86 protein-coding genes and 5 pseudogenes are annotated in these 89,723 nt (G+C 71.1%); 48 read left to right on the top strand and 43 right to left on the bottom strand.

Features of this window, described 5'->3' with window-relative positions:
* Positions 1-48: 48 nt before the first annotated feature.
* The 3 genes from ACFW01_RS27360 to ACFW01_RS27350 form a co-directional block, all read right to left on the bottom strand.
* Positions 49-573 carry a hypothetical protein gene (locus ACFW01_RS27360; RefSeq protein WP_384507599.1) on the bottom strand — a complete coding sequence of 175 codons (525 nt, stop codon included), beginning with the start codon at positions 571-573 and terminating at the stop codon, positions 49-51.
* Positions 574-764: 191 nt separating this feature from the next.
* The gene (locus ACFW01_RS27355) at positions 765-1,529 is read right to left on the bottom strand and encodes a DUF4239 domain-containing protein (RefSeq protein ID WP_234955576.1); all 765 of its coding nucleotides are present in this window, start codon (positions 1,527-1,529) and stop codon (positions 765-767) included.
* A 15-nt stretch (positions 1,530-1,544) separates the two neighbouring features.
* Entirely contained in the window at positions 1,545-1,676 is a 132-nt protein-coding gene (locus tag ACFW01_RS27350; protein WP_384507595.1) for a hypothetical protein, read from the bottom strand.
* Between the two features lie 208 nt (positions 1,677-1,884).
* Between ACFW01_RS27350 and ACFW01_RS27345 the strand changes: the two genes are divergently transcribed.
* The 4 genes from ACFW01_RS27345 (at position 1,885) to rmdA (ending at position 6,555) form a co-directional block, all read left to right on the top strand.
* Positions 1,885-2,058, top strand: coding sequence for a hypothetical protein (locus ACFW01_RS27345; RefSeq protein WP_384507592.1), 174 nt, complete (start codon positions 1,885-1,887; stop codon positions 2,056-2,058).
* Between the two features lie 381 nt (positions 2,059-2,439).
* Positions 2,440-3,387: an SCO0930 family lipoprotein gene (locus tag ACFW01_RS27340; RefSeq protein ID WP_384507606.1), complete on the top strand. Its 948-nt coding sequence runs from the start codon at positions 2,440-2,442 to the stop codon at positions 3,385-3,387.
* 214 nt (positions 3,388-3,601) lie between these two features.
* Positions 3,602-4,414, top strand: a complete 813-nt coding sequence (locus ACFW01_RS27335; RefSeq protein WP_234955581.1) for an SAM-dependent methyltransferase — start codon at positions 3,602-3,604, stop codon at positions 4,412-4,414.
* Positions 4,411-6,555: a cyclic Di-GMP phosphodiesterase RmdA gene (rmdA, locus tag ACFW01_RS27330; protein WP_384507588.1), complete on the top strand. Its 2,145-nt coding sequence runs from the start codon at positions 4,411-4,413 to the stop codon at positions 6,553-6,555. Before ACFW01_RS27335 ends, rmdA begins: the two co-directional genes overlap by 4 nt.
* 130 nt (positions 6,556-6,685) lie before the next feature.
* Here the strand turns inward: rmdA and ACFW01_RS27325 are convergent, their stop codons facing one another.
* Positions 6,686-7,570: a LysR substrate-binding domain-containing protein gene (locus ACFW01_RS27325; protein ID WP_234955586.1), complete on the bottom strand. Its 885-nt coding sequence runs from the start codon at positions 7,568-7,570 to the stop codon at positions 6,686-6,688.
* Positions 7,571-7,701: 131 nt separating this feature from the next.
* Here ACFW01_RS27325 and ACFW01_RS27320 point away from each other — a divergent pair, with 131 nt between their 5' ends.
* The 6 genes from ACFW01_RS27320 (at position 7,702) to ACFW01_RS27295 (ending at position 13,989) form a co-directional block, all read left to right on the top strand.
* Positions 7,702-8,373 carry a succinate dehydrogenase gene (locus ACFW01_RS27320; RefSeq protein WP_234956168.1) on the top strand — a complete coding sequence of 224 codons (672 nt, stop codon included), beginning with the start codon at positions 7,702-7,704 and terminating at the stop codon, positions 8,371-8,373.
* 1 nt (position 8,374) lies between these two features.
* Positions 8,375-10,324, top strand: a complete 1,950-nt coding sequence (locus ACFW01_RS27315) for a fumarate reductase/succinate dehydrogenase flavoprotein subunit (RefSeq protein ID WP_234955589.1) — start codon at positions 8,375-8,377, stop codon at positions 10,322-10,324.
* Positions 10,321-11,067: a succinate dehydrogenase/fumarate reductase iron-sulfur subunit gene (locus ACFW01_RS27310; protein ID WP_122615354.1), complete on the top strand. Its 747-nt coding sequence runs from the start codon at positions 10,321-10,323 to the stop codon at positions 11,065-11,067. Before ACFW01_RS27315 ends, ACFW01_RS27310 begins: the two co-directional genes overlap by 4 nt.
* A gap of 265 nt (positions 11,068-11,332) precedes the next feature.
* Positions 11,333-12,103: a GNAT family N-acyltransferase gene (locus ACFW01_RS27305; protein WP_234955592.1), complete on the top strand. Its 771-nt coding sequence runs from the start codon at positions 11,333-11,335 to the stop codon at positions 12,101-12,103.
* Positions 12,103-12,939, top strand: a complete 837-nt coding sequence (locus tag ACFW01_RS27300; protein WP_234955593.1) for a lysophospholipid acyltransferase family protein — start codon at positions 12,103-12,105, stop codon at positions 12,937-12,939. The genes ACFW01_RS27305 and ACFW01_RS27300 overlap by 1 nt, the downstream gene beginning before the upstream one ends.
* A gap of 72 nt (positions 12,940-13,011) precedes the next feature.
* Positions 13,012-13,989, top strand: a complete 978-nt coding sequence (locus ACFW01_RS27295) for a DUF2382 domain-containing protein (protein ID WP_384507581.1) — start codon at positions 13,012-13,014, stop codon at positions 13,987-13,989.
* A gap of 45 nt (positions 13,990-14,034) precedes the next feature.
* Here ACFW01_RS27295 and ACFW01_RS27290 read toward each other — a convergent pair whose 3' ends face one another.
* Positions 14,035-16,380, bottom strand: a complete 2,346-nt coding sequence (locus ACFW01_RS27290) for an ATP-binding cassette domain-containing protein (protein ID WP_384507578.1) — start codon at positions 16,378-16,380, stop codon at positions 14,035-14,037.
* A 61-nt stretch (positions 16,381-16,441) separates the two neighbouring features.
* A complete protein-coding gene (locus tag ACFW01_RS27285; RefSeq protein ID WP_234955596.1) occupies positions 16,442-17,461 on the bottom strand; it encodes an LLM class flavin-dependent oxidoreductase in 1,020 nt (339 codons plus the stop codon).
* 59 nt (positions 17,462-17,520) lie between these two features.
* On the opposite strand from ACFW01_RS27285, the gene ACFW01_RS27280 reads away from it, so the two are divergent.
* Positions 17,521-18,012: a hypothetical protein gene (locus tag ACFW01_RS27280; protein WP_234955597.1), complete on the top strand. Its 492-nt coding sequence runs from the start codon at positions 17,521-17,523 to the stop codon at positions 18,010-18,012.
* A 26-nt stretch (positions 18,013-18,038) separates the two neighbouring features.
* Here the strand turns inward: ACFW01_RS27280 and ACFW01_RS27275 are convergent, their stop codons facing one another.
* Positions 18,039-18,254 carry a dodecin gene (locus tag ACFW01_RS27275; RefSeq protein WP_384507574.1) on the bottom strand — a complete coding sequence of 72 codons (216 nt, stop codon included), beginning with the start codon at positions 18,252-18,254 and terminating at the stop codon, positions 18,039-18,041.
* 257 nt (positions 18,255-18,511) lie between these two features.
* Here ACFW01_RS27275 and ACFW01_RS27270 point away from each other — a divergent pair, with 257 nt between their 5' ends.
* Positions 18,512-19,780 (top strand): extracellular solute-binding protein, encoded by a 1,269-nt coding sequence (locus ACFW01_RS27270; protein WP_384507571.1) that lies wholly within the window; start codon positions 18,512-18,514, stop codon positions 19,778-19,780.
* Positions 19,781-19,792: 12 nt separating this feature from the next.
* Here the strand turns inward: ACFW01_RS27270 and egtD are convergent, their stop codons facing one another.
* The 4 genes from egtD to egtA are packed head-to-tail and all read right to left on the bottom strand — an operon-like array spanning position 19,793 to position 24,208.
* A complete protein-coding gene (gene egtD / locus ACFW01_RS27265; RefSeq protein ID WP_384507568.1) occupies positions 19,793-20,755 on the bottom strand; it encodes an L-histidine N(alpha)-methyltransferase in 963 nt (320 codons plus the stop codon).
* Positions 20,752-21,552: an ergothioneine biosynthesis protein EgtC gene (egtC, locus tag ACFW01_RS27260; protein ID WP_384507565.1), complete on the bottom strand. Its 801-nt coding sequence runs from the start codon at positions 21,550-21,552 to the stop codon at positions 20,752-20,754. Before egtC ends, egtD begins: the two co-directional genes overlap by 4 nt.
* Positions 21,552-22,910, bottom strand: coding sequence for an ergothioneine biosynthesis protein EgtB (gene egtB, locus ACFW01_RS27255; RefSeq protein WP_384507562.1), 1,359 nt, complete (start codon positions 22,908-22,910; stop codon positions 21,552-21,554). The genes egtC and egtB overlap by 1 nt, the downstream gene beginning before the upstream one ends.
* Positions 22,907-24,208, bottom strand: coding sequence for an ergothioneine biosynthesis glutamate--cysteine ligase EgtA (egtA, locus tag ACFW01_RS27250; protein WP_384507559.1), 1,302 nt, complete (start codon positions 24,206-24,208; stop codon positions 22,907-22,909). The genes egtB and egtA overlap by 4 nt, the downstream gene beginning before the upstream one ends.
* Positions 24,209-24,495: 287 nt before the next feature.
* On the opposite strand from egtA, the gene ACFW01_RS27245 reads away from it, so the two are divergent.
* Positions 24,496-25,320, top strand: coding sequence for a TIGR02452 family protein (locus ACFW01_RS27245; protein WP_234955608.1), 825 nt, complete (start codon positions 24,496-24,498; stop codon positions 25,318-25,320).
* Positions 25,321-25,338: 18 nt separating this feature from the next.
* Here ACFW01_RS27245 and ACFW01_RS27240 read toward each other — a convergent pair whose 3' ends face one another.
* A complete protein-coding gene (locus tag ACFW01_RS27240; protein ID WP_234955610.1) occupies positions 25,339-25,803 on the bottom strand; it encodes a type II toxin-antitoxin system PemK/MazF family toxin in 465 nt (154 codons plus the stop codon).
* 323 nt (positions 25,804-26,126) lie between these two features.
* Here ACFW01_RS27240 and ACFW01_RS27235 point away from each other — a divergent pair.
* Together ACFW01_RS27235 and ACFW01_RS27230 are read left to right on the top strand one after the other, a co-directional pair.
* Positions 26,127-27,044: pseudogene (locus ACFW01_RS27235) on the top strand (NAD(P)-dependent oxidoreductase); the annotation flags it as partial.
* 77 nt (positions 27,045-27,121) lie between these two features.
* On the top strand, positions 27,122-27,547 hold the full coding sequence (locus ACFW01_RS27230) for a PPOX class F420-dependent oxidoreductase (RefSeq protein ID WP_234955614.1): 426 nt from the start codon (positions 27,122-27,124) through the stop codon (positions 27,545-27,547).
* A gap of 122 nt (positions 27,548-27,669) precedes the next feature.
* Here ACFW01_RS27230 and ACFW01_RS27225 read toward each other — a convergent pair whose 3' ends face one another.
* Both ACFW01_RS27225 and ACFW01_RS27220 read right to left on the bottom strand, forming a co-directional pair.
* Positions 27,670-27,984 carry a hypothetical protein gene (locus ACFW01_RS27225; protein WP_234955616.1) on the bottom strand — a complete coding sequence of 105 codons (315 nt, stop codon included), beginning with the start codon at positions 27,982-27,984 and terminating at the stop codon, positions 27,670-27,672.
* On the bottom strand, positions 27,981-28,352 hold the full coding sequence (locus ACFW01_RS27220) for a winged helix-turn-helix domain-containing protein (RefSeq protein ID WP_234955618.1): 372 nt from the start codon (positions 28,350-28,352) through the stop codon (positions 27,981-27,983). Before ACFW01_RS27220 ends, ACFW01_RS27225 begins: the two co-directional genes overlap by 4 nt.
* A gap of 259 nt (positions 28,353-28,611) precedes the next feature.
* Between ACFW01_RS27220 and ACFW01_RS27215 the strand changes: the two genes are divergently transcribed.
* On the top strand, positions 28,612-29,040 hold the full coding sequence (locus ACFW01_RS27215; protein ID WP_234955619.1) for a VOC family protein: 429 nt from the start codon (positions 28,612-28,614) through the stop codon (positions 29,038-29,040).
* Positions 29,041-29,118: 78 nt separating this feature from the next.
* Positions 29,119-30,198 (top strand): hypothetical protein, encoded by a 1,080-nt coding sequence (locus ACFW01_RS27210; RefSeq protein WP_234955622.1) that lies wholly within the window; start codon positions 29,119-29,121, stop codon positions 30,196-30,198.
* Positions 30,199-30,441: 243 nt separating this feature from the next.
* Here the strand turns inward: ACFW01_RS27210 and ACFW01_RS27205 are convergent, their stop codons facing one another.
* Both ACFW01_RS27205 and ACFW01_RS27200 read right to left on the bottom strand, forming a co-directional pair.
* Positions 30,442-31,836 (bottom strand): MFS transporter, encoded by a 1,395-nt coding sequence (locus ACFW01_RS27205; RefSeq protein WP_384507550.1) that lies wholly within the window; start codon positions 31,834-31,836, stop codon positions 30,442-30,444.
* Between the two features lie 111 nt (positions 31,837-31,947).
* On the bottom strand, positions 31,948-32,826 hold the full coding sequence (locus tag ACFW01_RS27200) for an alpha/beta fold hydrolase (protein ID WP_384507547.1): 879 nt from the start codon (positions 32,824-32,826) through the stop codon (positions 31,948-31,950).
* Positions 32,827-32,997: 171 nt separating this feature from the next.
* Here ACFW01_RS27200 and ACFW01_RS27195 point away from each other — a divergent pair, with 171 nt between their 5' ends.
* From ACFW01_RS27195 to ACFW01_RS27175, 5 genes are all read left to right on the top strand, one after another.
* Positions 32,998-34,989 carry a BTAD domain-containing putative transcriptional regulator gene (locus tag ACFW01_RS27195; protein WP_384507544.1) on the top strand — a complete coding sequence of 664 codons (1,992 nt, stop codon included), beginning with the start codon at positions 32,998-33,000 and terminating at the stop codon, positions 34,987-34,989.
* Positions 34,990-35,226: 237 nt separating this feature from the next.
* Entirely contained in the window at positions 35,227-35,700 is a 474-nt protein-coding gene (locus ACFW01_RS27190; RefSeq protein WP_384507541.1) for a PPC domain-containing DNA-binding protein, read from the top strand.
* Positions 35,697-36,122 carry a CBS domain-containing protein gene (locus ACFW01_RS27185; protein ID WP_234955634.1) on the top strand — a complete coding sequence of 142 codons (426 nt, stop codon included), beginning with the start codon at positions 35,697-35,699 and terminating at the stop codon, positions 36,120-36,122. The genes ACFW01_RS27190 and ACFW01_RS27185 overlap by 4 nt, the downstream gene beginning before the upstream one ends.
* 58 nt (positions 36,123-36,180) lie before the next feature.
* Positions 36,181-37,200, top strand: a complete 1,020-nt coding sequence (locus ACFW01_RS27180) for an RNA polymerase sigma factor RpoD/SigA (protein ID WP_384507537.1) — start codon at positions 36,181-36,183, stop codon at positions 37,198-37,200.
* A gap of 114 nt (positions 37,201-37,314) precedes the next feature.
* On the top strand, positions 37,315-38,265 hold the full coding sequence (locus ACFW01_RS27175) for a TerC family protein (RefSeq protein ID WP_384507534.1): 951 nt from the start codon (positions 37,315-37,317) through the stop codon (positions 38,263-38,265).
* Between the two features lie 21 nt (positions 38,266-38,286).
* Here the strand turns inward: ACFW01_RS27175 and ACFW01_RS27170 are convergent, their stop codons facing one another.
* The gene (locus tag ACFW01_RS27170; RefSeq protein ID WP_384507531.1) at positions 38,287-38,490 is read right to left on the bottom strand and encodes a hypothetical protein; all 204 of its coding nucleotides are present in this window, start codon (positions 38,488-38,490) and stop codon (positions 38,287-38,289) included.
* 145 nt (positions 38,491-38,635) lie between these two features.
* Between ACFW01_RS27170 and ACFW01_RS27165 the strand changes: the two genes are divergently transcribed.
* Positions 38,636-39,541 (top strand): LysR family transcriptional regulator, encoded by a 906-nt coding sequence (locus ACFW01_RS27165; protein WP_384507528.1) that lies wholly within the window; start codon positions 38,636-38,638, stop codon positions 39,539-39,541.
* 82 nt (positions 39,542-39,623) lie between these two features.
* On the opposite strand, the gene ACFW01_RS27160 is transcribed toward ACFW01_RS27165, so the two are convergent.
* Positions 39,624-40,187 (bottom strand): NAD(P)H-dependent oxidoreductase, encoded by a 564-nt coding sequence (locus tag ACFW01_RS27160; protein WP_234955646.1) that lies wholly within the window; start codon positions 40,185-40,187, stop codon positions 39,624-39,626.
* 113 nt (positions 40,188-40,300) lie between these two features.
* Here ACFW01_RS27160 and ACFW01_RS27155 point away from each other — a divergent pair, with 113 nt between their 5' ends.
* Complete coding sequence (locus tag ACFW01_RS27155) at positions 40,301-40,978, top strand: TetR/AcrR family transcriptional regulator (RefSeq protein WP_234955649.1); 678 nt, start codon at positions 40,301-40,303, stop codon at positions 40,976-40,978.
* Positions 40,979-41,026: 48 nt separating this feature from the next.
* Positions 41,027-42,061 (top strand): LacI family DNA-binding transcriptional regulator, encoded by a 1,035-nt coding sequence (locus ACFW01_RS27150; RefSeq protein WP_384507524.1) that lies wholly within the window; start codon positions 41,027-41,029, stop codon positions 42,059-42,061.
* Positions 42,062-42,068: 7 nt separating this feature from the next.
* Here ACFW01_RS27150 and trxA read toward each other — a convergent pair whose 3' ends face one another.
* Entirely contained in the window at positions 42,069-42,458 is a 390-nt protein-coding gene (gene trxA, locus ACFW01_RS27145) for a thioredoxin (RefSeq protein ID WP_234955653.1), read from the bottom strand.
* A gap of 118 nt (positions 42,459-42,576) precedes the next feature.
* On the opposite strand from trxA, the gene ACFW01_RS27140 reads away from it, so the two are divergent.
* Positions 42,577-44,013: an NAD(P)/FAD-dependent oxidoreductase gene (locus ACFW01_RS27140; RefSeq protein ID WP_234955655.1), complete on the top strand. Its 1,437-nt coding sequence runs from the start codon at positions 42,577-42,579 to the stop codon at positions 44,011-44,013.
* A gap of 26 nt (positions 44,014-44,039) precedes the next feature.
* Here the strand turns inward: ACFW01_RS27140 and ACFW01_RS27135 are convergent, their stop codons facing one another.
* Entirely contained in the window at positions 44,040-44,696 is a 657-nt protein-coding gene (locus tag ACFW01_RS27135; protein ID WP_234955657.1) for a peptide deformylase, read from the bottom strand.
* 140 nt (positions 44,697-44,836) lie between these two features.
* Here ACFW01_RS27135 and ACFW01_RS27130 point away from each other — a divergent pair, with 140 nt between their 5' ends.
* Positions 44,837-46,258 carry a PepSY-associated TM helix domain-containing protein gene (locus ACFW01_RS27130; RefSeq protein ID WP_384507519.1) on the top strand — a complete coding sequence of 474 codons (1,422 nt, stop codon included), beginning with the start codon at positions 44,837-44,839 and terminating at the stop codon, positions 46,256-46,258.
* An 87-nt stretch (positions 46,259-46,345) separates the two neighbouring features.
* Here ACFW01_RS27130 and ACFW01_RS27125 read toward each other — a convergent pair whose 3' ends face one another.
* Positions 46,346-46,693 (bottom strand): tetratricopeptide repeat protein, encoded by a 348-nt coding sequence (locus ACFW01_RS27125; protein WP_234955662.1) that lies wholly within the window; start codon positions 46,691-46,693, stop codon positions 46,346-46,348.
* Positions 46,694-46,835: 142 nt separating this feature from the next.
* Here ACFW01_RS27125 and ACFW01_RS27120 point away from each other — a divergent pair, with 142 nt between their 5' ends.
* On the top strand, positions 46,836-47,801 hold the full coding sequence (locus tag ACFW01_RS27120) for a pirin family protein (RefSeq protein WP_384507516.1): 966 nt from the start codon (positions 46,836-46,838) through the stop codon (positions 47,799-47,801).
* Positions 47,802-48,246: 445 nt separating this feature from the next.
* On the opposite strand, the pseudogene ACFW01_RS27115 reads toward ACFW01_RS27120, so the two are convergent.
* The 6 genes and pseudogenes from ACFW01_RS27115 to ACFW01_RS27090 all read right to left on the bottom strand — a co-directional run.
* Positions 48,247-48,376: pseudogene (locus tag ACFW01_RS27115) on the bottom strand (amino acid decarboxylase); the annotation flags it as partial.
* 220 nt (positions 48,377-48,596) lie between these two features.
* The gene (locus ACFW01_RS27110; protein ID WP_384507513.1) at positions 48,597-50,429 is read right to left on the bottom strand and encodes an ABC1 kinase family protein; all 1,833 of its coding nucleotides are present in this window, start codon (positions 50,427-50,429) and stop codon (positions 48,597-48,599) included.
* Positions 50,426-51,616 (bottom strand): MFS transporter, encoded by a 1,191-nt coding sequence (locus ACFW01_RS27105; RefSeq protein WP_384507510.1) that lies wholly within the window; start codon positions 51,614-51,616, stop codon positions 50,426-50,428. The genes ACFW01_RS27110 and ACFW01_RS27105 overlap by 4 nt, the downstream gene beginning before the upstream one ends.
* Complete coding sequence (locus tag ACFW01_RS27100; protein WP_384507507.1) at positions 51,613-52,233, bottom strand: TetR/AcrR family transcriptional regulator; 621 nt, start codon at positions 52,231-52,233, stop codon at positions 51,613-51,615. The genes ACFW01_RS27105 and ACFW01_RS27100 overlap by 4 nt, the downstream gene beginning before the upstream one ends.
* Complete coding sequence (locus tag ACFW01_RS27095; protein ID WP_384507505.1) at positions 52,230-52,481, bottom strand: hypothetical protein; 252 nt, start codon at positions 52,479-52,481, stop codon at positions 52,230-52,232. The genes ACFW01_RS27100 and ACFW01_RS27095 overlap by 4 nt, the downstream gene beginning before the upstream one ends.
* Before the next feature lie 26 nt (positions 52,482-52,507).
* Positions 52,508-53,002 carry a DUF6220 domain-containing protein gene (locus ACFW01_RS27090; RefSeq protein WP_384507502.1) on the bottom strand — a complete coding sequence of 165 codons (495 nt, stop codon included), beginning with the start codon at positions 53,000-53,002 and terminating at the stop codon, positions 52,508-52,510.
* A gap of 49 nt (positions 53,003-53,051) precedes the next feature.
* On the opposite strand from ACFW01_RS27090, the gene ACFW01_RS27085 reads away from it, so the two are divergent.
* Positions 53,052-54,014: a heme A synthase gene (locus ACFW01_RS27085; protein WP_384507499.1), complete on the top strand. Its 963-nt coding sequence runs from the start codon at positions 53,052-53,054 to the stop codon at positions 54,012-54,014.
* On the top strand, positions 53,999-54,367 hold the full coding sequence (locus ACFW01_RS27080; RefSeq protein WP_384507497.1) for a hypothetical protein: 369 nt from the start codon (positions 53,999-54,001) through the stop codon (positions 54,365-54,367). Before ACFW01_RS27085 ends, ACFW01_RS27080 begins: the two co-directional genes overlap by 16 nt.
* Here ACFW01_RS27080 and ACFW01_RS27075 read toward each other — a convergent pair.
* The 5 genes and pseudogenes from ACFW01_RS27075 to ACFW01_RS27055 form a co-directional block, all read right to left on the bottom strand.
* On the bottom strand, positions 54,294-55,193 hold the full coding sequence (locus ACFW01_RS27075; protein WP_384507494.1) for a hypothetical protein: 900 nt from the start codon (positions 55,191-55,193) through the stop codon (positions 54,294-54,296). The genes ACFW01_RS27080 and ACFW01_RS27075 overlap by 74 nt on opposite strands.
* Complete coding sequence (locus ACFW01_RS27070; protein WP_384507491.1) at positions 55,187-56,098, bottom strand: site-specific integrase; 912 nt, start codon at positions 56,096-56,098, stop codon at positions 55,187-55,189. The genes ACFW01_RS27075 and ACFW01_RS27070 overlap by 7 nt, the downstream gene beginning before the upstream one ends.
* A gap of 251 nt (positions 56,099-56,349) precedes the next feature.
* Positions 56,350-57,039, bottom strand: a pseudogene (locus ACFW01_RS27065) (transposase); the annotation flags it as partial.
* A 215-nt stretch (positions 57,040-57,254) separates the two neighbouring features.
* Positions 57,255-58,283: a hypothetical protein gene (locus ACFW01_RS27060; RefSeq protein WP_384507488.1), complete on the bottom strand. Its 1,029-nt coding sequence runs from the start codon at positions 58,281-58,283 to the stop codon at positions 57,255-57,257.
* A gap of 520 nt (positions 58,284-58,803) precedes the next feature.
* Positions 58,804-58,959, bottom strand: a complete 156-nt coding sequence (locus tag ACFW01_RS27055) for a hypothetical protein (RefSeq protein WP_384507485.1) — start codon at positions 58,957-58,959, stop codon at positions 58,804-58,806.
* A 1,015-nt stretch (positions 58,960-59,974) separates the two neighbouring features.
* Here ACFW01_RS27055 and ACFW01_RS27050 point away from each other — a divergent pair.
* From ACFW01_RS27050 to ACFW01_RS27040, 3 genes are all read left to right on the top strand, one after another.
* Positions 59,975-66,238, top strand: coding sequence for a DNRLRE domain-containing protein (locus tag ACFW01_RS27050; RefSeq protein WP_384507482.1), 6,264 nt, complete (start codon positions 59,975-59,977; stop codon positions 66,236-66,238).
* The gene (locus ACFW01_RS27045) at positions 66,232-66,762 is read left to right on the top strand and encodes a hypothetical protein (protein WP_384507479.1); all 531 of its coding nucleotides are present in this window, start codon (positions 66,232-66,234) and stop codon (positions 66,760-66,762) included. The genes ACFW01_RS27050 and ACFW01_RS27045 overlap by 7 nt, the downstream gene beginning before the upstream one ends.
* Positions 66,763-67,236: 474 nt before the next feature.
* Positions 67,237-67,917 (top strand): transposase family protein, encoded by a 681-nt coding sequence (locus ACFW01_RS27040; RefSeq protein ID WP_384507602.1) that lies wholly within the window; start codon positions 67,237-67,239, stop codon positions 67,915-67,917.
* A gap of 172 nt (positions 67,918-68,089) precedes the next feature.
* On the opposite strand, the gene ACFW01_RS27035 is transcribed toward ACFW01_RS27040, so the two are convergent.
* Complete coding sequence (locus tag ACFW01_RS27035; protein ID WP_384507476.1) at positions 68,090-68,431, bottom strand: DUF3040 domain-containing protein; 342 nt, start codon at positions 68,429-68,431, stop codon at positions 68,090-68,092.
* Between the two features lie 98 nt (positions 68,432-68,529).
* Positions 68,530-68,952, bottom strand: a complete 423-nt coding sequence (locus ACFW01_RS27030) for a PRC-barrel domain-containing protein (RefSeq protein WP_384507473.1) — start codon at positions 68,950-68,952, stop codon at positions 68,530-68,532.
* Between the two features lie 413 nt (positions 68,953-69,365).
* Here ACFW01_RS27030 and ACFW01_RS27025 point away from each other — a divergent pair, with 413 nt between their 5' ends.
* The 3 genes from ACFW01_RS27025 to ACFW01_RS27015 all read left to right on the top strand — a co-directional run bounded on the left by ACFW01_RS27025 (position 69,366) and on the right by ACFW01_RS27015 (position 70,890).
* The gene (locus ACFW01_RS27025) at positions 69,366-69,758 is read left to right on the top strand and encodes a hypothetical protein (RefSeq protein WP_384507470.1); all 393 of its coding nucleotides are present in this window, start codon (positions 69,366-69,368) and stop codon (positions 69,756-69,758) included.
* Positions 69,759-70,063: 305 nt separating this feature from the next.
* A complete protein-coding gene (locus ACFW01_RS27020) occupies positions 70,064-70,483 on the top strand; it encodes a CBS domain-containing protein (protein ID WP_384507467.1) in 420 nt (139 codons plus the stop codon).
* A 62-nt stretch (positions 70,484-70,545) separates the two neighbouring features.
* Positions 70,546-70,890 carry an ANTAR domain-containing protein gene (locus ACFW01_RS27015; RefSeq protein WP_384507464.1) on the top strand — a complete coding sequence of 115 codons (345 nt, stop codon included), beginning with the start codon at positions 70,546-70,548 and terminating at the stop codon, positions 70,888-70,890.
* Between the two features lie 25 nt (positions 70,891-70,915).
* Here ACFW01_RS27015 and ACFW01_RS27010 read toward each other — a convergent pair whose 3' ends face one another.
* Positions 70,916-71,116, bottom strand: a complete 201-nt coding sequence (locus ACFW01_RS27010; RefSeq protein WP_384507461.1) for a hypothetical protein — start codon at positions 71,114-71,116, stop codon at positions 70,916-70,918.
* A gap of 42 nt (positions 71,117-71,158) precedes the next feature.
* Positions 71,159-71,392, bottom strand: coding sequence for a DUF5133 domain-containing protein (locus ACFW01_RS27005; RefSeq protein WP_384507458.1), 234 nt, complete (start codon positions 71,390-71,392; stop codon positions 71,159-71,161).
* Between the two features lie 743 nt (positions 71,393-72,135).
* On the opposite strand from ACFW01_RS27005, the gene ACFW01_RS27000 reads away from it, so the two are divergent.
* The 6 genes from ACFW01_RS27000 to ACFW01_RS26975 all read left to right on the top strand — a co-directional run bounded on the left by ACFW01_RS27000 (position 72,136) and on the right by ACFW01_RS26975 (position 76,136).
* Positions 72,136-73,230 carry a tyrosine-type recombinase/integrase gene (locus tag ACFW01_RS27000; RefSeq protein ID WP_384507456.1) on the top strand — a complete coding sequence of 365 codons (1,095 nt, stop codon included), beginning with the start codon at positions 72,136-72,138 and terminating at the stop codon, positions 73,228-73,230.
* A 213-nt stretch (positions 73,231-73,443) separates the two neighbouring features.
* Positions 73,444-74,325, top strand: coding sequence for a hypothetical protein (locus ACFW01_RS26995; protein WP_384507453.1), 882 nt, complete (start codon positions 73,444-73,446; stop codon positions 74,323-74,325).
* Positions 74,322-74,489 carry a hypothetical protein gene (locus ACFW01_RS26990; protein WP_384507450.1) on the top strand — a complete coding sequence of 56 codons (168 nt, stop codon included), beginning with the start codon at positions 74,322-74,324 and terminating at the stop codon, positions 74,487-74,489. The genes ACFW01_RS26995 and ACFW01_RS26990 overlap by 4 nt, the downstream gene beginning before the upstream one ends.
* Positions 74,489-75,256: an AAA family ATPase gene (locus tag ACFW01_RS26985; protein ID WP_384507447.1), complete on the top strand. Its 768-nt coding sequence runs from the start codon at positions 74,489-74,491 to the stop codon at positions 75,254-75,256. The genes ACFW01_RS26990 and ACFW01_RS26985 overlap by 1 nt, the downstream gene beginning before the upstream one ends.
* Positions 75,249-75,704, top strand: a complete 456-nt coding sequence (locus ACFW01_RS26980) for a hypothetical protein (protein WP_384507444.1) — start codon at positions 75,249-75,251, stop codon at positions 75,702-75,704. Before ACFW01_RS26985 ends, ACFW01_RS26980 begins: the two co-directional genes overlap by 8 nt.
* 222 nt (positions 75,705-75,926) lie before the next feature.
* Positions 75,927-76,136: a hypothetical protein gene (locus ACFW01_RS26975; RefSeq protein ID WP_384507441.1), complete on the top strand. Its 210-nt coding sequence runs from the start codon at positions 75,927-75,929 to the stop codon at positions 76,134-76,136.
* A 328-nt stretch (positions 76,137-76,464) separates the two neighbouring features.
* Here ACFW01_RS26975 and ACFW01_RS26970 read toward each other — a convergent pair.
* Positions 76,465-77,301, bottom strand: a pseudogene (locus tag ACFW01_RS26970) (DUF4394 domain-containing protein); the annotation flags it as partial.
* A gap of 96 nt (positions 77,302-77,397) precedes the next feature.
* Positions 77,398-77,562: pseudogene (locus ACFW01_RS26965) on the bottom strand (hypothetical protein); the annotation flags it as partial.
* 160 nt (positions 77,563-77,722) lie between these two features.
* On the opposite strand from ACFW01_RS26965, the gene ACFW01_RS26960 reads away from it, so the two are divergent.
* Entirely contained in the window at positions 77,723-78,103 is a 381-nt protein-coding gene (locus ACFW01_RS26960; RefSeq protein WP_384507438.1) for an STAS domain-containing protein, read from the top strand.
* A gap of 1,584 nt (positions 78,104-79,687) precedes the next feature.
* Here the strand turns inward: ACFW01_RS26960 and ACFW01_RS26955 are convergent.
* Positions 79,688-79,885, bottom strand: a complete 198-nt coding sequence (locus ACFW01_RS26955; RefSeq protein WP_384507435.1) for a hypothetical protein — start codon at positions 79,883-79,885, stop codon at positions 79,688-79,690.
* Between the two features lie 86 nt (positions 79,886-79,971).
* Entirely contained in the window at positions 79,972-80,823 is an 852-nt protein-coding gene (locus tag ACFW01_RS26950) for a DUF4394 domain-containing protein (protein ID WP_384507432.1), read from the bottom strand.
* 323 nt (positions 80,824-81,146) lie between these two features.
* Between ACFW01_RS26950 and ACFW01_RS26945 the strand changes: the two genes are divergently transcribed.
* The 3 genes from ACFW01_RS26945 to ACFW01_RS26935 all read left to right on the top strand — a co-directional run bounded on the left by ACFW01_RS26945 (position 81,147) and on the right by ACFW01_RS26935 (position 83,381).
* Positions 81,147-81,416: a chaplin gene (locus ACFW01_RS26945; RefSeq protein WP_384507429.1), complete on the top strand. Its 270-nt coding sequence runs from the start codon at positions 81,147-81,149 to the stop codon at positions 81,414-81,416.
* A gap of 480 nt (positions 81,417-81,896) precedes the next feature.
* Complete coding sequence (locus tag ACFW01_RS26940) at positions 81,897-82,673, top strand: hypothetical protein (RefSeq protein WP_384507426.1); 777 nt, start codon at positions 81,897-81,899, stop codon at positions 82,671-82,673.
* 147 nt (positions 82,674-82,820) lie between these two features.
* Complete coding sequence (locus tag ACFW01_RS26935; protein WP_384507423.1) at positions 82,821-83,381, top strand: class F sortase; 561 nt, start codon at positions 82,821-82,823, stop codon at positions 83,379-83,381.
* Between the two features lie 284 nt (positions 83,382-83,665).
* Here ACFW01_RS26935 and ACFW01_RS26930 read toward each other — a convergent pair whose 3' ends face one another.
* Entirely contained in the window at positions 83,666-84,328 is a 663-nt protein-coding gene (locus ACFW01_RS26930) for a histidine phosphatase family protein (protein WP_384507420.1), read from the bottom strand.
* Between the two features lie 232 nt (positions 84,329-84,560).
* Here ACFW01_RS26930 and ACFW01_RS26925 point away from each other — a divergent pair, with 232 nt between their 5' ends.
* Together ACFW01_RS26925 and ACFW01_RS26920 are read left to right on the top strand one after the other, a co-directional pair.
* On the top strand, positions 84,561-85,226 hold the full coding sequence (locus tag ACFW01_RS26925) for a response regulator (protein WP_384507417.1): 666 nt from the start codon (positions 84,561-84,563) through the stop codon (positions 85,224-85,226).
* Entirely contained in the window at positions 85,223-86,320 is a 1,098-nt protein-coding gene (locus ACFW01_RS26920; protein WP_384507414.1) for a sensor histidine kinase, read from the top strand. Before ACFW01_RS26925 ends, ACFW01_RS26920 begins: the two co-directional genes overlap by 4 nt.
* A gap of 123 nt (positions 86,321-86,443) precedes the next feature.
* On the opposite strand, the gene ACFW01_RS26915 is transcribed toward ACFW01_RS26920, so the two are convergent.
* Both ACFW01_RS26915 and ACFW01_RS26910 read right to left on the bottom strand, forming a co-directional pair.
* The gene (locus ACFW01_RS26915; RefSeq protein ID WP_384507411.1) at positions 86,444-86,725 is read right to left on the bottom strand and encodes a hypothetical protein; all 282 of its coding nucleotides are present in this window, start codon (positions 86,723-86,725) and stop codon (positions 86,444-86,446) included.
* Between the two features lie 162 nt (positions 86,726-86,887).
* Positions 86,888-89,017: an MMPL family transporter gene (locus tag ACFW01_RS26910; protein ID WP_384507408.1), complete on the bottom strand. Its 2,130-nt coding sequence runs from the start codon at positions 89,015-89,017 to the stop codon at positions 86,888-86,890.
* Positions 89,018-89,723 lie beyond the last annotated feature (706 nt).

Genomic DNA, 89,723 nt, shown 5'->3' with positions numbered 1-89,723 from the left:
CCCCGGATCCTCACGGGATCCGGGGCGAAGCACCGTGCGCGCGGAGGGTCAGGCACCGTCCTCGCCGGAGCGGCGGCGCGAGAGGTGGTAGGCGACGCCCACCGAGCCGGCCACGAGAGCGGCACCGAGCCCGAGCTGCTTCACGTCGAGTCCCGCGATGCTGCCGCCCTCACCGGCGTGCACGCCCTTGGGGTGGTGGGACTCGGGCGTCCAGTGGTGCGAGCCGCCCGCGATGGTCAGGTCCACGGTGCCGGTCCTGTGCCTGCAGTCGAACGTCACCTGGTACACCGCCCCGCGCCGCGCGTCGTGGTGCACCCGTGCGGTCGCCGAGTAGTCGTCCCGCGGGATGGTCACCGTGTCGAACACCGGCGACGTCACCGTGACCCGTCCGCGGCACCCGGCGTCGGTGCGGCTCACCCCCAGCGTGACCTCGTCGCCGGGGGCGACGGTAGCGGGGGTGACGGTGAAGCCGAACGTCGAGTCGTGTCCGCCCACGGCGGCCCCGGCCGGTACGCAGGCGGAGAGGGCGGCGACCCCCAGCAGTGCGACCGAGGCGACGGGTATCGCGCGCATGGTGAATCCTCCGGGTCCCCGAGGAGCGGCGGCGGACCTGTTCCGCTCGCGCCTAAAACGCACCTCGATGTCCGAAACGCTAGGAAACGGGACCCGGGGACGCGATCGCAGTCGCGCGAATGGGGCAACCTTGTGGGCCGCCCAGGGGACGGTGACGGCAAGTCGGACGCCTCGACGCCCCCTGGCCCGGCTCAGCCCTTCACATCGGGGAAGAGGCTCAGGAACGGATCGGTCGACGCGGCGACCCCTCGGCTGAAGGGGGCGTCGAAGTCCCAGATGAGGAAGAGCAGGAACGCGATCAGCGCCGAGAACAGACCGGCCAGGACCAGCTCGCGCGTGGTGCGCCGGATCTGGAGGGCGAAGACCATCCCGATCGTGATGACGCCCCCGGCGATCAGCCCGAACCACACCACCCCCGGCATGGTTTCGCCCGTCGACTGCGCGCGGGCGCTGCGGGCCTGGTCCGCCGCGGCCACCTGGTCCACCAGCGGCTGGTACGCCTGGGCCTCGAAGTCCGACCTCGGCTCGTAGTCGGTGACGTCCGCGCGGACCCGGTCGAGCAGCTCGGTGCCGCGGTCGGTCACCTCGCCGCGGTCGGCCATCGCCTTCCACTCGGTGGTGACGACGTGTCCGACATAGGCGTTGACATCCTCCCGGATGCGGTCACGGACGTCGGGCGGATAGGACCGGACGCGCTCCGAGACCTCGTGCAGCGCGACGGCCTCCGTCTGCACGTTGTCCTGGGCGGCGCTGCGCGCCTCCCAGACGCCCGCGATGGCCAGGCCCAGGACGATGGCGTACACCACCCCGATCCACATCGTCATGTACTCGATGACGTCCGGGGTCTCGGTGATGTCCTCGTCGTCGGACGCCGCGCGGTGCCGTAGGAGGGTGATGACGACCACCACGGCGCAGGCGGCCAGCATCGCGAGGGTGAGAACAAGCCATTCCGGCAAGAGAGACTCCAGGATTCAGCGCGCACGGAGCGCGGCGACGGCGACCACCGCGGGCACCGTGATGAGCAGGACGAAGACGAGCGGCGACGTGGCACCGCGCGAGGACCGCGGCGCCGGCCGGGCGGCGCGATGGCGCGGGTAGTGCACCGGACTCAGCGACGGGCTGGGCTCGGGCGTGGCCGACGGGGAGGGGGCCGGTGCCGGGGGAGGGGCCGGCCTGGGGGTGGGGCTCGGCGTCGGCGTGGGCGTCGGTGTGGGCCGTGCGGGGGCCGGCCGCGACGGGGGTGGTGGCGGCGGTTCCGGTCTGGCGGGGGGTGGTGGAGGCGGGGGCTTCGGTGTGGGGGGCGGTGGGGGAGTGGGTTTCGGGGGCGGAGGCTCGGGCGTCGGCGTCGGCGTCGGCGTCGGCGTGGGAGTGGGTGTCGGCGTCGGCGTCGGCGAGGGCGGTGGGCACGGCGGGAAGGTGGGCCAGGAGGCGCTGCTCCCGGCCACCGCCACCGCGTGCGTACCGCCCGGTCCGGTCGACGCGTAGGCGCAGGCGTCCGCCTGCGCGGTGCCGACGGGTACGCCTACGAGCGTGAACGTCAGCGTCACCAGGGCCAACACCCGTCCGCCGGCGGCGGATCGGGTCGGTTCGGGTCCATGCACGACGCAGATCATGAAGCCTGGCGCGCCGGGCCACGCCCGAGTGCCCGGTGATTGCCCCGAAGGAGGGACACGGGCCGGCCGGCGGTTTGACCTCCGCAGGCCCGCCCGCGCCGGACCCCGCACCCGTGTACGACACCGGCCGGCGGTGACCGCCGGAAAGAATCCCGCCCTCCGTTGAACACAACCGGCACCGCCGTGCGTACCCAGTGTCGTGCGGCGGCCCGGACGGGAGCCGCAACACCTTCACGATGATCGGGGATTGACGATGAAGACCTCCTGGCGGAGCGCCTCACTCGTGGCGAGCGCTGCGGTGCTGCTGGCGCTGACGACGGCGTGCGGCCAGGACGGCGGCGCCGCCACCGGCAGCCAGAACGTGGGCGCCACGGCCGCGCCCGGCGACGTCGGCGACATCGGGGCGGGGGCCGGCGACGGAGTCGGCAACGGCTCGGCCAAGCCCCAGGGTTCGGCGAGCGCGCCGGAGCCCGCGGGCAAGCTGTCCGTGTCCACGAACGCCGAGATCGGCGAGGTGGTGACCGACGGAGCGGGCCACACCCTCTACCGCTTCGACGCCGACACCGCCAAGCCGCCCAAGACGACCTGCGAGAACGACTGCGCCACCGCCTGGCCGCCGGTCGCCGCGGACGACGCCCTCGCCGGGGAGGGCATCGACAAGGACCTGCTCGGCGAGGTCACCCGCCCCGACGGCACCAAGCAGCTGACCATCGGCGGCTGGCCCGCGTACCGCTACGCCAAGGACGCCGCCGCCGGGGACGCCAAGGGCCAGGGGGTCGGCGGCAAGTGGTTCGCGCTCGCCGCCGACGGCAAGAAGGCCAAGGCCGCCGACCTGGCCGGACTCTCCACCCGCGAGGATCCGAAGCTCGGTGAGATCGTCGTCGACAAGAACGGCATGACCGTCTACCGCTTCATGAAGGACGAGGCCTGGCCGAAGCCCGTCTCGGCGTGCACCGGCGCCTGCCTGGAGAAGTGGCCGGTCGTCGCCCCCGTCGAGGCCAACGACACCAAGGGCGTGGAGAAGGAGGGCCTGATGAGCTTCACCCGGCCCGACGGCGCCGCCCAGCAGACGATCGACTGCTGGCCGATCTACACCTTCGCCGGCGACAAGAAGGCCGGTGACACCAACGGGCAGGGCGTCGGGGGCACCTGGTACGCCGTCAAGCCCGACGGGAAGCCGGTCGGCGCGCCCAAGAAGTAGCGGCCCCACCCTCGGCGCGCGCAGCGGGCCGTCCTCTCCGTACCCAGACGGAGGGGACGGTCCCGTTCGTGCGTTTTGATGTGCCTTGGTGCCCCGCATGTGCCGCAGGCAGTGACCGGGAACGGACGGTCAATTTCCGTTTGGGCTCGCTCCTTTGGCGGGCGATCAGTAGCCTCAGCTCGAACACCGGACCGGCTACGCCTTGGAGAACTGGATGGAGCGTCCCGCCTGGGCCCCCCGCAGCATCGACATCTCGGTGCCCAGCGTGTCCCGGATCTACGACTTCTACCTGGGCGGTTCGCACAACTTCGAGGTCGACCGGGAAGCCGCCCGCCGCGCCATGGAGTTCCTGCCGGGGCTCCCCAAGATCATGCAGGCGAACCGGGCGTTCATGCGCCGCGCCGTGCGCTTCGCGGCCGAACAGGGCATCGACCAGTTCCTGGACATCGGCTCCGGCATCCCCACCTTCGGCAACGTCCACGAGGTCGCCGGACGCGCGCGCCCCGGCGCCCGCGTCGTGTACGTCGACCACGACCCGGTGGCGGTCGCCCACAGCGAGGCCGTCCTGGCGGGCAACGACGACGCCGGAGTCGTGGCGGCGGACCTCCTCAAACCGGGGGAGATCCTCAGCAGCCCGCAGGTGCGGGGGCTGATCGACCTGAATCGACCGGTCGCCCTCCTGCTGGTTGCCATACTGCACTTCGTGGAAGACGCGGACGACCCGTACGCGGCGGTGGCCGAGCTGAGCGAGGCGCTCGCGCCCGGCAGCCTGCTCGTGCTCACGCACGCCTCGTACGAGGGAATCCCGCTGCCCGCCGAGCGGGCCGGGGGAGCGGTGGACGTGTACCGGGACATCCGCAATCCGCTGATCATGCGTTCGCGCGACGACATCGCGCGGTTCTTCAAGGGGTACGACATGGTGGAACCCGGACTGGTTCCGATGCCGCGCTGGCGGCCCGAGGGATCGCCGGAGGACGAGGACCCGTACGCGTTCTCCGGGTTCGCCGGCGTGGGACGTACGGCGTGAGGGCGGAGCCGGACGGGCCGGAGGACAGACTGCGCAGGTTCGCGACGATCTGGAGCCGCGCCGTGTTCCCGGTGACGACGACGTCGTCCACCCGGCCCGAGTTCGAGGAGCAACTGCTGCCGCTGGCCCGCCGGCTGAGCGAGGTCCTGCGTGCCCGCGCCCTCGACGCGGCCGAGGCCCGGGCGGTCGGCGCCGCGCTCGTCGACGCCCACTGCACCGACCCCGAGGCGCTCGCCCGGACGCTCGACTGCGTCGACGCCTACCTGGTGCTTTACTGCGGCGAGGACGGCGACCCCGAGGGCCTGCGGGCCCGGTCGGCGCGGCTCCAGCACGCGATGGCCGCCGGGTACGCCGGCGCGCTGCGGGCCAGGACCCTGGCCGAACAGGAGGCCATCGCACAGGCCGCCCTGAAGGCGCAGGGCGTGGTGGCCGAGGCGCTGCACGCCAGCGAGGCACGCTTCCGCGCGGTCTTCGAGGGTGCCGCCATAGGCATCGGCATCGCCGACCTGGACGGCAACGTCCTCCAGGTCAACGACGCGCTGATGCGCATGTTCGGCATCGCCGACCCGACGCTCGGTGGTCGCAGGGCGACCGAGTGGACGCACCCTGACGACGCGCCGCAGACCTGGCGCCTGTACGACGAGCTGGTGCGCGGCGAGCGCGAGCACTACCACGTGGAGAAGGCCTTCTACCGGCCCGACGGAACGGTCCTGTGGACCAACCTGACCGTCTCCCTGCTGCGGGACGCCGACGGCACCCCGCAGTACCAGCTGGCGCTGATGGAGGACACCACGGAGCGGCGGCTGCTCAACCTGCGGCTGCGCTACGAGGCCACGCACGACGCGCTCACCGGGCTGCCCAACCGGAGCTTCTTCTTCGAACGCCTGGAGAAGGCCCTGAACGCCGGCCCGGGCCAGCGCTTCGGCCTGTGCTACCTCGACCTCGACGGCTTCAAGACCGTCAACGACAGCCTCGGCCACGCGGCCGGCGACCGGCTTCTGGTGGAGGTCGCCGACCGGCTCCAGGCCTGCGCCACGGCGCCCGGCGAGATGGTCGCCCGGCTCGGCGGCGACGAGTTCGTCGCCCTGACCACCGGCCCCGACACCCGGCACGAGGTCGACGAGCTGGCCGGCCGCATCATGAACGCGCTGCTCGCCCCGATCAGCGTCGACGGCCGCGAACTGACCGTGCGCGGCAGCATCGGCATCGTCGAGGGCCCGGCGGGCGAACGCAGCCCGGCGGAGGTCCTGCGCAGCGCCGACATCACCATGTACCGGGCCAAGTCGGCGGGCGGCAACCGCTTCGAGCTGGCCGACCCGGAGGCCGACGCGCGCGTCATCACCCGGCACGGGCTCACCACCGCGCTGCCGGCCGCACTGGAGCGCGGTGAGTTCTTCATCGAGTACCAGCCGCTGGTCCACCTCGGCGACGGCAGTGTGCGCGGCGCGGAGGCCCTGGTGCGCTGGCTGCACCCGCAGCACGGGGTGCTCGGCCCGGACCGTTTCATTCCGCTCGCCGAGCACACCGGGCTGATCGTGCCGCTGGGCCGCTGGGTCCTGGAGCAGTCCGTGCGGCAGGCCCGCGCCTGGCGGGAACGGTACGGCGAGACGACCGCGGCGGGCCCGCTGCGCATCAACGTCAACCTCTCGCCCTGCCAGCTCACCCACCCGGGCCTGGTCCAGGACACCGTCGAGATCCTGGAGCGGACCGGGGTCGCGCCCGACGCGCTGTGCCTGGAGGTGACGGAGTCGGCGCTGATCGGGGCGGACGACGACCTGCTCAAGCCGCTGCGCCGGTTGGCCGAGATGGGCGTCGACATCGCCCTGGACGACTTCGGCACCGGCTACTCCAACCTCGCCAACCTGCGCAGGCTGCCGGTGAGCGTCCTCAAGCTGGACCGTTCCTTCACGCAGAGCATGCAGCGGTTCCCCGCCGACCCCGTGGACCTCAAGATCGTCGAGGGCATCGTCGCCCTGGCCCACAGCCTCGACCTCTCGGTCACCGTCGAGGGCGTGGAGACCGGCGCCCAGGCGGAACAGCTCCGCATACTGGGCTGCGACACGGCCCAGGGCTGGTACTACGCCCGCCCCGGCCCCCCGGACCGGCTCCACGAACTGGCCCTGGTGGACGCGACGGCGTAGCGCCCCGAAGGGGCGCGGGGCTCTGACATGATGCGGCTCCGCCGCGTGGGCGCGACCAGCCACAACGCACCCGCGGCCCCGGACGGCGCTGAACGACAACGGCGCCCCCGGGCCCGCAGGCAAAGACCCGTCACCGCTCCAGCAGCATCCGCTGCAACTCCCGAGCCGCCCGAGGCGGAGCCACATCGCTACGGTGCGCCAGCGCGATGGTCCGGTGCAGCCCGGGCCGGGCCAGCGGTGTCACCCGGAGTCCGCGGCCGGAGCGGGCCGCGACCATGCGGGGGACGACCGCCATCCCCAGCCCGGCCCGGACGAATCCCAGCACCGCGTCCATCTCCCCGCCCTCCACCGCGAAGTCCGGCTCGAACCCCGCGGAGCGGCACGCGGCCACGGTCAGCTCCCGCAGGTCGTAGCCGTGCCGGAACATCACCAGGCGTTCGCCCTCCAGGTCCGCGATGTCCACGGCCCGGCGTCCCCCGCCCGGCCGGGCCGACTCCGGGGACGACACCACGACCAGGTCCTCCCGCAGCAGCTCCACCGTGGTCAGCGCCGGCGAGGCGGTGGGCAGGGGGAGCACGACCAGCGCGAGGTCGAGCGCGCCGCGCGCCAGCTCCCGGACCAGGTCGAGCGAGCCGCCCTCCTCGATCATGAGCTGGATACCGGGATAGCGGTCGTGGAAGGCCCGCAGCACGTCCGGCAGCAGCCCGGTGCACAGGCTCGGCGTCGCGCCCAGCCGGACCCGGCCGCGACGCAGTTGCACCAGCTCCAGCACCTCGTGCCGCGCGGTGTCCGCGTCGGCCAGAATGCGCCGGGCCAGCGGCAGCAGCGCCTCCCCGGCGTCGGTGAGGGTGATGTTGCCGCGGGCCCGCAGGAACAGGTCCGCTCCCAGCTCCCGCTCCAGCGCCTTGATCTGCTGGGACAGCGACGGCTGCGCCACGTGGACCGCATCCGCGGCGCGCGTGAAGTGCCGCGTCTCGGCGACCGCCACGAAGTACTGAAGCTGTTGCAGCTGCATACGGCGAGCATACGCCGCCGATAGAGAGTGCCTATGGAATCCAGGCAGACCATGTCTTGGACCGATGGGGCGCCCTCCCCGTAACGTCCTGTGACATGGCTCTGGCAACGCGGACGGACCGACGGCCGTCCATGGCGCGCACCGTGTGGGACTCGACCGTCGGCAAGAAGACAGTGATGGCGGTCAGCGGTCTCGTCATGCTGCTCTACCTGGTCGCCCACATGATCGGGAACCTGAAGATCTTCTTCGGGCCGGAGGAGATCAATCACTACGCCCACTGGCTGCGTACCGTCGGCGAGCCGTTCATGCACTACGAGTGGACGCTCTGGCTGATCCGTGTCGTCCTCGTGGCCGCCGTGGTCGCGCACGCCACCTCCGCGTACCAGCTGAGCCGCCGCGACATCAGGGCGCGCCCCACCAAGTACGCGCACAAGAAGGCGGGCAAGAGCTTCGCCACCCGCACGATGCGCTGGGGCGGGATCATCCTCGGCCTGTTCATCGTCTGGCACATCCTCGACCTGACGACCGGCACCGTGCACCCGGGCGGCTACGAGCACCTGCGCCCGTACCAGAACATCATCGACACGTTCTCCACGTGGTACGGCAACGTCGTCTACATCGCCGCCGTGGTCGCCCTCGGCTTCCACGTCCGGCACGGCCTGTGGAGCGCCGCCCAGACCCTCGGCGTCGGCAGCCGCACCCGCGACCGCGCCCTGAAGACCATCGCGAACGTCCTCGCGCTGCTGCTCACGGCCGGCTTCGTCGCCGTACCCGTGGGCGTCATGACCGGAGTGGTGAGCTGACATGACAACCTACGCCGACTACACGACCGGTGAGCCGGTCGCCGACACCAAGGCCCCCGAGGGCCCGGTCAACGAGCGCTGGGACACGCGCCGCTTCGAGGCGAAGCTGGTCAACCCCGCCAACCGGCGCAGGCAGACCGTCATCGTCGTCGGCACCGGCCTCGCGGGCGGCTCCGCCGGCGCCACCCTCGCCGAACAGGGCTACCGCGTCGTCCAGTTCTGCTACCAGGACTCCCCGCGCCGGGCGCACTCCATCGCCGCGCAGGGCGGCATCAACGCCGCGAAGAACTACCGCAACGACGGCGACTCGATCCACCGCCTGTTCTACGACACGGTCAAGGGCGGAGACTTCCGCTCCCGCGAGTCCAACGTGCACCGGCTGGCGCAGATCTCGGTCGAGATCATCGACCAGTGCGTCGCGCAGGGCGTGCCCTTCGCCCGCGAGTACGGCGGCCTCCTCGACACCCGCTCCTTCGGCGGCGTCCAGGTCTCCCGTACCTTCTACGCGCGCGGCCAGACGGGCCAGCAGCTGCTGCTCGGCGCCTACCAGGCACTGAGCAGGCAGATCGCGGCCGGCAACATCGAGATGCACCCGCGCACCGAGATGCTCGACCTGGTCGTCGTGGACGGGCGGGCGCGTGGCATCGTCGCCCGGGACCTGATCACCGGGAAGATCGACACCTACTTCGCGGACGCCGTCGTGCTGGCCAGCGGCGGCTACGGCAACGTCTTCTACCTGTCGACCAACGCCATGAACTCCAACGCGACCGCCGTCTGGCGGGCGCACCGGCGCGGCGCCTGGTTCGCCAACCCGTGCTTCACGCAGATCCACCCCACCTGCATCCCGCGCACCGGCGACCACCAGTCCAAGCTGACGCTGATGAGCGAGTCGCTGCGCAACGACGGCCGGATCTGGGTGCCGAAGGCCAAGGGCGACGACCGGCCGCCGAACGAGATCCCCGAGGCCGAGCGCGACTACTACCTGGAGCGCATCTACCCGTCCTTCGGCAACCTCGTCCCCCGCGACATCGCCTCCCGCGCCGCGAAGAACGTCTGCGACGAGGGCCGGGGCGTCGGCCCCGGCGGCCAGGGCGTGTACCTGGACTTCGCCGACGCCATCGAGCGGATGGGCCGCAAGGCCGTCGAGGCCAAGTACGGCAACCTGTTCGACATGTACCAGCGGATCACCGACGAGGACCCGTACCGGGTGCCGATGCGGATCTACCCGGCCGTGCACTACACGATGGGCGGTCTGTGGGTCGACTACGACCTGCAGACCACCGTCCCCGGCCTGTTCGCGATCGGCGAGGCGAACTTCTCCGACCACGGGGCCAACCGGCTCGGCGCCTCCGCGCTCATGCAGGGCCTGGCCGACGGCTACTTCGTCCTCCCGGCCACCATCAACGACTACCTCGCCCGCAACCCGCACAAGGACGAGGTGGACGACGACCACCCGGCGGTGCAGGAAGTGGTCGCCGAGACCGAGGACCGGCTCAACCTGCTTCTGTCCGTGGACGGCGACCGCACCCCGGACTCCTTCCACCGCGAACTGGGCGAGCTGATGTGGGAGTTCTGCGGCATGGCCCGCACCGACTCCGGCCTGCGCAAGGCGCTGGAGCGCATCCCGCAGATCCGCGAGGAGTTCTGGCGGCGCATCAAGGTTCCGGGCACTGGCGAGGAGTTCAACCAGTCCCTGGAGAAGGCCAACCGCGTCGTCGACTACCTGGAGCTCGCCGAGCTGATGTGCCTCGACGCGCTGCACCGCTCCGAGTCCTGCGGCGGCCACTTCCGCGAGGAGTCCCAGACCCCCGACGGCGAGGCGGCCCGCAAGGACGACGAGTTCGGCTACGCCGCCGCCTGGGAGTTCACCGGCACCGGCGACGCGCCCACCCTGCACAAGGAAGACCTGGTCTTCGAGTACGTCCACCCCACCCAGCGGAGCTACGCATGAAGCTCACCCTGCGCGTCTGGCGGCAGAAGAACGCCGACGCCGACGGCGCCATGTCCACGTACGAGGTGGACGGGATCTCCCGCGACATGTCCTTCCTGGAGATGCTCGACACCCTCAACGAGGAACTCATCCTCAAGGGCGAGGACCCCGTCGCCTTCGACCACGACTGCCGCGAGGGCATCTGCGGCGCCTGCTCGCTCGTCATCAACGGCGACGCGCACGGACCCGAGCGCACCACCACCTGCCAGCTGCACATGCGGTCCTTCCAGGACGGCGACACGATCGACATCGAGCCGTGGCGGGCGTCGGCCTTTCCGGTCGTGAAGGACCTCGTCGTCGACCGGTCCGCCTTCGACCGGATCATCCAGGCCGGGGGCTACATCACCGCGCCGACCGGCGCCGCCCCGGAGGCCCACGCCGCGCCGGTGCCCAAGCCGGACGCCGACTTCGCCTTCGAGCACGCCGAGTGCATCGGGTGCGGGGCGTGTGTGGCCGCGTGCCCGAACGGGGCCGCGATGCTGTTCACGTCCGCGAAGGTCAACCATCTGAACGTGCTGCCGCAGGGGGCGCCCGAGCGGGAGACGCGGGTGCTGGACATGGTGGGGCAGATGGATGAGGAGGGGTTCGGCGGGTGCACGCTGACGGGTGAGTGTGCGACCGCTTGTCCCAAGGGGATTCCGCTCATGTCCATCACCAGCATGAACAAGGAGTGGCTGCGGGCCGCGCGGAAGGTGCAGCGGTAGCGCCGTGGGGGTGCTGTCGTCGGGCGGCTGCGGGTACGTCGTGGCTGCTCGCGCGGTTCCACGCGCCCCTTCGGGGCGCGTGCAGTGAACGTTCGCCGTCAAGTGCGGACGGGCGGGGCCGGGGGAGGTGCTCCCCCCGGCCCCGTTTCGCTGGTGCGCCCGGCATTCAGCAAGCGCACATCCGGTCTCCCGGCACTGGTCACGCGCAGTACAGCCGGCGTCGGAAGAACTGTGGCGGACCCGCACCGCGACCAGGAGAGCACCCATGACCGGCGTACTGACCGCAGACCGTCCCTCCAAGCCCGCCGCACCCCACCGCTACACGGTCGCCCTCGCCCGCGACGAGGACGACGTCCGGGCCGCTCAGCGGCTGCGGCACGACGTCTTTGCCGGGGAGATGGGCGCGCTGCTGGCGAGCGCGCAGCCCGGGTACGACGTCGACCCCTTCGACGCGTACTGCGACCACCTGCTCGTGCGCGAGGAGACGACCGGGCAGGTCGTCGGCACCTACCGGCTGCTGCCCCCGGAGCGCGCGGCGGTCGCCGGACGGCTCTACGCGGAGAGCGAGTTCGACCTCACGGCGCTCGACGCGATCCGGCCCTCACTGGTCGAGGTCGGCCGCTCCTGCGTGCACCCGGCCCACCGTGACGGCGCCGTCATCGGGCTCATCTGGGCCGGCATAGCCCGCTACATGACCGACCGGGGCCACGAGTGGCTGGCGGGCTGCTGCTCGCTCCCGCTCGCCGACGGCGGATCGCTCGCCGCCGGCACCTGGGACCGGGTGCGGGCCAAGCACCTGGCGCCCGAGGAGTACCGGGTGCGGCCGCTGCTGCCGTGGATCCCGCGCACGGCCGCGCCCGCCGCCCGCACCGAGCTGCCCGCCCTGCTGCGCGGCTACCTCCGCCTCGGTGCCTGGGTCTGCGGGGAACCCGCGCACGACGTGGACTTCGGCGTCGCCGACCTGTACGTGCTGCTGCCGATGAGCCGGGTCGACCCGCGTTACCTGCGGCACTTCCTCTCGCTCGTCCCGGCCTGATGAGCGCCTGGCTGCCGGTCGCCCCCTGCACCCCGGCGACCTGCGTGGACCCGTCGCGGGCCGCGGTGGGCGTACCGCGCGCCGTGCTGCGGCTCGCCGCGGTCGCCGTGCTGGTCCTCGCCGCGGTCGCGGTCGTGCTGACGCCGGTCCGGCGGCGGGTGCCGTCCGCCGTGGTGGCGTACTGGTCCCGGTGGGTGGTGCGGGCCGCGGGTGTGCGGGTCCGCGTCACCGGTGCCGCCGCGCCCGCGGGCGGACTGCTCCTCGTCGCCAACCACGTCTCGTGGCTCGACATCCCGCTGCTGGCCGCCGTACGCCCCGCCAGGATGCTGGCCAAGAGCGAGATCCGGGGCTGGCCGGTGGCGGGCGCGCTGGCCGCACGCGGCGGAGTCCTGTTCATCGAACGCGACCGGCTGCGGGCGCTGCCGGACACGGTCGCCGCGCTCGCGCTGGCCCTGCGCGCGGGCGCCGCCGTCGCCGCCTTCCCCGAGGGCAGCACCTGGTGCGGGCGCGCCGGGGGTGCCTACCGCCGGGCCGTGTTCCAGGCCGCGCTGGACGCCGGGGTGCCGGTCCAGCCGGTGCGTCTTCGGTACCGGGCCGGGGAGCGGGGGGTGAGCACGGCACCGGCGTTCGTCGGCGCGGACACCCTGCTCGCCTCGATGTGGCGGGTGGCATCCGCCCGCGGGCTGACCGCCGAGGTGGAGGTGTGCCCCGTCGTACCGCCGGGCCGCCACCCCGACCGCCGCTCCCTGGCGGAGGCGGCCCAGCGGATGGCTCCGCCCGCCGACCCGCACGGTCACCTGGGGAAAGCACCTTCGAAAAGTATGTGTGTTTTATGAGGTATGTGCCGTTTCCGTATCGCTGGATGCGGACAACCGGAAGGCAGGCACTCGAAAGGAGGGTGATGGCAGATGATCACCCGTGAAGAGATCGCCAACGTCCTGGACCAACCGGTCTACGACGGGGACGGCAACAAGATCGGCGACGCCAAGCATGTCTTCTTCGACGACATGACCGGGCGCCCCGAGTGGGTGAGCGTCAAGACGGGCATGTTCGGCTCCAGCGAGTCCTTCGTGCCCATTCGCGACGCCGCGCTGGTGCAGGACCACCTAGAGGTTCCCTACGGCAAGGACCAGGTCAAGGGCGCGCCCAGTGTCGACGTCGACGCGGGCGGCCATCTGTCGGAGACCGAGGAACACCGGCTCTACGACTACTACGGCATCAACTGGGACAGCGTGCTGTCCGAGGCCGAGCGGACCGACGACGGCCGCTGGGCCGCCGGTCCAGGACCGGCGGGCGCGGCGGGTGCCGCCGGCGCGGCGGGTGCCGCGGGTCTGGCGGGCACGACCCGTGGGACCGGTGACACGGACATGGGCCGCGACACGAGCATGGGCCGCGACACGAGCATCGGCACCGGTACGGACATGGGCAAGGGCAGCGCGGCCGGAATGGCCGGACGCCGGGACGCCCCCGACCGTACGGGCCTGCGCGACGACGAGGCCATGACCCGCTCCGAGGAGCAGATGCACGTCGGCGTCGAACGACGTGAGACGGGGCGCGCCAAGCTGCGCAAGTACGTGGTCACCGAAGAGGTGCAGCAGACCGTGCCCCTGAAGCACGAGGAAGTGCGTGTGGTGCGCGAGCCGATCACGGACGCCAACCGCGGCGACGCGCTGTCCGGGCCGGAGATCAGCGAGGCCGAGCACGAGATCACGCTGCACGCGGAACGCCCCGTCGTGGAGACCGAGGCGGTCCCGGTGGAGCGCGTCCGGATGACCATGGAGGAGCACACCGAGAACGAGACGGTGCGCGGCCAGGTCCGCAAGGAGCGGATCGAGGCCGAGACCGAGTCCTTCGACGAGGACGACATCCCGCGGGGCCGCGAGTGACCGTTCCCCGCCCTCACCGCGAGAACGAGCGCCGGTGAACCGGCTTCACCGGCGCCTCCCGCCGTCCAGGGCCCGGGCCAGATAGGGCGCGGTGGCACTGCCGCCGGCCCGCGCCACCTCGGCGGGCGTGCCCGCGGCGACGATCCGTCCGCCCGCGTCCCCGCCGCCCGGCCCGAGGTCGATCACGTGGTCGGCGGCCGCCACCACGGTCATGTCGTGTTCCACGACGACCACCGTGTGCCCGGCGTCCACGAGACCGTGCAACTGCCTCATGAGCACCTCGACATCCGCCGGATGCAGACCGGTCGTCGGCTCGTCGAGGAGGTAGAGGGTGTGGCTGCGGCGGCCCCGCTGGAGTTCGCTCGCCAGCTTGATGCGCTGCGCCTCCCCGCCGGACAGCTCGGTGGCGGGCTGGCCGAGCCGCAGATAGCCGAGCCCGACGTCGAGCAGCGCTGCCAGGCTGCGCGCCACCGGCGCGGTGTCCGCGAAGAACTCCGCCGCGTCCTCCACCGTGAGGCCGAGGACCTCGGCGATGTTCCGTCCCCGGTACGCCACTTCGAGCGTCCCGGGGTTGTAGCGCGCCCCGCCGCAGTCGGGGCACGGTGCGTACGTGCTCGGCAGGAACAGCAGTTCGACGCTGACGAACCCCTCGCCCTGGCAGGTCTCGCAACGCCCGCCGGGCACGTTGAAGGAGAAGCGGCCCACGCCGTACCCGCGCTCCCTGGCCTGGCCGGTGGCGGCGAACACCTTGCGCACGACGTCGAACAGGCCCGTGTACGTGGCCAGGTTGGAGCGCGGGGTGCGTCCGATCGGCCGCTGGTCGACGGAGACCAGCCGCCCCACCCCCGGCAGGTCCTCGGTGATCTCGCCGACGAGCGTCGACTTGCCCGAGCCGGACACTCCGGTCACCGCGGTGAGCACGCCGAGCGGGAAGTCCGCGGTCACCCCGCGCAGGTTGTGCCGGGTGACCGGACCGACCGTCACGGTGCCCCGGGGTGCTCGCGTACGCCGTACGGGGGCGGGGGAGCGGTCGAAGAGATGACGGGCCGTCGCGGACCCGGTGACCTCCGCCAGTCCGGCGACCGGGCCGCTGTACAGCACCCGCCCGCCGTGCTCGCCCGCCAGCGGGCCGACGTCCACGATCCAGTCGGCGCCGCGCATCACGCCGAGGTGGTGCTCCACCACGAACACCGAGTTGCCGGCCGCCTTCAGCCGCTCCAGCACCGTCAGCAGCGCCTCGGTGTCCGCCGGGTGCAGCCCCGCCGACGGCTCGTCGAGGACGTAGACCACCCCGAACAGCCCGGAGCGCAGCTGCGTCGCCAGCCGCAGCCGCTGCAGCTCGCCCGCCGACAGGGTGGGCGCCCGGCGGTCCAGGCTCAGATAGCCGAGGCCCAGCTCGACGACGGGCGTGATGCGGGAGACCAGGTCCCCGGTGAGCACCTTCGCCGTCTCCCCCTCGGTCGGCAGCACGCCGGCCAGCTCCGTGAGCGGCAGCGCGGCCAGTTCGGCGATGGTCCGGCCGCCGACGGTCACCGCCAGCGACTCGGCCCGCAGCCTCCCGCCGCCGCAGACGGGACAGGGCGCACTGGTGAGGAAGCGCTCGGCCTTCGCCCGCAGCGTGGCGCTCCTGGAGTCCGAGAACGTCTTCATCACGTACCGCCGGGCGCTCATGTACGTGCCCTGGTACGGCCGCTGGATGCGGCCCGCGTCGCGCACCGGATGCACCGTGACCACGGGCTGCTCGTCCGTGAACAGGATCCACTCGCGCTCGGCGGCGGGCAGCTCGCGCCAGGGCCGGTCCACGTCGTACCCGAGCGCGTCGAGGACGTCCCGCAGGTTCTTGCCCTGCCAGGCGCCCGGCCACGCGGCGATCGCGCCGTCCCGGATCGACAGCGCGGGGTCCGGGACCAGCAGTTCCTCGGTCGTGCGGTGCACCCTGCCGAGCCCGTGGCACTCGGGGCAGGCCCCGGCCGCCGTGTTCGGCGAGAAGGCGTCGGAGTCCATCCGCTCCGCGCCCGGCGGGTAGTCGCCGGCGCGCGAGAAGAGCATCCGCAGGGAGTTGGAGAGGTTCGTGACGGTGCCCACCGAGGACCGGGACGTCGGAGCCGCGCGGCGCTGCTGGAGCGACACGGCGGGCGGCAGCCCGGTGATCTCGCCCACCTTCGGCGCGCCGACCTGGTGGATCAGCCGGCGGGCGTACGGCGCGACCGACTCGAAGTAGCGCCGCTGCGCCTCCGCGTAGACCGTCCCGAAGGCCAGCGACGACTTCCCGGACCCGGAGACACCGGTGAACACCGCGACCACGTCCCGGGGGACGTCCACGTCCACGCCCTTGAGGTTGTGCTCGCGGGCGTCGCGCACCCGGACGTACGGGTCGTGGGGGCTGTGCATCGAGGGGAACTCCGTACGGTCTTCGGTCACGGCGGGGGAGCGGGGGACAAACCCCGCGATTCTATGCCGGGGCGGCCGCCGTGCCCGCTCCGACGACGCGGGCGAGCCGCCGGTAGGAGTCCAGCAGCGCCCCGCGGTCGTACGTGCTGGTGGTCACCAGCACCTCCTGGGCGCCGGTCTCCCTCACCAGCGTCTCCAGCGCGTCGGCGACCTGCTCCTCGGTGCCGGCGATGTGCCCGGCGAGACCGGACTCGTACAGGTCGCGTTCCTTGGCGGTCATTGTCCGCGCCTCGACCTCCTCGGCCGGGGGCAGGGGCGGGAAGGTGCCGCGGGTGCGTGCGTGGGCCATGGACCAGGCCTCCGGGACCAGGAGCCGCCGGGCCGCGTCGGGGGTGCCGGCCACGGCGACGGTGCCGGACACGACGACGTACGGCTCCGGGCTCCACTCGGAGGGGCGGTACCCGGCCCGGTAGCGGTCGATGCCCCGGCGCATGCGGTCGCGGTCGCGCAGGTCGCCGATGACCATCGGCAGGCCCGCGCGGGCCGCCACGGCCGCGCCCTCGCCCATCGCCAGGACGAAGGGCGGAACGGTCAGCCCCTCGGCGGGGCGGGCGTGCGCGCCGGTCGGGGAGGTGCCGCCGAACCAGCCCAGCAGCTCGGCCAGTTGCCCCTCGAAGTCGTCGGCGTCGTCCTTGTCGCGGCCCAGCGCCCGGCGGACCCCGTCGGTGAAGCCCACCGAGCGGCCGAGACCCATGTCGATCCGGCCGGGGAAGAGCGACTCCAGCACGCCGAACTGCTCGGCCACCACCAGCGGCCGGTGGTTGGGCAGCATCACGCCCCCGGTGCCGACGCGTACGCGGCTGGTGGCGCCGGCCACCGCGGCCGCGAGCACGGTCGGCGCCGAGCCCGCCACCCCGGGCACGCCGTGGTGCTCCGATACCCAGAACCGGTGGTAACCGAGCCGTTCCGCCTCCCGTGCCAGCTCCACGGTGTCGCGCAGCGCCTCGGCCGCGGTCCGGCCGGCCCGGATGCGGGAGCGGTCGAGGACGGAGAAGCGTGTGGTGGCGATCGTCGAGGTCACATCCGGTTCAACGTCCGGGGCCCGCACAGATTCCCGGTGCCGCGTTCTAGTGTGGTCGGGTGACCGACAGCAGCAGGCCCCCGGTGGCCGTGTTCGACCTGGACAACACCCTCGCGGACACCGCGCACCGGCAGCGCTTCCTGGAGCGCCGGCCGCGCGACTGGGATGCGTTCTTCGCCGCCGCCCCGCACGATCCGCCGCTCGCGGAGGGCGTCGCGCTGGTGCGCGAGCGCGCCGAGGAGTGCGAGATCGTCTATCTGACCGGGCGGCCCGAGCGCTGCCGCCGCGACACGCTCGACTGGCTGGCCGCGCACGGCCTGCCCGAGGGGCCCGTGCACATGCGGGGCAACGCCGACCGGCGGCCCGCCCGGCGCACCAAGCTGGAGATCCTGCGGCGGCTCGCCCGCACCCGCGAGGTCCGGGTCCTCGTCGACGACGACGAGCTGGTCTGCGACGACGCCGCGCGGGCCGGCTTCGCCGTCGTCCGGGCGCGCTGGGCGCAGCGTTCGGCCGAGCTGCGGGTGGCGCAGGAGCGCGAGGGGCGCACCTGACCGTCCGGTGAGGCGCGGCCGAGGGCTCAGTCCGACTCCTCCAGGCGGAAGCCGACCTTGAGGCCGACCTGCCAGTGCGCGACCTCGCCGCCCTCGATCTGGCCGCGCACCTGGGTCACCTCGAACCAGTCCAGGTTGCGCAGCGTCCGCTGGGCGCGCCTGACGCCGTTGCGGACGGCCTGGTCGACGCCGTCCGGCGAGGTGCCGACGATCTCGGTGACCCGGTAGGTGTGGTTCGACATGCGGGTGCTCCCTTCCGCGCGGGCGGCGGTGTGTCGTGCGTCACTCCACCGTGCCCCAAGTCACGGCGGAGCGCGAGGCATCGCCCTCCCGGGCGGGTAACCCTGCGTCACCCCCTTGACCCCTCCTATTGGTACATACCAAAATTCCAGACACCCGTTCGAGCCTAGGGCTCGCCCCCCATGTCGGGTCTCCCTCCGCGTGCGCAGGACATCCCTGTCCGCCTCCGCCCCCTGTCCGTCAGACAGAAGGACCCCTCGTGAGACGACGCTCCCTCGCCCTGTTCTGTGTGTCCGCCTCCCTGCTCAGCGGCTGCGGACTGATCTCGCAGGACGGCGGGAGCGAGCGGCGCACCGTCACCGTGTGGCTGATGAAGGACAGTGCCTCGCAGGACTTCCTGCGGCGGTTCACCGAGGACTTCGAGAAGGGCCACCCCGAACTCGACCTGGACATCCGCATCCAGGAGTGGACCGGCATCGGCGACAAGGTGCAGACCGCGCTGAAGGGCGACGGCACGGACGGGCCGGACGTCATCGAGGTCGGCAACACCCAGGTGCCGCAGTACGCGGAGGGCGGCCGGCTCCAGGACCTGACCCTGGAGTCGATGCGCGACTGGGGCATCCGCGACTGGCTGCCGGGCCTCGCCGAACCCGGACAGTACATGTCCCAGCAGTTCGGCATCCCCTGGTACGCCGCCAATCGCGTCGTCATCTACCGCAAGGACCTCTTCGAGCAGGCCGGCGTCGCCGAACCGCCCCGCAGCCGCGAGGAGTGGATCGCCACCACCGAGAAGCTCGACGCGGACGGCCGCCAGGGCATCTACCTCGCCGGACAGGACTGGTACACGCTCTCCGGCTTCATCTGGGACGAGGGCGGCGAGCTGGCCGCCCAGGCCGGTGACGGCGGCACCTGGACGGGCGCCCTGGACTCCGCGGCCGCCCTGCGCGGCATGGACTTCTACCGGGAACTGCAGGCTCTCGGCGACGGCCCGGTCGACGCCGACGAGGAACACCCCCCGCAGGGCGACGTGTTCGCCAAGGGCCAGGTCGCGCAGATCGTCGCGGTGCCCGGCCTCGCCCAGTCCATCGTCCGCGCGAACCCCGAACTCAAGGGCGAGCTGGGCTTCTTCCCGGTGCCCGGCAAGACGTCCGACGAGCCCGGCGCCGTCTTCACCGGCGGCTCCGACCTCGTCGTCCCGAAGAACGCCGACGAACACGAGGGCGCCCTCGCCGTGGTCGACGCGCTGGCCGGCGCCAAGTGGAACACCGACCTGGCCCGCACCATGAACTACGTCCCCAACAAGACGTCCCTCGCCGAGGCCGTCGCCGGTGAGGAGGGCGCCGAGGCCATGGCGGCCGGCGCGGCCCAGGGCCGGGCCACCCCCGGGACTCCCCGCTGGGGCGCCGTGGAGGCGGACAACCCGATCAAGGACTACATGACGAAGGTGCTCTCCGGGTCCGACGCGAAGTCGGAGGCCCGGCGGGCCTCCGACCGCATCACCGAACTGCTGGACGTCAACGCCCGCTGAGCCCGCGCCGGTTCAGCGCACCACGCTCAGCGACAGCGCGAACCGGTCCTCGCCGTCGGTCCACCAGTGGGTCAGATCCAGCCCGGCCGCGGCGATTTCGGCCCGCACGCCCTCCCGCCGGAACTTCGCGGACACCTCGGTACGCAGCTCCTCCCCGTCCGCGAAGTCCACGGCCAGGTCGAGCGCCTGGACCTTGACCGTCTGCGCGGCGCGCGAACGCAGCCGCATCTCGATCCACTCCCGCTCCGCGTTCCACCGCGCCACGTGCTCGAAGGCGGTGGGCGCGAAGTCGGCCTCCAGCTCCCGGTTGATCACGGACAGCACGTTCTTGTTGAACTCGGCGGTCACCCCGGCCGCGTCGTCGTACGCCCGGACCAGCACCCCCTCGTCCTTGACCAGGTCCGTGCCCAGCAGCAGGGCGTCCCCCGGGTAGAGCAGGGCGCGCACGGCGGACAGGAACGCGGCGCGTTCGTCCGGCAGCAGGTTGCCGATCGTGCCGCCGAGGAACGCCACCAGCCGGGGGCCCGGTGTGTCGGGCAGCGTCAGCCCGCCGGTGAAGTCGGCGATCAGCGCGTGCACCTGGAGGTCCGGCCGCTCGCCGGCGATCGCCTCCCCGGCCTGGGTGAGGGCGCTCTCGCTGACGTCGACCGGCACGTAGCCGCGCAGGCCGGTCAGCGCGTCGAGCAGGAACCGGGTCTTCTCCGAGGAGCCGGAGCCCAGCTCCACCAGGGTCCGGGCGCCGGTCGCCGCGGCGATGTCGCCGGCCCGGTCGACGAGGATCTCCCGTTCGGCCCGGGTCGGGTAGTACTCGGGCAGCGCGGTGATCTCCTCGAACAGCTCGCTGCCCCGCGCGTCGTAGAACCACTTGGGCGGCAGCCACTTGGGCGTGCTCGTCAGGCCCGCCAGGACGTCGGCGCGCAGGGCGGCGCCCGTGGCGTCCTCGGGCAGGGTGCGGGTCAGTCGGAACTGGCTCACGTGCGGGGCTCCTTGGGAGAGGCGAATGCGTCTGCGGGGGCGGGATCGCCCGGTTCCTTCAGCGGGGTGAGCTGCACCTCCGTGCGGCCCGCCACGAGCAGCGTGCGGTCGGGGACCTCCTGCCAGTGCGGGTCGTCGTCGTACGGCTCCGAGGCGACGACCGTGCCGCCGCCGGGCCGGGTCAGGTACCACAGGGTGTCGCCCCAGGTGGTCGCCGTGATCGCGGCGCCGTCGGTGAGCAGCAGGTTGAGCCGCGAGCCGGGGGCCGCCGCGGCGACCTCCAGCACCGTCTCGGCCAGTGCCCGGCCCTCGTCGTCCCCGGCCCGCAGCCGGGCCAGCACCAGCGCCCACACGAGCGCCGAGTCGTTGCGGGCCTCCAGCGAGAGCAGCTCCCCGGCCGGCAGCGTCCCGGCCACTACTGCCAGCGAGCCCGGCCAGCCGGTCACGGCTCCGTTGTGGCTGAACAGCCAGGTGTCCGCCGCGAAGGGCGCGGCCGCGGCCTCCGCGTCGGCGCCCGCCAGCGTGGCGTCCCGTACGGCGGCCAGCAGCGTCCCGGTGCGCACCACCCGGGCCAGGTCGGCGAAGGACTGGTCCGCCCAGATCGGCCCGGCCCGCCGGTACCGGGCCGGCACCGGGTCGCCCGCGGCGTACCAGCCGACGCCGAACCCGTCGGCGTTGACCGTGCCGTACCGCTGGTGCCGGGGCGCCCACGACTGGCGGTAGAGGCCGTGCGGCGGGGCCACCAGAAGCCGGCCGAGCGGCTCCTCGGGGCCGGTGTACGCGAGGTGCCGGCACATCAGGCGACCTCCGCCGACCGCGCGGTGCGGAACCCGGAGAAGATCTGCCGCCGGATCGGGTAGTCCCAGTTGCGGAACGTCCCCCGGCAGGCCACCGCGTCCACGGCGAACGAACCGCCGCGCAGCACCTTGTACTCGGGACCGAAGAACACCTCGGAGTACTCCTTGTACGGGAACGCCTTGAACCCCGGGTACGGGGCGAAATCGCTCGACGTCCACTCCCACACGTCGCCGATCAGCTGCCGGACGCCCAGCGGCGACTCACCGGCCGGGTAGCTGCCCGCGGGCGCCGGGCGCAGATGGCGCTGGCCGAGATTGGCGTGCTCCGGGCCCGGATCGGCGTCGCCCCACGGGTAGCGGGCGGTGCGGTCGCCGGCCGGGTCGTGGCGGGCCGCCTTCTCCCACTCGGCCTCGGTGGGCAGCCGGCGGCCGGCCCAGCGGGCGTACGCGTCGGCCTCGTACCAGCACACGTGCAGCACCGGCTCGTCCGCCGGCACCACCTCGGTGACCCCGAAGCGGCGCCGCAGCCACTGCCCGCCGTCGCGGCGCCAGAACAGCGGGGCGGTGATGGAGTGCCGGCGGATGTGGTCCCAGCCCTCCGGCGCCCACCAGCGCGGGTCGTCGTAGCCGCCGTCGTCGATGAACGCCCGGTACGCGCCGTTGGTCACCGGCGTGGTGTCGAGGAAGAACGGCGCCACCTCCCGCCGGTGCGCGGGCCGTTCGTTGTCCAGCGCCCACGGCTCGGTCGAGGTGCCCATCGTGAACGGCCCCCCGGGCACCAGGACCTCCGACGGGCCGGTGAACAGCCCCGCCGGGTCCGGGTCCGGGGCGGTCAGCGCCTGCGGGCCCTTGCGCAGCTGGTGGGTGATCAGCATCGTCTCGTCGTGCTGCTGCTCGTGCTGGGCGATCATCCCGAAGGCGAAACCGGCCTCGGTCAGCCGGGTCCCGTGGAACGCGGCCCCCTCCAGCACGTCCAGTGCCCGTCCGCGCACGTCGGCGGCGTACCCGCGGGCCTCGGCGGGCGACAGCAGCGGCAGCCGGGGCCGCTCGGCGCGCGGATGCTCGAAGGCGTCGTACAGGCTGTCTATCTCCGGCCGTATCGCCTGCTGCCCGCCCACCGCGCGCAGCAGCCACTGCTCCTCCTGGTTGCCGATGTGCGCCAGGTCCCAGACCAGCGGGGACATCAGCGGCGACACCTGGCCGGTGAGGTCGGGCCCCTCCACGCAGCTGGTCAGCAGCGTGGTGCGGGCGCGTGCCCGGACCAGCGCGGACAGGGCCCGCTCGCGCAGCGCGTCGCCGTCGCCGGGGTCGGCGGCGGTGGGGGTGTCGGTGGCGGTGTCCATGGCGGGGTCGGTCATGAGCGGGTCTCCCTCCCGTGCGGGCCACGGCTCGCGCCGTCCGGCATCTCCAGCAGATCGTCGGCGGGGCAGCGGCCCCTGCGGACGTAACGCTCCAGGTACCCGGCGACGGCGTCGGTGACCTCGGTCGTGGCGCCGAGCCGGGGCAGCGCGTCGAGCGCGGCCGTGAAGCAGGTGACGGCCGCCTCCCGCAGCTCCGGATCGGTGAGGGCGTCACGCGCGGCGTCCTCGTAGAGCGGGTTGTGCGGGCCGGGCAGGCCGAGGGTGCGCTCGGCGAGCGGCTTGACGGCCCGGTAGGCGGTCTCGGTGGCCTCCGGATCGTCGAACAGCGCCGCCGTCACGGCCAGCGGCACGATCCAGCCGTCGTCCCCCGGCTGCGCGTCGATCATGCGCAGCTCCAGGTGACCGCGCGGCCTGACCGGCGGGAACAGCGTGGTCAGGTGGTAGTCGAGGTCCTCCCGGGCCGGCGGCCTGGGCGCCCGGTTCCTGGTCCACTCCCGGAAGGTCATCCCCTCCGGTACGTCCCAGGGCCCGCCGTCGTTGCGCACGCACATCACCGGGGCGTCCAGGACGTGCCGGGTCCAGGCGCCGCGCGGGTCGGAGTCGAGCGGCGGGCCGCCCGCACGCTCGGCGCCGATCTGGGCCCACCGCAGCTGCCGGGTGGACCGCCAGCCGGTGGGCCGGCCGCCGGCCAGCGGGGAGTTGGCGAACGCGGCCACCAGGACCGCGCCCAGCTGGTGGGCCAGCCACCAGCGGCGTACGTACCCCAGCGGGCCGGGTTCCTCCTGCCCGGCGTCCACGCAGACCTGCACGGACGCGGAGGTGCACATCATGAAGCGCCCGGCGGGGCCGGTACGGTCGAGACAGGTCTCCATCGCGTCGTAGCGCGGCTGCCGCAGGAAGCGGCGGGGCTCGTGCCAGGGATCGTGGCCGAGGCCGACGAGGGCGAGGCCGTCCTCGCGCAGGACCGCGCGGACGGCGTCCAGGTCGGCGGAGACGGTACGGACGCACTCCATCAGGGAGGCCGCGGGGAGCGAACTCAGCTCCAGCTGGCCACCTGGTTCGACGGTCAGCGCCGACCTCAGGGGCACGGCCCGCAGCGCGGTGTACACCGCCTGGAGCCGTTCGGGTGATACGGGGAGCCGCGGCGCGCGCAGCTCGTGGACCAGCCATTCCACCTCGACACCGAGGAGCCTGGGCGGACCGGTCTTGAAGCAGATGCCGTGGACCAGCGCCTCGACCTCGGCCTCACTGACGGCGGTACGTGGCCGGATACAGCCACCAACCGAATCGGACATGTCGGGATCCTCCTGAGATTCCACCATGCCGCCGACCCATGATCAGGTGGGCCGGGTCGGCACACTCGTCCCACCCAAGACCCTCGTGCCGGTCCGCACAAGGATGCATTTCGGGACGTTCCAGATCGGTAATGCCCGCGACCCGGTTGTTTCCGGGGGCTTTCCCCGGCGTCTGCCGACAGCAAAACTCCGTTGCGACGCACCACCAGCATCACCCAGGATTCCCGCATGAGCACGACGGGGGAGACCGCGCGGCGCGTGGTCAGGGCGTCCACGGGGGTGGCGCCGTGAGCGCGCGCCTGCGGGGACTCGCCCAGCAGACCGAGCAGATCGTGGCGGCCGGGAGCTACCGCACGGCGGACGGCCGCGAGGTGCCGGTCGGCGCGGCGATCGAAAGGGCCCGCGAGGGCACGCGGATGTACGGACCGGAGCCCGTGGCACCGAGCCCGAGCGTTCCCACCACCCCGGTGCGGACCGTCTTCGAGGTCACCGGCGAGAGCAGCCTGGAGGCCGCCCGCCGGCTCGGCGGCGAGGTCGCCGTGCTCAATTTCGCCTCCGCCCGCAATCCCGGCGGCGGCTACCTCAACGGCGCCCAGGCGCAGGAGGAGGCCCTGTGCCGGGGCTCCGCGCTGTACACCTGCCTGCTGCGGGCGCGCGAGTTCTACGACCACCACCGCGCCCACCGCGACCCGTTCTACACGGACCGCGTCATCCACTCCCCGGCCGTGCCCGTCTTCCGGGACGACCGCGGCCGCCTCCTCGACGAGCCGTACCCGGCCGGATTCCTGACCGCCGCCGCGCCGAACGCGGGCGTGGTGCTGCGCACGGCCCCGGAACGCGCCGCCGAACTGCCGGCCGCCCTGTCCGTGCGCGCCGAGCGGGTTCTGGAGACGGCCGTGGCCCACGGGTACCGGCGGCTGGTGCTCGGCGCCTGGGGCTGCGGGGTGTTCCGCAACGACCCGGCTCAGGTGGCCGGCGCGTTCCGGACGCTGCTCGGGCCCGGCGGACGCTTCGCCACCGCGTTCGAACGGGTGACGTTCGGCATCCTGGACCGCACGCCGGGCTCCACGGTCCGGGAGGCGTTCGCGCGCGCCTTCCCCGAGGGCGGGTGACCGGCGGCCGAGAGCGACTCAGCTCCAGCCGTAGCGCTCCCGGAGCCGCTGCCGTACGAGGTTGAACCGCATCCGGTCCAGGGCGCATGCCTCGCGGCGCATGCCCGCGTCGTGCAGCCTCAGCACCCGGTCCACGTCGACCCACGAGTCCCGTCCGGAGCGGTCCCACGGCCCGCTCCCGATCGGCACCCAGTCCCGGTCCCCGTCGTGCCGCTTGCTGGACAACCGCACCGCCAGCACGGTGCCGGCCGCCTCCCTCGCGACGACGAGGACGGGCCGGTCCTTGCCTCTGCCGTCGTTCTCCTCGTAGGGCACCCACGTCCAGACGATCTCACCGGGATCGGGATCGCCGTCGTGCGCGGGGGAGTACTCGGTACGGACCCGGCCTACTCTCCGCGGGTCGGCCTGCGTGGTCGCGGAGGGACCGCAACGGCCGGGGACGGTGTCACCGTCGCTGTCGATGTCGTCGGTAGAGGCGCTCACGGGCCGTACCGTACGGGTCGCCGCCGCGGGCGTGTGGAGGGGGCCCGCGGCGGGTCCCGGTCGCCCGTGGTGCCGCGGTGCCGTCGGCTGTGGCTCGTCGGCCGCTCGTCGTGCCCCGGCTGCCCGCCGTGGCCTGTCGGCCCCACCCGGTCGCGGTGCTCCCGGCCGCCCCGGCCTCCGGTCGCCGTGCCCCGGCCTCCGGTCGTCGCCCTTCGGTCGCCGGCGGGTGGTCCCCGGCTCGCCCGCCTCGGGTCGGCGCCGCCCGTGATCGGGTGGCAGGCTGATCACCGGGCCCCCGCTTCCGCCGCCCGGGGGCGTGGCCGCGACCGTACGAGTCAGAAAGCGACGTCATGACCGACCAGCTCACCGTGACCGTCCTGGGCACCGGCATCATGGGTGCCGCGATGGCCCGCAACCTCGCCCGCGCCGGACACACCGTCCGCGTCTGGAACCGCAGCCGGGACAAGACCGAGCCGCTGGCCGCCGACGGCGCGTACGTCGCCGCCGACCCCGAGGACGCCGTACGGGGCGCGGACGTCGTCCTCACCATGCTGTACGACGGCCCGGCCGCGCTCGACGTCATGGGGCGCGCCGTCCCCGGTCTGCGGCCCGGCATGGTGTGGGCGCAGTCCACCACCGCCGGCGTCGACGCGGTCGCCGACCTGGCCGCCTTCGCCCACGCGCACGGCCTCCTCTTCGTCGACGCGCCCGTTCTGGGCACCCGGCAGCCCGCGGAGGCCGGTCAGCTGCTGGTGCTGGCCGCGGGTCCGGCCGCGGCCCGGGACAGGGTGGGGCCGGTGTTCGACGCCGTCGGCTCCCGCACCGTGTGGACCGGCGAGGACGGCGCGGCCGGCAGCGCGACCCGGCTGAAGCTGGTGGCCAACAGCTGGGTGCTCGCCGTCAACAACGCGGCGGGCGAGAGCCTTTCGCTCGCCAAGGCCCTGGGCGTGGACCCGGGCGCCTTCCTCGACGCCATCGCCGGCGGGCCCCTCGACATGGGCTATCTGCGTGCCAAGGCGGGCCTCATCCGCGACGGCGCGCTGACACCCGCCCAGTTCGCGGTCGGCACCGCCGAGAAGGACGCCCGGCTCATCGTCGAGGCCGGTGAGGCCAACGGCGTCCGCCTGGACCTCGCCGCGGCCGGCGCGGACCGCCTGGCACGCGCCGCCGCGCAGGGGCACGGCGACGAGGACATGGCGGCGGCCTACTTCGCCAGTTTCGAGGAGAAGTCGTCCCCCTGAGCGCCCGGGGTACCGGAGAACGTGAGACCGCGGCGCCGAGCAGATCTCGGCGCACACCAGGACGAGAAGGAGCCCGCATGTCCAAGCCACCGCTGCCGCCCGAGGCCGTCGCACTGCTGCGCCGTCCCAACCCGGCCGTCATGGCGACCCTCCGCTCGGACGGCGCGCCCGTCTCCACGGCCACCTGGTACCTGTGGGAGGACGACGGCCGCGTGCTGGTCAACCTGGACGCCGGGCGCGTCCGCCTGGGACACCTGCGCCGCGATCCGCGCGTCACCCTGACCGTCCTCGCGGACGACGACTGGTACACGCACGTCACCCTCATCGGCCGCGTCACCGAGATGCGCGACGACGAGGACCTCACGGGCATCGACCGGCTCTCCACGCAGTACACCGGCAAGCCGTACCCGAACCGGGAGCGCCCCCGGGTCAGCGCCTGGATCGAGGTGGAGCGCTGGCACGGCTGGGGCTCGCTGAAGGACAGCGACCAGGCGTCCGGCTGACCCCTGCGGCACGCGACGGGTGCGGGCGCCCACCCGCACCCGTCGCGGCCGCTCGGCGTCCGGGGTGTTCCGCCGTGGTCCGGCCGGGAGTTGCCGCTCTCCCGGCCGTACTTCCGCGGCGGCTACTCGATCTCGCGCATCATCTTCTCCATCGAGCCGACCGCGAGCCGGGTCTGCGTCAGCTCGTCCAGGGTCTGCCGCTGCTCCTCCTCCGTGCGGCGCTGCAGCTCCACGGTGTCCTCCAGGAGCCGCGCGTACCTCGTGGCGAGCTCCTTGTACTGCTCCTCGCGCGCCGCCAGCATCCGGGCCCGCCAGGTGGCCGCGACCTGCCAGACGATCACGATCATCAGACCGAAGAACCCGGCCGCGCCCACGGCACCGACCAGGACCCCCAGTTCCTCGGCTCCTGCGGCGAGAGTCACCACGTCCTCGTTCACTTCGCATCCTCTTTCGCGGTCCGGCCGGCGGTGCGGTCGGGGTCGGTGGTCTCGGTGAGCGTCGCGGCCGCCTGCGCGACGACATGCGGGGTGAGTTCGTAGAGGAACGGGGTGACGTCGTAGTACTTCATCGACTTGCCGTCCTCGCCGACCTCCAGCGTGCCGACGACCAGCCCCGCCGCTTCCAGCCGTTGCAGGTGCATGTGCAGCAGCGGGCGGCCCATGCCGATCAGCCGGGCCAGCGCGCTGACGTAGTTCCTGCTCTCCAGGAGCGCCGCGACGATCCGCATGCGGTGCGGGTTGCCGAGTGCGGAGAGCACCTTGAGCAGCTCGTCGCCGGTCGGTGCCGGAGGTGGGACCTCGGGCATCGCGGCCCCTTTCCTTCGTACCTGTCAGTGAAGGCTGACAGGGGGCGCGGAGACGTGTCAAAGATTCCTGACACATCTCGGGGACAACTCGGGGACAAGTCGGGGACAGGTCGGGGTCGAGTAGGGGACGGATGGGGGACACAGGAGGGGTGCCCCGGGGCCGGATCGGGGATATAAGATCCACCGCGCGGCATCGCGTGCCGGTCACCGTCCGGGTGAGGCATGGAGGCGCCGCGGATGCCCGTGGAGGCATTGGCCCGTGTCAGTCGAGTTCAACCACACCATCGTTCTCTCCCGCGACCGGGAGCGGTCGGCGCACTTCCTCGCCGGAATCCTGGGTCTGGAGGTCGGCGCACCGGCGGGAATGTTCCTGCCCGTGACGACCGCCAACGGCGTCACCCTCGATTTCGCCACCGTCGACATCGACATCCCCGTGCAGCACTACGCGTTCCTCGTCTCCGAGGACGACTTCGACGCCGTCCTCGCCCGGCTCGTTGCGGACGGGGTCCCCATCCAGGCCGACCCGCACGGTCGGCACCCGCGCCGGATCAACCGCAACGACGGCGGTCGGGGCGTGTACTTCGCCGACCCGTCCGGGCACGGCATGGAAGCCTTCACCCGCCCCTACGGGAGCGACCCCTCCTCGCCGTTGAACGGCGTCACGGAGGACGTGCCCGGGGCCCGCTGAACCGGCCCGTTGTCAGTCCCCCTCCGCATACTGGTGGCTCAAGGGAGCCGGATGTACCGGATGTGAGGGGGATGGGGCGTGCGGACGGTGTACCGAGGTGAACTGCCGGTCGTCCAGGGACGGTTCCACGTGGACAGCCGCCGGGACCCGTACGGCCCGGGGCCGTCGGAGGCCTGCGCCGGGCAGACCAACGGTCTGTGCGGCGCGGCCGTCCCGGGCTGTCTCCTGCTGGACACGGGGCCGTGCACCGGGAGGGTCGGCCTGACCGTCGAGGTGCACCGGGCGCCACCGCCCCTCGACGACGGCTGGGAGGAGGTCGTGGAGGCGTCCTTCCGGCCGGTCTCCGCGTCGACGGCCGTCCTGCCCTGCGGGCACGCGGCGCTGTGCGAGGTGGACCTGCCACCGGCCGACCACCGGGTGCGCTACTGCGGGCGCGGTCTGGACCGGGGTGGGGCGGCCGACCTCCGCGCCACCGCGGCCGCCGGGCCCGTCGGCCACTATCTGCTCCAGTTCTGGCCGGCCCCGCCCGCCGCGGACCTGGTCGTCCGGCAGACCTCGCGCAGCGCCCGGGACCGGCACCGGTACGCCCGCGCGCTGCCCGCCCCTCGCTGCGGGGAGCCGTCCGAGCGTGAGCGCGCCGAGGTCCGCTCCTGGGGTGGCCGGCTGCCCAGCCGCCGCGTGCGCGAGGTCGGCGCCGACGCGCGCGGGCTCGTACCGCTGGACCGGGACCTCCTCGACGCCGTCGACGCCGCGAGTCCGGCGACGCAGCGGAGTCTCGCGCGGTGGGCGGCGCACCGCGCCATCACCGTGGCGGGGCTGGCCGACCTCGGCTGGATATCGGCCGCGCTGGCCGCGCTGGACCGGGGAGAGCCCCTGCCGCCCCCGTTCGACGACCCCTGCCAGGTCTGGGACCGCTTCTTCACCGACGAGCGCATCGCCGCGGCAGCGGTGGACCCGTCCACCGACTGCCAGGGCAGCCCACTGCGGCGGCCCATGGCCCTGCCCGCGCTGCGCGCCGCCGCCGACCCGGACCCCTTGCGTGCCGCGATCGGCGCGGTCTTCGCGGCGGCGGTGGCGTACGGCTCGGACTGCCCGGCGTTGTTCGCCGCGGCGCGACGGGAGTTCCCGGTTCTGGGGCGGCCTGTGCCGCCTGCGTAGGGGAGTTGGCTGCCGGCTCTGGGCGGGATCCTGCGCGTGCCGCGCTCGGGCGACGTCGTCGTGGGGTCGTGCTCGGCTGGCTGTGCCGCCGGGTCGGGGGGAGCCCGTTGCCGGGTGTGAGCCCGGGGCGGTTCCGCTGTCGCGGTCGGCGCCGTCGTCGCGCGGCGGCAGCGGTCGCGTACGGCTACGACCGTCCGCCCCGTTTGCCGCCGCCCGCCGGGAGTTCCCCGGTCCTCGGCGGGGCTACGCGACCGGGCCCGGGTAACCGGCCCCCCGTCCCGGGTCCGGATTCCCGCCCGCGTGCGGGGCCGGGGCCGGGGCCGGGTCAGAGCCCTGGCCCGCCTCCGCTCCGGATGCCGCGCCCCGGCGTGGCAGCAGCAGAGGCGTCGCCAGGAGCAGCACGCCCGCCAGCGCGACCGCCGTGCGCAGGCCCGTCAGCGCCGCCAGGAGGCCCCACAAGGCGGTCAGTGCCGCGGTCGTCAGCTTGCCGCTGACCGTCCAGGCGGTCAGGGTGCGCGCGACCCGGTCCGGAGGGGTCAGTTCCAGCCGGCGGGTGGCGAACACCGGGTTGTACACCCCCACCGACGTGATCAGCGCCAACTCGACGGCCATCACCAGGACCAGACCCGGCACACCCGGGCCGACGAAGGCCAGCCCCACCGGCCAGCACACGCGCAGCGCCCCGCTGGTGACCAGCACCCGGTGCTCCCCGAAGCGCGCCACGAGCGGTCCGGCCAGCCGGGAGCCGATCAGGCCGCCGACGCACGGCACCGCGAAGGCGAGCCCGTACTGCCAGGGCGCGAAGCCCAGATCGCCCAGCATGAGGACGGCCAGCAGCGGCGCGGTCGCCATGATGAGGCCGTTGACCAGGACCGTGTTGAAGAACAGCGGACGCAGCGCGGGTGAGGTGAGGACGTACCGCCACCCCTCCAGCAGATCCCTGGACCGCAGCCGGGAGGTCCGGGCGGGGCCCGCGTGCCCGGGGAGCGGTTCCCCGCGGCCGATCGCACGGATGCCCAGCGCCGACAGCAGATAACCGGCCGCGTCGACCGCCACCGTCACCACGGGCCCGAAGAGACCGACGGCGGCCCCGCCGACCGGCGGCCCGAGCATCGTCGCGGTCCAGCTCGTCGCCTCTAAGCGGCCGTTCGCGCTCAGCAGGTCCTCCCGCCGTACCAGCGACTTGAGACAGGAACCGGCGGCCGCCCGGAACGTGATGTCGGCCGCGGCGACGACCACCGACACGGCCAGCAACTGGGCGAAGCCGAGCCGCCCGAACGCGAAGGCGACCGGCACGGTCAGCAGCACCGCGCACCGGATCAGATCCGTCGCGATCATGACCGGCCGTTTGCGCCGGAACTCCACCCACGGACCCAGCGGCACCGCCACCACCGCGCCCACCGCCAGACCGGCCGCCGCCAGCGCCGACACCTGCGCCGGACCCGCGTTCAGGGCCAGGACCGCGATCAGCGGGAAGGCGTCGAACGCGAGCCGCGTGCCGAAGGTGCTGACGGTGTACGAGGCCCACAGCCACCCGAACCCCCGCCCCAGCGACCTGCCGCCCGTCCCGTCCGGTCCCGTCGCGCCCGATCCCGCCGCACCCGATTCCGTCACGCCCGATTCCGTCACGACCGACATCCAAGCGAGCGGACGCCCCCCGGATCAAACAACCGACCAGCGAAGTAGCACAACTGGCTGTTGTGCATCGACGGGAGGCGAAGGTCGAGCCGTCAGCGCCCCGGCGTCCCCCTACCGCGCCAGCAGCTTCCGCAGCACCCCCGTGACCTCGTCGGGCGCCTCCTCCGCCATGAAGTGCCCGCAGTCGACGGTGTCGTGCGACAGGTCCGGCGCCCAGTCCCGCCACAACGCGGCGGCGTCGTAACCGAGGGCCGCACCCCAGTCCTGCTGGAGTACGGACACCGGCATCCGCAGCCTGTTGCCCCGCTCCCGGTCGGCCCGGTCGTGCTCGACGTCGATGCCGGCCGAGGCCCGGTAGTCGGCCACGATGGAGGGCACCGCCTCACGGGACGCCTCGAGGTACGCGGCCCGGACGTCGGCGGGCAGGGCCCCCGGGTCGCGGGTCCAGACGTCGAGGAAGTGACCGAAGAACGCGTCCGGCGCGGCGCCGATGAGCTGCTCCGGCAGGCCCGGCGGCTGCGCCATCAGATACAGGTGGAAGCCGACCGCGGCCGTGGTGCCGTGCAGGACGTCCCACATGTCGAGGGTCGGCAGCACGTCCAGCGCCGCCAGGTGCGTCACCGCTTCGGGATGGTCGAGCCCGGCCCGCACCGCGACGAGCGCGCCCCGGTCGTGCCCCGCCAGCGCGAACCGCTCGTGCCCGAGCGCCCGGGCGAGGGCGACGACGTCGGCGGCCATGGTCCGCTTGGAGTAGGCGGTGCCGTCGGGATCGGACGGCTTGTCGCTGGCGCCGTATCCGCGCAGGTCGGGGCAGATGACCGTGTGGTCGGCCGCGAATCCGGCGGCGACGTGCCGCCACATCAGATGGGTCTGCGGGAAGCCGTGCAGCAGTACGACCGGGCTGCCGGAGCCGCCGACCGCCACGTGCAGGGCGACACCGTCGGCGACCGTGACGCGGTCGTGGGCGAAGTCGGGAATGGTCGGTGTCATGGGTGGGCCGTGCCTCTCTCGTGCCGTACGCCATGGCTTCTGCCGTACGCCTGTCTTCCGCCGTACGTCGTGCCGGTGACTGCCTCCGAGCCTGCCGGGCCCGGATCAGCAACCGATCAGCACGCGTACCGTGGTGCCCGCACAGGCGAGGCGGATCGGAGCGGACGGAACATGGAAGCGGTCACGTTCGGTGTGCTCGGACCGGTCACGGCCGAACGCGGCGGCGACCCGCTCGCCCTCAAAGGTCCCCGGCACCGCGCCGTACTGGCCCGGCTGGTCCTGGCCCGACGGCGGGTCGTCCCCGTCGCCCGCCTGGTGGAGGACCTGTGGGAGACATCCCAGGCACCCCCGCCGCGAGCCGTGGGGGCGCTGCGCACTTTCGTCGGGGACCTGCGCCGGGCCCTGGAGCCCGACCGCCCGTCACGCGCCCCGGCCCGGCTGCTGGTCACCGAAGGCCCCGGATACACCCTGCGCGCGGCGCCCGACTCCGTGGACGCGTGGCGTTTCGAGGCGGCCGTCGCCGCGGCCGACCGCGGGCCCGCCGCCCAGGCCCCGGAGCGGCTCCGGGCGGCCCTGGAGGAGTGGCGGGGGCCCGCGTACGCCGAGTTCAGCGGGGCGGAGTGGGCCCGCGGCGAGCGCTCCCGGCTCACCGAACTGCGGCTGCGGGCCGTGGAACGCCGGGCGGAGCTGCTCGTGGAGCTGGGCCGGGCCGCCGAGGCCGTCCCCGACCTGGACGCGCACCTCACCGGGCACCCCTGGCGCGAGGAGGCATGGCGCCTGCTCGCCCTGGCCCTGTACCGGACCGGCCGTCAGGGGGACGCCCTCGCCGTACTGCGCCGGGCCCGCGGCCGGCTGGCCGGACAGCTCGGGCTCGACCCCGGCCCCCGGCTGCGCCGCCTGGAGGCCCGCGTCCTCGCCCAGGACCCGGAACTGGACCCGCCCGGTGAACCGGCGGACGCGGCGGCCCGGTTGTGGGCGGCGGCGACCGAGGCGTACGACCGCACCGTCGCCGCCGGCGCGCACGCCCGTCTGGAGTCCACCGTCGGCCTGCTGCGCACCCTCGCCGTCACCGGCGGCGGCGGTCTGGAGGCCGCCCGGGAGCACCGGACGGCGGCGATCGCGGCGGCCGAGGAGACGGGCGACGCGGAGCTGACGGCCCGGGTGATCGGCGCCTACGACGTCCCCGCCGTCTGGACCCGCGGCGACGACCCCGAAGGAGCCCGCCGGATCGTCGAGGCGGCCGAACGCACCCTCGCCGCCCTGCCCGCCGACGCCACCGCCGACGCGGCACGCTGCCGCCTCCTGGCCACCGTCGCCCTGGAGTCCCGGGGCGTACGGTCCGAGCGCGGGCCGCGCGCGGCGGCCGAGGCCGAGCGCGTCGCCCGCCGCCTGGATGATCCGGCGCTCCTGGCCTTCGCTCTCAACGGTGTCTTCATGCAGTCCTGCACCAGAGCCGGGCTGGCCCCCCGCCGCGACGCCCTCGGCGCCGAACTCGTCGCCCTCGGTACCCGGCACGGCCTGGTCAACCACACCGTCCTCGGCCACCTGATCCGCCTCCAGGCCCGCTCGGCCCTCGCCGACCTCACCGCCGCCGACGAGCAGGCCACGGCCGTGGACCGCCTGGCCGCACGGCACGACCGGCCGCTGGTCGCCGTCTTCACCGACTGGTACCGGGCCTTGCGCCTGGCCGCCACGGGCAGCCCGCACGACACCGCGGCCGCCGCCTACCGCGCCGCCGCCACCCGGCTCGACGGCGCGGGCATGCCCGGCCTAGAACGCGGACTGCTGCCCCTCGCCCTGCTCGGCCTCCGCCTCGCCCACGGAAGGGCGGCCGAGGTGGACCCGGGCGCGGACTGGGGGCCGTACCGCCCGTGGGCCGAGCCGTTCGCCCTCCTCGCCGACGGCCGCGCCGCCGACGCCCGAACGGCCCTCGCCGCCCTGACGGAGCCGCCGCCCGACCTCCTGTACGAGGCACTGTGCTGCGCCGAGGCCGCGCTCGCCCTCCGACTCGGCGACCGCGCGGCCCTGGAGCGCACCCACGCACGGCTGCTGCCCGCGTCCGGCGAACTCGCGGGCGCGGGCAGCGGGCTGCTCACCTTCGGGCCGGTCGACGACTGGCTCGCGGCGATCAGGCGGGCGCTGGGGACAGGGGGATCGGCGTGAACATCGCGGGTTCCTCGTCGGGAGTCAGCGCGGTGCGGCCGTACACCCAGTCCGTGAAGCCGTAGTCGTGGACGTCCCCGCTTCCGCAGGACCGCGTTGCGCCGCACGCGACGCTCGAAGCGGCCGCGCGGGCCCTGGAGGCGGACCTCGCGGCAGGCCCCTGACGCGGTGACCGCCGACGGCCAGGCGGCCGGCCGTCGCCCGGTTGCCCGGATGCGCGTCGGGTACCCGGTGCGCATGAAGTGGCAGCAGGTGCAGGGGGGTCCGTCGGCGGTGTACGTGGTGGTGCTGGAGGCCGGCGAGGACGCGGTCGCCGGACTCGGCGCCTTCGCCCGCGACCGGTCGCTCACAGCGTCCCAGGTCACCGCCGTGGGCGCCTTTTCCGAGGCGGTCGTCGGCTGGTTCGACCGGCGGGCGAAGGACTACCGGCGCATCCCGGTGGAGGAGCAGTGCGAGGTGCTGTCGCTGATCGGCGACGTCGCGGTGGCCGACCAGGGACCCACCCCGCACCTGCACGCCGTACTCGGCCTCTCCGACGGCTCCACTCGCGGAGGGCACCTGCTGTCCGGCCGGGTCTGGCCGACGCTGGAGGTCGTCGTGCGGGACAGCCCGGCCGAACTGGCCAAGACCCACCACCCCGACATCGGCCTGGCCCTGATCGACCCGGGCCGTGCGCAACCCCGTAGCGACGCCCAGGAGGCGCGATCATGACACGGCGCATCCGAGACGTGATGTCACCGGCCGCGGTGGCCGTCGAGCCCATGACGACGGTGGCACGGGCCGCCCGGCTGATGAGGGAGGAGGACGTCGGCGACGTCCTGGTGACCTACGACTGCGACCTGTTCGGCGTGCTCACCGACCGCGACATCGTGATCCGCGGTGTCGCCGACGGCCGGGACCCGGACGAGACCACCGTCGGCGCGGTGTGCACGCCGCCGCCCGTCGTCACCCTCGACCCGGACGACACCACCGGCCACGCCGCCGAACTGATGCGGCACCACGCCGTGCGCCGGCTCCCCGTCGTCGAGCACGGCGGCGTCCCGGTCGGCGTGGTCACGCTCGGCGACCTCGCCACCGCCGACGACCCGCACTCCCCGCTGGCGGACATCAGCCGGGCCGCACCCGGCCACTGACGTACCCGGGCGCCGGCAGCGCGACGGACCGGCGCCGGGCAGGGACGGAGGAAGCGACATGGCCCCCCTGGCACGAACCCCCCGGGCGGATTCGGGGGAGGACCGCCGCGCCACCGCCCGCACCGCGCGGCTGCGCAGCCGGATCCCGGAACCCGACGAGGAACCCGACCTGCTCGGCCAGTACCTGAGCCAGATCGGCGCGACACCTCTGCTGACCGCCGAGGACGAGGTACGGCTGGCCGTGCGCATCGAGGCCGGCGTCCGGGCCAGGGAGGAACTGGAGTCGGCCGACACCGGCGAACCCGCCCCCACGCCCGGAACGCGCCGCGCGCTGGAGGAGACCGTCCACGACGGCCAGGCGGCGAAGGACCACATGGTGCGGGCCAACCTGCGGCTCGTCGTGTCGATGGCCAAGCGCCACGCCCACCGCGGGCTGCCCCTCCTCGACGTCATCCAGGAGGGCAACCTCGGGCTGATCCGGGCCGTGGAGAAGTTCGACCACACCAAGGGCTTCAAGTTCTCCACGTACGCCACCTGGTGGATCCGGCAGGCCATCGAACGGGGCCTGGCGACGCACGCGCGCACGGTGCGGCTGCCGGTCCACGTCGTGGAGCAGCTCCAGAAGCTCGCCAAGGTCGAACGAGGGCTCCGCACAGGGCTCGACCGCGAGCCGACCATCGAGGAGGTCGCCGCCGAGAGCGGCATCGACGTCGACAAGGTCGTCTGGCTGCGCCGGGTCGGACGGGACGCGGTCAGCCTGGACACCCCGGTGGACGAGACCGGCGAGACCGTCGTCGGCGACCTCATCCCGGACACCGAGGTGCTGCGGGCCCCGGAGGTCGCCGAGTTCCAGGCGCTCGCGGCGGAGCTGCGGGAGGCCGTCGGCACCCTCGCACCCCGCGAGGCCCTGATCCTCAGCCTCCGCTACGGCCTGCACGACGGCCGCCCCCGCACCCTGCACCAGGTGGCCCAGCACGTGGGCCTCACCCGGGAACGCGTCCGCCAGCTGGAGAAGGCCTCGCTGGCCCGTCTGCGCGCCCCCGAGACCCGGGAGCGCCTGCTGGACTGGGCGAGCTGACCACACCGGTGCGCGGCCGGACGCGCGGCCGGGGTTGCCCGGACCGCATCCCGGAAACAACCTGACGGAGAACCCGTACGCGCTTCCCGTCCCCGCCCGTCCGAGGAGCACCGGTTGAACGTCTCCCTCAGCGTCTGGCTGCTGACCGTCGCGGGCCTGTGCGTCCTGATCGCCGCGGACTTCTTCATCGGCCGCAAGCCGCACGACGTGTCGATCCGGGAGGCCGGGATCTGGACCGCCGTCTGGGTGATCCTGGCCTGTCTCTTCGGTGTGGGGCTGATCCTGGTCGGCGGCGGCGGTCCCGGCGGCGAGTTCTTCGCCGGCTACATCACCGAGAAGTCGCTCAGTGTCGACAACCTCTTCGTCTTCGTCCTGATCATGGCGAAGTTCGCGGTGCCGTCGCAGTACCAGCAGCGCGTGCTGATGGTCGGCGTCATCGTGGCCCTCGTCCTGCGCGCCGCCTTCATCGCGGCCGGCGCGGCGATCATCTCCGCCTTCTCCTGGGTGTTCTACATCTTCGGGGCCTTCCTCATCTGGACCGCGTGGAAGCTGATCCAGGACGCCCGTAAGGGCGGGCATGACGAGGAGTACGAGGAGAACAAGCTGCTGAAGTCGATCGAGCGCCGCTTCGGTGTCGCCGACCGCTACCACGGCACCAAGCTGTGGGTGGAGGAGAACGGCCGGCGGGTCATGACGCCGATGCTGGTCGTCATGCTCGCCATCGGCTTCACCGACATCCTGTTCGCGCTCGACTCCATCCCCGCGATCTACGGACTGACCCAGGACCCGTACATCGTGTTCACGGCCAACGCCTTCGCCCTGATGGGCCTGCGCCAGCTGTACTTCCTCATCGGCGGCCTGCTGAAGAAGCTGGTCCACCTCTCCTACGGCCTGTCGGTCATCCTCGGCTTCATCGGCGTGAAACTGGTGCTGCACGCCCTGCACGAGTCCGGCGTGCACGTCCCCGAGATCAGCATCCCGTTCTCGCTCGGCTTCATCGTGCTCGTCCTCGCCATCACCACGGCGACGAGCCTGTGGGCCGCGTGGCGGCAGGAGCAGACCTAGTCCGCGGGCCCGGGAGGCGGGTCAGCGGCCCGCCCGCGACGGCCGGCCGCGCGAGACGACGCGGCTGCCGCCGCCGTCGACCACGCGGGCCTGGAGCGAACCGCAGGCGCACCGGGTCCACAGGGTGCCGCCCGCCGCGGTGGGATGCGCGGACAGCACCTGGAAGGGCTCGGCACCGTCGGGCCACCCGCAGTGCGGGCAGACGACACCGGTCGTGCAGGGCATGGCTACTCCTCGTGCCTCGGTGGTCCGCCGGTGGGGTCGGCGGTATGTGACGCGGCGTCGACCGCCGCGACACAGCCAGAGTGCGGCTCCTCGTCCGTTCACGTCCAGGTTGACTTTACGGACACCACCGTGAAGCGTGCGCTTCATGATTGATCTGCGCAGGCTGCACGTCCTCCGGGCCGTCTCCCACTACGGCACCGTCACCGCGGCCGCCCGCGCCCTGCACTTCACCCCCTCCGCCGCCTCCCAGCAGATCCGGCAGCTGGCCCGGGACCTGGACGTGGACCTGCTGGAACCGCAGGGGCGCGGAGTACGGCTCACCCCGGCCGCGGAGAGCCTGCTCGCGCACGCCGACGCCATCGAGGCCCGCTGGGACGAGGCCGAACTGGATCTGCGGGCGGGGGAGGGCGCCCCCGCCGGGCCGCTGCGGGTCACGGGGTTCCCGGTCGCCGTCTCCGTGCTGCTGGCCCCCATGGCCGCGCGGCTGCGCGAACGGCACCCCCGGCTGTCGGTCCGGGTCCGGGAGGTCGAGGTGGCGGAGAGCTTCGACCTGCTCTTCGAGGGGGAGAGCGACCTGGCGGTGGTGGAGGCGACGCCGTCCAACCCGACGCGGTCGGACGCGCGCTTCGACCAGCGTCCGCTTCTGGACGATCCGTTCGACCTGGTCGTCCCCGAGGGCCACCCGCTCTCCGGACGGGCCGGGGCGGACCTCGCCGACGTGGCGCACGAGGCGTGGATCGCGCCGGTGCCGCAGAGCCCCTGCCGCCCGCACGTGATGTCGGCGTGCGGGGCCGCCGGTTTCACCCCCGACGTGGTGCACCACGCGCTGGACTGGAACGTCACCGCCCACCTGGTCGCCCACGGGCTCGGCGTGGCGCTGATACCCCGGCTGGCCCAGCTGACCCCCGAGCTGCCGATCGTCCGGGTGCCCTGCGCGGACCGCCCGCACCGCAAGCTGCTGACCTGCACACGGAGCGGTGGCCACCGGTGGCCGGCGGTCGCGGAGGCGCTGGCGGAACTGCGCGCACTGGCCGCCGCGGCGGTGGCCTGACACACGCCGGTCACGCGGGCCGGGCACACACGCGTACGGGACCGGAGCCCGGCTCCGGTCCCGTACGCGTCCTGGGTGCCGCTCAGGCGGCGACGGCCTCGTCGGCGTGGCCGTGCAGCCGCGCGACGACCTCCGTCAGCTGTGCGGCCACCTCGGCGTCGTCCGACGGGTGGGTCTCGGCGAAGCGCGTCACCGAACCGGGGATGGACAGCTTGAGGTCCTCGATCACCTTGCCGCCGGCGATGCCCACGGCCTTGCGGGCCTCGTCCTGCGCCCACACGCCGCCGTACTGGCCGAAGGCGGTGCCGACCACGGCGACCGGCTTGCCGGCGAAGCCACCCGCGCCGAAGGGGCGGGACAGCCAGTCGATGGCGTTCTTCAGGACGGCCGGGATGGTGCCGTTGTACTCGGGGGAGAAGAGCAGGAAGGCTTCGGAGCCCCGGGCGGCCTCGCGCAGCTTCGCGGCGGCGGCCGGGACGCTGCCCTCGACGTCGATGTCCTCGTTGTAGAAGGGGATGTCGGCGAGCCCTTCGAACAGGTGCACCTCGGCGCCCTCCGGCGCGAACCTGACGGCCGCCTCGGCGAGCTGGCGGTTGTGCGAACCGGCGCGAAGGCTGCCGACGAGCGCAAGGATGCGGACAGACATGAGTACTCCCACTGAAACGATGGCCGCGATGGATCCGGACCGGGGTCCGTTTAATTTCTAACATCCTAAACGGACCGCGGTCCAGTTTTCTTCCCATGCTTTACGCTGGGTTCATGTCCGCCGCCCCGCCGCCCTTCCCGAAGACCGAAGAGACCGTCGGCCAGACCGAGTTGGAGTTGCTGCAACTCGGCCCGGGGCCGGCCGGGGACGAGCCCTGCCTGCGCGCCGACGCCGCCCGCAACCGAGCCCGGCTGCTGGAGGCCGCCGAGCGGCTGGTCGCCGAGCACGGCGCGGCCGGCGTCACCATGGAGGCGGTGGCCGCCGCGGCCTCGGTGGGCAAGGGGACGGTCTTCCGCCGCTTCGGCGACCGCACCGGGCTGCTCGCGGCCCTCCTCGACCACTCCGAGCGCAAGTTCCAGGCCGCCCTGCTCAGCGGACCGCCGCCGCTCGGCCCCGGCGCCCCGCCCGTCGAACGGCTGCGCGCCTTCGGCTGCGCGTTGCTGCGCCGCTCGATCGACGAACTCGACCTGCAACTGGCCGCGGAGCCCAGCGCGGAGCGCCGCCACACCTTCGCGCCGCGCCGCTTCCTACGCGGTCACCTGGCCCTGCTGCTGCGGCAGGCGGACCCGGACGGAGACAGCGAACTGCTCTCCCACACGCTGCTGGCCTACCTCGACGTCGCCCTGGTCCACCACCTCACCGAGCAGTGCGGGATGCCCCCGGAGCGGCTGCGCGAGGGCTGGCTGGACCTGGTCGCACGGGTCACCCGCACGGAGCCCCCGGTCGCCTGAGCCCCGGCCGGAGCCCTCTGTCCGGCTTCTGCCAAGATGCCGTACGTCATGGTGCAGATACCGAAACCGTCCGCCGCCGAGTCCCTCGCACCGCGCTCCATGCCCACGAGCGCCGATGTGGCCCGGCTGGCCGGCGTCTCGCGCGCGACCGTCTCCTACGTCCTGAACAACACCGGCGCCGTCCGGATCAGCGAACCCACCCGCCGCAGGGTGCACGAGGCGGCCAGGGAGCTGGGATACGTCCCGCACGCCGCGGCCCGCTCCCTGCGCGCCGGACACAGCCGGATGGTCCTGATGCCCGCGCCGTCCTTCCCCGCGGGCCCCCTCTACAGCCGGTTCCTCAGCGAACTCCAGTGGGCCCTGGCCCGCCTCGACTACACGGTCGTGCAGTACGGCAGTGTCGGGCTGCACGGCTACGAGGCCGCCCGTGCCTGGGCGGAGCTGCGCCCGGTCGCCGTCCTCGTCCCCGGCGCCGATCTGGACCCGCAGGGCGTGGAGGTCCTCAAGCGCTCCGGCGCCCGCGCGGTCGTCACCCTCGGACCCGAGGCGGTCGAGGGAGCACACGCCCTGCTCACGGACCAGGAGAGCGTCGGTCACGGCGCGGTCCGCCACCTCTACGAGCGGGGCCGGCGCGCCATCGGCGTGGTCGTGCCCGCGGAAGGCGGCCTCGACGTCTTCTCGGCGCCCCGCCTCGACGGCGCCCGCCGTGCCGTGCGCGGCACCGACGCCACCGTCACCGAGCTGCCCCTCGCCTACGAGGAGCGGGACGCCGCCCGGCTGGCCGCACGCTGGGGCGCCCTCGGTCTCGACGCGGTGTTCGCGTACAACGACGAGTACGCGATGCTGCTGATGCGGGCCCTGCAGGACGCCGGCCTCGCCGTACCCGGCGACGCGGCCGTGATCGGGGCCGACGACCTGATGCTGGGCCGCCTGCTGAGGCCCCGGCTCAGCACCGTCCACCTGGAGCTGCCCTCCGGCCGCGACCTGGCCGCACTGGTCGACCGCGCGGTCCACGACCCCGGCGCCGCGCCCGAGCGTCACAAGGTGCTGGGCGCGGCGGTGGTCCACCGCGAGTCGAGCTGAACCCGTCCTACTGGCCGCTCTCGCCGTCGGCCTGCGCCTGCTGCTCGGCGACCGCCTTGCGTACCTCGTCCATGTCCAGCTTCCGGGCCTGGCCGATCACGTCCGTCAGGGCGTCCTCGGGCAGCGCGCCCGGCTGCGCGAACACGGCCACCTGGTCCCGGACGATCATCAGCGTCGGAATCGACTGGATACCGAAGGCCTGAGCCAGCTCCGGCTGCGCCTCGGTGTCCACCTTCCCGAACACCAGGTCGGGATTGGCCTCCGCGGCCTTCTCGTAGACGGGCGCGAACTGCTTGCACGGACCGCACCACGACGCCCAGAAGTCGATCAGAACGAACTCGTTGTCCGTGACCGTCTGGTCGAAGTTCTCCTTGGTGAGTTCCACGGTGCTGGTCATAAGGTGATCCCTCTTCCTGAATCGGGGTACAACCGTCGGCACAACACTGCCGACCTGGTGGGTATTCCGCGCACGTACCCATGTGGCCACGTCGCACACCACCCACCAGACTGACCCCATGACGCAATCGGATTCCATCGCGTACGACGTCGTCGTGATCGGCGCGGGCCCCGTGGGGGAGAACGTCGCCGACCGCACCCGGGCGGCCGGTCTGGCCACCGCGATCGTGGAGAGCGAACTGGTCGGCGGCGAGTGCTCCTACTGGGCGTGCATGCCCAGCAAGGCCCTGCTGCGACCCGTCCTCGCCCGCGCGGACGCCCGCCGGCTGCCCGGTCTCGCCGACTCGGTCCGCGGTCCCCTCGACACCGCGGCGGTCCTCGCCCGCCGCGACGGATTCACCTCCCACTGGAAGGACGACGGCCAGGTCCAGTGGGTGGAGGGCATCGGCGCCGACCTCTACCGCGGGCTGGGACGGCTCGCCGGGCCGCGCACCGTGGAGGTGACCGCGCCCGACGGCACCCGCCGGGTGCTGACCGCCCGGCACGCCGTCGCCGTCTGCACCGGCAGCGCCGCCGCCCTGCCCGCCCTGCCCGGGCTCGCCGACGTGCGCCCCTGGACGAGCCGCGAGGCCACCAGCGCCGAGAGCGCGCCCGGCCGGCTCATCGTGGTCGGCGGCGGAGTGGTCGCCGTCGAGATGGCCACCGCCTGGCAGGCCCTCGGCTCCCGGGTGACGCTCCTGGTGCGCGGCGAGGCCGGGCTGCTCGCCCGGATGGAGCCCTTCGCCGGAGAGCTGGTCGCCGAGGCGCTCACCGAGGCCGGCGTGGACCTCCGCACCGGTACCTCCGTCCGGTCCGTCACCCGCGAGGACGGCACCGTCGTCGCCGTCACCGACACGGGTGACCGCATCGAGGCCGACGAGATCCTCTTCGCCACCGGCCGGGTGCCCCGCACCGGCGACATCGGCCTCGAGACGGTCGGCCTGGAACCGGGCTCCTGGCTGTCGGTCGACGACAGCCTCCGGGTGGACGGCCACGACTGGCTGTACGCCGTCGGGGACGTCAACCACCGCGCCCTCCTCACCCACCAGGGCAAGTACCAGGCGCGCGTCGCGGGCGCCGCCATCGCCGCCCGCGCCTCCGGGGTGCCGATCCTGGAGTCCGACCCGTGGGGTGCGCACGCCGCGACCGCCGACCACGCCGCCGTGCCCCAGGTGGTGTTCACCGACCCCGAGGCGGCCTCCGTCGGCCTGAGCCTCGCCGAGGCGGAGCAGGCCGGGCACCGGGTCCGCGCCGTCGACGTCGACCTGGCCACCGTGGCCGGAGCGGGCCTCTACGGCGACGACTACAAGGGCCGCGCCCGCATGGTCGTCGACCTGGAGGACGAGATCATCCGCGGCGTCACCTTCGTCGGCCCCGGCGTCGGCGAGATGATCCACTCCGCGACCGTCGCCGTCGTCGGCCAGGTGCCGCTCAGCCGCCTGTGGCACGCCGTCCCGTCGTATCCGACGGTCAGCGAGGTGTGGCTGCGGCTCCTGGAGGCGTACCGCGACAACTGACGGTGCCCGCCGGGTCCGGTGGCCGGTCAGGCCGCCGGACCCGGCAGCTCGAACCCCAGCGCCGCCGCGGCCCGCTCCGGCGTCGGCTGCGCCCACAGCTCGGCCACCGCCCGGCTCGACGACAGCGACCGCGACTCGGCCCGGTCCAGGTACAGCACGCCGTCCAGATGATCCGTCTCGTGCTGCACGATCCGGGCCGGCCACCCCGAGAACACCTCGTCCACCGCGAGCCCGTCCTCGTCCGTCGCCCGCAGCCGCACCTGCGCGGGGCGTGCCACCACGGCCTGCCAGCCCGGCACGCTCAGACAGCCCTCGAAGAACGCGGCCGGCGCGCCGCCGACGGGCTCGTACGAGGGATTGACCAGCACCCGGAACGGCTGCGGCACCCGCCCGCGCGCCACCCGCACCTCCTCCGGCACCGGCGCCGGATCCTCGATCACCGCGATCCGCAGCCCCACCCCCACCTGCGGCGCGGCCAGCCCCACGCCCGGCGCGGCGCGCATGGTCAGCCGCAGCGCCTCGACGAACCGCGCCAGCAGCGCGGGCGGCAACTGCCCGTCGAACGGCTCCGCCGCGCGGCGCAGCACCGGATCACCCGCCTCGGCGATCGGCAACGGACCGCCGGGGGCGAGCAGTTCCTCGACCCGCTCGGCAAGAGGGGAGCGTGCACGCGGAGTTCCCATCGCGCCAGCATGCCACGGCCGCCGCCCCCACCGACTCCGCCCGTGTGACGCACGCCACTTCGCGGGCCGGGAACCCGACGCGTGTGCGAACCGACTACTGGGACCGTCCCCTCCCCACGACGTCCCCGGAGCGCCCACCGATGACCACCACCTCCCCGGCCTCGACGGACGAGTCCCCGGCCACGGCCGCACCACCGCCCACCCGCGGCAGATGGTCCACCCTGCGCCCCCTGATCCTGCGCCTGCACTTCTACGCCGGTCTCTTCGTGGCACCCTTCCTGCTGGTCGCGGCGGTCACCGGCCTGCTCTACGCCGCCTCGTTCCAGGCCGAGAAGCTGGTCTACGCCCACGAACTGACCGTCGACGACGTGGGCGAGCGCAAGCTGCCGATGTCCGAGCAGGTCGCCGCCGCCCGGCAGGCCCACCCCGAGGGCGCCGTGTCGGCCGTACGCCCCTCGCCCGAGGACGACGCCACCACCAGGGTGATGCTGTCCGGTGTCGAGGGTGTCGACCCCGGCCACACGCTCGCGGTCTTCGTCGACCCGTACACGGCGAAGGTGCGCGGCGCCCTCGAACAGTACGGTTCCAGCGGGGCGTTGCCCCTGCGCACCTGGATCGACGAGTTCCACCGCGACCTGCACCTGGGGGAGACCGGGCGGCTGTACAGCGAGTTCGCCGCCAGCTGGCTGTGGGTGATCGCGAGCGCCGGTCTGCTGCTGTGGTTCTCCCGCCGCCGGGCGCGGCGCAAGGTGCGCGGCACCACCGGCCGGCGCCGCACCCTGGGTCTGCACGGCACGGTCGGCGCCTGGGCCGCGGCCGGGTTCATCTTCCTCTCGGCGACCGGCCTCACCTGGTCGACGTACGCCGGCGCGAACATCGAGGACCTGCGCGTCGCGCTCGACCAGACCACACCGTCCGTGTCGGCGTCGGCCACCGGGGGCGGCGAGCACGCGGGCCACGGCGCGGCGGCCGGCGCCGGCGGGGACGCGGCGCACGGCGTCGGCCTCGACAAGGTCCTCTCCGCCGCGCGCGCGAAGGGCCTCGGCGACCCCGTCGAGATCGTGCCGCCCGCCGACGCGTCCTCCGCCTACGTCGTCAAGCAGGTGCAGCGCAGCTGGCCCGAGAAGCAGGACTCGGTCGCCGTGGACCCGGCGACGGGCGAGGTGACCGACGTTCTCCGCTTCGCCGACTACCCGGTGCTCGCCAAGCTCAGCCGCTGGGGCATCGACCTGCACACCGGCAGCCTGTTCGGGCTGCCCAACCAGATCGGCCTGATGCTCCTCGCCGCGTCCCTGATCCTGCTGATCGTCTGGGGCTACCGCATGTGGTGGCGGCGCGGCCGGGGCTCCGCCTTCGGCCGGCCGATACCGCGCGGCGCGTGGCGGCAGGTACCGCCGCTGCTCCTCGTCCCGATGCTGGCGGCGGTCGCCGTTCTCGGCTACTTCGTCCCGCTGCTGGGCATCCCCCTGGCCGCCTTCATCGCGCTGGACGTCGTACTCGGCGAGGTCGCCCACCGGCGGGGACGCCGGACGCGGACGGAAGACGCGGCGGCGGGCCGCTGACAGGGCGGCGGAGCGCCGATGCCCCCCCACGGCGCTCCGCCGCATCCGCCGCTCCACCGCAGGCCTCATTCCTTGCCCGGCAGCCGATCAGCGCCCGGCGAAGTCACCCGCCAGGGCCGCGGCGATCCGCAGCTGGGCGTCGGCCTCCTCCTGCCGCCCCTGCCGTTCGAGGGTCCGTCCCAGCATCAGCCGCGCGTACTGCTCGACGGGATCGCGCTCGACGAGGATCCGCAGCTCGGACTCGGCCCGCCGCAGCTGCGCCGAGTGGTAGTAGGAGCGCGCCAGCAGCAGGCGCGGTCCGGTCTGCTCGGGCACCTCCCCGACCAGGCCGTCCAGGACGCGCGCGGCGGCGGCGTAGTCCTTGGCGTCGAAGAACATCCGCGCGCGCTCCCAGCGCTCGGCCGGCGTTCCGTGGTCGTAGTACGTCATGTCCACTCGTGACCTCCTTCGACACCTTGCAACCACGACAGGTGGTTGAACATTCCACTACGCCGGGGCGGGCCGGCTGCCGCCCCGCGAAGGTGACGCCCCGGCGACCGTCTGACGCGTGGGGCCGTCCGGGGCTAGGTTGTGCGTCATGAGCAATCTTGATCGCGAGGCGGTACCCAGCCTGTGCGGCGGCCGCGGCTTCGTCGTGACGGAACCCGTGCGCGAACTCCTCAGCCCCCGGAACGTCAAGCTCGGCGAGTCCACCGAGGTCCGCCGCCTGCTGCCCAACCTCGGCCGGCGCATGGTCGGAGCCTGGTGCTTCGTCGACCACTACGGTCCCGACGACATCGCCGACGAGCCCGGCATGCAGGTGCCTCCGCACCCGCACATGGGCCTCCAGACGGTCAGCTGGCTGCACGAGGGCGAGGTCCTGCACCGCGACTCCACCGGCAGCCTCCAGACCATCCACCCACGGCAACTGGGCCTGATGACCTCCGGCCGCGCGATCAGCCACTCCGAGGAGAGCCCCCGCCCGCACGCCCGCCGCCTGCACGGCGCGCAGCTGTGGGTCGCCCTCCCGGACGCCCACCGCCACACCGACCCGCACTTCGAGTACCACGCCGAACTGCCCCTGGTCACCGCCCCCGGCCTGTCGGCCACCCTGCTCCTGGGCACCCTCGACGGCACCACGTCCCCGGGCACGACGTACACCCCACTCGTCGGCGCCGACCTGACCCTCACCGGCGGCACGGACGTACGCCTCCCCCTGGAACGGGATTTCGAGTACGCCGTCCTGTCCATGTCCGGCGAGGCCCACGTCGACGGTGTGCCCCTGGTGCCCGGCTCGATGCTCTACCTAGGCTGCGGCCGCGACGAACTCCCCCTGCGCGCCGACTCGGACGCGGGCCTGATGCTGCTGGGCGGCGAGCCGTTCGAGGAGGAGCTGGTCATGTTCTGGAACTGGATCGGGCGCTCCCAGGAGGAGATCGTACAGGCCCGCCGAGATTGGATGGAAGGCTCCCGGTTCGGAGAAGTGAAGGGCTATGACGGTACTCCACTGCTCGCGCCGTCACTGCCGACGGTGCCGCTGAAACCGCGGGGCAGAGTGCGCTGACCTGCGGTAATGCGTCGGTTTTGCCGACCGCTGGGCATAGACGGTTAGCAATTCTCACTGCTTTCGGCCCAGCTGCCGGAAAGCGCCTGAACGGCTCGTTGGCCTCATGCCGGAGTGGTTGGTGATTCCACGGTATGGCTGTCTGTGGGCAGCTCTGGCAGGACACTTGCTGACTCAATGCTGGCTTCGCTGACGTACCGTCAGGTGGGTTCGAAAGACCCTTTGCCCAGTTGCGGTGGTGGCGTAGGTGCTTGCAGGGTTGGTAGGGGTCGGGCCAATGCTGACCTGGCCGCCAGCCGAGTCAGGCGTTGGAGAGGGGCGGTGCTCTTAGCGCTGCCGGCCTGCGGGGATTCCACAAGAGTCCGGTGTCGCCGTTGACCGTCGGTAGCCGCCGCTCGGTTCGAACCGTGGGCGGTGGTACACGCTTGTTCGCGAGTCGACGAAGCCGCGACGGAGGGCGTCGGCGCGGTGACGAGGGCGCCGCGGGCGTCTGGGTGCGCGGCCAGAGCGGCGCGGAAGGCGTCGGCGGAGGGCGGGTGGGCGAGGTGCCGCTCGGCGTTCCACTGAGGGTCTACTCATGTCCGGTGCGGCTGATTGCTGCGGCACCGGATGCGGGAGACCAGGAGAGCGAAAAGTCTATGTGCACAGCAGGCGTCGAGTCTGTGTAGACCTACTTTGCGGATTCGATGGCCGTCGGTTGATCCCTTCGTCGGGCCACGTGTGGAAGGGGCTGAGTCCGCGGCCTTTCTGGCGGCGTGGTGGTCGTTTCTCCGGGGGTTCCTGCGGGTGAGTGCTTCAGGAGGGGTGGGTGGTGTCGGGGTGGTGTCGGATGACGTGCATGACGACGCGCATCAGGAGGGCTGCGGCGGCGGCCAGACCGAGGGAGCCGATGGCTTCCAGCAGGTGCAGGCCGTCGGCGATCTCGGGGCCGCTCTGGCGGGTGAGCAAAGCGGTGGAAATGCCGCCGGTGGTCGCCGCGACCAGGGTGAGGACGCCCAGTTCTGCGGTGCGCTGCTGCCACGCGCGGTTACCTGTCGGCTGTGAAAGCTGGGCCGGCTGAGGGGAGGCGGGAATACCCAGGAGCTTTGCGAGCTGAGTGATCGTTTCGTGTCCTGGACGGACGTGGCTGCCGAGGCTGGCGGTGAGGTCGAAGTCGGAGTCCAGGCGCAGGCAGGTGGATTCGAGCACGGCAAGTCCGCGCAGGACGGTGGGGAAGGTTGGTGGAAGCAGGAGTCCGGTGCTTCGAGTGAGGGTGGCGAGGGCGGTGAGGGTGTCGGCGTCGGTGCCAGGTGCGCGGTGGCCGGCGGCGGGGAGGGTGAGGAGGAGTTGGGCGCAGGCGCGTTCGAGGGCTCGTTCGTCGACGGGGTGCTCGGCGGCGTGGTTGAGGGCGCGGGCGAGGGTGGTGGGGTTGCCGAGGGCGGTGGCGGTGAGGATGCGTTGCAGGGCGGTGAGCTGGAGGGTGTCGAGGCGGGCGGCGTGGCCGAAGTCGAGGAGGGTGGGCGGATGGTTGGGGTGGAGGTGGATGTTGCCGGGGTGGGGGTCGGCGTGGGCGATGCCGTGTTGGATGAGGAGGGTGAGGTAGCCGTCGGCGATGGTGCGGGCTGTGGTGCGGGCGGTGTGGTCGTCGAGGTCGGGGGCGGCGCGGTGGGCGGGGAGGCCGTCGGCGAAGTCCTGCACGAGGACTTCGCGCCCGGACAGGCCGGGGTGTACGGCGGGCACGGTGACGGGACCGCGGTGGGCGGCGGTGTGGGCGGCGGCGAGGGTGCGGGCCTCGATGCGCAGGTCGAGCTCGGCCCGGACGGCGGTGGCGAAGTCGTCGGCGAGGCGGGTGACGTGGATGGCGCGGCCCCAGGCGGTGCGCTGCTCCAGGGTCCGGGCGAGGCGGGCCAGGACGTCGAGGTCGGTGGAGAGGCGGCCGGTGACGCCGGGGCGCAGTACCTTGACCGCAACACGAGTGCCGTCGTGGAGAACGGCCCGGTGGACTTGTGCCATGGACGCCGCGGCGAGTGGTTCCCGGTCGAAGGAGGCGAAGACTTCGTCCAGCGGGCTGCCGTAGTGCTCGGTCAGGAGTTGTTCGACCTGTTCGGGAGCGGCGGGTGGGACGGTGTCGTGCAGGTCGGCGAGCGGTCGGGCGACGTCGTCGGGCAGGAGGCCGGGTCGGGCGGCGAGGACCTGGCCGGCTTTGACGAACAGCGGCCCGGCTTCGGCGAGGCAGTCGCGCAGGGCTTCCCCGAGCGCCGTGCCGCGCGGGCCGCCGGGCCGGCGGGCGAGTGAGAGGCCGTGCCGGGATGCCAGGTGCGTCAGCCGGCCGTAGAGGCGGCTGCGGCGGACCCAGCGGTTCAGTGACCGTGCCAGGGAGAGCGGGCCGGGCGGGCGGATCCCGCCGAGCAGTTCCAGGCCGACCGCCGTGGCCATCGCCGCGAGGACGGCGACCATGAGGAGCAGTCCGGGGTCGGTGAAGGTGCCGGGCTCGGCCCGGCCGGCGAGGATGGCGATCGCGAGGGCGGCCGTCGTGCCGGCCGCGGCGCACCAGGCGCTCGACATCGGCCGGGCGGGGGTGCCCAGCAGCCGCGGTGCGGTCCAGGCGACCGCGGCGGCTAGCAGCCCGGTCAGTACCAGGCCCGTCATGCGGGGTTCTCCTTCACGGCCGGTTCGTTCGCCCTTGTGCGGACCGGGCCGGGCAGGGCGCGGATGCAGGCTGCGGCTACGACGGCCAGGGCCAGGGCGCTGAGGTAGGGCAGGAGGGGGCGCAGGTCGTAGGCGGTGCCGGCCAGGGCCGGGGCGGTGGCGCGGGCCAGGGCCATCGCGGACTGGACGGCTCCCATCGCCGCGCCGGTCCGGTCGGGTGCGGCGTCGGCCACGAGGGTGCTCAGCGCGGGGGCCAGCAACCCTTGGCCGATGCTGGCGGCCATAAGGGCGGTGACGGCGCCCCAGGCGGGCAGCAGCGGAAGGCATCCCAGGCCCGCGCCGAGGACGAGCGCGCCGACCGTGGCGAGGGTCCGGGTGCCGAACCGGGCGGCCAGTGGTGCGGCGAGACCGCCTTGGGCTACGGCCATGGTGATGCCGGCGGCTGCCAGCATCCAGCCCAGCGCCCGCGGCCCGAACCCGTAGGTGTCTGTGCCCAGTAGGGCGAGGGTGGCTTCCATCGCGCAGAAAGCGGCTGTCGTGCAGAACGCCGCAACCAGCAGCGGACGCATCCCTACCGGGCCCGTACGGTGCTCTGTTTTTTGCTTGTGCGCGCGTCTTTGTGCGGCACCGTTTCCTCGTGGGTCGGGCAGTGCGGCGGCGGCGAGGCATAGCGCGGCCGCGGCCACGCATGCCGAGACGACTCCGGCGCCGGACAGTCCCTGGTGGGCGAGCAGGGCGCCGATGGCGGGGCCGGCGACGAAGCCGCAGCCGACCGCCGCCCCCAGCAGCCCGAGACTGCGGGTGCGCTGGGCGGGCGGGGTGAGGTCGGCGGCGAAGGCGTGAGCTACGGCGATCGATCCGCCGCACGCGCCCGCCACCACCCGTGCCACGAGCAGGCCGGTCAGGGATGTGGTGTTCGCCATCAGCAGCGCGGAGACGACCGACCCGGACAGCGCGAGCAGCAGGACGGGCTTGCGGCCGAATCGGTCCGAGGCCCGGCCGAGCAGCGGCGCGGAGATGAGCTGGGCGATGGAGTACGAGGCGAACAACGTGCCGATCGCCAAGCCGCTGCCGCCGAAGGTGTCGGCCGCGTACGGGAGCAGGGGCAGGATGATGCCGAAGCCCATCAGGTCGGTGAAGACGATCAGGCACAGTGCCGGTAGCGCGAAGCGGGCAGGCAGGTTCACAGGCCGCCCGCCCAGCGTTCTTCGGGCACCCCGAGGGCGCGCATCACAAACGGCAGGGTCCGTGCGACGGCGGTGTGGACCTTGTCGCCGGTCAGGAGTGCGGTGCGCTGGGTCTCCAGGCAGGCCATGATCATCTGTCCGGTGACGGCCGGGTCCGCCCGGACGAAGACGCCCTCGTTCATGCCGTCTTCCAGCAGGCTGTTGACGAGCGCGGCGAGTGGGGCGACGTGTTCGAAGAACGCCGCACGGTCCTCCAGAGGCAGCATCGCCGCGACGGACGCACCGGCGCCGCGCTGGAAGGAGAACTCGGTGAGCACCAGCTTGATGAGGATCTGCAGCCGGTCGACCGGATCGGTGCGCTCGCCAAGCTCGCGTTCGGCAAGCGTCATGAAGCGGGCCATCTCGCGTTCCGACCAGGCCAGCAGCAGCGCTGTCTTGTCCGGAAAGTAGTTGTAGACCGCCGTCCGTGCGACTCCGACCCGCTTGGCGACCTCCTGAAGCTTGAGATCCTGCCAGCCGGCCTCGCGCAGCAGGTCGGCGAAGGCGTCGATCATCGCCTCCCGCGTGGCCGCCTTGTGCTCGGCCAGCGTGGCCCCTCCGGTCAGCTTCGGACTCATGCCGCTCCCTCGCTCGATCGGTGCGGCAGCCCGAGAAGGTCGGCCGCCACCCGTGGATCACCGCTCCATGCTGTCAGGGGGGTCAGGACCAGCCGCGCGGTGAGCCGACGCAGCACCGTCGCGACCTCCGCGCGCTCGGTCGGCGTCAGGCTCGTTCGGCGGTCCAGTCGGCGCAGTTCCTCGGCCACCAGCAGAGACGTGTGCCGCTGGACCGCGGCGAACAGCCCCTGCCTCCCGGCAGACGTCACGGGCACCTCGATTCCGGCGGGCAGGCTCATCGGCCCGAAGCGGCGAACAGGGCCGAGGACGCCTCCACCGACGCCGCCTCGCGCAGCTGTGCCGTGGTGATCCGTACGGTCAGCCAGGCCAGCGCAATCATGACCAAGGCGTTCGCCGCGTGCAGCGCGCCGAGCACGGGGATCCCAGCGCCGTGCTTCTGCAGCACCGGCTGCACCAGCATCGCCAGGAACAGCCCCAGCCCCGTACCCACCGCGCGTCCCGTCGGACGACCGACGATCAGCAGGACCACCAGGATCACGCCGACGACCTCTGAGGCGTAGCCGAGCATCCGGTGCGGATCCAGGCTCGACGCTTCGCCGATCGGCAACTGTTCCAGCGCGAACAGCCCGAAACCGGCCGTGACGATCTGCGCGCACGCAGCCCCGATCACCGTCCAGGCCGAGGTCCGCACCCCCCGGATGCCGAACTTGCGCACCTCGGTCAGCGGCCTGAGCCGGGCCGGAACCACTTCAGTCGTCGCTGCACTCACAGCAAACCCCTTTCATGACGACGTGTCGTCATGAAGTTAGCATGAGTCCATGACCCCGCCTCGCACTCCGTTCGCACGACTCGCCGCACGCTGGAACCCGCCCCTGTCCACCGTCCGCCGGGCCACGACGACGGCTCTGGTGATGTCGGTGGTGATCGTGGTCACCGGCGGCGCCGTGCGCCTGACCGGCTCCGGACTGGGCTGCCCCACCTGGCCGACCTGCACCGACACCAGCCTGACCACCACCGCAGCCATGGGCTGGCACGGCGTCATCGAGTTCGGCAACCGCCTGCTCACCTACGTGCTGGCCGCCTCCGTCGGATGGGTCATCCTCGCCGCGCGCTGTATCCAGCCGGTCCGACGGGATGTGCTGCGCCTTGCCTGGGGGCAGTTCGCCCTCGTCGTGGCCAACGCCCTGCTCGGCGGCATCACCGTTCTGACCGGCCTCAACCCCTACACGGTCGCCGGACACTTCCTGCTCTCCACCGCCCTGATCACCCTGGCCTACCTCGCCCGCAACCGCACCGCGCCCGCCCCCGCGCCGGCCGGTGCGGGCGACAGAGCCTCCCGCGTACTCGCGCGCGCCCTGTTGACCGCCTGCGCGCTGCTGATCACCGCCGGAACCGTGGTCACCGGTGCCGGACCCCACGCCGGCGACTCCGGCGACATCGCCCGTATCCCCCTCGACTGGACGCTCGTCACCCGCGTCCACTCCGCCCTCGCCTGGACCGTCCTGGCCCTCGCCCTGCTCCTCCACACCCGCCTGCGCCGCACCGAGGCACCACACGCCGCGCTGCACCGCGCCCGTCTGCTGCTCGCCGTGCTGGTGGTGCAGGGGGCCGTCGGCTATCTGCAGAGCGTGCTCGGTCTGCCTGAGCTGCTGGTCGGTCTGCACATGCTCGGCTCCTGCCTGATGTGGATCGCCACCCTCCACGTGACGGCCGGCATCAAGGCCGCCAACGGCCCCAGCACGCAGGAGAAGGACAGGGCAGCGGCATGTTCAACACGCTGACCCTGGCCATCGGCATCACGGCCTCGCTGCTGGCCCTCTGGTGCACACATGCGGCGTGGAGGGATCAGCCCACCAAGGACTGGCACTTCGTCGGCATGGCCCTTGTCACCCTTCTCACCTTCATCCAGCTGGTTGCAGGTGTGTGGCGTCTGGCCGCGGGCGACCGGCCAGTAGGAGGCACCGTCACCTTTCTCTCCTACCTCCTTGGTGCACTCGTAGCCGTCCCCGCCGCAGGAATGCTCTCCCTCGCCGAACGGACCCGCTGGGGATCGTTCACCGTCATGGCCGGCGCCTTCGTCCTCGCCTTCCTCGAAGTGCGCCTGTACGACATCTGGGCCGGACCCACGGCATGAGACCGGCCAGCAACACGCGGGCATCACCCTCAAGGGCGGCGGCTCCCCGGAGTGTCCGTACCTGTTCGTCGTCGCAGTGACGTCTGCGGTCTAGCTGGGCGATGAAGGAATATGTACGGGCTCGGGGCCCCGCTGTGTCTCGTTCGGCTTTGAATCTTGCAGGTGCTGGAGCGGCAGGAGGGCCTGCTCCTTCGAGCGCGCGGCGCCTTTTTGAGACTTGTTCCTTCATCTGGTCGTCGGTGCGTGTGCTGTGCCAGATGGTGCCCTCCCACTTCACGTACTGGGGTTCGCCGTCACGCAGGAGGACCGGTTTGAGGTGGCCGTGGAAGAGGAGCGTGCGGCCCTGGTTCCGGCGGAGCCGGCTGAACCACAGCGCGCTCTTTTCGTGGCGGGCGAGGCGGTTCGCGGCGATGCCGGGGAGGGTGCCGCGGACGCGGCCGGGTGTGTAGGTCGTCAGGGGCCGGCTGAACGGTCGCCAGGAGTCGGCGAGCGCCCAGTGGGCGATGGCGTCACCGGTACGGTTGGGCGGGAGGTAGGGGTAGGTGACGCGGCTGGCGATCTCTTCGAAGAACCGGGCCTGCTCGGCTTCGGTGCCGTCGGCCAGCCGCCGCCAGTAGGGGGAGGCGATCAGCGGTGCGAGGGCGACAGCTTCGGGATAGACCGCGGCGAACAGTTTCGAGGTGCTGAAGCCGACGTAGTCCTGCTTCTCCCGGTCGAAGGGGATCAGGATGTCGAGGCGGTCATCCCAGGCGTCCCAGCGGCCGAAGGGTGACGGGCGCCCTTCCGGGGACCACATGTGCGCGCAGAGCATCAGGCCGGTCAGCACCGCGTCGTAGGTGGCGGCCCAGCCGTCGCGCCGCTGCAGGAGCAGGTGGCGCCGCTGGGCGTCGATGATGTCCGGGAGTCGGGTGAGATCGACGGCGGGGTGGTCGATGTCGGGCGGGCCGATCCAGGTGCCGTGCCGCAGGCCCGGTCCGGCGCGACATAGACCGAGCGCGGCCGTCCGAACATGGCGCAAGCCTTCAGCTCGACGTCCGCGAACGCCGGCCGCCGGCCATCCACCAGACCGAGCTCGGGCAGGAGCAAAGTGGACCACTCCTGGATCCGCATGCCGGTCATCAGCGCCAGCTCGCAGGCGGCGCGATTTCGGTGGGGCCGCCAGCCCCGGAACGAGACATCCAGTCCGGCATCCGGAGCCAGTCCCCCGAATCCGACGTCCCACAGGTAGAGGTACTGGTCAAGCTCCATGTGCCGAACGCGCAGGTCAGGGCGGATTCTGCTGGCAAGGTTGGAACCTTGCGGTGTTGCCCGCCAGGGCTGCCGGGCGAAGACACCGATCCGGATCAGAAACCTGTAAAGAGACTCGATGGCCGCCCAGTCCCGGTCCCATGCGGCGTCACCGACCACCTCCTCCGCCTCGTCCTGCCGCCACAGACGAAACTCTCGAAGGTTGGTCTCCGTGACCGACCGCAGATCCGTCCCACGAGCCAGCAGGAAGTGCAGCAGCAGCACGGAGTACGCGTACGACCGCTTCGTCTTCGCGTCCTTGCGTTTCAGCGCCAGCGACCGGAACCACGGCGACACCGGCACGACCGGGCGCATCGCTTCATCCAGCAGGACCGGCGTACCCGAAGGCACCAGACGCCGGGCGAACAGAAGAGAGGACAACTCTGCCTGACTCAATCCAGCGACCTGGCCGACCTTCCCCTGGTCGGTGAAGAACAGATGCACGTAACCCCACAGGCGAGCGTCACCACTCTGGCAACGCGAAGTCTTTCGGTGCCAGTCGGAGGCGTGCTGGGAGATGCCGCGATGTCACTCGGTGAGACAACTTCAAGTGTCTGGAGAACCGTCCCACTTGGGCTCTGCCGCCGACCTCGGCGGCAACTCGGGGCTGGCCACGGGAGCGGTGAGCATCGGCTCAGGTAGCGTCCAGGTCATGGCGCAGGCCCGAGAACACCGGCCTGGACGGTGAACTGCAGCCGCATCACCCGGTCACCGCGGACCCGGCCGACCAGCTTGACGGGCAGGTCCCGCAGCACCCAGGCCAGACGGGTCACGTCGTAGCCGGCGTCCGTCACGATCACGATGTCCGGCTCACCCGGCACCCACTGACCTGCCGCGATGAGCCGTTCAACGACGCCGCGGAGCTGATCGGCGGTGACCGCGGTGGCGTCGTCGACCGGACCGAGCCGGACCGCGTCCAGGATCTGCGTCCAGGACGTGGCGCCCATCTCCAGCACGGCGACGAATGAGTACGGCCAGCCGGGGATGAACTGTGAGGCCGTCTTCGCCCGCCCGTAGACGTGACAGAACAGCCTCTCCGGCGAGCACGGAGCATCCGATCGCAGCCACGGCGAGACGTCGATGGCCAGCACCAGTCGCCCGTCAGAGAACCGTGGCAGCGGCAGGCCCGCCAGCAGCGAACGCAGCCGGTCCGCGTCGATCCGGCCCTGGTTGAGGCCGTCGTACATCGCGGCGTGCCCGTGTCGGTGCTCGGGCAGGAGCGTCAGCTCAACCGCCGAGTGCACCGCACCCGGAGCACACAGCACCGCGTCCGTCAGCTCGAACAGCTCATCGCCCCGAACGGCCAGACACGCGTACAACCCGTCCCGGAAGCGTGACGCTTCCGCGAACGCTTCCCCTGGAACAGTCTCAGGCAGCAGACTCACCCTCACGGCCTTCGTCTTGGTCAGTGCACCTTGGTCGGAGCACATGATCAGACGGAGGCCGCCTCAGCGTCCGGTGAATGCCCAGGTCAGCGACCCAGTTCGAAGCACATTTCGACGCCGCAGGTTAAAGAACAAGCTAAGGCGCGGGGCTTGTACTCGAGCACGGCAAAGGGCCGCGCTGAGGTGTCGGCGCGGCCCCTTGCGGTGATGGTGTGTCAGGCGGTGGCGCCGGTGCTGGTGGTCTTGCGGCGGCGCAGGATGAACATGGTGCCGACGCCGAGGGCGACGGCGGCGCCGCCCGCGAGAGCGATGGTCGGGAGGGCGGAGCTGGAGCCGGTTTCGGCGAGGCGGCCCTGGGGGTCGATCTGGGTGTCGCCCACGGGCTTGGTGGGCAGTGGCTTGCTGTCGCCCTGCGGCTTGGCGTCACCGGTGTCGGTGGGGGTGGAGCCGGCGGCGAGGATGTCGAATTCGTAGTAGCTGTCGTCGCCGGAGTAGACGCAGTTGCCTTCGTCGTCGGCGTACATGCCGATGCTGATGGCGAAACCGAGACCGGACGGTGCCTTCTTGTCCACGGCCAGGCGCAGGTCGATGGAGAAGGACTCCTTGGCCTTGATGTCGGTGTAGCCGAGGTAGCCGGCGCCTTCGTCTTCCTCGTCGAGGGAGATGTCGGTCCACGTGCCGGTGGCGGGGTCCTTGTACTGCAGGGTGAGGTAGTCGGTGTCGACGAAGAAGTCGTTCTCGTCGACCTGGGCGGCGAAGACACCGAGGTCGACGCGCTGGTAGGCGTGGCTGGCCTTGTTGTCGACGTTCAGCTTGAAGCCCTGGAAGCCGCTGCCGGCCACGATCTTCGAGGGCAGACCGGACAGGCCGGTGCGCAGATCGTCGTCGAACGTCATGTCCTCCTCGCTGCACTCGGCCGGGCCGGGCGCCGGGGCGGAGGCGGGCGCCGAGGGGGAGGTGGACACGGTCGCCGAGGGCGAGGCACCGGGCGCAGCCGGCTCGGAGGCGGCCGGGCTGGACTCACCGGTTGCCGGCGTCGACTCCTTCTCGCCGGCAGTGGTGTCCTCGGCCGCCGGGGTGGTGTTGTCCGCCGCGGGCGTGGACTCCTCCTGGTCGGGGGCCGTCTCACTGACGGAGGGCGACGGGTCGTCGTCCGTGGCGTAGGCGGCCGGGGCCACGAGCAGAGCGCCCGGCGCAATGACAGCCGTCGCGGCGGCAAGAGCCAGGGAGCGGCGAATCTTCATGTGAACCTCTGAGGAGGAAGTGACCGATGCGTCGCCCAGCATGACTGGCGGGACACGCAGACGGTTGCACTGCTCTCACATTTCCTTTACGTGACGCGCATCACGTCGCAACGGACGGCTGTCATGACTGCACAGCGGCCGCGGCCTTGCGTTCTGAAGCGGTGGGCGTGGCTTGCTCGTACGGGGCAGCAGCAGAGAGGTCCCGGGCCGACGTGATCCGGGACCTCTTCCGCCACGCACGCGTCCACGGGGGTGACGTCCTGCGCGCGCTGCTGGGCCCAACGTCGGGCTGCTCCGGGAGGTTACGCACGTGCCCTGCCACTGCCAACTCCGGGTGCCCCTCCGAGAGGGTGGTTCAGGGCCGGCAGGGCTCGGTTCAGGCTTTCTGCCACTCTTCCTGCTGCGGGTCGTCGTCTTCGGCGGGTGGGGCGCCGGCGTTCTTCTCCCGGGCTCGCAGCAGCGCCCATAGCAGGGCGCATACGCAGGTGAGGTACCAGGGCAGGGGCCAGGTGTATGGCCACTAGCCGGCTTGCGGGGCGGTGAGGACGTCGGCGGCGGCCAGGTTCCAGCACAGCATGCGCCCGGTGATCTGGACGGCATGGGGGAGCCGGTGGTGACCGGTGCGGTTGTGGTTGCAGGCGCGGCAGGTGGGCGCGACTTTGCTCGGGTCGGTCATCGAGGGAACGTCCTGTACGAAACGGGCGGCTGCCACGATTGCGGCTGTGCTCGCCGGGACGCCATAAGTGTGCGTTTCGTGAACAGGTGCGCAAGGCCCGCTCCGGGACTGGAGTAGCGACTGAGGCCGCTTTTCGCCCTGATCACATCAGGGCGAAAGTGGGCAGACTCTCCCATGAGTGCTGATGGAAGTGGCGCATCAACGGCGCAAGTCTGTCCTGAACTGACCGTCCGAAGCGCATGCGAGACGATGAACCTGCCCGCCCGTGCGTTCTTCAGGTCGGCTTCCGTCCGCGCCGCCGTGTCGGCACCCCGGCGTAACTGCCCGCCTCGCCTGATGCCCTGCCGACATCCGCCGCCTCGGTTCATGCCCCCTGCACGCACGCTTGGTCGGGGCCGACGACGAGTCCGAGTCCGCCTTTGCCCGTACGCGCAGCGCTCAGCGGCTGACGAGGCCTCAGCCCCCCCGCTTCGGCGCCGGGCTTTGCCGCCGGCGGTATCAGGAGGTCGAGAATGGCCGTGTCTGCGGCCGGACTGTGACTGGAAAGCGCTCTGCGCGGAATCGCGATGACTTGCGCCAACGCCCTTAGCTAGTAACGAAGTTGGCGTCGAACTGGCGCACGTGGCGGTTTTGGAGGCGCTGGCGGAAATTGATCGAAAAATTGACACCTACCCAGACGTGTTCGTTTAATCAGCTTTCGTTTGTGAAGATTCTGCGACCCCTGAGGGGCGAGTCTGCTGATGAGCTGGGGGGACTTGTGCGCACCGTTTGAGGGATGGTGCGGGGGTAAGTGCCGCGCGCGGCGCCTTGAGGCCCTGACCTCGCTTGCGTGGAGCAGGGTGGCGAACGCCGTGTTCGTGCACTGACTCCACATGGCAGCGGACAGGTGGCCGCGGCAGGAGTCTCAGAACTGCCCTCCGAGGGATCACTTCTTCTACCACTCCACTCCTGAGGCGGGGCCTTGATGTCGGCCTGCCTGCTTCGGGGTGCCAGAGCATCAACTCGAGGGGCTCACATGACACATGTGTTCCGCAGAGTCACGCGGCATGAGGCCGCCGACTCGGAATACCAGTACCTCCCACCGCCATCCATGGCCCGGTGGCGGCCGGTTGCCGCGGCGATCACGCTGCTGATGGCCGCCGAGGCCGCCACCGTGGTCGGTTCGAGTGGTCAGGCCGTCGCTCTGTCGCACCCACAGCCCGCCGTCCAGACCAAGGAGGCGAAGAACCTGGGGCCGGCCACCGCCGGTTCGGTGGCGGCTGCACGGCTGAAGGCGAAATTCCAGAACCGGCGTATCGAGGCCACCGACGCCCGTTCGGAAACCTCCACCACGTACGTCAACCCGGACGGAACCGTCACGGAGGAGACCTACGCCGGCCCGATCCGGTTCAAGAACGACCAAGGCGCGTGGCAGGATGTGGACGCGTCACTGGTTCGCGCCGATGACGGGTCGCTGAAGGCAAAGGCACATCCGCATGGGCTGAAGATCGCAGGCAGGCAGGCTGCCCCCAAGGGTCTGAAAGCCGCGGGTGCGAAAGGCAGCGCGTCGGCGACGGTGCCGCTGGTGACGGTTCAGGACGGTGCGGGCCGGCAGATGCAGCTCGGCTGGTACGGAGCCTTGCCCGCTCCCACGATCGAGGGCGCCGAGGACACGGTCGCCCGGTACAAGGACGCCCTGCCGGCGACCGACATGCTCATCGAGGCCACGCGCACCGGCTACGAGCAATTCCTTCAGCTGAAGGACCGTTCCGCCGTCGATGCGAACGGTCAGGTCGCCTACAGCCTGAAGGCGAAGGGGCTGACCGCCAAGGCGCACGAGGACGGGTCGGTCAGTTTCGCCGACGCCAAGGGCAAGACCACCGGGATGCTGCCGTCGCCGGTGATGTGGGATGCCCGCACGGACAAGAACTCCGGCGAGCACACCCACACCGCGAAGGTCGGGGTGAAGGTCTCCCAGGATGGAGACACCATCACCATCACGCTCACCCCGGACGCGAAGTTCCTCGCCGACACGGCGACGCAGTTCCCGGTCACGATCGACCCGTCGATCAACGTCGGCGCGAGTTTCGACACGTTCGTCCAGGAGGGCTACGGCACCGACCAGTCCACCGCGACCGAGCTGAAGATCGGCAACAACGGCTCCAGGCAGAAGGCCCGCTCGTTCCTGTCGTTCCCGATGAAGAACATCAGCGGGAAGCAGATCTCCGCGGCGAAGCTGAACCTGTACGAGTTCCACTCCTGGTCGTGCACTCCCAAGGCATGGGAGGTGTGGACCACCAACGCGACCTCCACGAGCACCCGCTGGACCAGCCAGCCCAGCTGGGGAACGAAGTACGCCACCAGCAACCAGACCAAGGGCTTCTCCAGCTCCTGCAACGACGGCTGGGTCAACGCCGACGTCACCTCGATGGTCCAGTCCTGGGCCGGCAACGGAAACGGCTCCAACCACCTGGGCCTGCGCGCCTCGGACGAGTCCGACCCCTACGGCTGGAAGCGCTTCAACTCCGGCAACGCCGCCTCCAACACCCCCTACCTGTCCGTCACCTACAACTCCGTCCCGAACGTCCCCACGCTGATAGCCCCGGCCGACAAGGCCGCCACGAACGTCACCACTCCGGCCCTGTCGGCCAAGGCCCTGGACGGCGACGGCTCCCAGGTCAAGCTCGACTACGAAGTCTGGGCCACCAACGGCACCTCCGCACTGCGCACCGGCACCACCAGCTACGTCGCCTCCGGCGCGCAGGCGTCCTGGAAGCCCACCGCGCTGCCGCAGGGCAGCTACAAGTGGCGTGCCCGCTCTTCCGACGGTTCGGCGAGCAGCGCCTGGTCCGCCTTCCGCACGCTCACCGTCGACACCACGGCACCGGCGGCGACGAAGGTGTCCTCCACCGACTACCCGGCCGGCCAGTGGTCCGGCACGCCCAACGACGACGGTGACTTCACCGGAACATTCACCTTCACCCCGCCCACCAGCGATGTGAAGGAAGTCCAGTGGAACCTGAACGGCGCCGCCTGGCAGTCCGCCCCCAGTACCGGCACGGCCGTGACGGCCAAGCCCGTTTTCCGGGCGGGCAAGCACACGCTGACCGTCCGCACGAAGGACGCCGCCGGCAACGTCTCCATCACCACCAGCCACACCTTCTACGCCGGTTCCGGCGCCGCCCTGCTCACTCCCGGTGACGGGGATCGTCCCGCCCGCCGCGCCGAGCTGACCGGCCAGGGCAAGGCCGGCGACACCGGCGTGCGCTACCAGTACCGGCGCGGTGAGACGGACACCTGGAAGGACATTCCCACCCAGGACGTGCGCCGCAAGGCCGACGGTTCGACCCTGACGGCGTGGCCGGCGAAGGTCACCGGCGGCGAAGCCGAGGCACTGACCTGGAACGTCACCGACACCCTCAGCGAGGACGGCCCGGCTGACGTCCGCGCGGTGTTCACCGACGGAAGCACCACGGACGCATCCCCGGCCACCCGCATCACCGTGGACCGCAACGTCGGCGAGGCACCCAGCGAAGACGCCGGCCCGGGCAGCGTCAACACGCTCACCGGAGACTTCGGCCTGTCGGCCACCGACGCCTCCGGATTCGACCTGACCGCTACACGCTCCTTCTCCTCCCGCCGCCCGGCCAACGGGTCCCAGCAGGAGGGCCAGGCGGCGATCTTCGGTCCTCAGTGGACGGCCGGCACCGTGGCCGAGCTCTCCGAAAGCGACTGGGCGTATGTGCGCAAGACCTCGGCCACCTCGGTGGCCGTGGTCGACGTCGACGGTGAGGAGACCGGCTTCACCGCGGCCACGGGCGGCGGCTGGAAGCCGGAGACCGGTGCAGAAGACCTGACCCTGACCGGTACGCTGACCAGTTCCTTCACGATGAAGGACACCGAGGGCTCCACCTCGGTGTTCACCAAGGTCGACACAGCCGCCACCACCTGGCAGCTGTCGAAGACCTTCCTGCCCACGGACAACTCCACCACGACCGTGATCTCGGAGAAGGTCACCGTGGACGGCAAGACCCTGGCCCGGCCGAAGTACGTGATCGCTCCCACCTCGGCCGTCTCCGCCGCCACCTGCGCCGGCACGCCGTCGACCAAGGGCTGCCGGATCCTGGAGTACGTCTACGCGACCTCGACCACCGCGACGTCGACCGCTCCCGGTGACTACACCGGGCAGGTCAAGCAGATCCGCCTGTGGACCACCGTCCCCGGCGCATCGACCTCTACCGCTACGGTCGTCTCCCAGTACACCTACGACAGCACCGGCCGTCTGCGCGAGCAGTGGGACCCGCGGATCTCCCCGGCCCTGAAGACCGCCTACACCTACGACAGCGCCGGCCGCGTGCTCACCTTGACCCCGCCCGGCGAACTGCCGTGGACCTTCGAGTACGGCAAGGCCGGTAGCAACGCAACGGCTGGTGACGGCATGCTGCTGGCGGTCTCCCGTCCGACGCTGAAGGCCGGCACCAAGGACGAGCAGGACGGCGGCAAGGCCGTCACCTCCCTCGTCTACGACGTCCCGCTGTCCGGCACCGAGGCCCCGAACCAGGTCTCGCCCGGCGAGACCGCGACATGGGGTCAGACGGACGCGCCGACGGACGCCACCGCGGTCTTCCCCGCCGACCAGGTTCCCGCCTCCCACACGGGAGGAGACCTGAGCGCGGCCGACTACGACAAGGCCACCGTCACCTACACCAACGCCTCCGGCCGCGAGGTCAACAACGGCCTGCCCGGCCGGCACCTGACCGTCAAGCAGTACGACCGGTTCGGCAACACGATCCTCGATCTGACCGCCACCAACCGCGAACTCGCCCTCGGCAACGTCGACTACCAGATCAACACCCAGAGCGAACTGGGCATCCTCGCCGCCTCTCCGGCCGAACGCGCACGCCAGCTCGCCACCGTCTCGGAGTACTCCGCCGACGGCAAGCGCCAGCTCGAGGAATCCGGACCGCTGCACCTGGTCACCCTGACCAAGCCCCTCAAGGGAGACGAGGACAGCCCCGACCTGCCGGCCGGCGTCCAGATCGCCGCGCGGGAACACACCGTCAACCGCTACGACGAGGGCCGGCCCACCGACGGCACCGCCACCGTGACCGACCAGATCACCACCGCCTTGGTCGGCGCGGCGATCGACGGCTACCCGGGCGACGGCGACGTGCGTACCACGGCCACCGTCTACGACTGGGCCAAGGGCCTGCCCACCAGCGAGGTCACCGACCCCAGCGGCCTGAAGCTGACCAACACCACCAGCTACGACACCCAGGGCCGCGTCACCAAGACCACGCTGCCCAAGTCCAACGGTGCGGACGCCGGGGCAATGGTGACCCGCTACTGGTCGCCCACTGGGACCGGCACCTGTGAAGGACGCCCGGAATGGGCCGACCTCGTATGCTCCACAGGCCCGGCCGGAAAGATCACCGGAGGCGGGTCCAACCCCGACGAACTGCCGCTGAAGACCACCGAGTACGACCGCTGGGGCAGCCCCGCCAAGGTCACCGAAACCGCCAACGGAGTCACCCGCACCACGACCAGCACCTACGACGCGGCGGGCCGCCTGAAGCAGACCCAGATCACCGGAGGCATCGGAACTGCGGTACCGGCCCAGACCACCGCCTACGACCCGGACAACCTCACCGTCGCCACCATCACCAACGGCACGGCCACCATCCGCCGCGCCTCCGACCTGCTCGGCCGCGAGATCAGCTACGACGACGGCGCGGGCAACGTCACCCGCACCCAGTACGACAGCCGCAACCGCCGGATCCGGGTCACCGACTCGGCCCCGTCCACGGTCAGCTACGACTACGACAACCCGGCCGGACTGCCCACCCGCATCCACGACTCGGTCATGGGCACCATCGGCGACGTCACCGGTTCCTACGACTCCGACGGCCGCCTGTACCAGCAGAAGCTGCCGTGGAACATGGACGTCGAGTTCAACCTCGACCCCACCGGCACCGAAACCTCCCGCTACTGGCACTGGGAATCCGGCTGGACCGTCCAGGGCGAGACCACAAGCCAGAACATCCACGACCAGGTCGTCGCCCGCACCACCTACACCGGAGGCGGCGCCTACCAGGAGTACACCTACGACCAGGCAGGCCGCCTCACCCAGGTGGACGACTCGCAGAGCGGCGTCACCACACACCGCGGATACGCCTTCGACAACAACACCAACCGCACCTCGCTGACCAACACGATCGACGACATCGACGGAGGCGCGCCGACCACCAGCACCGTCAACTCCACCTACGACAGCGCCGACCGGCTCATCGACGACGGCACCGCCTATGACGCCTTCGGCCGCACCACCGCACAGGCCGGCGGCGCCCAGTACGCCTACCACACCAACGACCTCGTCCGGCAAATCACCGCGAACGCCAAGCGCACCACCTGGGCCCTGGACGCGGCTGGCCGCATCGCTTCCTGGACGACCGAGGAACAGGCTGAGGACAGCACCTGGAAAGCGTCTGACAGCAAGACCAATCACTACGGCGCTGACGGTGACAGCCCGGACTGGACCGCGGGCGGTGACGGAACCATCAGCCGCAGCCTCGAAGACCTCACAGGCAATCTGATCGCCACCACCAGCGGGGCCGGTGACGTCGTCCTGCATCTGTCCACACTGCACGGCGACATCGGCATACAGCTCCCGCTGGCGGACGACAGCACCCCGGTCGTCAATACGTACGACGAGTACGGCAACCTCCTGCCCGGCACCGATCCCACCCGCTATGGCTGGCTCGGCGGGAAGCAGCGCTCCGCCGAGACGCCCAGCGGGGGGATCATCATGGGTGTACGCCTTTACGATCCCAGCTCGGGACGCTTCCTGTCGGTGGACCCCGTTATGAGCGGTGGCGCCAACGCCTATTCCTACCCTGCCGATCCGGTCAATCAGTACGACCTCGACGGGAAGCGCTGGACGTGGAAGTTCTGGCGTTACAAGAAGGTCCGCAGTTTGGGGGCTCGGGGACTGGGTTACGGTCTTGCCGGCGCCAGTCGCTTCATGGGTTACAAGTGTGGATACCGCTACGGCATGAGAGTGTGCCGAGGCGGATGGGGACTCCACGCACGCGGGGGCACTACCCTCGGCACTACCTACTTCACCTCGAACAATCGCTCCTACATCACACGAGACCGCATCAGACACGAAAAGCGACACAGGTCCCAATGGCTGCGCTACGGTCTCGGCTTCGGGATCCGCTACTTGCGCGCAGGGGCAAACCCTTGCCGCAACAGGTGGGAACGAAGGGCGGGCTGGCGAAGTGGAGGCTACAGGTGCTGATCAAGTCAGGCCGGTCGAACCGAAACGCCCTCAAATCCAGCGTACTTGCCCTGGCACTTCTCCTCGGCGCCTTGGGAACCTCGTGCGGACTCGTCCCCGAGCACCCCGGTGACGAGGGCATGCTCCTGGGATTTCGGATCACAGACCGCACCGTCGAAGTGAAGGTCCCTCTGTGTCCTGGAGACAAGGTGTCCCGCGTCGAGGTATGGGACCCGGGAAGCGAGACGGCGAAGGAGAAGTTGCTGTGGTGGGGCGAGGGGCCGACGGGCGCAGCATCTGGTAGTGGGCAGCTGTACCTCTGGTCGCCAGCTGGTTACCGGAAGGCGTCCACGGCTGTGAAACCCTCGGCGTTGCCGCATCTGGTCGACGTATCTGTCTCCTACGCTGATCAGGACGACTCCGCCGGCGATCTCGTGAACCTCGACGAAGTCGCAAGACATCACCCGACGGATGAGTACTGGACGATCACAGGGAAGTCCATGAGCGCCCAGGAAATCGATGGGCAGCTATCATGCCCACAATGATCGCGGACGAAGGGTCGCGCTGTCGGGTGGTTCTCGCTCGTCATGGCCTCCTGATCCAATTGACAGCTCGATGAGAGAGGAGGAGCCCTTGAGTAGACTCCGTCGGGCTCCTTCCTGGGCGAACGTAAGCAGATGACCCGCTGACGCGAATCGAGCGTCGGCAGATCCTCAGCCCCGTACTGGCGCCATCGACCGGCGGTAAGTACGGGGCTGAAAACAGTGAGCTGTTTCACCGCTGCCGCTCCAGGTGAGGACGGCTGCTGCGATCGACGTCATTCGACCCCACCACTAGCACCGCCAACTCCACCTACGACAACGCCGACCCGGCTCTATTCACGAGTCGTGGTTCTGGCTCGCTTTCCGTGATGCGCGCACGCTGAGTGACGGCTGGTGCTCCGATCAGGCTTCGGAAAGTTGCCTGAAAATGATCAGGGCCGATCTTGGTGTGGTCGACAGTGCGGCGTCGTGGAAGAGATGTCGCCCCGCCTGGAGGGCCTGCTGTTGCCGTCCATCGCGGACGTGTCGGTGCTGTCGCTGGACGTGAGGCACGAGGCGATACGCATCGACGTCTGCAGTACGGCGGCTGGGGCGGCATGCCCGGACTGTGGGAGCGAGTCGACCCGGGTGCACAGCTCTTACCTGCGGTTTCCTGCGGACGCACCGAGCGGGGGACGGCAGGTGGTCCTCCGACTGCGAGTCCGACGGTTCTTCTGTCCGGAGTCGTCCTGCGCTCGGCGGACGTTTGCTGAGCAACTGTCTGGGCTGGCCCGGCGGCACAGCAGGTGGATGGAGCGGTTGCGGTCGACTCTCACCGCGGTGGGTCTCGCCCTCGCGGGCCGGGCTGGCGCCCGGATGGCCCAGGCATTCGGGGTGTCCATCAGCCGCAGTGCGGTGTTGCGGCTGCTCGAAGCTTTAACGGAAACGGATGGAGCAGTCACCTTCGAGATCGGGCAGGGAGCAGAGAACCGCGGGCGCAGAAGATCGTCTGCGGCTGACCGGACCAGGCGAACGTCACCTGGGCGGCCGCCGGGGAGCGGCAGTCGCCCGCCTGTCTTGAAGCCGCCGCTGGTGGACGCGGGGGTACAGCAGTGGCCTGAGTGTGGTCCGTCCGGGCGCGCCCTTCATGCAGGGCGCGTATCGAGAGCAAGTCGGTGATGTCTTCGACGTGATAAGGGCCCCGCATCGGCGCCTGTGTACCGCCCGGCTCAACCGCCTGGGATCACAAACGGGCCGGGAGGGTGAAGGCGTGTCCGCACTGCGCGAACAGTGCTGTGCTCGGCGCATCCCCGCAGTCACCACCACCCCTTTAACGTGGCAGCGGGGGCGGTCAGCCGCTGGTGGCCCAGTGTCGGAGTCGGCGCGCTAGGTCTTTTGTCCGGAAACTGGCGGACAGCCATATCACCGCGATGGCGATGGTTACGGCGCACACAGATCCGAAGGCGATGATCAAAGATGCGTAGGACAGAGCGACAGCGGCGATCATCAGACTCAGCGATACGGTGCTCAGCAGTGCGAGGCTGCGGCCCGCGGATCGGTTCAGGCCGGCGCATCGCGTACGCCGCCGTTCCGGATGCTGCAGGTGACGGCCGAAAGCATCGTCCTGCTCCAGTGCCGTTTCTATCTGCTGCCAGATGTGCCGTTCGCGGGCCGACAGTGTGGATCCGTCCATGAGGCTGTCTCCATGCTGGAAACGGCGGCGAGCGCGGGGCCGACCGGGTTGGGTATTCGTACGCGACCCGACCGTGCGCGGTGCCCAGCCTGCGCCGTCTACCGGTGGTGGAAGGGGTATCCGGGGTAGATGTAGCCCGACCCCCAGAAGGGCGGGTAGTCGTAGAATCCGTAGACGCTCTGGTAGTAGTCGGGTTCGTCCGTGAGTTCGGGGTCGTAGGCGGGGGCCTGGGCCACGCGCTCGCGGGACTGGTCGATGAACACCTGGTCGTCGGTGATGCGGGTGACGGCGTCGACGGGGATGAACGACTTCTTCTCGCCGAAGCCGAGGAACCGGCCGTGTGCCACGAGCAGGAAGCAGACTTTGCGTTCCGGGGCGTCGATCAGAAGGTCGTCGACTGTGCCGATGTCGTTGCCGTCGGTGTCGGCCACCTTGCGGCCCCGCACATCTTCCTCGGGTGTCTGCACCGTCTGTTCGGAATCGCTCAGCTTCTCCAGAACCGGAGCCCTGTCGGTCGCCATCTGCCCTCCTCCATCGCTGCGAGTTGTTGACACACGCCGCCGACGGCCCGCGCCCCGTCGGCATGAAGCCGCCGGGGTCCGGCGTCGGGCGCACGAGACGCGTGCGTCGCAGCCATTCGGAACTTGCTAGTAGCGCACACGTACCCGACGGCCCGCGAGGCATTCAGTCCGCAGCCCTGTGTCTGCCGATGAGGCCGTAGAGCAGCGGCCCAGGCGTCCTGCTCTCTTGGCCGGATCCAGGACGGGGCCGTGTACAAGGGACGGCAGCCGCCTTTGCCGTGCACCGGTCATCATGACGGGCGGGCCAGTAGTAAGGGTCGGGTCGGTCACGAGACGCTGCCTTTGAGCTGGGCCGGTTGGATATGGAGTGCTTGTCTGGGGTGTCTTGACGACTGCGTGGCACGATGCTTTGCATGTGCTTGTTGCCTGCGCCCTGCCCCGCTGAGCTGATTCCGGATGCGACCGGCTTGGCTGCCTTCGAGGTCGTCTACCAGAGGGCGATGCAGCAGGGGGCCGTGTTCGTCGCCGTCGAGCGACAGGCCGAGCGCTGGACGGTGAAGGCCGATGTGCTCACCGCTCCCGAGCACATCGTCGGCGGCACCGTGTACGACGGTGTGCGCAGGGCGGTCATCCGTCTGATCCGCCGCCGGGAAATTCGCTCGGATTCCTCTGCCGGTCCGGTGTACTTCGTGCTGTACGACGTGGAGAGCGAGCTGCGGGCCCGTGAAGTCGCCGAGGCACTGCACGCGGCTCTCTATGGGGATATCGGGCCGCTGGTCCGTGCCGTGCCGGAGTCTTCCGCCTGACGGGCGCACGGACGGCAGGGACCGCGGGAAACGGGCTGTCCGCGGCTGGTCAGGCGCCCTGCTCGCCGCGGTGGCGGCGGCCAGGCGGCGCGTCGCGGGCCACCACACCCCTCTCCGCGGCCGTCTGCCAGGCTTTTCCGCCGACCAGTGATGCCAGGGGCGGCGCCGGATCTGTGGCGGGCGTCCACGAGAGGGAAGATCCCTGCTCGGTGCGTAGGGGGAGTACGCCGGTGGTATCCGCTGGTGAGGCTCCTGGTCACCGTTGGGAGCGATGGATGCGTTCGCCGGCATGAGGAGGACATCAGGTGGCTCAGCAGGTGCGTGAGGTCATGACTGCCCAGCCCGTCGCGGTCGGCCCCGACACTTCGGTGCAGCAGGTCGCGACCCGGATGCGGGATGAGAACATCGGCGCAGTGCTGGTCACCGACAGCGGTCAGCTACGGGGACTGGTCACCGACCGGGACCTGACCGTGCGGATCCTCGCCGACGGCGGAGACGTGACAGGCCGCACGGTCGGCGAGGCGTGCAGCAGCGAGGTGGTGGCTGTCGCCCCGGACGACGATGTGGACCGGGCGGTGCAGCTGATGCGGGGCAAGGCGCTGCGCCGGCTGCCGGTCGTGGACGCCGGGCAGCCGGTCGGCATCGTCTCCCTGGGCGATCTCGCCGTCGAACGCGATCCGGGCTCCGCCCTCGGTGAGATCAGCGCCGCCGACCCCGACGAGTAAAGGAACCGTGGAGCGCGGCGGCGGGCCGGCATACCACCGGACACGCGTGTAGGCGGCACCTTGTGACGCCCCAGCGCCCCGGACAGGAGCCGGCCCGGGTCGGTCGGCCCGGGCCGGAATCGGACGATGAGACCGCCGCGGAACTTGGACGGCTGCGCGAGGAGAACACGCAACTGCGCCACGCCATGCAAGCCCGTCCGGTGATCGACCAAGCCCGGGGCATGATCATGGCGATCGGTCGCTGTACGCCCGAAGACGCCTGGAAGGTACTGGTGGCCGTTTCCCAGCACAGCAACACCAAGCTGCACACGGTGGCCCGACAACTGGTGGCTACCACGGCCGGGCAGCCGCTGCCCGCCTCGATACGCCGCGCCCTGGGGCACGTGCTGCGCTCCCGCCACCGGTGATACGGGGGCAGCCCGTGGGTCGGTGCTACTCGCCGCCGCCGCTGCTGCCGCCCGCGTCGTCGGCGGGCGGGAGAACGCTGCCGGTTGTCAGAGAGCTGAAGTCGAGGGCTTCGGCCGCTTTACGCCGGGTCTGTTCCACGGTGCGCGCAGCGACGGCGACCGCGTCGCCGCGTTCGGCTATCAGCCGGTCGTAGATCGGCGCGGCAGCAGGCTGGGAGGCATCCACGTCTTCGACGGTCCGTTTCTGTGGGTGACGAGGGCGGGCTGGTCAGCTGCTGTGCAGTACGAAGTCGTCCTGGGGGCGGGCGCCGGGCAGCTGGTGACGGGCAGCGATGAGGGCCGCGTCGATGTCACGGGTGCCGGTGGACACGCACAGCGTGTAGGCGACGTCTGCCATCCGCTGCCGCACCTGCGCACTGTCCGCGTCGGCCGCGTGCAGGGCCGCGAAGGCTTCGTATTGGTCGATCAGATCCCGCAGCACCGCAGGATGAGCCATCAACATGAGCAACTCCTCCACGCAAGGGCCGGCAAACACCCGGCCACGGCCACGCTCCCCGATACCCGATTCTGCGCTGCCCAACCCCCGTGCGCCACACCGGAGGGCAGGCAGCACAGGGGCCCACGGCCGTCCTACACTGGCCGGGCCGCCCAGTTTCCGGACCCGCCCGGTCATCTGGAACTGGGCGGGCCAGTTGCTCGCCCCGCCCGTGGAGGCGACGCGCCGCCGGGCGGCCCAATGCCCGCCCAGGCCCGCGTGTGCCCGGTTCACAGGTAGGCAGCGGCACAGGCTCCCGCGCCGCTGCTTCGTGGGTATGTATCGGGCGCCGAGCCCCTCTCCGGGAAAACTGGTGGGGCGGCTGCCAGGAGATCCCGGCAGCCGTCCCACCTGGCGCTCGCGGCGTGGGGTCAGCCGCGGACGATGTTCTGTGCCTGCTGACCCTTCTGGCCCTGGCCGACCTCGAAGGTGACGTGCTCGCCCTCGGTGTGTTGACCGAACTAACCTGAGTGTTTGTGCAGTTCAGGGCATGCTTCTGCTAACTTCCCGCCATGCCCGACGAGAGACGTCCCAGCCGGGATCTCAAGAGCTTTGTTCTGCCCGAGATCGGGGAGTTACGAGACACGGAGGATCCCTGGGAGCCCTGCCAACTACTGGATCCGTTCGGGAGACCTGTTCAGCCTGCGGCGGTGTATTTCAAGGATCTGATGTCTTCGGACTGTTAGCCGTTGACGCCGCGGTCGTACGGCATGGACCTGCTTCGGTGGTGGCGCTTCCTGTGGGCTTTCGAGATCGAGTGGGATCGCGCGACACGTGAGGACGCCCGGGACTTCACGCTGTGGATGAAGCTGGCGGACAAGCCGGTACGCGTTCACTGGCGCCACCGCGGCAAGGACCCGGCCGAGATACCCCGGCCGTCCCGAACCGGCAAGTCGGCGCCGGGAACTCCGAACCCGGTGACCGGGAAGCCCGCTGTCGGCAAGAAGTACGCACCCACCACCCGGGCACACTGCGAGACGGTGCTTCGGGGGTTCTACGACTGGCACCTGGAGAACAACTCCGGATCTCTGCTGGTCAACCCCTTTCCACTCGTCCGCCACCGGCGCTCGGCACGAGCCAACGCGCATCACAATCCTGAGCAGGAACACAAGAAGCAGCGCACCGGCCTCTACCGGCCGAGAATCCCCAAGCGCATCCCACGCCGCATCCCCGACGAGAAGTACACCGAGGTCTTCGCGGGTCTCCGCTCCCACCGCGACCGTGCCCTGCTGGCCTTCTGGGTCGCCACCGGCGCACGCGCCGAGGAACTCCTCACCCCCAAGCAGGGAGATGCGGTCGTGGGCCAGCAGACCATCGGCGTGATCCGCAAGGGCACGCGCGACTACCAAGAACTCCCGGCCTCCCGTGACGCGTTCGTTTGGCTGCGGCTCTACCAGGAAGACGCCTGGAAGAAGGGCGTCCCCCGCGGCCGCACGCAACCCTTGTGGTGGACCCTGCGCCGCCCCTGGCGACCACTGGAGTACGACGCGGCCCGCATGATGTTCACCCGCGCAAACCAGCTCCTGGGCGCCAACTCGACCCTCCATGACCTGCGGCACACGACGACGTTCCTAATGCTCGACGACCCGAACATGCCGCCCGCCTACGTCCAGCACATCCTCGGCCACAAGTACCTGACCACCTTGGACATCTACAACCGCCCCACCAGGGACGACGTGATCTCGGCTGGCCTCGCTCACCACGCCCGGCAGGAGAGAAAGCGCACTGCTCCACCACCGGCCGTGCTTGCGCCCGCCTACAACCCTGAATCCCGCAACATCCTGTTCGGAGGCCGGTCGGCATGAGTCACCCTCGAAGCTCAGTCTCTCGCAGCAACGGCACACCTGCGGGGGCGTGAAGCGGTGGCCTTGTTGGCGACGTTTCCTCCGAGATCCAACCCTGAGTCGTGGCCGGCGACACAGGCATCCCGGAGCGAGGTAGTTGAGCGGCTGTCGCTGCCGGCCTTCGCCGCCCCACAGAAGCTCGGCCAACGCGCGCGTCTGGTCGGAGCCCACCTCATGCTGGAGTGGCTCGAAACCTTCAACGGAGAAACCTGGCAGCAACGGTGGGACGCGTGCCCGGCATCCCCCGCTTACGACGGCTGGCACGCGGAGACGATCAGCTGGTGGCAGCGCCACGGCAGGAAGCCGGGGCTCGCAGCTCTCCGCTCTGGACTCCTGGCCTTGATCTGCGCCGACGTCATCCGCCCCGGGTTGCACTGGCTCGTCGGCAACCAGTCGAAATTCCTCAGGCCGGCCATCGAAGCGGCACGCGATCCCGAGGGCTTCGCCCGGCTCAAGGCCGCTCTGCCCTCCGATCAATGGTCACGGCGTCCCGGGCCCGACGCCCTGAAGGCTATCGCTCGGATCATCGCCGCCCTCGGAGGCGGCGTGGACGACATCACCGTCGGCGACATCCTGGCGCTCCACAGGGCGACTCCGGGCAAGGCCACGGAGGCCGTTCGACTGGCCTACACGTGGCTGCGGAACCGCGACCAGTTCCCGCCCGATGCCCCGTCCACCCTCCACAACCTCACCTCTCGGGCCGGCCAGGTCGACGTCGACCAGCTGGTAGACCGCTACCACCTGCAGTGCAAACCCGTTCGTGATCTTCTTGTCGACTACCTCAATGAGCGACGTCCCAGCCTTGACTACAACTCGCTGAAGAGCCTGTCGGCCCACCTGGCCGGCCTGTTCTGGGCCGACCTGGAGCGTCACCACCCGGGCATTGACAGCCTGTCTACCTGGGCGCCGAGCACCTGTGCACCGCCTACCCGACCGGGCACCTCACCCCCGCCCAGACCGCCGCCTTCCGCGAGCACGCCCGCGCCGAAGCCGAACGCCTCGGCCGGGAGCGGCGCCGCGCCTCCCGCCAGGCCCGCCGCACCCTCGCGCCGATGACCGGCGACAGTCCACCCGCGGAGTCCCGGCTCGTCGCGGCCGCCGACGGGCGCACCCGCACCCAGCGCGAGCGCGACGCCGCGCTCGCCGCCTGCGCCTCCACCAGCCTGCTCGGGCTGATCGACCCCACCGCACCCCCTGCCCTCGCCGATCCGGAGAGCTGATGCCGCGCCACTTCGTCGACCTGGACGGGGCCAACGCCCTGCCCACCGGCCACTTCCAGATGACCGCCCGGATCGTGATCGACCTCGTCGCGCACGCGGCCACCGGCGTCGTCCACGGCCCGGCCGGCACCGGCAAGACCTTCGCCGTCGAAGCCGCCCTCGAAGCCGTCGACCAGCTCCCCGCCACCGACCGGCCGCAGGTGTGCCCGCTGACCTTCCCCTCCCGCTCGACCATGCGCATGATCGCCGACCAGCTGCTGCGCGAACTCACCGGCGCCCACACCCCCACCTCCCGCAACCGCTTCGACCTCACCACCAAACTCATCGGCCTGCTCGCCACCCCGATGCGCCTGGTCGTCGTGGACGAGGCCCAGCGCCTGAACGGCGACTGCATCGAACTGCTGCGCCACCTCCACGATCACCCCACAACCCGCTTCGCGCTGCTCTACGTTGGCGGCGACGGCTGCTGGGAGGCCCTGTCCAACGAGCCGATGCTCCGCTCCCGCGTCTTCCGCCGCCTGCCCTTCCCCCCCCTCGCCCCCGCGAAGGTCCCGGCGCTGATGCGCCGCTTCCACCCGATCTACGCCAGCGCCCTCGATGAGCTGCTGGTCGAGGTCGACAACTCCTACGGCCACGGCACCATGCGCGACTGGGCCGTCTTCACCCACACCGCCGCCGCCCTGTGCGCCGAGCAGAACCTGGCCACCGTCGACCAGAGGACAGTCCACAACGCCTACTCCCTCCTCGGCGGCGGCCTGCGTGACTGAGGCCCTGCCCACCACCACGGCGACCGAGGACCCCGCCGCCCGGCCCGTCGTCCCGCGCCGCACCGTCCGCGTCGTCATCGACGCCGCCGACGACCCGGCCCTCGGCCGGCGCCTGGCCGCGCTCGAAACCACCCGCCGGATCGTGGTCCGCCTCAACCCCGTACACTCCACCACCGATCTGGTGTGGGACGTCCTGGCCGCGGCGGGCAAGAACCCCGCCGCCGTCCACTCCCCGCGCCTGAGCGTCGCCGACGGGTGGAAGGCCGAGGCCGCCTGGCTGTCCGCAGCCCGCGTCACCGACGTCATCGTGGAACGCGCCCACCGGCTCCTGCCCGGTGAACCACTGGAGCTGGCCCGCCTCGCCGACCGCATCGACGCCGGTTGCCGGAGCCGATACTCATCGCTGGTGCGCCCGCGTGCGCCCGCGCCGCGCGCCCCGGACGTGTGACGCGGCTAGCGTATTCCTCGCCCCGGACGCATCTTCGTGTCTTCGTGACCCCGTGTGTTCAGGGCTTTTCGGCCCACCTGCTCGGGGCCTCTCGGGAGCAGGACGGCCGATCCGGCCGATCTGCCGGATGCATGCAGCCATGTTTGCGGGACACTGCAGCCGCATGAACGCGTGCTGGCTGCAACCTGTCCAGGGGCCGTTTTCCTTCGGTGGGGGTGTGGTGTGCTGACGATCAGTGAGGGGGTACTGCTGGCGGTCATCATCGTTGTACGGCTGCGCCGGCGAACTCAGGCGCGCAGCCGCAACGACGAGAAGCTGTCTGGTGCTGATCGTCATGGTGTGCGGCATCCGCGTCGCGCGACCGCGTTTGGGCAGGGTGTCCTGGACGTCGTGGGGCAGTTTGCCGCCGGCATCAACGACTCCAGCCGCTGACACTCCTGCTCCTGTGGGGTGGTGTGTGATCCGAGGTGTCGGGAGCTCGCATGCACTTCACACGTGGCGCCCGCCCGCAGGGGCGGGCGCTGCGCTGCACCGAGGCCAGCGCTCGGTTTCGGACCCACCGTCCCCTGCGGCTGCGAGTTTTTGGTCAGGAGGGGGTTGTGTCGGATGTCCTGCGGGTGCGCCAGATGCCTGCGCCAGCGAGCGCTGCGAGGAGGAGGGCGGATCCGGCGGCTACGCCGGCGATGTTGAGGTGCGGGCCGGTGTTGCTTGCCATGGTGCCGACGCCGGCGTCCATGGCGCCTTGCGGGTGGCGGGCCGGGCTCAGGTTCAGGGCGAGGTCGGTGACCTGGAGGTTGGTCGGGAACGTTCCCTTGCCGTTCGCCGCTCCGGTGAGGAGGTCGACACTGTAGAGATGGGCAGCGCCGTCGATGTGGAGGGTGGCGTAGCCGTGGTTGGAGCCGGTGTTCGGGTCGTAGTGGATGTCGAAGCCGGCGGACGGTCCTGCCTTGACGCCGAGGCCGCCGGTGGGGGCGAGGTTGCCGGCGTTGGCCGGGGACTGCAGCGAGACGCGGTCGTTGACGGTGTCGATGTCGAACAGCGTTGTAGCTGTCGCCGCGTTGAGGTCGTTGTTCGTGTAGGCCGCTCCCGTGACGCCCTTCGCGGTCGGCGTCTTGGTGGAGGGCGGTGTGGCCGGGTTGGTCAGCGTGCCGTCGACGGTCGTAGTGGTCGGGGCGGCCTGGTCGTCGATGTTGTGGCGCAGGTTCTGGCCGGTGTCGCTGATCACCCGCAGGCGGTTCGCGGCGGGGTTGAAGTCCACTCCGAAGTACTCGCCCTCAAGTTCCACCGTGAGCTGCGAGACCTTCTTCGCCTGTGCGCTGATGGTGTCGAGCGTGTAGATGCCGCCCTGGTTGCCGACGCCGTAAAGCTTGCCGTTCTGGACGCGGAAGTCGATCCCCACGAGTTTGGTGTCTTTCACCAGCCCGGAAACCTGGCCCACAGAGCGCGCGGCCGCCGGCGAGCCCGTGTGGAAGGCGACAAGCCGCTGGTCGTGGGTGAGGCCGATCGCTGACAGCCCGGCCTCTCTGTGGGCGTCACCTGCCGGGGCTTCGGTGCGCGCGGGGGTCTCGGTGGGGGCTGCTGCGGCCGCGGGTGCCATGGGCCACAGGGCCGCAACGGCAAGGACGGGGGCGAGGGTGGATATGCGCACGGGTGTCTCCTGCAGAGTGGAGGGAGGGCCGGGCCGACGCCGGCTTCACCTGGCGACACAAACACGCAGGCCACCGCGCTGCCGCTCACAGCGGCCGAACGGGTGAACCGTTGCCTGACCCGCACGGCATTGGGTGCATGCTTTGATGTCGGCTGCGAGCGCCCGGCGGGCCTGCTTCTGCTCGATGCCTGTGCTGTTCCTGCCTACGTTCCAGCAAGTCGCCGGTGTGGACGTAGAAGGGTGGGCTGTGCCCGTTCAGGCCCCGTTCCAGGAGCCACTGGGGCGGGGCCTGCCGCGCCTCGATGTCTTGCTGAGGACACGATGTAACGGGAGTCGATAGGGTCATGGTCACTATCGGTTGCGTCTCGTGATGAGACGTGGGGAGAGCGGGATGAACCCAGAGCCATCAGTCAAGGCGAATGGGTCGGGAATGTGTCTGACTGTGCAGGTCGGCGGGGATATGGACTATAAGACCGCCTCGTTCTTCCGTAACCGCCTTCTGGAAGAGACCCAGGGGCAGCGGTGTGTGGTGCTGGACTTGTCCGCGGTGTCGTTCTGCGATTCGGCCGGGCTGAATGTGCTGCTGATGGCCTGGCGGCGGGCGGACCAGGCCGGTGCTGTGTTGGCGCTGGCCTGTGTGCCGCTGGATCTACAGCGAGTGCTGGTCATGACCGGGATGGACACTGTGCTTCAGGTGTATGGAACCGTCGCCGAGGCCAAGAACGGGCTGGTGGTCGGCGGCGGGACCTGACGCTGGTTCTGCTGGACCGGGCCGCGAAGCTGAGCAATCAGCTGTGGGCCCGAGCATGCGATTCTCATGCGGCGCTGAAGTCGTGTGCGGAGCCGTCGCGCCATTCCACCATCCGCGGCTGATCGAGGATGTTGTCCGGCTGGGCGATGCCAGCGCCTTCGAGGAACACACCAGGTCGTGGTCGCTGTGCGCGATGCCGAGGAAGACGTCCTGCCCGTCGCGGGACAGAGTGACTCTCCGGTCTCCCGAAACGGAGGGCCGGTGCACGACGACGGGCGCACGGCTCACACCTCCGGGGGCCTCCGGACCGTGCTGCGGGGCGAGCGGACGTGACGGTCCGGCCGGGGGGAAGAGGTGGCTGTCCCCGGCCGGACACGGCACACGGCTGTACGCGGGTGCGGACCTGCAGCAGCCGTTCCCGCTACGGTAGATGGCCGGGGGCGTACCCGCCCGCGCAGCGAGGCGTTCAGGTGTAATCGGCCGGAGCGCGAAGGTAGCGGTCGGTCACGCCCGTTGCATGATGGGCACAAGCGGTCCGTCGGCCCTCCCGCCGGCGGGCCGCCGGAGCTCCGTCAGCGCCATAGAGTGAGCTGTCGTTTCCGCGCACGCCCACCTCGCGTTACGGCACCTGGTGATGCGTACAGCTTCCGCCCCTCGACGGGAGACGCAGCGCCCGGTACCAGGGCCCCACCACACCGCTTCATCGACGGTGTCCCGGACTCCCTGTCACGGCGGCACGCGGATCAGCGGCAGGAATCGTTGAGCATGTCATTTATGGCCAGCGTCGAACGGCGCCTCCTGCGTGGACGTCAGTCCTATGCGTTGAAGAGCACCCCGCCCAACGCGGTGATGCCATACAAGCGGACCTCACGCGTGGTCGCTGTGCGCGGAGCCAAAGACATCACGCCCGTCACGGCCTAGCGTGACCTGATGGCCGCCCCAAAGAGAGGGACGGTGCACGACCAGCACGCTCGTCACCTCCACCTGGCTCCTGACATCGGGCTTGAAGGCGAGTAGCCGTGACCAGTCCGGCCGGGTGCGGAGAGGCCTGCGTCCCCGGCCGGACACGGCACACAGCTGTACGCGGGTGCGGGCCGGCGCAAGCTGTTCCCGCCACGGTAGAGCGCGATGACGACGCTCGCTCGCGCGATGAGCGGTTCCGGTGAATCCGACGGGGAACGGCAGGGGCGTTACAGAGCCATGCGTGTGGATGATCGACACAACCGTCCCGCCGGACCTCCAGCCAGCCGAACACGGAGCCCGCGTGGAGCCAAACGAGTGAATCTCCGTGCCCTCGACCATATGGGGTTCGTTACCGCCCATGTGACGCACGCGCTTTCCGCCCCACGGAGGCGCTTGCGGGGCCCTGGTCAGCCGCGCCCGGTGCCAGGGCCCACCTCCCCGCCCCTCCCCGGCCACCTCTGAGTCCTTCCCGTGGCTGGCCTCAACACGTGGAGACAGGCGAAACCGAGCAGTGAGGCCTGACAGGTCGCCAGTCGAGCTGGTGCCAGGGAAGTGCATCGTCCGCTCTCCTACGGCCTGGCAGGACATGCGGTCCTATCCACACGCTTGGGGGCAGGGAGCCTACGCTCTCAGCGGCCGGAGTGGGTTGATGCCCGCGGCAAGCTGCTCCACGACATCCAAGACGGCCTCTCCGTACGCGGTCGGCGCGACGAGGATGCCGTGGACCAGGATGATCAGCGCTGGCGGCTTCTCATCGTTGCGGCTGCGGGCGTGAAGCCGTCGGCGCAGCCGGACGGCGATGATGAACGCCAGGAGCACCGGTACGCGGGCAGAAGGCGGCGAGCCGGTCGACGCTCGGCCGAGGCCCCGGCGGGCCGCCTCCTGTTGGTGCTCGCGGACTGGTGCTATCGCTGGTCGATGGGCAGGGCCAGGTCGGTTACCTGGTGCTTCTTCGGGAAGGCGCCCTTGTCGGTGGCCTTGCCGTTGAGCAGGTTCACCTCGTACAGGCGGTAGGCGCCGCCTGTACCGATGGCGGCGAAGCCGTGGTTCATACCGCTCGCGGGGTTGTAATAGATGTCGAACCCGGCGTTCAGGTCGGCGTCCACGCCGAGGTTGCCGGTGGGGGCGAGGGTGCCGGCGTTGGCCGGGGACTGCAGCGAGACGCGGTCGGTCATGGTGTCGAGGTCGAACAGGGTCGTCGCGGTCGCCGCGTTGAGGTCGTTGTTGGTGTACGCGGCGCCGGTGACCCCCATGGCGGTGGAGGGCGGGGTGGTGGGATTGGTGAGCGTCCCGTCGACGATGGTCGTACGCGGGGCGGCGGGGTCGTCGATGTTGTGGCGTAGGTTCTGGCCTGTGTCTGAGATGACTCGCAGCCGATTGGCGGGCGGGTTGAAGTCCACGCCGAACGCCTTGCCGGAGAGCGCGACGGTCAGCTGCGAGACCTTCCTCGCCTTCGCGTTCGTGTTGAGTGTGTAGATGCCGCCCTTGTCTCCGACGCCGTACAGCCGCTCGTTCTGTACCCGGAAGTCAATGCCGACGAGCTTCTTGTCTCCGGACAGTCCGGACACCCTGCCGAGGGACCAGGTCTTGGTCGGCTTGTCGACGTCGAACTCGACCAGGCGCTGGTCCTTGGTCAGACCGACTGCGGTGAGCCCTTTGTGCCCGGACTCGGCGGGCGCGGTGGGGGCTGCGAGTGCCGGGGCGGCGCACAGGGTGGCAAGAACGATCCCCGCGGTCGCAACCGTACATTTGCGCATCTGCTGTTTTCCCTTCAGGAGGCCTCGGGCAGGAATGCCGAAGGCTCTGCGACTGATCCGTCCCAGCACACCGGGCGGACTGCACCCAACGACGAAAAGAACCCGTCCGGCCCAGTCGGACTCCCGCGGACGGCTGTGCTTCCGGTCGCCTCGAAATTCGTAATCCGGCCTCTCGTTCGGCTGGTTGGGTTCCTTCGGGTGAGCTTCCCGCGTTGGCGCAATCCGGTTCACCGTCCGGCGCGGATAACGGTCGTCCGCCGCGCATCCTCAGGAACGGCGACGGGCCGACCTGCGAATGAAACGCACACGACAAGGAGAACGAAATGAAGACTCGCGCGATCGTGACCGCAGGGCTTCTCACTGCCGGCGGTGCCCTGGTGCTGGGCGCGGCCGGAGTGGCGTCCGCCGACAGCGGCGCCCAGGGTGCGGCTGTCGGTTCCCCGGGTGTGGCCTCGGGCAATGTGGTGCAGGTCCCGGTGCACGTGCCGGTGAATGTCTGTGGCAACACGGTCAACGTAATCGGTCTGCTCAACCCCGCCTTCGGGAACAGCTGCGCCAACATGAGCGGCCACGGCTGGGGCGTGGGCCACTGACGGATCAGGCACTCGGCGTCCGCGTCCCGGCCAGCCGCCGGGATGCGGACGCGCAAAGGTGGCACCGTAGTGAGACGAGAGCCTGCAGCCCTTTTCACGGGACGAGGAACGTCCATGACGGGGCTCCGCGTCGTCCGCGGCGGGCTGGCTCTGCTCGGCTTTCGCTCCTCGCCCCTCTTCGCGCCGGCCGCCGCGCGGGACAGATGCACAGGTTCGTCCATTTTGGTGTGTTCGTCTCATGCCCGGTCCGGACGGTGCTGTGAGCCGGTCGCGAGAGCAGGGGCAGGGGAGGGCGTCACTCCCGGTCGCTCAGCGCCATCGCCACACCTGAGACGGTTCCTCCACGCGCGGCTGCCCCAAGGCCAATCCGGCGCCCATGTTGGCTCCGGATAAGTGTTACCAGCCGACCTCGGTGGCCGGAGTCGGTCACCGTTCCCAATCGTCCACCCTCGCAGGTGGGCCGAGGAAGGAATTCATCGCATGAGGAACCGACGTGTCGCACGGATAGCCGCACTGACCGCTCTGCCCGCGGCCGTGGCTCTGTCCGCCGCCGCTCCCGCGCTCGCCGCCGACAGCCAGGCGTACCAGATCAACCTTGAGCAGCTGAACGGCTCCGGATCAAGTGGAACCGCCCTGGTCAGCCTGGAGGGCACACAGCTCACCGTGAAGATCCAGGCCAAGGGCCTGACACCGGGAGCGCCGCACGCCCAGCACATCCACGGTTCTACCAAGGGCGTGGACTTCCACTGTCCCGACGCGAGCGCCGACAAGAACGGCGACGACATCGTCTCGACAGTGGAGGGGCTGCCCTCCTACGGCGACATCAACATCTCGCTGACCACCAGTGGGGACACCAGCAAGGACAGTGGCCTCGCGGTCGACCGGATGCCCACCGCGGACAAGGACGGCAACCTCTCCTACGAGCGCACCATCAGCGTCTCGCAGGCCGTCGCCGACCACTTCAAGGACCTGCACATCGTCCAGCACGGCATCGACGTGAACGACAACGGGAAGTACGACGCGGACGCCGGCAAGAGCGAACTCGACCCGAAGCTCCCCTTGGAGGCCACCGCCCCCGCGAGCTGCGGCATGGTGCGCGGAGCGTCCATCGGCGAGATGCCCGAGGGCGGAGTCGAGACCGGCACCGCGGCGACCGGCGGCGAGGACTCGACGCAGATCATGGCCCTCGGCGGAGCCGGTCTGATGGCGGCCGCGGTGGGAGCGGTGGTCGTGTGGCGCCGTGCCGGTGAGCGCTGACCGGGTGCCTTCATGAGCCACGGGCATTCCCGGCGGAGCCTGTTGCTCGTCGCCGTTGCGGCGGTTGCGGTGCTCTCCTGCGTGCTCCTGGCCTTGGGCCTATGGCGCGCAGGCGACGAGTCACGTACAGCACCTCAGGCCCCGTCGGTGACCGAGTCCGCAGGGCCGGAGGCGCCTGCTGTCATCGGAACGGGACGGCCGACCGGGGCTCCCTCCACGGGAGGGAGCCCCGGCGCCGATCCGACGGCCGCTTCCCTCGACCGCTCCGCCCCCACCGAAGTGCACATCCCCGCGATCGGTGTCTCCTCCACGCTGGAAGATCTCGGTCTCGACCGTGGCGGCGTGATGGAGACCCCCCGCAACCCCGGCCTCGCCGGCTGGTACACGCCGGGACCCACGCCGGGTCAGCAGGGTCCCGCCGTCATCGCCGGCCACGTCACCTGGAACGGTGACCGATCCATCTTCTACCGCCTCGCCGAACTCTCGGCCGGCGACACCGTCACCGTGGACCGTGAGGACGGACGTACGGTGACCTTCACCGTGGACCGCGTCGAGCAGTACCCGAAGAACGAGTTCCCCACCGTCGACGTCTACCGCAACCTCGATCACGCCGGCCTACGACTCATCACCTGCGCCGGTGACTACTCCGCCGACGGTCGTTACGCCGACAACATCGTCGTCTACGCCACCCTCACCCACGCTCAGTAGCCCCCGAGTCCGCCCATCGTGGCATCCGTCGACCGCGTCGAACGGCTCGTACTTGGCCGCATTCGACACCATTCAGAGGTGCGCAGGGCCGTTGGTCGAAGAATTGGCACAGTGAGGGACCTGACAAAAATTCATCAGCAGACGCCATGGATGAAAGGACGCACGGCTCATGCCCAAGAGGATGGACGAGCCCTGCCGGCAACCAATACAGCGTCCCGAAGCTCTCAGCACCGAAGGCCGTGTGCCCCGCAGGTAGACGATGCCGTGCCTTGGTGGTCCCATCCCTACTCGTGGGCGACACCCTGTGAGGGGAACCGCACCGCGGCGCCCGTCAGAATGGGAGGGGCCGGTGTCAGTTGCCGCGGCACGCCGCGCGTCCGCCGGTGCCGGGGTGCGGCGTCGCACTGTGGGGTACGGCGCAGGCTGTTCCTGGAGGGCAGCACCATCGTGGCGAGTGATGGCGCCGTGATGTGCCAGAACGCCCGCACCGGTTCTGACAGAGCGTGGACCAGCGCGGCTCGAGCTACCACCGGTTCGGCGATCACCACGACCTCAGCCGTGAAGGGCGGCAAGTCATTGAGCCAGTCCGAGACCCGTCGGCAGAGCTGGCGTACGGACTCGCCTCCATGGGGGGTGGCGTCCGGGTCCGTCAGGAACTCGGAGAGCCCGCAGGGTTCCGTGGCGGCGACTTCGGCAGTCGTGCGGCCTCGCCACGCGCCGTAGTCGAGGTCGCACAGCGCGGGCTCGGCCTTGGCCCCGATGCCGAGTACGCGAGCGGCCCATGCGCAGCGGGCAGTGGGTGCCCGGAACACCATCGAGTATCCGGCCAGGGCAGGGACGAGAGCGCTCGGTGCGGGCGGCGCGACCTCGCCGACAGCACCATCACCGAAGACCGTCCTGCTCGCTTCGTCTCTGGAGATCGGCTGGAGAATTGTCAGGCAGATCATGGCAGCGGTCTCCCATCTGTCTGGCCGCGGGCGGTGCGGAGGAACGACCCGCTGGCTCCAGCGTCCGGCATGGGCGCGCTCTGTCCCATCTGGCACATGTCTGAGGTCTCCCCGCCGACCGGATGGAACAGCGCCGCCACCTGGCGGCTGTCGGTGTCTGCGCCGGGAAGCGAACCCGGTGGTGGGTACTCACTGAGTCAGTGGGCTCGATGGTGAGTGGAGAAGAGAACGCATGATCCGCGTGATGGTGGTCGACGACGAGGCGCTGATCCGTTCAGGCTTTCAGCACATCCTGGAGGCGGCCGGTGACATCGAGGTGGTGGCGGCCGTTCCCGGCGGGCAAGCGGTCCGGACGGCGCAGGAGCGACGCCCCGCCGTTGTTCTGCTGGACATCAGAATGCCCGACATGGATGGTCTCGCGGTGCTGGCCGAACTGCGCCGGCTCCCGCAGGCCCCGGTCGTGGCCATGCTCACGACGTTCGGCATGGACGACTACGTCGCAGCGGCACTCCACTCGGGTGCGTCCGGCTTCCTACTGAAGGACACCGACCCGGAGCGACTTCCCTCCCTGGTAAGAACGCTGGCAGAAGGCGGCACTGTCTTGTCCTCGGAGGTCACTCGCACCGTTGTGGACGGCTTCCTGAACGCGGGCCCCCGCCAGGACGCCGCCCGCCGCCTCCAACGGCTCACCGATCGCGAACGTGCCGTGCTCGCCGCAGCCGCCGAGGGCCTGACCAACGCCGACATCGCTACACGCATGCACCTGAGTACCGGAACAGTCAAAGACCATGTGAGCGCAATCCTTGCCAAACTGGAGGTCAGCAGTCGCGTCCAGGCCGCCCTGCTTGCGGAGCGCGCCGGGTTTCTCAGGCCAGCACGGGGCAAGGAGGAGCCATGAGCCGGCCGCCTGCCCCGCTGCTGGACGCCATCCTCGTCGCAGCGGCATTGCTTGATGTCTGGGTCCATGCCGACACCTCCGAGCCACTGCGCCTGGCCAGCGCCCTCTTGGCCGCCTGCGCCCTTGTCATGCGACGGCGCCTGCCCAGGGTCACGTTCCTGCTCACTCTTCCTGCCGTTCTTCTGTCCGACGCGGTCTTCGCCGCGCTGGCCGCGCTGTACACGCTTGCCTCCCTTACGCGGGATCGCGCTCTGTTGGTAGTCTGTGCCGCGGTGTTCACTCTCGGTAACCTGGTTGCTCTGCCATCGCCAGGATTCGACTTCTCGGCTCCGTCGATCTTCATCGCTCTCGGATACACCGCGGCGACGGCGGCCGCGCCGGTGTTTCTCGGCCAGCTCGTGCAGGCCCGGCGTGATTTGTCCTCACGCCTGGCGGAGATCTCCCGAGCACGCGAGTACGAGCGACAGCTGACCGCCCAGACAGTGCTGGCCAGGGAGCGCACCACACTCGCTCGCGAGATGCATGATGTCGTCGCTCACCAGGTCAGTCTCATCGCTGTGAGAGCCGGCGCACTCCAGGTGGGAAGCCGCGACGACGACGCAAGACACGCCGCTGCCACGATCCGGCAGCTGAGCGTGCAGACGCTCGAAGAACTGCGGCACATGGTCAGCGTCCTGCGTACCTCGGGCGGCAGCCCGGTGGAACTGATTCCGCAGCCCTCTCTTGGTGATCTTCAGCGGCTGATCGATGACAGCGGTATCGAAACCGAACTGCAGATCAGTCTGCCGGGCAGCGTCCCCCCGCCGGTCCAGCGCGCCATCTACCGCACCGTTCAGGAGGCGCTGACGAATGTACGCAAGCACGCGCCGGGCGCCCGGGCAACCGTACTAATCCGCCACGAGAACACGACCGTCCGTGTCATGGTCACCAATGGGCCACCAACGCGCGCTGCACTGTCCCTGCCGGGCGCCAATTACGGTTTGGTCGGTCTGCGTCAGCGTGCGGGGCTACTGGGTGGCACCGTCAGGTACGGCCCCACGGAGAATGGGGGTTTTGAGCTGTCGTTGGAACTGCCTGTTACCGGCAGACGGTGAGAAAGGCCTATTGGCTCTCCACGGCCACGGCCACGGCCACGGCCACGGGGCTTGGGCAGCCTGGCCGTCGTGCCGGACCTACCCGAGCCACCCGGGCTACCCCGCCCGCATCCTTGCTGTCTTCTACGACGCCACAAGCCCTTCCGGGCCAATGATGTCTGCAAAGCTTTCGACCACGAACTGCTGCCAAAGAACATTGAGGTCAGCCGCGCCAAGGTGAAACGCCTGGTCAAGCCCGACATCCTTGCCGAGGTCCAAGCTGGCCGTGTCACCGGGAAGCAGCAAGCGGCCGGGCACCAGGACCAGCAGCCGTGACCACGACCGATCGGCCCCCCCCGGATAGGCGCCGCTCTTGCTATCAGGTCCACTCAGCAGGCGCAGCCGCGTCTGGACGTGGTCGATCATGCTCTTCCCCGTGCCTGTCGGCCGCAGGTCAATGGCAGGGGCCGGACGCTTCAACCGCGCCCTGCTGGACGTGTGGGCCTACGCCCACCTTTACCGATCACAGTAGGAACCCCCGCCAGCCGCGTCCCCAACCTCGCAGGGAAATACAGCCAGGGTTGTTTGTCAGCCTGATTGAGGAGAGGGCAACGGGGACCCGGAATCGTTCCCGGAACCGGACGCTGGCCCCGTTCGCTCCACGCACGCGCTGGGCGGGAGGGCTGGTGTTGGCCGGGTGGGCCACCAGATGCGTGGGCCGGCGCTGATGACCAGGGAGGGTACGACGAAGAGCCGGACGAGCAGGGTCTCCAGAAGGACGCCGACGGACACGATGACCCCGATCTGAGCGAGGTAACGCAGAGGCATCACGGTCAAAGAGGCGAAGGTCGCGGCGAGTACGGCACCGGCTGAGCTGATCACACCGCCGGTGGCCCGCAGACCGCGAAGTGTTCCGACCCGGTGGCCTGCCGTCCCCAGCACCTCCTCCCGCACGCGGTGCATCAGGAAGATGTTGTAGTCGACACCGAGTGCGATCAGGAAGACGAAGGAGAACAGAACCAGCGAGGGCTCAGTCGCCGCAGACCCGTACAGCATGCGGAAGACCAAGGCCGACAGGCCCAGCGATGCCAGGAAATTGAGGACGGCGACAGCGACGAGAACCAGAGGAAGCACCAGGCTGCGCAGGAGCAGAAGGAGGAGCAGACTGGTCACCAGAAGGACAGCCGGAATAACCCGAGCGGTGTCAGTCTCGGTTGCCGTCTGGACGTCATACAGCTGAGCTGGAACTCCGCCGACTTCAGCGGTTCCGGACGCCGGGGGAGGGACGGAGAGGCGCAGGCGCTCGACGGTCTGCTGGGCGCGGGCGCTGTCGGCTGCGCTGTCCAAGGTGGCCAAGAGCACACTGCGTCCGGTCGGCGCAGTGCCGGGGGGTGCCTCGCTGACCTGTACGACTCCTTCAGTGGCAGTAGCCGTATGTCTGACCTGATCTTTGTTGTCCTGGTCGGTCAGGATCGCGGCAGGGGTTCCAGTCCCGCCGGGGAAATGCCTTTCCAGAGCTGCCTGTCCTTGCGAGGATGCGGAACCTGCTGTCACCGCCTGCCGGAGTGGCAGACCGTGAGGCGAGAGCGTGAGCGCCAGCGCCGCGCAGGACGCCAAGAGCCCCAGTCCCACCAAACCCGTCACACGCCCGTGACGGGCCACCACGCGCACGGGCGCCAGCCGAGTCCGAACTGTATTCAGGGCCCTTAGCCGTAGCCGCGGCCGTGAGTGAGGTGTCCGGTGCTGGACCAGGAGTGTGGCGGCCGGGACGAACGTGAGGGCAGCAAGGGCGCAGCAGCCCATCGCTACCGCACCGGCCGGAGCGAGGACGCGGTGACCGGGCAGAGTGCAGAGCAACAGCGTGACCAACGCACACCCCACCGAGGCGGCGCTGGCTGTGACAGGAGCCCAGGATGCAGTCCACGCCGCACACATGGCCGACACACGCCCGTCCGCCCGCCGCGACTCCTCCTGGAAGCGGGCCCACAGCAGCAGGCCGTAGTCCGTGGTGGCGCCGACCACTAGGACTGACAAGATCCCCCGGGCCTGCTCGTCCACCATCAGTCCGGTCCGCGCACTGATCCACGCGAGAACGGAGCCGCTCAACAGCAGAGCCAGCACGGCACTCGTCATGACGATCAAGGGCATCACCATGCTGCGGTACACGAACACCAAAATGACCATCACCACACCGAACGTGGCAAGCAGGAGACGCAGGTCAAGACCATCGAACGAATCGTCTAGATCAGCCTGCGCCACGGCCGGTCCCGCCAGCGCCACCTGGGTGCCCTCCAACTGCCGCGCCGCACGCAACACGGCGTCAAGACCACCCTGCCTCCCACTCAGAGCACGGTCCGGCGAAAGCGCCACCACGCCTGCCAGCGCCTGCCCGTCCTTCGCAACAGTGACCGCCTCCACCCGGGCCACTGCGGAGGGCAGCGTGGCAAGGCTGTGTTCGGCCCGTTGGCGGTCCAGAGAGCTGAAGCGGGGCGTCGGCACAGCACGCTGTCCGGCCTTCTCCCATACGACGACCGCGGGCACCCCTCCCCAGGCCCCCGCAGTCCGCAACTGCGCGGCGACCCTGCTGGACTCCATGCCAGGGTGCACGACCTGAACACTGTCCCGCGTCGGTTCCGGCCCGTCGGCGATCCGGACGATCGACACGACACCGGTCACCACCCAGCACGCGATCACCACGGCAGGCAACAGGGCACTCATCGGCAGTCGCAGCAGACGTAGCACCGTGCAGATACCCCAATACGCTTAGGAAAGTACTCAGCGGGCATAGGGAGGATCCGGCAGACAGAAGAACCAGCCGGGTTCGACGAGTTCGGTGAGAAGCCGCCAGCTCGGGCAGAGACCACGTGCAAGATCTCGGTCGGTCGAGAGCGGTCAGCCTCCCCCTCTACGGCTCTGGCGTGCCATAAGTGACGGCTGGGACGGGTGAGGCGCGTGGCATGCAGAGGACCACATTGATGGTTGTGCCCGTTCGTTGGTGCATGGCTCTCTTCCCTGTTCGGGAGCTCGGACATGATCGCCGAGACTCCGAGTGGAATACGCGGCCCCGCCAGGCGGGGATGGGTGTCAGTCGCGCACGCAACCCCAATGGCCCAAACGTCAGCATGTGGTGGCTGATCTGCTCGTCCCCTTGCGCGGCTATGAGTCCGGACAGGGGAGTGGCTCGGTCACACCGGCACCGAAGGGCGGAAGATCGCGGGTCGGACGGCGCACACGGCGGACGTCAGCGTTTCGTCATGGGTCGTGACCGCTTTCGGGGCCTTCTGCTGCCTACGGTCGGGACATGCGAGTCCTCGCCACACGGCTTCCCTCCTCCCCGGGCTTCTGGCGCAGCCCCCTGCGCGGCCCCCGGTTCACGTCCGTGCTCGGCATCGTGCTGCTCGTCGGCATCACCGTGCTGTTCGTG

It is taken from the genome of Streptomyces sp. NPDC058985 (assembly GCF_042740985.1).
Taxonomy (GTDB): domain Bacteria; phylum Actinomycetota; class Actinomycetes; order Streptomycetales; family Streptomycetaceae; genus Streptomyces.
Note: the sequence above shows the minus strand (reverse complement) of the source record. Positions and strands in the feature narration are given on the sequence as shown.

Excerpts from the sequence above, each read along its gene's own strand:
- ACFW01_RS27360 (WP_384507599.1), bottom strand. The coding sequence starts at position 573 with ATGCGCGCGATACCCGTCGCCTCGGTCGCACTGCTGGGGGTCGCCGCC.
- ACFW01_RS27340 (WP_384507606.1), top strand. The coding sequence starts at position 2,440 with ATGAAGACCTCCTGGCGGAGCGCCTCACTCGTGGCGAGCGCTGCGGTG.
- ACFW01_RS27335 (WP_234955581.1), top strand. The coding sequence starts at position 3,602 with ATGGAGCGTCCCGCCTGGGCCCCCCGCAGCATCGACATCTCGGTGCCC.
- ACFW01_RS27325 (WP_234955586.1), bottom strand. The coding sequence starts at position 7,570 with ATGCAGCTGCAACAGCTTCAGTACTTCGTGGCGGTCGCCGAGACGCGG.
- ACFW01_RS27320 (WP_234956168.1), top strand. The coding sequence starts at position 7,702 with ATGGCGCGCACCGTGTGGGACTCGACCGTCGGCAAGAAGACAGTGATG.
- ACFW01_RS27315 (WP_234955589.1), top strand. The coding sequence starts at position 8,375 with ATGACAACCTACGCCGACTACACGACCGGTGAGCCGGTCGCCGACACC.
- ACFW01_RS27310 (WP_122615354.1), top strand. The coding sequence starts at position 10,321 with ATGAAGCTCACCCTGCGCGTCTGGCGGCAGAAGAACGCCGACGCCGAC.
- ACFW01_RS27305 (WP_234955592.1), top strand. The coding sequence starts at position 11,333 with ATGACCGGCGTACTGACCGCAGACCGTCCCTCCAAGCCCGCCGCACCC.
- ACFW01_RS27300 (WP_234955593.1), top strand. The coding sequence starts at position 12,103 with ATGAGCGCCTGGCTGCCGGTCGCCCCCTGCACCCCGGCGACCTGCGTG.
- ACFW01_RS27295 (WP_384507581.1), top strand. The coding sequence starts at position 13,012 with ATGATCACCCGTGAAGAGATCGCCAACGTCCTGGACCAACCGGTCTAC.
- ACFW01_RS27290 (WP_384507578.1), bottom strand. The coding sequence starts at position 16,380 with ATGCACAGCCCCCACGACCCGTACGTCCGGGTGCGCGACGCCCGCGAG.
- ACFW01_RS27275 (WP_384507574.1), bottom strand. The coding sequence starts at position 18,254 with ATGTCGAACCACACCTACCGGGTCACCGAGATCGTCGGCACCTCGCCG.
- egtC (WP_384507565.1), bottom strand. The coding sequence starts at position 21,552 with ATGTGCCGGCACCTCGCGTACACCGGCCCCGAGGAGCCGCTCGGCCGG.
- egtB (WP_384507562.1), bottom strand. The coding sequence starts at position 22,910 with ATGACCGACCCCGCCATGGACACCGCCACCGACACCCCCACCGCCGCC.
- egtA (WP_384507559.1), bottom strand. The coding sequence starts at position 24,208 with ATGTCCGATTCGGTTGGTGGCTGTATCCGGCCACGTACCGCCGTCAGT.
- ACFW01_RS27230 (WP_234955614.1), top strand. The coding sequence starts at position 27,122 with ATGTCCAAGCCACCGCTGCCGCCCGAGGCCGTCGCACTGCTGCGCCGT.
- ACFW01_RS27220 (WP_234955618.1), bottom strand. The coding sequence starts at position 28,352 with ATGCCCGAGGTCCCACCTCCGGCACCGACCGGCGACGAGCTGCTCAAG.
- ACFW01_RS27205 (WP_384507550.1), bottom strand. The coding sequence starts at position 31,836 with ATGTCGGTCGTGACGGAATCGGGCGTGACGGAATCGGGTGCGGCGGGA.
- ACFW01_RS27200 (WP_384507547.1), bottom strand. The coding sequence starts at position 32,826 with ATGACACCGACCATTCCCGACTTCGCCCACGACCGCGTCACGGTCGCC.
- ACFW01_RS27195 (WP_384507544.1), top strand. The coding sequence starts at position 32,998 with ATGGAAGCGGTCACGTTCGGTGTGCTCGGACCGGTCACGGCCGAACGC.
- ACFW01_RS27190 (WP_384507541.1), top strand. The coding sequence starts at position 35,227 with ATGAAGTGGCAGCAGGTGCAGGGGGGTCCGTCGGCGGTGTACGTGGTG.
- ACFW01_RS27185 (WP_234955634.1), top strand. The coding sequence starts at position 35,697 with ATGACACGGCGCATCCGAGACGTGATGTCACCGGCCGCGGTGGCCGTC.
- ACFW01_RS27180 (WP_384507537.1), top strand. The coding sequence starts at position 36,181 with ATGGCCCCCCTGGCACGAACCCCCCGGGCGGATTCGGGGGAGGACCGC.
- ACFW01_RS27170 (WP_384507531.1), bottom strand. The coding sequence starts at position 38,490 with ATGCCCTGCACGACCGGTGTCGTCTGCCCGCACTGCGGGTGGCCCGAC.
- ACFW01_RS27165 (WP_384507528.1), top strand. The coding sequence starts at position 38,636 with ATGATTGATCTGCGCAGGCTGCACGTCCTCCGGGCCGTCTCCCACTAC.
- ACFW01_RS27160 (WP_234955646.1), bottom strand. The coding sequence starts at position 40,187 with ATGTCTGTCCGCATCCTTGCGCTCGTCGGCAGCCTTCGCGCCGGTTCG.
- ACFW01_RS27155 (WP_234955649.1), top strand. The coding sequence starts at position 40,301 with ATGTCCGCCGCCCCGCCGCCCTTCCCGAAGACCGAAGAGACCGTCGGC.
- ACFW01_RS27150 (WP_384507524.1), top strand. The coding sequence starts at position 41,027 with ATGGTGCAGATACCGAAACCGTCCGCCGCCGAGTCCCTCGCACCGCGC.
- trxA (WP_234955653.1), bottom strand. The coding sequence starts at position 42,458 with ATGACCAGCACCGTGGAACTCACCAAGGAGAACTTCGACCAGACGGTC.
- ACFW01_RS27140 (WP_234955655.1), top strand. The coding sequence starts at position 42,577 with ATGACGCAATCGGATTCCATCGCGTACGACGTCGTCGTGATCGGCGCG.
- ACFW01_RS27135 (WP_234955657.1), bottom strand. The coding sequence starts at position 44,696 with ATGGGAACTCCGCGTGCACGCTCCCCTCTTGCCGAGCGGGTCGAGGAA.
- ACFW01_RS27130 (WP_384507519.1), top strand. The coding sequence starts at position 44,837 with ATGACCACCACCTCCCCGGCCTCGACGGACGAGTCCCCGGCCACGGCC.
- ACFW01_RS27120 (WP_384507516.1), top strand. The coding sequence starts at position 46,836 with ATGAGCAATCTTGATCGCGAGGCGGTACCCAGCCTGTGCGGCGGCCGC.
- ACFW01_RS27110 (WP_384507513.1), bottom strand. The coding sequence starts at position 50,429 with ATGACGGGCCTGGTACTGACCGGGCTGCTAGCCGCCGCGGTCGCCTGG.
- ACFW01_RS27100 (WP_384507507.1), bottom strand. The coding sequence starts at position 52,233 with ATGAGTCCGAAGCTGACCGGAGGGGCCACGCTGGCCGAGCACAAGGCG.
- ACFW01_RS27085 (WP_384507499.1), top strand. The coding sequence starts at position 53,052 with ATGACCCCGCCTCGCACTCCGTTCGCACGACTCGCCGCACGCTGGAAC.
- ACFW01_RS27080 (WP_384507497.1), top strand. The coding sequence starts at position 53,999 with ATGTTCAACACGCTGACCCTGGCCATCGGCATCACGGCCTCGCTGCTG.
- ACFW01_RS27060 (WP_384507488.1), bottom strand. The coding sequence starts at position 58,283 with ATGAAGATTCGCCGCTCCCTGGCTCTTGCCGCCGCGACGGCTGTCATT.
- ACFW01_RS27055 (WP_384507485.1), bottom strand. The coding sequence starts at position 58,959 with ATGACCGACCCGAGCAAAGTCGCGCCCACCTGCCGCGCCTGCAACCAC.
- ACFW01_RS27050 (WP_384507482.1), top strand. The coding sequence starts at position 59,975 with ATGACACATGTGTTCCGCAGAGTCACGCGGCATGAGGCCGCCGACTCG.
- ACFW01_RS27040 (WP_384507602.1), top strand. The coding sequence starts at position 67,237 with ATGTCGCCCCGCCTGGAGGGCCTGCTGTTGCCGTCCATCGCGGACGTG.
- ACFW01_RS27035 (WP_384507476.1), bottom strand. The coding sequence starts at position 68,431 with ATGGACGGATCCACACTGTCGGCCCGCGAACGGCACATCTGGCAGCAG.
- ACFW01_RS27030 (WP_384507473.1), bottom strand. The coding sequence starts at position 68,952 with ATGGCGACCGACAGGGCTCCGGTTCTGGAGAAGCTGAGCGATTCCGAA.
- ACFW01_RS27025 (WP_384507470.1), top strand. The coding sequence starts at position 69,366 with ATGTGCTTGTTGCCTGCGCCCTGCCCCGCTGAGCTGATTCCGGATGCG.
- ACFW01_RS27005 (WP_384507458.1), bottom strand. The coding sequence starts at position 71,392 with ATGTTGATGGCTCATCCTGCGGTGCTGCGGGATCTGATCGACCAATAC.
- ACFW01_RS27000 (WP_384507456.1), top strand. The coding sequence starts at position 72,136 with ATGGACCTGCTTCGGTGGTGGCGCTTCCTGTGGGCTTTCGAGATCGAG.
- ACFW01_RS26995 (WP_384507453.1), top strand. The coding sequence starts at position 73,444 with ATGCTGGAGTGGCTCGAAACCTTCAACGGAGAAACCTGGCAGCAACGG.
- ACFW01_RS26990 (WP_384507450.1), top strand. The coding sequence starts at position 74,322 with ATGACCGGCGACAGTCCACCCGCGGAGTCCCGGCTCGTCGCGGCCGCC.
- ACFW01_RS26985 (WP_384507447.1), top strand. The coding sequence starts at position 74,489 with ATGCCGCGCCACTTCGTCGACCTGGACGGGGCCAACGCCCTGCCCACC.
- ACFW01_RS26960 (WP_384507438.1), top strand. The coding sequence starts at position 77,723 with ATGAGACGTGGGGAGAGCGGGATGAACCCAGAGCCATCAGTCAAGGCG.
- ACFW01_RS26950 (WP_384507432.1), bottom strand. The coding sequence starts at position 80,823 with ATGCGCAAATGTACGGTTGCGACCGCGGGGATCGTTCTTGCCACCCTG.
- ACFW01_RS26945 (WP_384507429.1), top strand. The coding sequence starts at position 81,147 with ATGAAGACTCGCGCGATCGTGACCGCAGGGCTTCTCACTGCCGGCGGT.
- ACFW01_RS26940 (WP_384507426.1), top strand. The coding sequence starts at position 81,897 with ATGAGGAACCGACGTGTCGCACGGATAGCCGCACTGACCGCTCTGCCC.
- ACFW01_RS26930 (WP_384507420.1), bottom strand. The coding sequence starts at position 84,328 with ATGATCTGCCTGACAATTCTCCAGCCGATCTCCAGAGACGAAGCGAGC.
- ACFW01_RS26925 (WP_384507417.1), top strand. The coding sequence starts at position 84,561 with ATGATCCGCGTGATGGTGGTCGACGACGAGGCGCTGATCCGTTCAGGC.
- ACFW01_RS26920 (WP_384507414.1), top strand. The coding sequence starts at position 85,223 with ATGAGCCGGCCGCCTGCCCCGCTGCTGGACGCCATCCTCGTCGCAGCG.
- ACFW01_RS26915 (WP_384507411.1), bottom strand. The coding sequence starts at position 86,725 with ATGATCGACCACGTCCAGACGCGGCTGCGCCTGCTGAGTGGACCTGAT.
- ACFW01_RS26910 (WP_384507408.1), bottom strand. The coding sequence starts at position 89,017 with ATGAGTGCCCTGTTGCCTGCCGTGGTGATCGCGTGCTGGGTGGTGACC.